The following is a 112,239-nucleotide window of genomic DNA, read 5'->3' as shown; positions in this document are numbered from 1 at the left end:
CGCGGAAAGCTATAAGCAGCAGTTCAGTCAGCAGTCCGTGCTCACAAAGGTCGGCAATGTCTGTGCGAGCTTCTAGTTTGTGCTGCCATTGATGCCGCGCCAGCGCGCGTAGCGCCAAGGTGTGTACCAACGCGCATCGGGCGACAGCTTGGCCGGCACGTTGTCGATGCCCGAAGTGCCCCATGGTTGGCAGCGGAGCAGCCGCGCCAGTGTCATCCAGCCTCCGGCCCACAATCCATAGCGCTCGATTGCTTCGTCGCCATAGACCGAGCAAGTTGGAAGGTGACGGCAATTGTATCCGACCAGCGGCGACAGCGTGTGGCGGTATATCCAGATCATGCCGCGACCGGCATTGCGTGGCAGCCGTTGAATAGTACCGGCGCAGTTCGGGCACATGGATGAATGTTTCATGGTCGGATTGCTATCAGATCAGCCGGGTTTTGCTCGGTTCCTTTGCATGGAACCCACCTACTTATGCATCGGGGACACACCTGCCAACTTATCGCATGCAGTGCAGCAAAAGTAACTGGACGCTGCGGCGAAGCCGGTTAGGTTTTCACTTAACGCCTGTGTGACAGAATCATGAGCGTTGTTTGGGGCCGTTGCCACTGCTCACGAGAGTGCGGGGAAGGAACCGACTTGGGACGTATGAGGTCGTTTCGATCAGGCAGTTCGGCGCTGTTTCGCGCCGCGGCCTTTTGCATCGTTCTTCCCGGACTCGGGGCCGGCCTGCTGGCTTCGGTCACGTCCTCTGCCCAAGCTGCAGCTGTTCTCGAAGAACGCAAACTCCCGATGCGCTTCACCTGGGTCGCCTGCGAGCCGGATTGCCGTGGCTGGATCGGCGCGGTTGGCATCGTTACAGGCGACACCGTCAAGGACTTCGACGAATTCGCCAAGACCCGCGATCTGACTGACGCTACGGTCGTGCTGGATTCCAGCGGCGGTTCGGTCAATGACGCCATCACCATGGGCCGGCGCTGGCGCAAGCTTGGTCTGCGCACCACCGTCGGAATCACGGTCGACCTGCAATCGTCCTCCGGCGTGATGAAGCCCGCAGTGCTGCCGCAGGCCTATTGCGAATCCATGTGCGTGTTTTTGCTGCTGGCAGGCAAGACCCGCTATGTGCCTGAGGAATCCCATGTGCGCGTCCATCAGATCTGGATGGGCGACCGCGCGGACGATCCCAAGGCTGCTAGTTATACGGCAAACGATCTGATGATCGTCGAGCGGGATATCGGCCGTCTCGCCAAATACACTTTCGATATGGGTGGCACGGGCGATCTCTTGTCATTGTCCCTCAGCGTGCCGCCGTGGGACGATCTGCATCGGCTAACGGAAGCCGAATTGAAGCTGACCAACCTGGTCACGACTCATACTGTCGATGATGTGTTGCCGGAGTGGCGCGAGCAGGAGACGCCGGTCGCATCATTGGTGCCGAAGTCGGTACAGGATCGTTTCGTAAGCGGGCCGGAGAATGAAAAGACCCCGGTTGCGTCGGCGCCGGTCGTGTCTTCGACGAAGTCGACCAAGACGGCCGAGGCCTCTGTGCCGACTGGCGGCGTCGTATCGGCACAGTCAGGGAAATAGCCGCGCTGGCGTTACGCCGGCGTCGGCTGGTCAGTTTTGGTGTCGGACTTGGCTTCAATCTGCCCGATGGCGTCCACGACCGCATCGAATGTGAGGAGCGTCGAGGCGTGACGCGCCTTGTAATCGCGGACCGGTTCGAGCAGGGCGATATCTGCCCACTTTCCATCCGATGGCGGTGCGCCGTTTTCCTTCAGCATCTTGCGCACGGTCTCGCGCAGCGCACGTAGCTCTTCGGCGGTTGAGCCGACCACATGGCTCGCCATGATCGAAGACGATGCCTGACCGAGGGCGCAGGCCTTCACGTCATGGGCAAAATCAGTGACTATGTCGCCGTCCATTGTAAGGTCGATCTTCACGGTCGACCCGCACAGCTTGGAATGGGCGGTGGCCGACGCATCGGGGGCGGGGAGGCGGCCTAGCCGGGGAATGTTACCGGCGAGCTCAATGATGCGCTTGTTGTAAATGTCGTTCAGCATCTGATTCGGACCTTAACTGTGCCCTCAAGCGCTGGGATCATGCCCTTGGCGCTCGTGGAACTGGACCCTATATAGGGTGACAGCCCGGCCAGGAGAATGCCGGGCATTCCCCAGATCGCCGGAATTTGAGAATTCAGTTCGGCGGGCTTGGTGTTATTGTCGGAAGACAATGTTTTATTGACGGACTCAGGCGTCCGGCGGCCCGGCCGCCCCGTCTGCCCGGTGACACTCCGGCCTCCCATGGGGCCGGTCGAACGGAGTAAAGATGGACGCAGTGATCAAGCCGCTTCGCGGCAAATCCCCCGATGGTAAGCCGACTGAGAGCAAGGCGCAGGAATTCCGGCCGGCGCAGCTCGATCCTGCCGAGTTTCTGGCCGCCGCCGTCAATCCCGATCAGCCGCGTCCGTCGCGCGCCGAGGCGGAGCATGCCGTGCAGACGCTGCTGGCCTATATCGGCGAAAATCCGCAGCGCGAGGGCCTGATGGACACGCCGCGGCGCGTGGTCGAAGCCTATGACGAGCTGTTCCAGGGCTATCATCAGTGCCCGGCCGAGGTCCTGAACCGGACCTTCGGCGAGACTGCGGGCTATGATGATTTTGTGCTGATTCGCGACATGGCCTTTGTCTCGCATTGCGAGCATCACATGATGCCGTTCTACGGCAAGGCGCATATTGCCTATACGCCGGTGGAGCGCGTCGTCGGTCTTTCCAAGCTGGCGCGCCTCGTGGATATCTTCGGCCATCGGCTGCAGACCCAGGAGCATCTGACCGCGCAGCTCGCTGCCGCCGTCGATGAAGTGCTGAAGCCGCGCGGTGTCGCGGTGATGGTTGAAGCCGAGCACACCTGCATGTCGGCCCGCGGCATCCGCAAGGAAGGCTCGCGCACCTTCACCACCCGTTTCACCGGCAACTTCCGCGACAATCCTGCCGAGCAGGCGCGGTTCATGTCGATGATCCAGTCCATGTCGCGTTAAACGATTGTCGCGCTGATCGCGCGGCGATGGCGATTTGCTGCTAGAGTGTCGGGCGCATCATGCGCCCGATTTTCGTTTGACGACCACAGCGAGAGATTTTCCGTGTCCAACACATCGCACGCGCACAGCCACGATCTCGAAGAAGGTCTCGCGCTCACGCCGAAATTCGACGCCGCCGGTCTCGTCACCGTCGTGACGACCGACGTGGCGAATGGCGATGTGCTGATGGTGGCGCATATGAATGAAGAAGCGCTGCGCAACACCATCAAAACCGGCGATGCTTGGTATTATAGCCGTTCGCGCAAGGCGCTATGGCGCAAGGGCGAGAGCTCGGGCAAGACCCAGCGCGTGGTCGAGATGCGAATGGATTGCGACCAGGATGCGATCTGGATCAAGGTCGAGCAGATTGGCGGAGCCGCCTGCCACACTGGCCGTCGCTCATGCTTCTACCGCGCGATCACCAGGGGCGAGGCTGGGGCAGCTAAGGTCTCGTTCATCGATGCGGACAAGGTGTTCGATCCGGCGTCGGTCTACAAGAGCTGAACAGGCTCCGATCTCAGGTCACACCAGCCGGCCGGCAAAATCCTGCCGGGATTTGGCGGCGTTGATGCCGGTTGGATCGGCTATCATGTCGATGTAATCGACGGCCGCCGACCGGAGTTTTCCGTCCTTCATGGTCATGACGCCGGACAGGGTCTGGATGTTCATCGAGCGGATATTGTAGTTCTTCCAGGCTTCCGCTTGTTTCGCTTCGCTATTGGTCGATTTTTTCTGCTCGTTGTAGAGATCGAGCGAAGCTTGCGCCGCCTTCAGGGCATTCAGGCCCGAGACTTCTTTCATCTCCTTGGCAAGTGCAGGATCGTCGCTGAACATCTTCTCGATCTTGGCTTTCCAGGGGCCTTCGGCAGTCAGGTTGCCGAATTTGTCGACCTTCATATGCGTCGCATACTCCGGCGGGATATTCATTTTCTCGAATGCTTTCGAAAGGCGGTCGGCCAGAGCGTCGGTCCGCTTTGTCAGCATTTCGTCGAACGTATCGGTGAGCCCTTCGGTCGCGGCCTGATCGGCCTTGGCCTTCTCAATGATCGCCTTGGCGCGGTCGGAGAGTGACACGAAGGCAGCAGGGGCTTGCGATGCGGATGCAGGCTTGTCGGATGTGACGGATGGCTTGGCGGGCGCAACGGCGGCGGGGGTCGCTTTGTCCCACGGTTGCGTCGACGTCGAATGCGCGTTTCCGCCATTTGCGACCGCAACCATGGTGATCTCCATTCCCGCCGCCGACGGGAACAAATCCCCGTCAGACACATACGGAAACATCCTCGCGTTAATGCTCTGTAAAATATGCAACCAAGGATGGAGGTATTGGGCGCCAAAACCGTCTTAGCGTTTCGTTAACCATGAATGTCCCACTGTGTCCGCGGCTTCCGCACGGCTGGCAGGGCACGATTCCCGGCGGTCGTTTTGCGGCAGCGGGGCACCACGACATGGCGGTCGACGCGACCAACCTCGCATCAGCACTCTCGGCAACGCGCAGTCAGGTGACCGGCGCGATCAAGAATGCTGCCGGCAGCACCGGCACGAGCTTCGAATATCTGCTCGCCACCGCCAAGATGGAATCCAACTTTAATCCCTCAGCCACGGCATCGACATCTTCGGCCAAGGGCCTGTTCCAGTTCATCGAACAGACCTGGCTTGGCACCGTGAAGGAAGCTGGCACGCAACTCGGTTACGGGAAATACGCCGACGCTATTACCAAGTCGCCGTCGGGCTCCTATTCGGTGAGCGATCCCGCCGCTAAGGCCGAGATCCTGAAGCTGCGTGATGATCCGGTTGCGAGCTCGGCCATGGCCGGTGTGCTGACGCAATCCAACGGTTTCAAGCTCACGGGCGAGATCGGTCGCAGGCCGAACGACTCCGAACTTTACATGGCGCATTTCATGGGCGTCAGCGGAGCCTCAAAACTGATCAACAATGCGGCGAGCAATCCGAACGCGTCGGGTGCCGCGCTGTTTCCGAATGCCGCCGCAGCGAACCGTTCGATTTTCTACGATCAGAGCGGCAGCGCGCGCAGCGTGTCGCAAGTCTATTCGGTATTGTCGTCGCGTTATGACAGCGCTGCGAACTCCACAGCGACGCGGACGGCAATGGTGTCCGCGGGCGTCGTGACGGCGCAGGCGGTCGCGCCGCTGACGCCTGCCAGCAATGCGACGTTCCTATCGCGCTTCCCGGATCTGAGCACGGCGCAAGTTGCGAGTTTCGCATCTGATCAGTCGTCGACGGCTGTGCAGGAACAGCCGATTTTCCGGTCGCTGTTCCAGGGCGGCGATCGTGCGCAACCTGTGTCGCCGGCCGTACAGGAATTGTGGGGCAATCGGACGTCTCTGACGTCCACGTCGCTGCCGAAGGCACCTGAAGTCGGTGTGCCCAAGCCGCTCGATCTGTTTAGCGATCGCGCCGGGACTTTCAGTAGTTAAGTCGTGCGCTGACGTAGTTCGGCTGAAGCATGGCGCAGTCCGAATTTGATCCCGCAGGCCTGAACTATACTTTCAAATACACTACTATCTTCCGATGACCGTATGCCGGATTGCTCCGCGTTTTATTCGCACGCAGATTTCCGGGGCAGGCCGCGCATTTCCCCGCATGTCCGATCCCTTAACAAAACCTCAATAAGCCCAAAAGCTTATGGTGAACCGTTTGTTAAGCGGCATGGTTTATTTTCTCTGACAGTGGCATCGCGTTTCGGTGTTGATCTTGTTGCGTAGGCTGGCAGAACCATGATTGTTCGGCAGTTCATCAGTTGGGTACGGACCGCTCCAGCCAGCGAGCGGGCAGAGGCAACGCGCTCTTTGGCGCGGGCCTGGATTTTTTCTGATCTTTCAGACGACGACCGTGCTGCCGCCGAAGGCGCGCTACTGATGCTGCTCGATGATGCGTCCCCGCTGGTGCGCCAGGCCATGGCGCAGGTTTTCGCCCGCGCGCCATCGGCGCCCCCGGCCATCGTGCAGGCGCTGTCGGTGGATCAGCCCTGCGTGTCGCTGCCGGTGCTTGAACATTCGCCGCTGCTGATCGATGCCGATCTGGTCGACATCGTCGCCACCGGAAACAGCGAACTGCAATGCGCCGTCGCGCGCCGCATCAATCTGCCGATCTCGATCTGCGCCGCCATTGCCGAAGTCGGCTCTGCCGCTGCAGCGCTCGAACTGATAGAAAATCCGTATGCCGAACTGGCGCAATTCTCCTGGGACCGTATCGTCGAGCGTCACGGCCATCTTGCAGCCATCCGCGAAGCGATGCTGGCCCTTGACGACCTGCCGGCCACGACGCGTCTCGCGCTGGTGGCCAAGCTCTCCGAAACGCTGACCCGTTTTGTCGTCGCACGCAACTGGCTGTCGCCGGATCGTGCCGAGCGCATTGCGGACGAGGCCATGGCGCGCTCGACCGTCAATATCGCATCGCGCTCGCGTGGCGACGAGATGCGTGATCTCGTACATCACCTGCGCGAAGCCGGACAACTGACCGTCGGGTTGATCCTTCGCGCCCTGCTGTCAGGCAATCTCGAGCTGTTCGATCAGGCGCTTGTAGAACTGTCCGGCCTGCCGCAGAGCCGCGTAGCCGCGCTTGTCTATGATGGCGTCGGTGCCGGGCTGAACGCATTGCTCGCCCGCGCAGGACTGCCGGAGTCGACATTCCCTGCCTTCCGCGCTGCGCTCGCGGCGCGCAACGAGATCGGTTTCATCGGCTCCGTCGGCGGCGCCGTGCGGTTGCGTCGTCGCATGGTCGAGCGTGTGTTGACGGTGTGCGAGACCGATGAGGCGGCGTCGGAGCCGCTGCTGGTCTTGCTGCGACGCTTCGCGACGGAATCGGCGCGTGAGGAAGCGCGCGTGTTCTGCGATGAATTGGCCGAACAGGCGAATGCGCGCGACGAATATCAGCTGATCGCGGCGTAAGCTCACAGAGCGAATCATTCCGGGGCGCGAGAAGACGCCGAAGGGGTCGGAACGCGAACCCGGAATCCCGATATGTTTGGCGCTGTCGGAGACTCCCATGCTGGGATTCCGGGTTCAGCTCAATCCGCTGCGCGGCTCGCGCTGCCCCGGAATGACGACTGAGAGCAATTATTCCTTCGGCACGATGCTCGGCGCCGAAATCATCTCGAGATGATCCGGTCGATCGCGATTGACGACCGTCAGATAATCATCCGCGACGGTACGCAGGCGGGCGCTGAGTTCGTTGGCCACGCCGGCCTTCTCGATGGTGTTGTGTTCGCGCACGATGGCCTGGATCGCATCGATGTGATGCTGGATCAGATCCGGTGGCACGACGGCGAGATCGGGGGCGTGTTCGAGAATCCGGCACAGGCTCTCGGCGGCCACGCCGGCGGCTGGAAAGCCGAAGGTCGAGGCATCGCCCTTGATGTCATGCGCCGCACGAAACAGCTCGCCGCGGGTTTGCGGATTGAAGCCCTTTTTCAGGATCGCGGCGTGTGCTGCGGCGAGGCGGTCGCATTCGCTGCGCATCCAGGTTTTGAACTCACCGGAGAGATTGGCCAGAGCCTGTTCGGCGCGCGCCACGGGATCGTCGAGCTCGCGATCGATGACGCGGCGGATCGCGTGCTTCAGTGTGTTCGGCGGCGTGATGACCTGATGATCGGCGAAAGCCTGCACCTTCGGCGGCGCCGGCGCTTTGTTCTTGGCCATGGTCGTTTCTCCGAACATTGCGCTAGCCAGTGACACGGGCTTTATCCAGCAGCGACGGCTGCTGCAGAACCTCGGCTTCACCGCCATTGCGGCGTTCCGGTCCGATATAGGCGACGGTGGTGTTGCGGCGGCGGTCGGGCCCGAAATAGTTCTTCGTCTTGATGAAGGGGCGGGGATGCGCGACCACGCTCATGATGCGCAGATAGAGGCCCTTGGCCGAGATCGGCTTGGCCAGAAATTCGGTGACGCCGGCATCGCGCGCCATGGTGATGCGGCGCTTTTCGGAATGGCCGGTCAGCATGATGATCGGCGCGTAGGGATTGCCCTTGGAATCCGGCTGCCGGATCATCTGCGCCAGTTCCAGCCCGTCGAAAATCGGCATCGCCCAGTCGGCGATCACGATGTCCGGGACGTAGTGGCTGTACATTTCTAGCGCGGTGGCGCCGTCCTCGGCTTCATAGACTTCGCGGGCGCCGAACGAATGCAGCAGCGTGCGCAGGATGCGCCGCATGTGCGGATTATCGTCGCAGACCAGAAAACGCAGCTTGTTGAAGTCGATACGGAACATGATGCGGCTCGAACCGGGCAGGGACCGTTACCCGATGTTAACCATACCGCAGCGCGTCTTAACGAATGGTTGAGGCGGGCAGGCGCCTCAATATCCGAACTGCTCGCTGAGGATACGTTCCTCAAGACTGTGGCCGGGGTCGAACATCATGCGCATCGAGATCGACTTGTCGGAGATGATCTCGACCCGCCGGACGTCGCGGGCTTCCTCGTTGTCGGCGACGGCGGCCACCGGGCGCTTTTCGCCTTCCAGCACCTCGATTGCGACGATCGCGGTATTGGGAAGCAGCGCGCCGCGCCAGCGCCGGGGACGGAACGCGCTGATCGGCGTCAGCGCCAGCAGCGCGGCATTGATCGGCAGGATCGGTCCCTGCGCCGACAGGTTATAGGCCGTGGAGCCGGCCGGCGTAGCCACGAGGATGCCATCGGCGGCAAGTTCGGCCATCCGTTCGCGTTCGTCGATGAGGATGCGCAGGCGCGCCAGCTGATGCGTTTGGCGAAACAGCGAGACCTCGTTGATGGCATGATGGATGTGTACGCCGCCATGGACGTCCGTGGCGCGCATCAGCAGGGGGTTGATCAACGTCTCGCGCGCCGCGGCGAGGCGCGCATGCAGATCAAGCGTCGAGAACTCGTTCATCAGGAAACCGACGGTGCCGCGATGCATGCCGTAGATCGGTTTGCCCGTGCGCATGAAGTCGTGCAGCGTCTTTAGCATCAGTCCGTCACCGCCGAGGGCGACGATGATGTCGGCGGTTTCCGGGTCGGCATTGCCATAGAGCTCTGTCAGCTGGTCCAGCGCTGCTTGCGCTTCCATGCTGGTGCTGGCCACGAAGGCGATCCGGTCATAGCGCTTGGACGGGTTCATCAGGGGATCGCCGGCTCATGCTGCGTGATTGCGCGGGGTCGTCTAGCCGACCTCGCGGGGGCTTGTCGAGCGAAAGGATAGCAGGTCTTTCAGATGGTCGGGCAACAGCGAGCGCCGCATCGTTAACGGGCCGAGCGGCGCCCAGTTGCTCCATATTTGCGCTCCATCTCGGTTGCCACGGTTTTCTCCGGCCTCCCTTTGCCGCCCGCAAACCAGACTTCAGCCACTTTGCCGGCCTTGCTGCGGGTGCGGCGCACAGCCTCGCCATGGCTGGCATAGCCGGCGGCGAGTGAAATCCGGCCGGTGTCGCGGCCGGTGATCGTGATTTCCGTCGCATCCAGGAACGGATTGAAGCCGTGCGGATTGCCGACGAGGACGATGTCTCCCATGGGAACGAGATCGAACGCGCCCCACGAGGTCCACCACCGCCCGGTCCAGTCGCGGACCCGCCGTTTCGGTGCGCCGCGGGTCGCGAAGGCCCGTAGGATATGCATGGCGCCATCGACCCAGAAACCGGCCCAGCCATCGGTGGCGTTGGTCAGGATACTGATGGTTATATCGCAGGTGGGGATGACGCAGGTCCGCGAGATATAGCCCTGCAGTCCTCCGCTGTGCCCGAACCAGTCCCAGCCGCCCAAATTACCGCTCATGATGCCGAGGCCGTAATATTGCTCGAGGCTCGCGTGCGGATTGCGCCAGTGTTTCCGGGTCATCTCCCGCCGGCTGCCAGCGGATAGCACGCTGCGCTTTGCGTTAGGTGCGAGTTGCGCGAAGTAACGTGCGACGTCTGCCGCCGTGCTGACGAAGCCACCGGCGGGCCTGATTGCGTTTTCGAGATAGTCTCCGGGGACGACGAGGCGGCGGCCCACGGGAAGCCGGGGTGTGTGACCGCGCGCGAACGGCGTGCCTCTGGTGAGAGGCATGTCGGATTGAGTCTCGCGCAAACCAGCCGCTTCGACGATTTCGCGCTCGATCCAGGTGCGATAGGGCTCTTTGGTGATGGCTTCGATCACAAGGCCGAGCAGGCCGAATCCGTGGTTGGAATATTTGAAGCGGGAATTGGGCTCGATGGTGGGTGGCGACTTCAAATCGGCAATCAATTCCTCGGTGCTGAGGAACGGCCGGCTGTCGGAGTACTGTCCGCCTGCAGTGCCATCGCGGGTAAGGCCGGCGCTGTGGGAGAGAATTTGCGCGATGGTGGTTTCTGCGACTTGGGGATGCAGACCCTTCACATGCTGACCCACGGGATCGTCGAGGCGCAATTTGCGCTGTTCGCGAAGTTTCATGATCCCGGCCGAGGTGAAACTCTTCGAATGCGACGCGATGCGAAAGCGGTGACGCGGGGTCAGCTTTTCACCGGTGGCGAGGTTGGCGTGGCCGAACGCATATTCCGCGACGATCGTGCCGCGATGCGCGATGGCCACGATGCAGCCGGGCTGCTGCGATGCCCGCACCTGAAATTCGATCCAATCGTGGATGTAGGCGCAGGCCGGCTTTAACCAGGGATCCATCGGAGCTCTCATGATGTCAGGAGTAGCAAGAGACGGCAGGACGATCACAGGTTCTCTCAGGTAAAACAAAGCCGGCGCGTCCGAAGGATCGCGCCGGCTGACCAATCCGCGAACGGGATCAGTAGGTGAGACCGGTGCCTGGCGCCTTTTCCAGCGCGGCAGCGAGCGATTTATATTCGGCTGAATCCTTGCCGCTCAGCATCGCGATCTTGTTGAGATGATATTGCGCCTGATCGCGGTTGCCCTGTTCGACCTGCCACAGACCGTAATACTGCCAGGTACGGACATGGGCCGGGTCGGCCTTCAGCGCGCGCTCGTACCAGATCTGCGAGACCTTGTAGTCGCCGAGCTTGCGATAGGAGTAGCCGATCAGGTTGGCGACATCGGCGCGGTCGCCCTGGCCGAGCGCCTTGAGCTGCGTGATGGCGGCCGTGTAGTCCTGTTTGTCGTAGATCGTCGCGTAGGCCGCGCGATAGTTGGCCAGGAACGCGGCATTCTCGGTGTTCGAATTCCTGGTCTCGCTCTTTTTCTTCTTGTCCTTGGTGCCCTTGGTGTCGGTCGCCGGCGGCGGGGTAGGGGTATCGCTGCCGCCCGCGGCATAGGCCGGGGTCAGAGACGGGGTGGCGGCAACGGCCACGGAAAACATTGCCAGCGTCGTCAGCCTGATCGCGAGGTGGGTCATGCAGCGCTCCTGTTTGCAACGGCAATAATCTGACACGGAAGTCACAGGTTGTGAACACCGGGCGTAGGTGTTCATTCCCGCTCTTGCCGATATTAGGCAGCAGAGTTGGGGCAGCAGGCCTGACCCAGCCGATCATGACGGGGATGTCACCGAGATGAACGAAGTCTGTCGGGTGTCCTCAGGATGGGTTCAGCGCGGTCCCGCTAAACCTGTCGGCATGATCGACAAGCCCGGCCATCCGACCGGTCAACTTCGTGATCGACACCGACAGGAGACGACCATGTTGAAGATGTTTTCCGCTGCTGTGATTGCCGCATCCATTATCGCAGCCCCGGCCATGGCGGCTGGCTCCGACCGCGCCGCCACGACGCACAAGGTCGCGACGACCGAGCGTCATGTGCAGCCCGGCGCGCTGAACGCCAATGCGAAGATGATGCATCGTCATCATGACTATCGGCATCATCACCGCCACGTGCGCCCGCATGCCCACTTCCACAAGAAGCTGGGCATGAGCCACATGTACAAGCACACCGCCATCAAGACCACAGTCGTGCATAAACGCGGCTGAGGGGGCTTCGCGGTCGCGGCCTCATATTGCCCAGCCGCGATCGCGGAGTTTCAACGGCTGGCCCGCTGCTCCTGTCCCCAGGTGCGGCGGGCCGGTTCGTCTGTGCAGGTCCGTCACCGAGATGCGAATTCCAATTCCGGGGCGAACCGTCTAGGACAGGCATGATGGGGACAGGCCTGCGCAAGTGAGACGGCACGACGGATGAGACGGCATTTGAGGATATCTTCGAGACGGGCAGCAGCGGTGCTGTTGCCACTGTGGCTTGCAGCATGCGGAGGAGGCGGCGCCGGCGGCATCAGCTTCACGGATGATCAGGGCGTTGCCACGCAGCCATTCCCGACCAGTTATCGCACGGATCTGCTGGCGTTCTTCAAGACCTATCTGAACAATCCGGTCGGCGTTCGTGACGCCATGATGGCCGAGCCGGTGCAGCGCACCGTCGGCGGCCGGCTGCGTTATGTCAGCTGCGTGCGTTACACGGCGAAGGATTTCGACGGTAAATACACCGCGCCGCAGGAGCGCGCGGTGTCCTATGTGGACAAGCGGCTCGATCGGATCGTCGAGAATCCGGCGGAGGTCTGCGCCGGCGCAACCTACGCGCCGTTCCCCGAAATGGAAAAGATGACACGGTAGCGCGTGACGCGTCCGACGAGGTCAAATCCAAGCGCAGCGGCGCACTCAACGGAGCATCGATGACCATCAAATCCTTTGGCCGCCTGGTGCTCTGCCTCGCGATCTGCCTTGGTGTTGGCGTTGCGGGCTCGCTGTCGACAAAGCCCGAAATCGCCGGGTGGTATGCCGGCCTCGCCAAGCCGTCCTGGACGCCGCCGCCTGTCGTGTTCCCGATCGCGTGGACAACGCTTTACATCCTGATGGCTATCGCGTTCTGGCGTCTGTGGGATCGCGCCGCGCCGTCAGCGCTGCGCGGCCGGGCGATGATCCTGTTTGCCATTCAGCTCGCGCTCAATGCCGCGTGGTCGCCGGTTTTCTTCGGCTGGCATGGCATCCGTACCGGCCTCGTAATCGTCGCGCTGATGGTCGTTACGATCACTGCCACGATCCTGTCGGCGACGCGTGTCGATCGAATTGCGGCCTGGCTGCTGGTTCCATATCTCTGCTGGGTGCTCTATGCGAGTACCATCAATGCTGGCGTCGTCGCCCTCAATTGACCGCAACACTGCCGCAAGATTGCCGCAGCCTGAAGCGGGTATCCAGACACTGAAAAACGCGATCAAGTTCGTGTGAGCATTGAACCAAAAGCGCTTCTGCTCCGCCTGAAAATGAATAAATCAAAAAGTGTTGCTGCTTTGTCGCAGTCGGCAAACATCGATGTGGCAACGCCTGCCGTGAAGCAACCAAACTGCCGCCACGTTGTTTTTCGATGGTCAGTACGCAACACAGGGGAACAACCATGAAGAAGCTTTTGCTCAGCGCGTCGGCCATCGTTGCCGTGGCCGCGATCTCGTCTTCAGCCTTCGCTGCCGACCTTCCGGCGCGGACCTATACCAAGGCCCCGGCCTATACGGCGCCGGCGCTGGTCTACAACTGGACCGGTTTCTATATCGGCGGCCATCTCGGCGGCGCCTTCGGTGACGGCAACAGCCTCGTCGGCGATAGCGGCCGGTTCATGGGCGGTGTGCAGGGCGGCTTCGACTATCAGTTCGCCACCAACTGGGTGATCGGTGTTGAAGCCCAGTACAGCTGGCTGACGAACAGCAATACCAGCCTCGTCTTCCCGAATGGCACGACTATCACGGGCGGCGGTAACGATCAGCTCGGCTCGGTCACCGGTCGTCTCGGTTACACTTGGGGTCCGGCGCTCCTGTACGCCAAGGGCGGTTATGCCTGGAAGGACAACAACAACCTGACCATTGCTGCCTTGGCTCCCGCGGTCGCGGTGATCGATGGCAACAAGAAGGACGGCTACACTGTTGGTGGCGGTCTCGAATACATGTTCTCGCCGAACTGGTCGGGCAAGGTCGAATATCAGTACTACAACTTCGGCAACACCACGATCACTTCGACGGCCATTCCCGGCGGCTCGACGAGCTTCAACAACGACGAGCACACCATCAAGGCCGGTCTGAACTATCGCTTCGGCTGGGGTGGCCCGGTAGTCGCCAAGTACTGAGCAAGTACGAAGCCGATTCAATCTTCGACGGAAAGGCCGGCATCACGCCGGCCTTTTTGTTTGTGGGGCGGCGTCGTTGTGCCGCTGCGAGTGTGGCGCCGATAGCGCGTCACGTCTTCACAGATTCAACTGTCAAACAGCCACTGCTCTTCAGACATGCGTCATCGCCCCCATTGTTTGCGGCGCGGGGGCGCCGTCGTCTCCTGCATTCCCGCCCTCCTGCGAGAGGGCGTGCGGAACGCCGGGTGCCCTTTGCACCCTTGGGCCTGATGCCATGCGGTCTTCCGCAATAGTGAATGCATCAGGACTTTCGGAGGCGCCGAGCAAGTGCCCGACGTTCCGCCTGCGGTGTTTTTTCGGTTGCTTGCACTTTGCCTCGACGAACGCTCCGATCGCGAATTAAAGTCCCAAGGCGATGGGAAGGGAGCCTCAAGCGACTAGGCCGAACGCGTTTCGATTTGGTCGTCCGTCACACTGTCCAGGAGTCTTTCCATCCCAAGGTCGGCCGTCTCCTTACCAGTGGCAGTGCTGGCGCAGATCCGTCCTGCCCGAAGACAGACGTCCCCCGTGAACCGCGTGACGCCGCATCTCCGGCGTCCACCGCATCCCACCCCGCGAACGTGACGATCGCGATCGCCCCTCTCGGTGGGGCAGGACGGATCGGAATATAAACCTGATACGGATGTTGTCAACGACGGATAGGAAAAAATGTTTAAGCGCCGTCTTGCCACCCCAAACTGTCATTCCGGGGCGCGGGCGCGCCTTCGCGCACGTGAACCTCAGCCACTCCAATTGGAGTGGCGGGGAAGCCCAGCATGGGAGTCTCCGTAGAGCCAAACACTCCGGGATTCCCGCTACTTCCGACAGAGAGTGTCGCAGGATTCAGTCGCCCCTGGGCTTGCGGCCACGCGCACGCGGCTTCGCCGGTACGGTCTTTCCATACTTGTTCCACCAAGCCGTGAGCGCTTCCATCGTGGGGCCGAGCCCGCGCGCTTTCTGCGTAATCTCATATTCGACCCGGAGCGGCACTTCTGCGAACACGGTGCGTGATATCAGACCGTCGGATTCGAGCTCGCGGAGTTGTGCCGTGAGCATGTGCTGGGTGATGCCGGGGATCGCCTTTCGCAGCTCCCCGAAGCGGTAGACCCGCTGATTGAGCAGCCACATGATCTCAAGCTTCCACTTGCCGGAGAGTAGTGCGAACGCACGCCGCATCTCTTCGTGCATGTTTTTCTCTTTATTGACCACGGTCTGCTTTTCCATACTTGCATCAAGTTATTCATCCTACTTGTAGAAATCAATCTTGTTCGACATTTTCGATGTACGCCACACGGGCACTGCGCATAGGCGCCCACAAGGAAAATCAACACGAAGAAAGGATGTTGCTGTCCCACCAGCAATCATGACAACCACATGGCTACGATCTACACTTACTGGATCAGCACGGCGCTATTGGCCCTGCTGTATCTGACCTCTGCCTTTATGTACCTCATGAAAGGAAATTGGGTCCGACAGGCTCTGGCCGATCTCGGATATCCCGCTTACTTCGTGCCATTCATGATCGTCGTGAAGGTCCTAGGCCCCGCCGCAATCCTGTTGCACGTCAACGTCGCGCTCAGCGATCTCGCTTATGCGGGCATGTTATATCACCTGCTGTTGGCCGCCCTGGCGCACGTCGCCGTCCGGAAGCCCAGCGCTGCGCTGCCCGCCGTGATCGGCCTCGCATTGCTCATCACCTCATTTGTCACACAGAACGCTGCCCGCGAAATCCCGTCGCCTTACGCGCTGGCGGCGATGTTCTGACGCGCAAAAAACGACCAACACGACAATAGCGATCGAAGGAAATGAATATGAACAGCTTCACCGTCGACGGCGGCGCGATCATCGCGCAGCGCGCGCTAGCCATGACAACGCTTCCTGTCACGTCCATCTTCGCAGCGGCTTTTGTTGTGTCGCTTGTTGCTCTGTCGTTGCCAGTTTCCCTTCGCCGCGCAAAGGTCGGCGAGATGGTCGGCGACAGCGCGGATGAAACGCTGCGTCGATGCATCCGCGCCCAAGGAAACTTTATCGAATACGTGCCTCTCGGAGTTATCTCGCTGGGCTTGGTCGAGGCTCATGCCACCCCGGTGTGGGTGGTCGTCGCCACTGGAGCAACGCTTGCGTTTGGTCGGCTACTGCATGCGATCGGCATGTTCCGGGGATCGGCGCCAGTGCGCGGCTTCGGGATGCTCTTTACTTACGTGGCTCTGGTTGTCGCGGCTGGACGCCTCATCATGGACGCTGTCCCCTGGTGAATGCGGTAGCTAAACGGAGCAGCGTCACATCCTGAACGTCACGCCGAAGAGTTACTGCTATACGACCGGCATGGCGTTCTTGCTGGCCTGCGCGAGGCCGTACTGTCTATCGTCCCTTCAGCGCGAGCTGGAAATCCTTCTCGGCCTGGGCGTCGCGCTCGTTCTTTTCCGGGCATTCGCCGGGCTCCGCCTGGCAGGGACGTATCTCGTAATCGTTGTCGAGCACGCGGCGCGGTGTCGGCTTCGAATTTTTGGCTTCGACATCGGTGACGAGGCCGCTCTCGGCGGCCAATTTCCACACATCGGCTTCGGTCGGATAGGATTTGCTCAGCTTCGCGTCGTCACAGAACAGGGCGTAGGGCATCGGATTGCTCCGGTAAAAATTGATAACGTTCATGGCGGCGCCGGGTTCGCCCCGACGTATTCCCAGACATTTCAAAATTGCGCGACGGCCATCCGGCTGCGTCGCGAGAACGTTCAGCTCACCATCTTGTGAGACTTGAACAGCCGGCCCTTTTCCACCACGAGGATCACCGCCAGCGCGGCGAGCGTGCAGAGGAAGAGGCCGGTCGCAAACGGCAACAGAGTGCCGTCATAGTGTTGCCCGATGACATAGCCGACGCCGATGCCGAGCAGCGTCGTCAGCGTGCCATAGAGCGAGGAAGCCGTACCGGCGATGTGGCCCTGAGGTTCCATCGCCAGCGCGGTGAAATTGGCAAACATCAAGCCAAAGGAAAACATCATCAGCGCCGACAGCGCCATGAACAGCGGCAGCGGCACCGAGCCGGCTTTGGCCGCCACCAGCATCGTGCCACCCACGGCAACATAGCCGAGCAGTGCGCCATGCGAGATCGCGCGCATGCCGAGGCGATTGACGAAACGTGCATTCGCGAAACCGGCAATGGCGACGCCCAGCGCAATCGCTGCAAAGGCGAGCGGGAAATAATGGCCGAGATGATAGATTTCGGTGAAGACCTGCTGCGAGGTGAACACGAAGGCAAACAGCGAGCCCTGCAATCCGCCGGCGGCGAGCGCATAACCCAGCGTCTGCCGGTTGGTGACGGTCTGCCGATAGGCCAGGAAGACGTCGCGGATCGCGATCGACCTGCGGTCTGCGACGGCGAGCGTTTCCGGCATGCGCACAGCGCTCCAGATCAGCGCCAGCACGCCATAAAGCATCAGCACCACGAAGATGCCGCGCCATTCGGTGAGCAGCATCACGGCCTGACCGAAGGATGGTGCAATCACCGGCACGGCGATGAACACCATCATCGCCAGCGACACGACACCGGCCATGCGGCGTCCGGCATAGCAGTCGCGCACGATGGTCACGGCGATGACGCGCGTCGCGGCGGTACCGAGACCTTGCATCAAGCGGGCAAGCAGAAGAAGTTCGAAACTGGGAGCAATCACCGCCAGCAGGCTGGCGACACAATAGACAGCCATGCCGCCGAGCAGGATGGGGCGGCGGCCGAACCGGTCCGACAGCGGGCCGATGGCAAATTGCGCGACGCCGAAGCCGAGCAGGAACACCGACAGCACCGTCTGCAGCCGGTTCGCATCGGGGATTTTGAAAGCTGCGCCGAGATGGGGCAGGGCCGGCAGCATGATGTCCATAGCCATCGGATTCAGCGCCATGATCGAAGCGATCACGACGACGAATTCGCCGAACTTCATTGGGCTATGGGTCGATGACACCGCCAGGGGGGCGTCGGCGTTGATGTCGGTCACAAAACTGTCCTTGAAAGCATTCCCGCCATTAGGGTGTTCATGCTGCGATGCACAAGTTGACTTTCGGCATGGCTGCGTCGCGGAAACCGGCGGATTTCCCCATTTTGTGAATTGATGTTCAGAAAATGGCCGCGGATTGTCGTCTCAACGCACTTAAACCCCGGAATTCCGGGCTGCGTCACGCAGCTTGACCCGGGTCATGCGGATCATCTCCAGCAGGATCGCTTCACCGGTATCGGTGAGTTCGTCGGAGGTCATGCGACGCGAGGCGGTATCCTGCGCCAGCAACGGCACGTGGATGAAGGCGGCGAGGCGAGGGCCGCCGTGCGCGCGGGTGGCCTCGATGCCGCGCCAGGAGAGATAATTGCAGAGATAGCGGCCGGCATCGCGTGAGGCGCGCACGTCGGCGCCGCTGGCGAGGGCGGCCCGGAACAGATGCGCCGTGTGCGGGCCGAATATCTGCGCGTCGGCGCCAGGTACGATGCTGGCGCGGCGCACCGTTGTGTGGCCGGCATCGGGCCACAGCATCGACACCGCGTTGCGCGCCCGCGTCTCGATCCGGATATAGGGCGTGCGCGCGGCGAGGCCGAACATCAGCAGGGCATCCGGGCGATGGCGTGCGATCAGTTCGGGCAATTCGCGATCGACGGTGGCGTAGGTGACGTCGAAAATATGCGCGATGCGGGTGACGTCGGCGAAAGCGGGACGGCGTAGGGCCGCGAGTTTTCGTACCAGCGCCTGCGTCGGATTGAACGGCGCGCCGGGGAACGGGCCGAAGCCGGTGATGAGGATGCGGGGGGATCGGACCGTTGCGGACATCGCGAACAATTCTCACTAGTGCAACAAGAACGCCGTCATGGCCGGGCTTGTCCCGGCCATCTACGCCTTGGCCGCGAAGCAAACAGACGTGGATGCCCGGGACAAGCCCGGGCATGACGGCGTTTGTGGATACTACCTCAACAACTCCACGATCGCTTCCGCCGCCAGCGCCGGCGTCATCGTGCCGTCGGCGACGTCGCGTTCAACTTGTTTGACCTTGCTGCGAATGCCGGGATCGCTGCGCAGCCGCGCCTTCAAACGATCCTCCAGCATGGTCCACATCCACTTCACTTGCTGCTCGCGGCGGCGGCCGGCGAAATCGCCCGACGCATTCATCGCCGTGCGATGCGCGACGACCTTGTCCCAGAGCTCGGCGATACCCGTCTTGGTCAATGCCGAATAGGTCACCACCGGCGGATGCCAGTGCTCCGAGCGCGGCGCCAGGATATGCAGCGCGCCGCGATAATCCGCAGCCGTGATATTGGCGCGCTTGAGATTGTCGCCATCGGCCTTGTTGATGGCGATCATGTCGGCCAGTTCGATCAGGCCTTTCTTGATGCCCTGCAACTCATCGCCGCCGCCGGGCAGCATCAGCGCGAGAAAGAAATCGGTCATGTCGCAGACCGCGGTTTCCGACTGGCCGATGCCGACTGTTTCCACCAGCACCACGTCGAAGCCGGCGGCTTCACAAAGTAACATGGCCTCGCGCGTTTTCGCCGCGACGCCGCCGAGCGTGCCGGAGGACGGCGAGGGGCGGATGAAGGCGTTCGGATGGGCGGACAGATCGTTCATCCGCGTCTTGTCGCCGAGGATCGAGCCGCCGGTGCGCGCCGAGGAGGGATCGACGGCCAGCACCGCGACCTTGTGGCCGCGCTCGATCAGATACATGCCGAGCACATCGATGGTGGTCGACTTGCCGACGCCGGGCGAGCCAGTGATGCCGACGCGAAACGCTTTGCCTGTGGCGGGCAGCAGCGCCTGCACGAGTTCGCGTGCGGCGGCCTGATGATCGGCGCGGCGGCTTTCCACCAGCGTGATCGCCCGCGCCAGCGCGGCGCGGCTGCCGGCGCGGAGGTCTTTGGCGAGCGCGTCGATGTCGATGGGGGCTTTCGTCACTGCGGCCCCTTGTCGTCGTCCTTCGGCCGCTCGCCGGCGAAGATCGCACTGCCCTCGGCGGACAGATAGGGCTTGAGTTTCTCCCACGGCACGAAGGCGTCGTAATCGCCTTCGGCATAGGAGCCGACCGCATAAGGACTATAGTAGAAGGTGAGGCCGGAGCTTTTCCCCGGTATCGTCGATGGCATCAGCGACGCGGGTCCGATCTTGAGCAATTTCGGCTCCAGTGCGTCGATCAGGCTCATATTGGGATCGTCGGGGATGCGCCTCTTCATCTCAGTCTTCAGATCTACGACGATCGCATCGCGGATTGCCGTCATTGCCTCACCGTTGTCGGCTAAGTCGGTGAAGAACGGCCGGATACTGACCATCTTCTTGGCACGCCTGTCCCATAGCAACGTGTCGCTGCTGCGATCGGGATGCGCACCGCCGGTGAATCTGTATTCGGAGCGAATAATGCTGACATAGCGACCTGCGACGAGCGTTCGCTGTGTATAGCTGCGCTCGACCGCCCAAGGCGGTTCGGGGCGTGTTGGCATGTCGCCCCCGTCCTTGGGCAGCGCAGATACGTCCCTGAACGTCTTCGCAGCCCAAGCCTTGCCGCTGGTGGTGAGGTTTTTGACCAGCGACGCATCAGCCTTGATAGCGGCGTCAAAGGAGACATTGACCTCGACGAACTTGTCCTTGAGCAGGATGTCAGGCTTCGGCTCGGCGGCGAGGGCGGAGGTGCCAAGAGCGGCAAGCAGGACGCAGGCAATGCTTGCAAGACGATTCGCACGACGAATAGGTGAAAGCTTCATTCTTTGGACCTGCGCCGTTCGGCGCATTGTTCGAGGGGAGGCATCAGATCACGAGCCCAATGCAGGAGCGTATCCGGCTCGACTCTGATGAGGACGTCCTCAAGACGATCGCTCATTTCCGAGATTGCTTGCCAGTCTACATTGGCTTCGTGAATCTTTATCTCATACGGGATGTAATTCGAGGCTATTCCAATGATTTCGAACATGCGCTCCAGTGCCACGCACGTGTATTTGTCCGTCGTGAGATCAACACAGGTGCGCCCGTCGATCTCACTACTTATCAGGCAAATCTTCTCGTGGATGTGCGAGAAGCGTTCTGCAACAGATGGTAGGGGCGCCGTGGGTAATTCAAAGGACCAACTCATCATGCACCCGATCGATTGTGTGTTTTGAGCTACTCCGCCGCCTCGCTATGGCCCAGCCGTGCATTGAGCTTGTGGATCAGCTCTTCCGCCGCTTCCGAGATCACCGTGCCCGGCGGGAAGATCGCTTCGGCGCCGGCCTTGTAGAGTTCGTCGTAATCCTGCGGAGGGACGACGCCGCCGATGATGATCATGATGTCCTCGCGGCCCTGTTTCTTCAGCGCGGCCTTGAGTTCAGGCACGGCGGTGAGATGGGCGGCGGCGAGGGAGGAGAGGCCGAGGATGTGCACGTCGTTCTCGACGGCCTGTCGCGCGGCTTCATCGGCAGTAGCGAATAGCGGCCCGATATCGACGTCGAAGCCGACATCGGCGAAGGCCGAAGCGATCACCTTCTGGCCGCGGTCGTGGCCGTCCTGGCCGATTTTCGCGACGAGGATGCGCGGGCGGCGACCCTCGGCGTCCTCGAAGGCGTCGATCAGCGCCTGAACCTTCTGAACCTTGTCGTTCATGGTGGACGCCTCGCGCTTGTAGACACCGGTGATGGATTTGATCTCGGCGCGGTGGCGGCCGAACACCTTCTCCATCGCGTCCGAAATTTCGCCGACGGTGGCCTTGGCGCGGGCGGCGTCGATGGCCAGCGCCAGCAGGTTGCCGTTGCCGTCCTTTGCCGAGCGCGTCAGCGCGGCCAGCGCGGCATCGACGTCAGCCTGGCTGCGTTCGCCGCGCAGGCGCTTGAGCTTGTCGATCTGCAGCCGGCGCACGGTGGAGTTCTCCACCTTGAGCACGTCGAGCGCTTCTTCATTCTCCGGCTTGTATTTGTTGACACCGATCACCGCCTGGCGGCCGGCGTCGATGCGCGCCTGCGTCTTGGCCGAGGCTTCCTCGATGCGCAGCTTGGGCACGCCGGCCTCGATGGCCTTGGCCATGCCGCCGAGTTCTTCCACTTCCTGGATATGCGCCCAGGCCTTGGTGGCGAGGTCGTGGGTCAGGCGCTCGACGTAATAGGAGCCGCCCCATGGATCGATGATGCGGTTGGTGCCGGTTTCCTGCTGCAGAAAGAGCTGCGTGTTGCGCGCGATGCGCGCGGAGAAGTCGGTCGGCAGCGCCAGTGCCTCGTCGAGCGCATTGGTGTGCAGGGACTGGGTGTGGCCCTGCGTCGCCGCCATCGCCTCGATGGTGGTGCGCATCACGTTGTTATAGACGTCCTGCGCGGTCAGCGACCAGCCCGAGGTCTGGCAATGGGTGCGCAGCGACAGCGACTTCGGATCCTTCGGATTGAACTGCGTCAGGAGCTTGGCCCAGAGCAGCCGCGCGGCGCGCATCTTGGCGACTTCCATGAAGAAGTTCATGCCGATCGCCCAGAAGAACGACAGCCGCGGCGCGAAGCGGTCGACATCGATGCCCGCGGCAAGACCCGCGCGGAGATATTCGACGCCGTCGGCGAGGGTATAGGCGAGTTCGAGGTCCTGCGTCGCGCCGGCTTCCTGCATGTGATAGCCGGAGATCGAAATCGAATTGTACTTGGGCATCTTTTGCGAGGTGTAGGCGAAGATGTCCGAGATGATCCGCATCGAGGGCGTCGGCGGATAGATATAGGTGTTGCGCACCATGAACTCTTTCAGAATGTCATTCTGAATCGTTCCTGTCAGTTTTTCCGGCGGCACGCCCTGTTCCTCGGCGGCGGCGACATAGAGCGCGAGGATCGGCAGCACCGCGCCGTTCATGGTCATCGACACGCTCATCTGGTCGAGCGGAATGCCGGCGAACAGCGTGCGCATGTCATAGATCGAGTCGATCGCTACACCGGCCATGCCGACATCGCCCGACACGCGCGGATGATCCGAGTCGTAGCCGCGATGGGTGGCGAGATCGAAGGCGACCGACAGGCCCTTCTGGCCGGCGGCGAGATTGCGGCGATAGAAGGCGTTGGAATCCTCTGCGGTGGAGAAGCCAGCATATTGCCGGATCGTCCAGGGCTGGTTGACATACATGGTCGGGTAGGGACCGCGCAGGAACGGCGCGATGCCCGGATAGGTGTCGAGGAAATCAATGCCGGCGACGTCAGCCTCGCCGTAACCCGGCTTCACCAGAATGCCTTCCGGCGTGAGCCAGGGCTCGCCCCGCGACGGCGCACCGGCAGCGATGGGCGAGAAAGCAATGTTGGTAAAGTCAGGAATCTTGGTCATGGTCGTTTCTCGAATTCTCGATTGCGTTCGATGAGTCTCTGAACGTTCTTTTTGTAGGTCGGATCATTCTGTGGCGACTTCGACATAGCTCCGTCGAATAGCGGTGCGATCCGTTCGATAAGAGTCTGGATCGGCGAGAACAGCAGATCAAAAACAAATCGTATCATCTTTGATCCCTCCTTCCGCGTCATCTCAATCATGATCCGGATGTTGATAGCTGAACACTTCCGCGCATTTCTCCGGTCCGAAATTCTGCATCGTCGTCTTGCTCGGCAGGTTCGACACGTTGCCGACCCAGCCCAGACGTGACTCCGTGCCGTATTGCAGCGTCGGCACCACGCGGTCCGGCCGGTCGAAGGCGCCGGTCATGATCTCGATCTTGGTGCCGCCGATGGCGCGGTAGCTCAGCGGCGTGCCGCATTTGGCGCAGAAGTCGCGCTCCGCAATCGACGATGACTTGAACGCCGCCGGCTTGCCGCGGGTCCACGCAAAATGTTCATTCGGAATATCGGCAAGCGAGGCGAATGGCGCGCCGGTGGCCTTCTGGCACATGCGGCAATGGCAAATGCTGACCCGGGTCGGCGCAGCCGACAGCGCAAAGCGGATCGCGCCGCATTGGCAGCCGCCGGTCAGCGCGGGTTTGCTCGCCGTTGCCGTCATGGCTTACTCCATCAGGCCGAATTTAGTAAATCGTGGGCCTGCACCAGCATCGCCAGCGCATCGCCGCCGGCAATGATAAAATCCCTAACGCCTGCGTCGCGCAAGGGCGCCTCGAGGTCGCCGGGGCGGCCTGCCAGATAGATATGTTTCGCGCCGGCAGCCTGAAGCGCCTTTGCTGCGGGTGCGGCCTGGCCGGCATAGAGCTTGTCGGACGAGCAGATACATACCAGCGCGGCGCCGGAGGCCTTCCAGGCCTTGGCGAGTACGGCCGGATCGGAGAAACCGTCGCTGTCGAGGGCTTCGATGCCGCCGGTCTCGAAGAAGCTCTTGGCGAAGGTCGCACGTGCCGTGAAATCGGCTGGCGTGCCGAGATTGGCCAGAAACACTTTCGGACGGGCACCCTTGCGGGCCAGCAGATGATCCGATTTGTCGCGCAGCGCCTCGAAGGGCGAGGCCAGCCGGATCGCTTCGAGCGGGTTGAACTTGATCTTGTCCTTGCCATAGGGCTTGCCGGGGATCGGCTTGACCTTCAGCACGGCGGCGCGGGCCTCATGCAGGTTCGGGAATTCGCTGGCGCCGGTGAGCACTTCGCGGCGCTTGGCGACGCTGGCCTGACGTGCAGCGCGCGTCGCGGCAACCTTCGGCTGGATCAGGTTGTTGCCAAGTGCCGGGAAGGCGCCGCCGGTTTTTTCAATGTCCTGGAACTGCGCCCATGCGGCGTCGCACAGTTCGCGCGTCAGCGTCTCGATGCTACCGGCGCCTGCGGCGGGATCGGAAACCTTGGCTAGGTTGGACTCTTCGAGCAGCACGAGTTGCGTGTTGCGGGCGGCGCGACGCGCGAAGCCATCGGGCAGGCCGAGCGCCAGCGTGTGCGGCAGCACGCAGATCGAATTCGTACCGCCGAGGCCGGCCGCGAAGGTCGCCATGGTCGCGCGCAGCATGTTCACATACGGGTCGCGCTGCGTGAGCATGCGCCACGCGGTGTCGGCAGCGATGAACAGCGGCTTCGGCGCTAGACCACAGCTTTCCTCGATGCGCGCCCACAGCAGGCGCAACGCGCGGAATTTCGCCATGGTGAGAAACTGATCCGCGTCAGCCGCGAGACGCGCATAGACCATGCTGCGCGCCGTCTCGAGCGGAATGTTATGGTCTTCCATTGCGCGCAGATAGGAAACCATCACCGCGAGGACGTAAGACAGTTCCTGCACTTCGGAGCCGCCGGCATCGTGGATGATGCGGCCGTCGGCAACGGCGAACGGGCCCTTGAAGCCTTGCGCGGCGAGCTTCTTGATGGTGTCGGTGACGGCGGGCGCCATCTCCCACCAGTTATAGGCGCTACTGCCCCATACCGCGGTGGCGCCGATGGGATCGAGGCCAAAGCGGATATCGCATGTGGCGGGATCGATGCCCTTCGTCTTGATGTAGTCGGCCAGATGCGTCACGGCCATGCGCGACTGCGGGCCGGCATGGAGTTCGATGCCGATGCCGGCGTCGAGATAGATGCCGTCGAACAGCGTCTCGATGGTTTCGGGCGAGGCGGCGAGGCCGAAACCCCGCGCGCCATTGGCGCCTTCGAACACCAGCGTCAGCCCGGTGGCGCCGTTTTCCAGATCGTGCAGGGCCTGTTTGTTCGACTTGCCGGCATCGGGGTGGTCGATCCGCTGCATGATCTGCCAGGGCGCAGCGGCCGGGCGGCCGGCGATCGGCGCTGCATCCTGGGCACGCGGATAGATCGGCTGGATCTTGACGCCGTCATAGGTCTTGCTGATCAGCTTCTCGAACGGCGCGCCTTTCAGAACGCCATCGACGAGCTTGCGCCAGTCATCGTAACTCGCAGGCGCAAAATCGGCCGCCAGCCGCAGGTCGTCAGTCGCAGTCGACATGGTCAGAACTTCACTCCCAGCATTGTTTATGCGGTCTTGCTTCGTGATTGGCCGGAAAATGCCATGATACGAAGGGGTTGCCAATGCCCGTTACGACATGGGCCTGCGCGGAATTGGCGCGTGGGAACAGAACCAGATTGGTTGGAAACGCCTGCAAACCGGCCCGTCGTCGCCGCCTTCGGCGTGCCAGGGGGACGACGCGGAGAGGCTGGCGCTCAATCCGGATCCGGCAGCCGCTTGATGCCGTCGGTCGAGAGGGCCTTCAGATGTTCGCTCACGGTCTTGCCTGATATCACCCGGTCCGGGGCGATCTCGGCCAGCGGCACCAGCACGAAGGCACGGGTGATGGCGCGGGGGTGTGGCAGGTGCAGTTCCGGCTTGGCCATGACGACGTCGTCATAGGCGATCATGTCGAGGTCGAGCGGGCGTGGACCCCAGTGCCCCTCGGCGACGCGGTTGCGGCCGAATTTGTGTTCGATCTTGTGCAGTGTGAACAACAGCGCGTGCGGATCGAGATCGGTCTCGATCTCGACTGCCGCATTGACGAAGTGGTCCTGCGGCACGTCACCCACTGGTGGCGTGCTGTAGTCTGCCGAGCGTTCGATCAGCGCGGCCTGCGTCATCCCGCAGATATTGCTGATGGCCTTGCGGAATGTCATGCGGACATCGCCGACATTACCGCCGAGGGCGATGAGGACGCTGGCCATCGGCTAGATCCGCGATCTGCGCAGGACCACGCCGACATCGTCGAAGATCGCGGCGATCGGCGCATGCGGCTTGTGCACGGTGACTTTGACGGAGCTGATGCGCGGAAAATCCGCGAGCACCGCATCGGCCACCGCTCCTGCGGCGCGCTCCAGCAGCTTGTAATTGGTGTCTTTGAAAGCGGCGATCGCGGTGGCGACGACATTGGCATAGGACACAGTATCGGCGAGGCGGTCGCTGCGCGAGGCAAGGTCGATATCAGCATCGAGTTCGAGATCGATGACGAAGCGCTGCCCGACGACGCCTTCGTAATCGAGCACGCCGTGATGCGCGTGCACAGATACGCCCTTGATGAAGATCATGTCGGTCATCTTAGTTCCTCGATGGCTGCGGTGACGCGCAGGGCCTGAACGGTTTCCGCGACGTCATGGGCGCGGACGATCTTGGCGCCGAGCCGCACCGCCAGCAAGTGCGCGGCGAGTGATCCGCCGATGCGTTGCTGCGGCTCGGACGGCACGATGGTGGAGATGAATTTCTTGCGCGAGGCGGCGATGAGCACCGGCAGGCCGAAACTGTTCAACTCGTCGAACCGCGCCAGCGCGATCATGCTCTGCTCCGCCGTCTTGCCGAAGCCGATGCCGGGGTCGAGAACGATGTGGCTCTCGGGAATGCCGGCCCTGGTGGCGACCTCCAGCGAGCGTGCGAAAAAGTCCTTGATGTCGGCGATGATATCGATGGAGCCGTCGACGGTGTCGCGGTTATGCATGACGACGACAGGCGCGTTGTGCTCCGCGACGACGCGAGCCATGTCGGGATCTCGCTGCAGGCCCCAGATGTCATTGGCGATGGCGACGCCGGCGGCGAGCGCTTTCGCGACGACGGAGGCTTTCATGCTGTCGATCGACACTGGCGTGCCGAGCGCGATGACGTCGGCCAGCACCGGCACGAGCCGTGCCCATTCCTCGTCACCGGTGACGGGCTGCGAGCCGTAGGGCCGCGTGGACTCGGCACCGATGTCAATGATGTCAGCGCCCTCGGCGATCATGTGCCGGGCTTGTGCCAGCGCGCGCTCCGGCGCATCGAACTGGCCGCCATCGGAGAAGGAGTCCGGGGTGACATTCAGGATGCCCATCACGGCAGGCACCGGCGATGCCAGCAGCGCGGCCAGCACCGGGTGGGCCGTCGGAGCAGACGTGGTCGGACGCGCGATCATGAGGTCGCTTTGCGCGGTCAGGGGGAGGGAGTCAAGGTGGGGCGACGACGCTTTCTTTTCCCTCCCCCAAGCGCTGCGAAGCGGCGCGCAGTGGGGTCTGGCGGACGAATTCGTCCGCCATGGGTGGTGCGTTTGAGAGCGAAGCGAACAAACGTGACGGGTGGGGCGCCACACATGCAGCTATGTAAGCGGCACCACCCCCCACCCGACCGGCCTGTTGGCCGGCCGGCCTCCCTACGCAAGTGCGGGGGAGGAGATGAGGAGCGTCGTTGTCAGCAACTCAGTACGAAATCTTCAGCGGCAGCTTGCGGGCCTTCTCGATCAGATCGCCGACCGACTTCTCCGAGGGCAGCACCCGGATCAGCTTGCGCTTGTCATTGGCCTCGCGCATCGCCAGAGCGAGGCGGGCGGGATTGCGGTAGGTCAATTCGCGCACCGTATTGACGCCGGAAGCGCGGAGCAGCTCGGCCTTGGCCTTGCCCATGCCAGGGATGCGCAGGTAGTCAGCAAGGTTCGCCCATTCGAGCAGTTGCTGTTCGCTGAACCCGGTCTTGGCGGCGAGTTCCTTGCGGCACTTGGCGGAGTGAGCGGCGTCCAGCAGCCCTTCCATGGTGCGGATGCCTGCTTTTTTCAGTTTGGTCGCGGCGAACGCCGTCAAACCGTCAATCTTTGAGATGGGATATGTCATGATACTCGGACGTATGAAGATGCTTGACGCTTACGCGCGGCTGCCGACGCAATAGACGGTCAGGAGAACTGGCTCAGGCCGGGCGTGCCGGCAACGATCTCGTCCATGGCATCGGCGCCGATCTTCTCGCGGCCGAACTTGAACAGTTCGCGCGCGACGCTCTGGATCTCGCCCATGCCGAGGCCAAGACCCATCAGCTTGCTGCCCAGGGCCATGATGCCGCCGCCCATCAGGCTGCTCAATCCACCGCCGCCCTCCGACGATGCGATGGCTGCATCCGCACCCGGAATATTTTCGATCAGCGCATTGACCGGCGCAGCCGGTGCTTCCTTGCGCAGGAACCCGAGGATGATACCGATGGCCTTTTCAGCCACAACTTCATCAATGCCGACCTTTGCAGTCAGCACTTTGATCAATTCGTCCATGATGCCCCGCCTCACACCGGTTAAGTGCCGATGCCCTTATGTTGAAAAACGATCTTGAGCCGCTGCGATTCGAATTACAAGCATGCTAACCCGCCCAACGAGCAATTCAGCATGATCGCACATCGAGTGTTGCACCAATGCAAGAGCAAACGTGAAATTTTGGTCAATTGTTCGCAGATGCGACAAGGCCGTACTTTGGAAACAGAAAAAGAATTGCGGCTTGCAGTATCGTGCTTGGAACGACGATCCGGTTTCAGGTGTGGCAGGAACGCTTTGCGTTTCAATCGCTCGGGAACATGCGGTAAGATCATGGCGAGCCGCAAAATTTTTCTGAAATATTTTTCTTGATGCGCGCGAGAGGCGATCCGATGGCGACCACCGAACCGAAGTCAGGCGATACCGACGACAAGATCTTCATCGGCAAGGGGGAACAACCGGCGTGGCTGACGCTGGCCCTCGGCAATCGCCATGGTCTCGTCACCGGCGCGACGGGAACGGGTAAAACCGTATCACTGCAAGTGATGGCAGAGGGATTTGCGCGCGCCGGCGTGCCGGTGTTCGCCGCGGACATCAAAGGCGACCTCTCGGGAATCGCCGAAGTCGGCGAGGGCAAGGACTTCATCCTGCAACGCGCCAAGGAAATGGCGCTGACGTTCCAGCCCGATCAGTTCTCGACCGTGTTCTGGGACGTGTTCGGCGAGCAGGGACACCCCGTGCGCGCCACGATCTCGGAAATGGGGCCACTGTTGCTGGCGCGGCTGCTCGATCTCAACGATGTGCAGGAAGGCGTGCTCAACGTGGCCTTCCGTGTTGCCGACGAAAACGGCCTGACGCTGCTCGACATGAAGGATCTGCGCTCGCTGCTTGATGCCATCGTGCCGATGACCGCCAAGAAGGACGAGGTCGATCCGCTTGCCGATGTCCGCAAGTCGGCTGCAAGCTTCGGCAATGTCACCAAGGCGACAGTGGGCACCATCCAGCGCCAGTTGCTCGTGCTGGAGAACCAGGGCGCTGATAAATTCTTCGGCGAGCCGGCGCTGGAACTGAAGGATTTTCTGAAAACCGACCGCGATGGCCGCGGCATGGTCAATATCCTCGTTGCCGACAAGCTGATGTCGAGCCCGCGCCTCTACGCAACCTTCCTGCTGTGGCTGCTCTCGGAATTGTTCGAGGAATTGCCCGAAGTCGGCGACCTGCCGAAGCCTAAGCTGGTGTTCTTCTTCGACGAAGCGCATCTGCTGTTCAACGACGCCCCGAAGGCGCTGCTCGACAAGATCGAACAGGTGGTGCGCCTGATCCGCTCCAAGGGCGTCGGCGTCTACTTCGTCACCCAGAACCCGATCGATGTGCCCGATCGCGTACTCGCCCAGTTGGGCAATCGCGTTCAGCACGCTTTGCGCGCTTTCACACCGCGCGATCAGAAGGCGGTGCAGGCGGCAGCACAGACCTTCCGTGCCAATCCGAAACTCGATACGGCCACGGTCATTACCGAACTCGGCAAGGGCGAGGCGCTGGTGTCGTTCCTCGAAGGCAATGGCACGCCGGCAATGGTCGAACGCGTGATGGTGCGTCCACCGACGGCACGGATCGGGCCGATCACGCCCGAGGAGCGCAAGGCGATCCTCGCGGCGAGTCCCGTGAAGGGTAAATACGACACCGCAATCGATTCCGAGTCTGCCTACGAGATGCTGCAGAAGCGGATCGCCGGCACAGCCGCAGCACCCGCCGAGGCTGGCGACGCGGCGGGCGGTGGTGGCGGGGGATTCCTGGGTCAGCTCGGTGCCATTGTCGGCACCATCTTCGGCACCAGTACCGGCCGCAACCGGCTCTCCACCGGCCAGGTCATTGCGCGGAGCGTCACCCGCAGCGTGACCAACAAGGTGGTCGGCGGCATCGTCGCCAATGTCGGCAAGCAGATCGGCGGTTCGCTGGGAAGCTCGATTGGCCGCGAGATCGTTCGCGGCACGCTTGGCGGGATTTTGAAGCGGTAGGTTGTCTAGCGTCGGTCTCCCGTCTCTTGTCCTCGTTGCGCGGAAGTCACGCCGTCACGGGCGTATTCTCAATCGTCTCTAGCGCATTCGTTTGCGACCGTGCGATGCCCCACCGATGTGGGTACCGGACAATTGTCGCCAGATAGACGGTCAACACCAATGTGCCCCAGCCGATGTCGCTGTGCATACGCATGAACTCGGTAAATGCGCGGGGCACGATGTCCCTGGGAATGCCGGTGCAGAGGACAAAACTGAGACCGAGTACGGCGATCCCGAGCCATCGTGTCTGCAGGTCTCGGATGCAGGCGGCGACCAGCACGCAGTAAGGCAGCATCAATTGCACAAAATGCCCGCGACCGGACATCGGCGACAGCATCAGCATGGCAATAATCAGCAGCGAACCTTCGATGGCGATCATTTCCCAGCCGAGCGCCATCAGAAACAGAGAGCCGATCGCGACGATAAAGATGATCTGAACGCTGCGCAGGATCACCATGAAATGCTGTTGCGAGGTGGTCTGGTCGATGCCGAGGGCGATCATTCCGCGTAGCGACAGGTTGTATGGGTTGGCCGTATCCCAGAACGCATACTTCGTCGCCGCGGCATTCTCGAACACGCCGGGGGCGGCGACCTCATGGACCCACGTTATGAAATAGCCGTGCGCGCCGCCTTGCGGCGTGAAGAAGATGTCGGGCAAGAATGATACCGCCATCAGCGTGATGGCGAAGATGCCCGCCGCAGCAAAGCGGCGCTTGAACAGCAGATAGGGCAGGAAGATCAGCGGCGTCACTTTCAGAGCAGCGGCTACCGCCAGCGATGCGCCGGCAGCGAGGTCGCGCCGCTTCACCAACGCCCAGATGCCGTACAGTGTGAAGGGAAGTACGAACAAGTCGTAGGCCTGATCCTCATAGACGGCGAGAATGAACTTAAGACTGATAAGAAAGCTCAGCACTTCGAACCAGAGGAGATCCTTGCCTTCCCATATTCCGGGTATCACTTTAAGCGCCAGTCGCTTGCATAGCACGAGGCTCAACGCCGTGCAGCTCAGCGTGATCAGGTACCAAACCAATACGGCCAGCCACATGGGCAGGGCTACAAAGGGCAGCATCACAAAAGCGAAGGCTGGCGGGTAGGTGAAGGACAGGTCGCAAACTTGCAGGATTTGTTGAGTCCAGACGCATTCGGCTGCATGGCGGTAGATCAGCATGCCGCCGGGATGAACGAAGCGAGGATAATAGGCTACTGCAGCAATAATCAGCGCGATCCAGGCCCAATGGCGGCGGAGAAATTCGCGAGTCATGTCTTATGGTCCCCGCTATCAAGGTGACGACGTTGGGAACCCTAGGGACGTTTTATTACAACTACAAGTTGCTTAATGTTTCGCTGCGTGATTGTTCATTTCAGCCACCAATGGTTTGCAGGCTTAGCGCCATCTGCTACCCACCGCGGTCTGAACCGCGCCGTGCCGGCGGGTCTTTGAAGCGGGACTGCGAAGTGACGAAAAGTGACGGCGAAATGCCGGTTTTGCGGTGGCCGTCCTTGCGGCAGCCGCTGGACGTACTGTTTCTTCTGACCTGCGTTCTGCTGACGGCGGATGTGCTCGTTCCGGAAATCTTCGGCAACGGCAAGACCAAGGATTATGCGCTGTGGTTCTGGGCCGGGCGGCAGGTGTTGCATGGTGCGCCGCTCTATGAGGCGAAGACCAATGGCGCGCTGGACTTCATCTATCCGCCGCTGTCGGCAGTTTTGCTGGCGCTCCCGAGCTGGTTCGGGAAGGTCCCGCTTTATCTCTTGCTCTCGATCCTGAATTCGGCGGCTTGGGCGATCACCAGCCAGCTCTCCAATGCCATGACCGGCTCGAAGAAGATTCCGGCGGCGTGGCTCGCGGCGCTGCCGGGCTTTGCGACCATCACCTTCGTGTTCGACATGTACGATCTCGGCCAGCCCAATCTGGTGCTGCTGGCGATGATGCTGCTCGGTTTCTGGTGGATGCAGAAGGATCGGCCATGGCTCGGCGGCAGCATGTTTGCGCTGGCGACCGCCATCAAGGTGTTTCCGGTGGCGGTGCTGCCCTATCTGATCTGGCGGCGGCACTGGGCGGCATCCGCGAGCATGATCATCTGCACGCTGCTGCTATTGTATGTCGTGCCAGCGCCGTTTCGCGGCTTCGAGCGCAATGCTGCCGAGGTGAAGACCTGGTACACCGAAATGGTCGGCTCCAGCTCCGAGAAGGGCTTCGGCCAGCGCGACGAGCAGAACTGGTCCTGGGTGAATCAGTCGATCATCGCGATGACGCATCGCCTGGTGCGCCCGATCGATTATTTCCAGGACGATCGCAAGCGTGGATCGGCCACGATGAACGTGATCGATGTCAGCTACAAAACCGCGAACCTGATCGTGCTCGCGGTGTCCGGCCTGATCGGCCTCGGCTTCATCTGGTCGCTGCTGCCACGATCGAAACTCACGCCGCGGTCGCGTGCCGAAGAGCTCGGCGTGCTGTTCTGCCTGATGACGGTGGCATCGCCGCTGGCGCGGCAATATTACTTCATGTGGCTGTTCCTGCCGCTCACGGTGCTGATGCATCGCGCTGCCGATGATCCCAGGCCGAATGTACGGACCGGGACATGGTGGCTGCTTGGCATCATTGGTGTGCTGATGGCGCTGTCGATCCCGGTATTCCCGGCGATGCTGCAGGCCTGGGGCAATAATCTCCTTGCGACCGCGCTGCTGGCAGGCGGCCTGATCTGGCATATGCACCACCCGCCGGTGCTGCTAGATTCCACCGAAGTTCCGGACCATCACGCTTAAGGAAATTCGCTCATGTCCAATACGCAGCTTGCATCTGTTCTCGATCGCGTCGATGCCGATTTCGACAAGGCTCTGGAGCGGTTGTTCGCGCTGTTGCGGATCAAGTCGATTTCCGCCGATCCGGCTTTCGCCGAGGACTGCAAGGCGGCCGCAAAACATCTGGCCGGTGAGATCGAGGGCCTGGGCTTCAACGCCGAGGTACGGCCGACCGCGGGCCATCCGGCCATCATCGCCACCGCCAAGGGCAACACCGGCAAGCGTCCGCATGTTCTGTTCTATGGTCATTATGACGTTCAGCCGGTCGATCCGCTGAACCTGTGGCATCGTCCGCCGTTCGAGCCGGTGGTCACCAAACATGCCGATGGCCGCGACATCATCGTTGCGCGCGGCGCGCAGGACGACAAGGGCCAGCTCTCGACCTTCGTGGAAGCCTGCCGCGCCTGGGTGAATGTCACGGGCTCGCTGCCGATCGATCTCACCATCTGCATCGAAGGCGAGGAGGAGGTCGGCTCGAAGAATTTCGTGCCGTTCCTCGAAGCCAACAAGAAGGATCTTGCGGCCGACTTCGCGGTGGTTTGCGACACCGGCATGTGGGATCCGTCGACCCCGGCGATCACCACGTCGCTGCGCGGGCTCGTCTATGAAGAGGTGAAGATCACCGCGGCCAATCGCGATCTGCATTCCGGCATCTATGGCGGCGGTGCGCGCAATCCGATCCGCGTGCTGACCAATATTCTCGGCAAGCTGCATGACGACAATGGCCGCATCACCATTCCCGGCTTCTATGATGGCGTGAAGGATTTGCCTGCCGATATTCTGGCGCAGTGGAAGGGCCTCGGTCTCACCGCGGAGAGCTTCCTCAAGCCGATCGGTCTCTCTATTCCGGCCGGCGAGAAGGGCCGCGAACTGATCGAACAGATCACGTCGCGCCCCACATGTGACATCAATGGTATCGTCGGCGGCTATACGGGCGAGGGCTCCAAGACGGTAATTGCCTCGCATGCCTCGGCGAAGGTCTCGTTCCGTATCGTCGAGGGCCAGGACCCCGGCAAGATCCGCGATGCGTTCCGTGCTTTCGTCACGTCGCAACTGCCGGGCGATTGCACAGCGGAGTTTCTCGATCACTCCAACGCGCCGGCCATCGCGCTCGACTGGAACATGAAGCCGCTGGCCGCTGCCCGCGATGCGCTGACCGACGAGTGGGGCAAGCAGGCGCTGCTGATCGGCTCCGGTGCGTCGATTCCCATCGTCGCCGACTTCAAGCGCACGCTCGGTCTGGACTCGCTCCTGATCGGCTTCGGCCTCGACGACGACAACATCCATTCGCCGAACGAGAAGTACGACCTCAAGAGCTTCCACAAGGGCATCCGGTCGTGGGCGCGGATCATTGCCGCACTGGCGGATGTGCCGCGCTGATCGGCTTGACCCACATCAATGGTCGCACGGGGTTCTTGTGGTCGAACGATAAAAGGGAGGACGCAATGTCCGCAAGCGAGATCGCCAATACTCATTTCTCTGCCGCCATGGCGGCAGCACTGGCCGCCGGGGTCGATCAGGACAATGTCTGCCGCTCGCTGGTGAATCTCGTGGTCTCGAAATATCTCGAAACCAGGAGCGTGACTGACGTGCAGTCGGAGCTGCGTTTCGTTGCCGACAACTGCGATCCTGATACGGACTTCGCGTTCATGCGGCCGTGATGCGCACTCGTCATTCCGGGTTCGCGACCGCCGAATGGCGTCGCGCCCCGGAATGACGAATGTAGGCCGAGCGCACAAAAGAAAACGCCGCCCGGAATTGGACGGCGTTTTGAATCACTGTGTAGAGGTATGTGACCTCTCTATAGCACCAAATCTCAGGTCTTGTAAGACGGATCGCGGCGGTCGAGCTTGCGCAGCATCGGCGGCCAGACGAGCTTGGTGGAGCGCAGCTCCGACCTCTCGGGGTTTGAGACCAGTTCGGCGTTCTTGTCGATCACGATCTGGTCGACCGGATAGGCGGTCGGGCCGAGCATCCGGGTGCGGACCTGCATGGTGCAGGCACGTTCCAGATAATACATGCGCTCGAAGGCCGAGGCGACTGAGCGGCCGACGGTCAGCGTGCCGTGATTGCGCAGCAGCATGGCGTTCTTGGTGCCGAGATCCTTCTGCAGGCGCGGGCGCTCGTCGTGATCGAGCGCGACGCCTTCATAGTCGTGATAGGCGAGTTCCGGAATCACGAGCTGGGCGGTCTGGTTCAGCGGCTGCAGGCCTTCCATGCAGGAAGCCACTGCGGTGCCGTCCGGCGTGTGCAGATGCATCACGCAGCCGGCGTCCTCGCGGACTTCATGGATTGCCGAATGGATGGTGAAGCCGGCCGGGTTGATGCTGTATTCGCTTTCGGAGAGCTGGTTGCCGTCGAGATCGACCTTGACCAGCGACGATGCCGTGATCTCTTCGAAGATCAGGCCGTAGGGATTGATCAGGAAGTGATGGTCGGGGCCGGGCACGCGGGCGGAGATGTGGGTGTCGATGAGATCGTCCCAGCCGTAGAGCGCAACGAGGCGATAGGCCGCAGCGAGATTGACGCGCTGGGCCCATTCGCCCTCGCTCATATGCGACGGCACTTCCTTGAGGCGGGCTTCGGCTGGTGACATGGTGAGTGCTCCCGGATTGACTGGCAGTGTTTTGGCGTTTAGCTGATGCCAGCCTAGTCCCGCTCCGGCGGGGCAGCAAGCCGGACGGTTTGCGCAGCAGACATGCTTTCCGGGCGCCAGAAGGCTCGATCGTGACATTCAGGAACTGAAACGCGTGCGATAGTCCTGCGGCGTAGCAGAAAGCAATCGCAGGAAGCTGCGCCGCATGGTTTCCTCGGAACCGAAGCCGCAGCGTTGCGAAATGCGTTTCACCGGCAGTTTCGTTTCCGAGAGCAGACGCCGCGCGGCTTCGACGCGCAACTGCTCGACCGCGCGGGCGGGCGTGATGCCGGTGGCGTCCGCATAATGCCGGCTGAAGCTGCGCTCGCTCATGCCAGCCTGTTCGGCCAGCATCGGCAGCGAGATATCGTCGGCGAGATGCTTGCCGATCCACTCATGCAGCGCGCCGAATTTGTCGTCCGCGGTCTGCAGCGACAATGCCGCGCTGAATTGCGACTGGCCGCCGGGGCGCTTGAGAAACACCACGAGATGACGCGCCACCATCAGCGCCACGCTGCGGCCGAGGTCTTCCTCCACCAGCGCCAGCGCGAGATCGATCCCTGCGGTCACGCCGGCTGACGTCCAGAACGCGCCGTCGCGCACGAAGATCGGATCGGACTCGACATGCACGTCGGGAAAGCGCTGCGCAAGTTCGGCGCACCATGACCAGTGGGTTGCGGCACGGCGGCCGTCCAGCAGGCCGGTCGCGGCGAGCAGGAAGGCGCCGGTGCAGACCGAGGCGGTGCGGCGCGCCTTGGCCGCGCGCTTGCGCACCCATGCGATCATAGCGGGATCGGAGGCGGCGGCATGGACGCCGGGACCGCCGGCAATCAGCAGCGTATCGATCGGCTCGGCGGGGCGTGGCAGATCGCTCGCCGCCAGCCCGAGCCCGGCAGAGGCAGTGACGCCACGGCCGCCGCGCGCGATCACCCGCAATGCATAGGGCGCAGGCTTACCTTCGCGCAGCATGATCTCGTTGACCGAGGCGAAAACCTGCAGCGGGCCTGAAACGTCGAGCAATTGCACCGACGGGAACGCCAGCACGTCGATAACGCGCGGGTTCGTCAAAACAGCCTTTGGCGGAGAACGAGGGGTCTTTGGCATTTCCGCCAGACTGTGCCGGGCTAGGGTCGGCTTGTCCACTCACAAATATTCGGAGGAACCGATGATCCCGCCAGACCAGCATCTCCAGATCGGCTCGCTGCTGTTCGACGGCCTCGACCAGATCGATCTCACCGGCCCGTTCGAAGTGCTGTCGCGGATTCCGAATGCGACCTATCGCGTCTATGGCAAGACGGTTGCTCCCGTCCGCGACATCAGGGGCCTACGGCTGACGCCGGACGCCGCCATTGCGGACGCGCCAAAGCTCGATGTGCTGCATGTCCCCGGCGGTTTCGGTCAGGAAGCGCTCATGGAGGATACGGAAGTGCTCGACTGGATCCGCGAGCAGGCCGGACATGCGCGCGTCTTCTCGGTCTGCACCGGCGCGCTGATTTGCGGTGCCGCCGGCCTGCTGATGGGGCGCCGCGCGACCACCCATTGGGCGTCATTTCATCTGCTGCGCTATTTCGGCGCAACGCCCGTCAACGAGCGCGTGGTGATCGACGGCGACTGGATCTTTGCTGCCGGCGTCACTTCCGGCATCGATGGCGCGCTGCGTCTCGCGGCCAATCTGCGCGGCGACGACGTGGCCAAGGGCATCCAGCTCTACATGGAATATGCACCGGAGCCGCCGTTCGACAGCGGCACGCCGGAGACGGCACCGGCTGCTGTGTTGCAGCAGGCACGAACGGCCGTGGCCGGCATGACCGCGCAACGCGAGGCCACCGCACAACGCATCGCGACGAAGCTCGGCATCATCGTGCCGACACCGGCGGAGTGAGCTGCGTTCTCATTTGACTCGGCGAGTGCGGCCGCGCGGCGGTGTCGCGCAGCACCTGTCCGACGATGACGGCGGCCTTGTCGATCTCCTGTTCGTTCCAGGCGGAAAAGCCCATAAACAATCCCTGGCCTGCGACAGGTCCGGCGAAATACATGGAGAGCGGACGGGCTGTCACGCCAAGCTCGGCAAGGCGCGCCGAAATGGCGCGGTCGTCGTGATGCGGGTCGAGATGGGCCAGAAGCTGCATGCCACCGGCCGGTGGCTCGATCGTTAGATGATCGCCCGCATGCGTGTGCAGCGCCTGCAGCAGGTGATCGCGCCGGTCGTGATAGATTCGCGTCATCTTGCGGATATGCGCCGCGAAGTGGCCGTCGTCGATGAATTCGGCCAGCGCATCCTGCACCGGCGCCGGCACGATATGGCTGCCGTGGCGCTGCGCCTTTTCGAAGAGATCAGCAAGATCCGGCGGCACGATGGCGTAGCCGCTGCGGACGTCCGCGAACATCGGTTTCGAGAAGGTGCCGACATAGAACACGCGGCCGCTGTCATCGAGGCCCTGCAGGGCGGCGACAGGGCGCCCATCATAGTGGAATTCGCTGTCGTAGTCGTCCTCGACGATCGCTGCGCCGATGTCGTTCGCGAAACCGAGCAACTGTTGCCGACGGCTGACCGGCATCAGCCGCCCGGTGGGATGCTGATGCGACGGCGTGACGAAGATCAGGCGCGGGCGATCGCGGCGGCCCTTGAAGGCGAGGCCGCTGCGGTCCAGCGTAATGCCGCGGATGGTCGCCCCGACCGCATCCAGCGCGGCATATGCGCCGCCATAGCCGGGGCTTTCGACCCAGGTGAGATCGCCGGCATCAAGCAGCACGCGGGCAATTAGTTCGAGTGCAGCCTGCGCCGACGGCATCAGGATGATCTGTCGCGCCTCGGCCCGCACGCCCCGATACGCGACGAGATGGCGGAGCAGTGCGTTGCGCAGCGAAGCGCGGTTGATGGCGGGATCGCCCGTTGACCCGCGCCGCGCCGCGCGGCGCAGGCAACGCGCCCAGATGTCGTGGGGAAACAGCCGTGCGTCCGCCAGCGCTGGCGCCAGCAGCAGTGGTCGTCCTTTGTTGATAAACGGCCAGTCTGACTTCTGCACGCGCTCGGCCCAGCGCGACATCACCAGTGGTTTGGGTTTCTTGCGCGCGAGGGGGCGTCCGGTCAGCAACAGCTTGTCTTCGGCGGCGGCGACCGTCGGGCGTCGTCCCTGCGCGACGTCGAGATAGCCTTCCATGGCTAGTTGATCGATGACGGTGGAGACTGTGTTGCGCGCGAGGCCGAGCTGCTGCGCACATTCGCGGCTCGACGGCAGGCGATGGCCCGGGGGCAGCGCGCCGCTCAGGATCGCCGCGCGGAGCTGATCGTAGAGCTGCCGCGTCAACGTTTCGCCGCTCGCGGATTCGCGCTCGATATCGATCAGCCCCGCGAGAATGTCGCCCATCAAACTGGCTCAGTCATTTTTACTGGAATGGATCTTTGATTGGGGCCAGTAAAACCTAGTGTTCCCGGTCTGTCGAGTGCGTCATGCACCGAAGCCGCGAGATGAAGCCATGTCCGAACATCCCCTGTCGCGCCGCACGGCGCTGCTGCTGTTTGCCGTCGTCGTGACCATGTGGGGGCTGAACTGGACGCTGACGAAGTTTCTGGTGCAGCACATTTCGCCGCTGTGGTCGGTGGCGCTGCGTGCCGTGGTGGCCACGCTCGCTCTGGCGGTCGTCGTACTAGCGCGCCGGCAATTTATCGTGCCACGCCGCGGCGACCTGCCTGTCATCGTCAGCATCGCGGTGCTGCATATGAGTGCGTTCTCGGCGCTGGTTGCCTTCGGCCTGCAATTCGTGCCGGTCGGGCGCTCCATCGTGCTTGGCTACACCACGCCGCTATGGGTTGCGCCCGCCGCGTGGCTACTGCTGCGTGAGCCCGTTCCGCGGGAACGTCTCGCGGGCATCGTGCTCGGGCTTGCCGGCATCGCGGTCATGTTCAATCCGTCGGCATTCGACTGGAGCAATGGCAATGCGCTGATCGGCAGCGGGCTGCTGTTGCTCGCGGCTTTGTGCTGGGCGGCGAATATCGTCTATGTCCGCGGCCACCGCTGGATCTCCGAGCCGTTTCAACTGGTGTTCTGGCAGGCGCTGCTCGCGAGCGTGTTGCTGACGATGCTGGCGCTGATCCGCGAAGGTGTCCCTGATATCGCATGGACGCGCGAACTTGTCGGAGCGCTGCTGTTCGGCGGGATCTTCGGCACGGCGCTCGCGCATTGGGCGATGGTGATCATCAACCGCAGCCTGCCGGCGACTATCACGTCGCTTGGCCTGCTGGCGACGCCGGTGATGGGCGTTGCGATTTCCGCGCTGGTGCTCGGCGAGGCGATCGAGCTGTCGCTGATCGCCGCCATGGCCATGATCCTTGGCGGGATTGTTATCGGAACGATGTCGCGCCGGACGCCGGATGTTGTGCAGCCTATCCCAGTTGCCGCCCGACCATCTCGCCAATCGCCTTGAACACCGTCTCGAATTGCGGGGCCGTCGGCGCGCCGCCTTGCGTATAGGCGGCGATGACGATGGGCTGGTCCGGCTTCGGCCAGGTCACGGCGATGTCGCCGGCAGCGTCTTTGCCGTTATTGCCGGTCTTGTCGCCGATCTTCCATGTCTTTGGCAGCCCGGCGCGGAGGCGCTTGTCGCCGGTCTTGCAGTTCACCATCCAGTCGGTGAGCCGATCGCGCGAGGCTGATGTCAGCACGTCGCCGGTCACGAAGCGTTTGATGTTGCCGGCCATCGCAGCAGGCGTGGTCGTGTCCTGCGGATTGCCGGGGCGCGAGCGGTTCAGCAGTGGCTCGTTGTGATCGAGGCGCGAGACGCTGTCGCCGGTCCTGCTCCAGAAGGCGGTGAGGGCGGCCGGGCCGCCGACGCGCGCCAGCAGCATATTGGCGCATGCATTGTCGCTGAGCTCGACGATGGCCTTGCACATGTCGGCGACCGAGAGCGCGCCCTTGGCGAGATTGTCGCGCGCAACCGGCGCGTATTCCAGGAGGTCTGCGGCGGCATAGGAGATCATATGATCGGGCTTGTCTTCGCCGCGGTCGATGCGGGCGAGAACGCAGGCGGCGAGCGAGGCCTTGAACGTGCTGCACATCACGAAACGCTCATTGGCGCGCCACTCGATCTTCGCGCCCGTCTTCAGATTTTCGGCATAGACGCCGATCCGTCCGCCAGTATCGCGTTCATAAGTTTGCAACGCTGCCGGTGCGTCCTTTGCCTTTTCTTTTGCGAGAGCGGGCCACACTGCGAGCGCCGGCGCAGCCGCCAGCAATGTCCGTCGATTTATGATCATGGCGTGTCATTTGCGGAGGAAGAGGGAGAATTGATGGCGGGAGATTTGGGAAGTCCGCAATTTCGCCGGAGAGGGGTTTGCGCTACACTGTGATTCTGGCGCGGCCCACGCCTCCCCCCTCCATCGGGAAAGTATCGATCGTACCGGGCTCTCTGATCACCGAACCAACTGTTCGAGCATCAAGCATAAGGAGGGGTTGTGACAACGCTCGCACCAGGAGGTTCTCTCGATGCGTCTTTCTGCGCCTGTCTATCAATTGAAGCGCAAGGCCAAGCTTCTCTCCCGCACCGATAACATTCCGCTGCACGAGGCACTCGACCGGATCGCCGTGCGAGAAGGCTTTGCTGCCTGGAGCCTGCTCGTGGCGCGGATGTCTTCGGAGACACCCGCAGCGAAACTGTTCGAACAGTTGTCTCCCGGCGATCTCGTGCTGGTCGGGGGGCGCCCGGGCCATGGCAAGACGCTGATGAGCTTGCAACTCGCCGTGGAGGCGATGCAATCCGGCCATCGCAGCGTGTTCTTCTCGCTGGAATACGCTGAAAAGGACGTGCTGGACCGTTTCAGTGCCATCGGTGTGGACAGGGCACGTTTCGATACTCTGTTCGAATTCGACAATTCCGACGATATCTGCGCCGATTACGTCGCCCGGAAACTGGCGGACGCGCCGCGCGGCACGCTGGTGGTGATCGACTATCTGCAACTGCTCGATCAGAAACGCGAGAACCCGGCTTTGATGGCGCAAGTGCGCGCACTGCAGTCGTTCGCCAGGGAGCGCGGGCTGATCTTCGTCTTTATCTCGCAGATCCACCGGTCCTACGATCCGGCCGTGAAGCCATGTCCCGATCTGGACGACGTCCGGTTGCCGAATCCTATCGACCTCGGCCTGTTCAGCAAGACGTGCTTCCTGAACAACGGCGATATCAGGTTTCAGGCGGCGCGTTAAAGCGCGCGTGAGCTTCTGGTATTCCGGCGCCTGAGGCGCCGGAATGTTTAAGGAGCGGGAATCGCCAGCAGGCTCGAAATGCTGCTGCCGCGGATGTCGTAGACCTTGGCGAAGACGACGTCGTCGCGCTTGATCTCGGCAATCACGGGGGCGGTGAGGCCCTTGCAATAGAACTCGCCGAGCGTCATCGCAAAGTCGGCGGACTGGCTGTCCCAGCCGATGGTGAAGTCGGGACCGAGGGCGACCTGTGCCGGGCGTTGTGGACCGCACACGGCTACCTTCCACTTGCGGCCGGCCGGCGGGCTTTCCTGCCGTTCAGTGATCTGCTCCTTCAGCGCGTCAGATGCCTGCTTCAGCGCGAGGCCCCAGTAGTCGAGCATGTAGAGCGCATCGGCCTGGCGCACGGTGCCGGCGATGTAATTGAAGTGGGTGTACTGATACGGATGCAGCCGGATCATCTCGGCCATCGGCAGCATCAGGCCGAATGAGAACACAGCGACGGCCGCGGCCTGCGCGCCGCGATGATTGACACGCAGCCAGTCCATCAGCGCCGCGAATGCGGCACCGCCCAGTACAGCCATCGGCGGGATCACGAAGATGAAGTGCCGGATGCCGTTATACAGCGCCGGGCGCTTCACCATGGCAATTGCCAGCGGCAACATGGCGGCAAAGGTGAGCATCAAAAGGATGGTCTTACGCCGCGCCGGCACGCTGTCACGCGATAGCGACATGATGGTCAGTGCAATACCGCCGAAGGTGAGAGCGAGCAGCACTTCCGGAAGCTGCAATGCGAACAGCGTCGGCAGATAGGACCACGGCATGTCCGGCACCGAGATCATCGCGCCGTCGAACATTTCCTTCCACGGCTTCTCGAAGAAGTGCGAGAAATAGCCGAGGGCGCGCAGCGGATTGGCGGGCTCGAGAATCGACCACGGCCAGATCAGGCCCATGACCAGATAGCCGAAAGCGATACCCGGCAGCAGCACGTAGAGCACATGTAGCAAGCGGTGGACGCTCTCGCGTGCGCCATGGGTGCGGACGTCTTCGATCCACAGCGGGATGAAGCCGATCACGGCATAGATCACTGTGAGGCCGGCGAGAATGCGGCAGCCGATCGCGCAGCCGGCGCCGAGGCCGAGGATCAGGACCGTGCGCGGCGACGGGTTCGGGTATTCCTGCGCAAGGCGAACGAGCCCGAGCATCAGGATGACCATCGCCACGGCGAAAGGTGCATCCTTCGGGTTCATAAACATGTGGCCGTAGAAAGTCGGGCACAGCGCCAGCAGCAGCAGCGTCGCAAGACCGCCCACGGGGCCGGCGACCCGACGGCCGAGGCGCCAGGTGACACCGAGGCCGATGACGCCGACGATTGCACCGAGCAGGCGTCGTGTCTCGAACAGCTCCAGCGGGATAATCTTGTGCAGAAGCGCGGCCGCCATATCGAAGCCGCCGCCATACATGTAGAGGTTTGCAAACGACAAAGCGCCGGTATCGGTGAAGCCCGATCCGTACATCTTCAATAGAAGATCGGCATATTCAGCGTGCGTATAGTCGTCCCATCCGAGCCCGTAGTCCCGGAAGGTGAAACTTGCGACGATACTGACAACGACAAGCGCCAGGATGGCGAGGTCGTCACACGTCCGTTCCACCGAGCGCCTTACTGGCGTGTCGATGGCCGCAATCGTAATCGATGACATGGCGATGGATAACCCGGTGTCCCCAATGGCTCGGCTTTAGCGCTCTTTGAGCCTCGTTTCCCCGGCATCGATATAGCGCACTTTCTCTTTTGAAGTAATTGAGAATTGTGGCTGAAATTTCTTAATGCGTTGCAACAAACAGGACAAGGTAAAAGCTTTACCGGTTAGCGATAGATCGGTGCGGGCTGTCCCAAATCTGTTGTCTCCGGTGGAAGAAAACTCTCCCAAAACCTACCATTGGGCCGATGTACAAGGGATGAATGCAAAATGCCGTTTGGCGGTGTACGCGATATGACGTTATCGTGGCACCCGTGACGAGACTCGCGAGTGGTCCGTCGAGGAGTTCGAACACTATGAAATTGCTGCTGATTGCCGGTATCGGGGTCATTCTGGCGGGCCTTGCCGCGATCGGCTTCGGAATTCCGGTCAAGGAATTCGGCTTCGGCAACACGCTGATCCTGACCGGAACGGTCGGGGCCTGCACCGGCCTGATCATGGTCAGCATGGCGCTTGCGGTTGAGGAGTTGAAGAAGTTCCGGCCGCAGGGCGAGATCGAGGAACCGGCTACGTCGCCCCGGCTGCCACGGCGGGAACTGAACCTGCCGACTGCCCAGTCGGACGATGCCGAGGAGGCGGATGACGCGTCTGTGCCGGGTCCGCTGTTCAGTCGCGACCAGCCCGCCGCGCGGCCGGCCGCTCCGGAGCCCGGCGTGCCGCCGTGGCAAGACGAGGTACTGCGTGACCGCGAGCGGCTTGCCGCCACCGAGGCGCCCGAGCCGGAAGAGCCGAAGCGCCGCAATCTGCTATTCCAGTCGTCGCGCCGCGAACGGGAGCGGGCTGAAGCGGCAGCCGCGTTCGAGGCCGCAATGCCAAAGCCGGAAGCGCCCGCCGAGCCGTCGAAGAATTTCGAGGACGCCTGGCCGCAGCCCGATCGGTCGCGTTCCGATGCGATCCGCCGCGCCGCCCGTACGCCGTCCTCGCCGGGCGACAAGCTGCCGGATGCCGCGCTGATTCCGGATCGCTACGTTCCGCCGACGCCGGCCGAGGAGCCGCCGCAAGCATCGGGCGTCACCGTGCTGAAATCGGGGGTCGTCGATGGCATGGCCTATTCGCTGTATTCCGACGGCTCCATCGAGGCGCAGATGCCCGAAGGCATGATGCGCTTCGCCTCGATCGACGAGTTGCGCGAACATCTCGATAACAGGGGCTGACGCCATTCAGCCCGTTGCGGTCACTTTCAGCTGATCTCGACTAATCTTGCACGCAGAATAAAGCCGGCGCGCTATACGTCATTGTTGCCCTCGTGGCTGCAATGCCCGCATGATTACCAAGTAAAGTGCGGCTCCAATCCTTGAAAGACGACGCAACCATGAACGACATTGCTGGCAAGAGCTTCATCGATCTCACGGCGACGATCGTGTCGGCCTATGTCGGCAATAATCCGACCCCGGCGGCCGAACTGTCGGCGCTGATCGGTCAGGTTCACGCCGCACTGGTTCGGGTGTCGAGCGGCCGTCCGGAAGTTGCTGCTGAACCGGCGAAGCCAGCGGTATCCGTCAAGAAGTCCATGACCGCCGAATATCTGATCTGTCTCGAAGACGGCAAGCGCTTCAAGTCGCTGAAGCGCCATCTGCGCACGCAGTATTCGATGACGCCCGAGCAGTATCGCGAGAAATGGGGCCTGCCGGCTGACTATCCGATGGTCGCACCGAACTATGCGGTGGCGCGTTCGCAGCTCGCCAAGAAAATGGGGCTTGGCCAGCAGCGCCGCCGGCGTAAGTGATCTGAGCGAGCGATCTGGGCAAGTAATCCCCATAAGTAAAGCCAAGCAATAAAGTCAGGTTCCATCCTCAGGAACCAATATAGAACAAATCAGAGACGAAGAAAGTTCCACGTCAGGATGCGGGATGCATCTCCCGCTACGCGCAATTGGTGTGTGACAACGCAGGCAGGCGATACTGAACTTGGCGGGCATGATGGGGGACTTTCAGCGGACGTCGATGCTATCCAGCGCATCGATACCGTACCGCGAATTCTCGAAGGGATTTGTCGCAGACGGAGTGCGCTTTGCCCGCAGGTCGTGGCCGAGGACTGCGGTGAACTCTTCGCGCGCGGTTGCGGATCAATCGCAGCCGCCACCGGAAACCCGCTTGATTTTCACAATGTCGCGGCTTTGAGCGATTGGGCGAAGGCACTGCTTCTGTTGAATAAAAGCCAAAAAGGAATAAAGTCTAAAATTCCGCTTGCCGGGCAGTTTGGGATGTGAGCTTATTATCCTAAATGGAGTCGCCCCGATGAAAACATCCCGCAGCACCACCAAACATTCCGACCACGTCGACCGTCACCGCGCCCGGCATCTGTCGCTCGAAACGCGGCAGATCCTCACTGAGGAGGGCGTCGCCAGCGTTCTCGTCAATGACAGCGAAAGCCCGCTCGGCTGGCTGGCGCGGCGCAAGGGCCGCGATGGCCGCGCCATGATCAGCCCGCATCAGTTCATTGCCGGCGAAAAGCTGCGCGCCGATTTCACGCGCGGCAATATGGCCCCGCGCATGACGGCGAACTGGGCCGCGTCGACCGGTGGTCGCCCACGCGGGGCAGGCAGCAGTCCCGGCGAGATGACAGACATCGTGGTGACGTCGCGCCAGCGCGTCAGTCAGGCGCTCGAGGCCTGCGGTCCCGAATTTTCAGGGGTTCTGATGGATGTGTGCTGTTTTCTGCGCGGCCTCGAAGACGTCGAGCGTGAACGCAAGTGGCCGGCGCGTTCCGCCAAGGTCGTGTTGCAACTCGCGCTGGATCGCCTCGCGCGGCATTACGGCTTCGCCACCGAGGTCAGGGGACAGCCATCGAAAGTTCGAACCTGGCTCGCAGATGATGCGGCGTTCACGCCCTAGCTCGCCGCCGCCAGCGTCTCGGTGGCGTCCCGGCGGATGCGCTCGACCATGGCGCGCAGGCCGTTGGAGCGCTGCGGCGTGAGGTGTTCCTTGAAGCCGAGTTCGTCGAACACCTTGATGGCGTCGGTGGCCAGAATATCCTCGGCCTTGCGGCCCGAATACAGCGTCAGCAGGATCGCGATCAGCCCGCGAACGATATGCGCATCGCTGTCGCCGAGATAGCTGAGCACCGGCTCGCCGTGGTCGCGGGCGACCTGGCGCGACAGCCAGACCTGGCTGGTGCAACCATTGACCTTGTTGGCGGTGGAATGTTCCTCATCCGGCATCGGCGTGAGGGTACGCCCGAGTTCGATGACGTACCGGTAGCGGTCGTCCCAGTCCTCGAGCAGCTCGAAATTATCGCGGATATCGTCAATCGTGGTCATCGGGGCCTGCAAGCAATGTCAGGCCTTATATAGGGACGAACAGCGCCGAAAGCGACCGCCGTTTGCGGTAATATCCGCCGCAATCAGCCGTTTAGGGCGCAACGGTGGGCGGCTGCCACTCGGCGGCGAGGTCGTCCTGGGTGAGCGTGTCGGGCTTCACCATGGCAACCGCGCTCTGATCTTCGCCTTCGCCACCGATCGAGCCGGTGGTATCGGGCTTCTTCTCGGTGATGATCTGGTAGATCTTCTTGGCGCCGTCCTTGGCACGTTCGCCGATCACGGTGGCTGCGTGGCCGCCGACTTCGCAGGTTGCCGGTTGGCGCTTGCAGAATTGCGCCATGTCGGACATCGCTGCACTCGCAGCCGATACCGCATCGGACGCGCCGATCTGAGGCAGCTTGTCCGACTCTGGCGTCTTGTCCCTCGGCAGCAGCACGAGCACGAGCCCGAGCCAGAATGCCATGCGAAGCAGGAAGAACATCGCGAACCCCGTTAGTTTCTTCGAACCGTTGCGATTTGTCGCAATTGGGATCGAAGTTAGCAGCCGTCGATAAACTGCAAGTATTTGCGATGCGGTTAAATCGACGAAAATTCGCTTCATTCGGTTTGGCGTAAATTTTCCATTGATGGCCCATGCGTGCGTTTTCCGACCCGATGTTGGGGATGCACACTTTCGAAACCATATGGGCGCGGCGATGGAAACTACTCGTTCACCATCGTTGCCGAATGGAAATGCGAAAACTCCTCTTAAATCAGCACTTGCGCGTTAGGCATGGCGAACGCGGCGGTCACTTTAGTGTTCGCTTAATGTCGCTCTGACACGTTGGCGCAACGATAAAAGGAGGCGTTTCGGCGCGTCTGAATTTGACGACCAAGCCGAAGCGAGAGCAGTGACAGTATCGACCATCATCCGCGACTGCCTTGATGCCATGCTGCACCCCTCAGTGCGCTACGATGCGCTGACGAGCGCGCGTCATCGCGCCTTCATGGCGCCGCGCCTGCTCGGCAGCCTCGCAGCCTTCGCGGCTTTTCCTGTTTATCTCGCGCTGCGCGGCGCGCCGAACGCCATCGAGGTTGCGGCCTTTGCCTGGTTGATGGCGCCGATCCTCGTTTCATATTTTCTGTCGCGCACCGGTCGCTATGAAAGCGCACAGGTACTGTCGTCCATCGCACTCGCCAGCCTCGTGATGATGATGGCGATCTCCACCGGTGGCATCAATTCGTTCGCGGCGATCTGGCTTGTCGTGGTGCCGATCGAGGCGGCGCTCTCGGCATCGCGTCGCATCGTTGCCTTTGCATCGGCGCTGGCACTGTCCTGCGTCGGCATTCTCATCGTGCTGACCGGCCTTGATTGGTTGCCCGCATCCGAAGCCGGTGTCGCCAGCCATGGCGTCTTCACGGCCTTTGGTATTGCGTCCGCCACCATCTATGCCGCGGGTCTGGCCTTCGGTACGGAATCGCTGGCACGCACCAGCGTCTCGCTGCTCTATGTCGAGGAGGATCGTTATCGCCTGCTGGCGCGCAATATGAGCGACGTGATCTCGCGCCATCGTCACAATGGCGCCGTGGAGTTCATTTCGCCGGCGGCTGAAGCTTTGGTCGGCGCCCCGGCGCAACGGCTGCTCGGCCATGGCCTGTTCGATCGCGTCCATGTTGCGGATCGCCCGGCCTATCTCACCGCTCTGTCCAACGCCGCGCGTGGCGGCGAAGCCCGCAGCGTCGAATTTCGCCTGCGCCGCGATGTCGTGCGCGGCAATGATCGCATGCGTCCGTCGGGCGCCGAATTCATCTGGGTTGAAATGCGCTGCCGGCCGATGGAGCAGGGCGCGGATACGTCGTTGGCCCATGCCGATGCGGAAGTCGTCGCGGTGCTGCGCGATGTTACCGATCGCAAGCTGCAGGAAGAGGCATTGGCGCAGGCCCGCATCGAGGCCGAGCGCGCCGATGCGTCGAAGACAAGATTCTTGGCCACCATGAGCCACGAGCTGCGCACGCCGCTGAATGCCATTATCGGCTTCTCGGATATGCTGGTGCAGGAAGAGCTGATGATGCTCGATGCGACCAAGCGCAAGGAATATGCCCAGCTGATCAACGATTCCGGCCAGCACCTGCTGTCGGTCGTCAACGGCATCCTCGACATGTCGAAGCTGGAATCCGGCAATTTCGAGATTTCGCCGGAGCCGTTCGCGCCGCGTCCCGCACTGATCAATTGCTGCAATCTGCTGGCGCTGAAGGCGCGTGAGAACGGCATCGATCTCATCACCGATGCGCCGAAGGATCTGCCGGAGGTCAACGGCGATCCGCGCGCATTCCGCCAGATACTGCTCAACCTCGTGTCCAATGCCATCAAGTTCACCGAGCGCGGCGGCAGCGTCACCGTGGCGGCGGGCGTCGAAGGATCACGCTTGATTCTGCGCGTCAGCGATACCGGCGTCGGCATCGCATCGGACGATCTCGCACGCATCGGCGATCCGTTCTTCCAGGCCGGCAAGACCTATCAGCGACGCCACGAAGGCACCGGCCTCGGTCTGTCCATTGTGAAGAGCCTTGTCGGCATGCATGGTGGCGAGATGCAGGTGCAGAGCCGGATCGACGAAGGCACCACCGTCACGATCACACTGCCGCTGGAGTTCACGCCGCAGGCAGAACGCGCCAGCAACGTCGCGACCTTGAATCCCGCAGCGCGCACCGCGCCAATCGACCAAGCCCATCAGGTGAAGAAGAGTGCCTAAAGCCAGTTCCAAAGCGACCAAGTCCAAACGCGGCCGTGCCGTTGCCATCGTCGATGAGCCCGCGGAGCGCGGCATCGTCCTGCGCATGCTGCTGCACAGCCCGAAGGACATGGTGGCCGGTCTGATCGCATTCGCCGCGGTTAGCGCCATCATCGCCAATGCGATCTTCCTGCAGAAGGGCCATCATCCGTCCCCGATGTTTGGTTCCAGCACCGTCGTTGCATTTCCGGCACCGGCGCAGGTCGCCAATCCGCTGCCCAAGCCTCGTCCGCTGGATGCTGCGTCGTCAGACACCAAGCTCGATTCCCGCATGCTGGATTCCAAGCCGGTCAACAGCGCCAACGAGCCGAAGCCATCACTCGCGGCCAAGCCTGTCGAACAGCGCGCGGCCGATCCGGTCGGCAATCTCCTGAAAGCGCCGGCGTCACCGGCGACCACGGGCGCGGTGGCGCGCCCACCGGCGGCGATCCCGAATGCGACGCGCACCGATCCGCTCGGCGACCTCATCACCAATACCCGCCGCGTGGCCGCCGTGCAGCGTGCGCTCACCGAATACGGCTATGGCCAGCTCAAGCCGACCGGCAATGTCGGCTCCGATACCGCGGCCGCCATCCAGCGCTTCGAGCGTGAGCGCAAGCTGCCGGTGACCGGGCAGGTATCGGACCGGATGGTCCGCGAACTCGCGACCGTCACCGGCCGCGCGATCGACTAGCGCCAGCCCGGCGGCTGGCTTATCGTCGATTCCATGAGATTGAAGTCAGCTATTTGGGTGGCCGCCTATCTGCGCCGCTGCCAGACCGAAGGCGTGTTCGGCGCGGTGCGCCGTCGTGGTGCAGAGGAGGCGGGCGCAGTGTTCGTGAAGGTCGCGCTGTTGGATGGCACCGCGATGCTTTACACGCCGGCACCGCAGAGCGCCTATGACGAAAGTCGCCCGGTTGATCGCGTCTTCGCAGCCTCGCCGCCGCAGCCCGTCGAAGAACGCAAGATCGAGGAACGCCTGCAGAAGGAAATCTCGTTCGATCCCGACGTCTGGATTGTCGAGACCGAGGACAAGGCCGGACGGCATTTTCTGGAGCTGGCGAAGGGCTAGACCGGGAACTCCTAAACGGAGATTTTGCGCGGACGAAGACAACGGTGTCCGCTCCCAAGTTTAACGGGGATGTCGACCGCCCCTTGCCACATCGCAAAAGTGCCGACAACGGACGGAATCTGGACCCGCTTACGGCCTACGCCTTTCGCGACACGACGAGAAAATTCTCTGCGAAAAATCCCGGGACCTTGAGGGCCCGGCATACCTTTTCGAATGGTTTGATCAGCACTTCACAGAGGCGCGGAAGGAAACGGCCCGGCCGCGGGAGATAGCCGTAATATATGCTCTCAGTTACCTCAAATCCCTCATCCGTCAGCACTTGCGAAAATTGATCCAAAGTCAGGGTGTTTCGAGGTCTTTTCGGATATACTCGGTTCAGGATACGACTGACCAACCCGATTGGCGACGTTGCATTCAGTTGGATGTTGCACACCAACACGCCGCCCTTGCGGAGGTGCCGATAGATCGCCTGCAATGCGTCGCGCCTAAGCGCATCCTCTGCATTCAGGAAAAACCGAAACGCGGTGGCGACGTCAAATGTCTGTTGGAGAGGGACAATCGTGATGTCGGTGCATAGCAGCGTCACGTTGTCTGGCACCAAAGCCGCTAGTAGCATGGCTTCTGACACGTCGACTCCGACAACCGAGCCGAAAAACAAGGCTGCGACCTTGGCAATGCGCCCGGTTCCACACGCGAAATCGAGGCTCGTTCGCTCCGGCCCTCCGAGCGGCCGCAGAATGCTCTCGAGCAGGGGCTGTTCGACTTTCCGCCACAAGGCCGCGCAATAGCCCACCTCGAAGGTGTTGACATAATCGACAACGATATCTGATGACTGGTGGCTGGCGCGATAGCTCTCGCTGTACGTGTTTCCGTCGAGCATAAGGATGCGTCCCGTGAACCAAACGGAAGACGCTAACCGCGTGCGTAGGCGGGGTCTTCGTGTATTCGAATGAGAGCGGAATGCGCCGCGAAATTGTCTGGTGGGTACGCTGCCGTCTCAAGCGACGCAGTCTAGAAAACGGTCGAGCGGGTCTTCAACAAGATCAAACAATGCCGACCTCGTGCCACCCGTGATGGCACGCTCGCCGCCAATTGCGTTGCCTTTATCAAGCTTGCTTCGATCGGTCTCTGGATACAGGACTTATGAGTCCTCGCCCTAGCGCCCCGATGAATTCCGCGTCACGCGCGTGATGTCCACGCCAGGCTGGACGCTTGGCCGTGCCTGTTGGGTGCTCGGCCGCGCGCGGTGGCGCTCATCGTCATGGAGTGTGGGGCGGAACTTGGCGCGGGTTGCTGCCATATGCGCGCCGCGCCAGGCGGCCACCATGATCAGTGCCGAGCGTTCGCTGAACACGTCATACATGCGCGCGATCCGGTAGACGTTGGTGACCGAGGTGCCGAATTCCGGGTTGAGGAACAACAGCACGCGCTGGAAGATGTCGCTCGGCATGCCAAGAGCCTTGGCGCAGCAGGCGAGGGGCTCGCCGCCGGGATCGTTGACGACTTGCTCGGCGATCCCATTGGGCAGTAGCAGGGCTTCGCTCAGCTCGCGCGCAAAGTTGTCGCGGTCTTCGGCGAAGGCGGCCATCTCAAGGATATGCATCGCGCGAGCGGCGCGCGCTTCGGGGATCCGGGCCGATGATCGCAGCGGCGTTTCGGCGAGGTTATGCAGGATCTGCGCCCGCTCGCTGCTTGACGCGGCAAAGAACAGCGTGCTGATCTCGGACGCATCCTTCGGCGCCATGGCCATATTGGCGGCGACACGCATCTGCGCTTCGCTTGGCTGCTTCACAGTCGGCGCAGGAGACTCGGCGGCGGAAATGGACTGCGCGAGCGGCACCGATTGGCCGGGTTCGGTCGGGCGCAGGTTGAGCCGGTTGAGGATCGCGCGCGGGGTGTTCGGATAGATCGACAGCCGGGCGCGCACCGCGGCGCGGGTGGCATCGTCGACCTGATCGATCAGGCGCGCGGTGAGTTCGACGAACTGTTTCTCTTCATCGATCGTATGGGTAGGCGCCTGCACATAAAGGTCTGTCAGCACGCGCAGCAATGTCGGCCGGACATCCACGCCCTCGCGACGCGACAGCGTCAGCAATCCGTCGAAACCCGGAAACATTGGAGGAGAGGCAACCATGGGCGATACGCTAACTGAGGAACTTTGCCTCAATTTATCGCTGACGCATTAATATGTGTTTAACCATGGGCCGCTGGCCGAGGCAGATCTGATTCCGACGACTTGGTTCAGACCTGAGCGTTGTAGTAGCGCGGCATGTCCCGCGGCCTGATGGCCCGTTCGGCCCGGCGGCCCATGAAGTAGACACCGGCGGCGGCATCGGCGCGGGCGCGTGAGCGGCCAAGGCGGTCGAAGTAGCGCAGCCAGAAGAAGGGTAAGGTGAGGAGGCGCGAGAGCTTGTCACCGGCGCCCAGCGTGCGCGAGAAATACCTGATCGACCAGAGCAGGCCGACACCGGCGCCATTGACGGCCCCCGCATCGATCTCGGTGAATTTCCTGAACAGCCAGCGATGACCGCTTTGCGTGAAGCGGGAGAAGTCATAGGCGCGTTCGTGCACCTGCTGCATGAACGGCGTCTCCGCATAAACGATGCCGTTCTTGCGCAAGACACGATGGATTTCGGTCGCGACCGTGGCCGGTTCCAGCACATGTTCGAGCACGGCCTGAATCCAGACGCCGTCAAAGGTCGCATCCTCGAATGGCAGTTTGTGCGCGTCGGCGACCAGTGCGGTGTTGTCGGTGGAGAACACGTCGGTTCCGACCAGTTCGATATCCGGATCGTCGTAGAGGTAGTCCGCGCCGGAGCCGACGGTGCCGCCGCCGACAACGAGCACGACGGGTCTTGCAGTCTGCTGCTTGAGAAGGTCGAGGAATTTCTTGCAATTTTTAGCCGCGACAGGATTTTCACCAAACGTGAAACGATGCAGGCACGTACCGATCGATTGGCCAGTGACATCCCGCGGCATCACCGAGCCGTTGTCGCGATGATACAGGCCGGCGGTCGAACACGCTGGACTCGAAGTCAATGAGCACCGGCTGCCCATCGACAACCGGGAATCCGGCGGCGCTGTAGTCGCAGTTATAGTTCACGCAGGACGGTTTGGTCTGAATGTCGGAGATCGACGAGCCGCAGCGCGGGCAGCGCATGCGGAATTTCCAGTCCGTGGAACGGGAGCATTCCATCAGGGTTCCAACAACGTCGCTCATGAAAAAAATACGCCCCTATGTCATTCCATTTTTGGTCAATGCTGCGACGCCCAATCATGTTCCTCAAGGCGGCCAGCATATGGCGGCATGGCGGCGTTAAGACGCCATTAACCATGACTGTCCTTAATGACGGTGCGTCGGCAAAACGGGCGAAGCGGCGCGGAGAGACTGGATAATGAGCACCATCATCAAGTTCCCGGCGGATGCGGCAGCGCGACGGCTGGGCGTGAATATGGCGCCATCTCCCCGCGAAACCTCCGCAGAAATCCTGATCCTCCCGGTGATCCGAATCGAGCGTCAGATCGACGACAGCAATGGCGGCAGCGGCCCGGAAGAGGGCACTGCGCCGGGACGCCGCCGCAAGCGCCGCGCGCGTTCCTGATTCAGGATCCAGCACCATGTCGGCGATATCCCATCCGGACCGGATACGGCTTCGGCGCAAGATGTCGTTTCTTGCGCCGTCCTTCATACTTGCAACCTTGATCGGCAGCACGCTCGGTGGCTGCGCCGGCGGAGATTTCGGCCGTACCCGCAATAATGCGGTGACCGATGACATGCATCGCTGGATCGGTGTCGAGGCGACCGGCAGCGTCGGCCTGAAGTCGTCGGAGTTCCAGCTCACTGATCTCGAACGCCAGATGCGCGATCTCGCTTATCCACTGATCGAGCCGCCGCATTCGCGGCCTTTGTGGAAGAGTGTGTTCGGCGACTACAAGCCGATCGCATCACCCTGGCGGCAGAACGTCATCTACGATCGCACGGCCTATGGCCGGCTGCTGATCGACGAGCCGCATCGCTCGCATACGTCGCGGTACAGCGTGCTGATGGACGACGCGCGCGACGACATCCTGCGTTTCGAAGCGTTTTATGCGACGGCGGCCAAGGTCGTCGAGCTCGATCGCAAGCGCAATGCCAGTTTGAAACTCGTTTCAGGGTTGGAGCCGAAGGAGCGCGCTGACGCCATCGCGCGCATGGATGAGAACGCGCTGATCGTGCAGTGGGTCGAGCAATGCCTGCAGCGGCGGGTGTCGTCCTACAAGTGGGCGCTGGAACGCATGGTGATCCACGCCCCCGATGGTATGGCGTCCGGCGCCGATATGCTGATCGGCGAGTTGGCGGCGCAGACCACGGCTATGGCTGGCAGCCTCACGCCGGTTCGCCCCGGCAAGGTGCTCCAGGTCGGCGGATAGCTGGAAGTGTAGGGCGGATTACGCTTCGCTGGTCCGCGCGACGGCGTCGGACTTTTCCACTGGCTTCACCTGATCATCCGGCACGGTCTGGCGGCCAAGAATCTGCCGCGCGCCTTTGCGCGAAAACGGCTGCACGATCTGTCCCAGAAACCCCGGTGCAACCTTGCCGCTGATGCCGAGGCGGTCCGGCGACGCCTTGGCAGGATTGAGATAGGTGCCGAACACATGGTCCCACACCATGATGTTCTCGCAGTAATTGCTGTTGCCTTCCTTGAGCGCCTTCGAATGATGCCAGCGATGCAGCTTTGGCGTCGCAAAGATCGGATCGAACAGCGCCGTGCGCGTCTCCACATTGCAATGGGTGAGCAGCCCGGTGATGGCCGTCACCGCGCCGACCCACAGGAAGACAGGGAGCGGCGCGTCGAGCAGGTAGAGCGGCGCCTGGCTGAGCGCCATCTTGATCAGCGAGTCGATCACGTGAAAGCGTCCGGTATTCACCACCCAGAGCCGGACCACGCTGTGATGAAGCGCATGAAAGCGCCAGAACAACAGGTTTTCATGGGCGATCCGGTGCGACCAGTAGAGGCCGAATTCGGCAATCACCAGCGCGAGCACGACCTGCGCGATCAGCGGCCACTGTGTCGGCCACAGATGCGAGGCGTGATCGCCCGTTCGTGCGAAGGTGGCGACGGCCATGGGAAAGATCGCAGTGGCCGCGACAGCCAGTTGCGCAGTGCCCTTGGTCAGCAGCGTATGTCCGATGTCATTCAGTGTTTCGCCATCATGCTGCAGCCATTCCTCACGATGTGGCATCAGCCGTTCGAGGGCGACGATGGCGAGAAACAGCGCGGCATAGACGATATTGAACCCGAACAGCGGCGCATCGCTGGCGAAGGCCATGCCGGCACCGAGCAGTGCCCCGAAATACAGCAGCGGCCACCAGACGGCGGACAGGAAATGGCCGACGGCGGTGCCCGACGCGTCGGACGCATTCCGGTGGTTCTGCATGGCAAGCCCCGTTATCCCGCCGATTCGCAGAGCGACGATGACACGGAGCTTCGCCGCGGCAGATTGCAGGCAGATTACGCCAGAGGGCTCCCTAGACGTTTTCTATGCGGAAAAACGTCACGGTCGCCGCAGTCTCAGGGCTGAGCCCCAGGATCGCCGCTCGGGAATCCTGAATGTCGATTGGTCCTAGTCGAATTTATAATTCAGCCCCGCGCGCGCAGTGTGCAGTGTAGCCTGGCTCGAACTGTTGATGGTGAGGCCAAAACCGGGCGCCGTGTTGCTGTCCCCGGTCGTACCGACCTTGCCCAGGTCGATATACAGATACTCTCCTTTGACCGACCAGTTGCGCGATAGCGCATATTCGAGGCCGGCGCCTGCCGCCCAGCCGACTTTGGTCTCGCTTATGGAGTTGCGGATATCATTGAAGCTGAAACCCACGGATCGAACGACGGCTTGCGAGAAATCGTGACGTCCAACTGCGAGGCCACCGGTTGCGTAGACCAGCAGGTCTTGCTGGACGGCGTAGCCCAGCCGCCCGCGGAATGTTGAAACCCATTTCACGTTGTCATGCTCAGTGAATGAGCGGTCTGCCAACGCCGCGGCCGGAGGCGGGGTCAATGAACCGGTGCTTCGGCCTCCTTTGATGTCTGCGAACGAGAAGTCTGCCTCGACGCCCCACACCCAGTTGGCGGTCTGAAAGTTGTAGCCGGCCTGGAGGCCGCCCAGCGCACCGGAGGTCTGTAGGGCAGGGCTGCCGTTGTCGATCAGCCATTGCCCACCGACGGCTCCCCAGGTCGGGCCGGGGACCAGCGAAACCTGCGCATCGTTCCAGCCATATCCGGCATGGGCACCAACATAAAACCCAGTCCAGCTCCATGGAGCTGACGCAACGAGGGGAGCCTTGTAATGCGGTTGAGCGAGATTGTCCGCAGCTAGCACGGGCGTTGACGCCAACAACACGCACCCCATCACGCAGGCCAATTGAGCAGATTTCGACATCAGGCTCTCCCGTAGTTCGAGACGTTACTTTCAGACCTGCAGCGTCTTCGGGCGGCAAGTCCCTCATCTGCGCCTTCCGAACGGTTCGGAGTCGCCATCGCCACAGCTACGCGTCGCGAGATTGGCTGTCGTCACCCCGAAGTATGATGTGGTAAAATATGCCGCGTATGCGCGTCCGGAAATTGACTTCGACTTCGTCGTGCCACACGAGGGCACGCGCAATCACGGGTTTGGAATATTCATGGACGCTGTCGACAATGACGTACTCTCTTCCATCATCGGAGATATCTACGACTGCGTTCTAAATCCCGAGGGATGGTCGCGTGTTCTCACCCGCATCACGCAGACCATGGATGCGGCCTACACCACGATCGCTCTCGCAGGCACGTCGGACAATCACGGCCGGTTTGCTGCCCAGTCCCCTTGGGATGCCGAGCGCATGCGGGCACTGCAGGACTACAGTTTTGACGATATTCCGGGCCTGAAGGCAGCCGTGGTCGGCGATGTCGATACGCCGGTATCGACACTCTCGTTGATGCCTGAAAATGAGCTGCAGCAGACTGCGTTCTTCCGGAATTGGGCCGGCCCGCAAGGACTGCGCGAAGGAAGTATCATCAAATTTGTTCACACGCCGGATCGCATCGGTCTACTAGGTTGCACCACCTGGGCGGACAGGCCCGCCGTGTCGGCCGCGGATCAACGGTTTCTGACCTTGCTATCTCCACATTTGCGCAGGGCCGCGATGATCAGCGACCTGCTCGATGACGTGCGCGTGACGGCGCAGTTGTTTCGTGAATCACTCGAGAACCTCGCAGTGCCCGTTGTATTGACCGACGCGGCCGGATCGGTACTCCATGCCAATGCAAGTGCCGAACGCATGTTCGCAACTGATGGTCCGATCCTGCGTCAGGGGCGAACCATTCAGGCACAGAACGCAGTGATGGGCGATGCATTGTTGCAGGCGATCGCAAGTGCTGCCTCGGACCTCTCACTCGGCGCCAAAGGCATTGGCTTGCCGGTGTCGGCGGCAGGGCAACCTCCCGCGGTCGCCTATGTCCTGCCTTTGACCGCTGGTACGGCGCGCGCCGCTTTTCGTCCCGCCTGCGCCGCCATCTTCGTCTCGACGACGACGTCGGCCTCACCATTGCCGGAAGCTGTGCTGACGACGCTGTTTGAGCTCACGCCCGCCGAAGCACGCGTGCTCGTGAGCGCCGGGAAAGGGTTCAACCCGTCCCAGACTGCTACTTTGCTCGGGATCTCGGAGAATACGCTGAAGACGCATCTCAACCGGATCTACGCCAAGACCGGCAGCTCGCGGCAGGCCGATCTCGTGAAGCTCGTTGCGGATATCGGCACACCGCTGGCAATCACATAACGTAGGATGGGTAGAGCGTCTTCGCAAAACCCATCACGACGGTGCTTGGGATTGATGGGTTTCGCTGCACTCTAGCCATCCTACGATGGCGCTCGCGCTATCGCTTGCCCTTCACCGGCGCGGCCGGCGGATCGGTCTGCACCCGACAATTCGAGGCGGCGAGCGATGCCTGCGCCTGCGTAATCAGGCCGGGCTCGGCGGCGAGGGCTTTCAGCGTGTTGGATCGGTCGAGCGTAGGCGCGCGGCGCCCGAGCGAAACCAATCTGCGGAGCAGGATCATGACGGAAGCGGCGTTGAGGAACGCTTGAGCAGAAGCGGGCAGCCTCCGTCTCATGCCTGATCCGTCCCGGACTTACGCCTTGGCGGCGTTCTGTGCAGCCTCGAATACGTCGCGTGCGGACGTCGTACCCGCTAGGTGCTCCGTATCCTCGGCTCCGAGGTCCATCCATCCCGCGTTCACGGCCTCAAACATTTCTTCGGCAGGTCCGGTGTGGCCCTTCGGGATGCCGAATTGCTCGAACGCTTCCGTCCACCCTGCACGCGGGACTGCAAAGGCTTTCACGTCGAGCTTCAGAACTTCACCCAATTGCTTGGCGACTTCATCCGCGCTGACCATCGAACCAAGCTCGACGATGCGCTGCCCTGACCAGGCTGGCCCGCTCAAAAGGGTTGCGACCTCCGCGCCGATGTCGTTCGTCGCGACCATGGTCGATTTCCGGTTTGTCGGATTGTAGTAGACCGGTAGCGTTCCGCCCTGGGCGACTTGCAAGCCGTAGAGGAAGTTTTCGAAAAATCCGCCTGCGCGCACAAATGCGATTGGGGACGTCAGGTCGCGAAAACCTTGCTCCAGGAGCGATAAGGCCGTGATCATCCCGAGCCCGCTGGTTCTGTTCGCGCCCATCGACGAAAGCGCAACCACGCGCGGCGGCGCTGCCTTGGTGAGTGCCTCGACATAGTTTGCAATCACGCCCTTTGCTTCTTTGTAATCGGGCGAGGGCGCCCAGACAGCCGGCAACATGACAAACGCGCCTTCGACGCCTTTGAGCGCTTGCTCGATGGCTGCCGAATCATTCCAATCGCCGTCTACCAGTTCCACGCCCTGGTTCGCCCAGTCAGCCGCTTTCTCGCGATCGCGGACGAGCGCGCGTATTTCCTTGCCGTGCGCCAACAGATGTTTTGCTGCTGCGCCGCCAACTTTTCCCGTGATTCCCATTACTAGAAACATGCATTTTCTCCTGATTTATGGGACAGAGCACTGCCCTGTTGGTTCAATGGATGAGCGGCAGAATGGCCCGGATACGGGGATCGCGCAGATACAGGCCGCCCCATGTCATCGCGCCCAGAAGCAGTGAAATGATTTCCGACGGCGACCCCAACTCACCGATGCGGACATGGGCGCAGATGGCACCTCCCAGAAAGCCCGTCACCAGGATCGCGCCGAGTACGGAGGTAGCCGGAATGGCGTAAAGGATGGCGCAGGCGAGTATGATCGGACCCACGATACGGGTCAGGTCCATCGCGAACCCGGTTTCCTGCAACATGCTTGCGATCTGTGCCGGCGCGAAAAGCTGAATAGTGCCGTCTGCCACCAGAGCGATAACGACAATCGCGCTCATTATCCGGCCGGCCCACAGACTGCGATGCGAGGTCATCGCTTCAGGCATGTGATGCAGGTTCATGGCTTGGGACACTTTGTCGTTCTCCGATGGGGTCACCCAATTTCGAGGCTTACCGTATTGTGCCTCTTGAACATGATAAACACCGACAAAGCGAACGCACTGTTCTCTCTGTGGTGACCAATACCGAGGCACGAAAATGCAGAATCTCGAACCCATCCTCATTTTCATAACGGTCGCGGAAATGGGGAGCTTCACCCGCGCAGCCGATAGCCTGGGCATCCAGAAGGGAAGGGCCTCAACAGCGGTCCGGAAGCTGGAAGAATATCTCGGTGTCAGACTCCTGCACCGGACGACGCGCAGTGTGCAGTTGACGGAAGACGGACGCGCATTTCATGCGCGTGCCCGCGATCTGCTTGCTGAAGTCGATGACCTGCACTCGATGTTCGCAAGCGATCGCGTAGCACTTCGCGGGCGTTTACGGGTCGATCTCCCGACCGAGGTGGCGCGCTCAACGATCGTGCCGGCCTTGCCGGTATTCATGGCGACTCACCCCGAGTTGGAGCTGGAGGTGTCGAGTACGGATCGGCAAGTTGATCTGGTTCAAGAAGGGTTCGACTGTGTATTGCGGCTTGGACCCATCGGGGACGAGACGCTGATTGCTCGCCCGCTGGGCAAGTTGCGCATGGTCAATGCTGCCAGTCCCGCCTATCTGGCGCGCTATGGCGTCCCTCGATCGCTAGAAGATTTCCAGCGTCAGGAACATCGGACAATTCATTTTTCGACGATGCTGGGCGCAAGACCCTATGGATGGGAATACCCGGACGGCGACAGCTACGCGACGCTTCAGTTGCCTGGTGCGCTACACGTCAACAGCGCACAGACCTACGAAGCCGCTGCCCTCGCCGGCCTTGGCCTGATTCAGGCGCCTCTCTTGGGAATTGGCCGATACTTGGAGAGTGGAGCGCTTGTGGAGATCATACCCGATTTTCGTCGCCGGGCGCTCCCCGTGTCCCTCGTCGTAGCACATCGGAGCAATCTGTCGCGCCGAGTCCGCGTATTCATGAAATGGATCGAAGATGTGCTGACGCCGTATCTGGAATAGCGAGACGAACATCTTCGCCCGGCCCTCGAAATCAACATTCCGAAGTTATCTGATATCGATCGCCCTGTGTCGTCGGTAACAGTGAAACTATCGCTTGCCCTTCACCGGCGCTGCCGGCGGATCGGTCTGCACGCGGCAGTTCGATGCGGCCAGTGACGCCTGCGCCTGCGCCATCAGGCCGGGCTCGGCGGCGAGCGCCTTCAGCACGATCAGGCCGGTTGAGGTTGGCGAGTCGATGATGAGGCGGTCGGCGGAAGTGACGTCCTCTTCCTCGGGCAGGGCTTCGTGCTGCGCCTCGGTCATCAGATCCAGCTCGATGACGCGGCGGCCGGCGGAGCGGTCATTGATCGCATAGTAAGCGACGTCGCTGCGGGTGTAGAACGACACCGATGTATAGGATTGGCTGACCGGAACGGTGAGTTTGATCGGTCCTTTGGCCAGATCGTAGCGGCAGACGGCCATGGCGAAGGCCGGGTCCATGAATGGCAACAGCGCATTGGCCGGTTCGGTCTGCGGCAGTGTTGTCACCGCATTTTCCTTCGTCACCGAGGCGAGGCGCGAATAGGCGTCTTGCGTCGCGATGCGGGGCAGCGCCAGCACGCTGACAAGATGCACGATGCCGCCGAGCACGACGCCACCAATGATTGCGAACAGCAGCCGGATCATGGGCAGCTCACCGTGGCAATGGTGGGCATCGGTGCGTCTTTCTGCGTCCGGGTGGCAACGCCAACCGGCGTATCGTAGAGCCGCAGCATCAACACATAGCGTTCCAGCGCGCTGGTCGGCAGCCAATTGCCCGCACGCGAGCGCGCTGCGATGTGGATCTCGAATGCACCGTCGGCATTGCGCACCACTTCCTGGCTGGTGAAGCCGTAGCGCTGCAATGTGTTGGGCACCAGACGGCCCTTGGTGTCATAGAGCGAGAGCGTCCAGAAACGCGCAGCCGGTGTCACGCCTGACACGACGATATCGCAGCGACCATCCAGCGGCTTTTTCTTGTCGTCGGTGGTGGCCGTGAAGGTGACGCCGTCGCCCGTGCCGATCGGCAATTCGCCCGACCGTGCAATGGACGCACGCGCATAGGGATCGATCTCGCTGGTGCCGGTGCGTGGGCGGGCAGTCCATGCACCGATGGTGAGTGTGCCAAGGTCTGTGCCGCGGGTTGCTGTAGTCCAGGTCAGACCAAGACCGACAGCAGTGGCGATCGCGAGCGCCAGGAGCGTGAGGAAGATCAGCCGCACGTGCGCACCGTCATGATAGCAGCTTCAGTTCTTGCGTGACGCGGGGGCGGTTGCGGGTGTGGTCGTTTTGGCATCCGGTGCATCATTCGCCGACGCGTAGCTCTCGGGGAAGGCCAGCGCGGAGGAGGCGCGGGGCTTCAACGGTTCGTTGGATGATGTGCGGCCGGCGGTCTTGCCGGCGTCGTCGAGCAGCTTCTCGACACGCAGCAGGACGTCGGCGCCGCGGCGCGTCAGCACCGGCGGCGGGCCGGGCTTGGCGTCCTGCGCGTTGGCCGCCATGACGGATGAGGCGGCTGCGGCAGGATTCTTGGTACCCGCGCCGACACCCGGAATTTCCTTGATCTCGATGCCCTGATGAGCTGCGACCATGATGTCGTGCCATGTCTGCGCCGGCAGCGAGCCGCCGGTCATGCGGTTGGTCGGCGAGTAGTCGTCATTGCCGTACCAGACTGCGCAGCTGAAGTTGCCGGTATAGCCGACGAACCAGGCGTCGCGATACGCGTTGGTGGTGCCGGTCTTGCCTGCGGTCGGAATGCCATCCAGCGCCGCGCGGCGCGCGGTGCCCTCGCTGACAACGTGACTCATCATGCCGGCCATATCGGCGGCGATGGAAGCGGGGACGGCCTGCAACTGTTTCGGACCATCGCGGTCGAACCGCCAGACGAGATCTCCGGCGCCGGTGCGCACTTCCAGCACGGCATGCGGTGTCGATGATCGGCCCTTGTTCGGGAATGTGGCATAGGCAACGGCGTGTTCGAGCACGGTCACTTCGGCGGAACCGATTGGCAACGACGGTGTGTCGAGCAGCGGCGCCTTGATGCCGAAGCGACGCGCGGTCTCGACGATCTTGGCCCGGCCGGCCTTGGCCGGGTTCTGCGCGCCCTTGCCAAGCGCAATGGAGATCTTCACCGGCACGACGTTGATCGAACGGGTGATCGCCTGCGTCAGCGTGACGTTGCCGGAATAGGAGTGGCCATAGTTCTGCGGGCACCAGTTGCCGATACAGACCGGGCCGTCGAGGATGATCGAGGTCGGCTTGTAACCGTTGAGCAGCGCCGTCGTATAGACATAGGGCTTGAACGATGAACCGGGCTGACGCATTGCGTCCACCGCGCGGTTGAACTGACTTGCGCCATAGTCGCGGCCACCCACCATGGCGCGGACGCCGCCTTCGAGGTCCGACACCACCGTGGCGGCCTGCGTCGCATGATAGTCGCGGCCGAACTGGCGGAGCTGGTTTTCGACGGCGGCCTCGGCCGCGCGCTGCACGTTCATGTCGATGGCAGTGCGGACCACGAAGACGCGTTCGATATAGGATTTCGGGAATGTATCGACGAGCTTGCGCATCTCGTCGAAGGCCCAGTCGAGATAGTAGTTCGGCGAGATTTCCTGGCGGCGATCGACGGCCACCGCTGGATTGCGCCGCGCACCGAACACCTGACCTTCGGTCATGAAGCCGGCATCGACCAGGTTGTCGAGGACCACGTTGGCGCGGGCGCGGGCCGCGGGCAGATTGATATGCGGCGCGTATTTTGTCGGCGCCTTGAACAGGCCGGCGAGCATCGCGGCTTCCGCGAGGTTCACGTCGCGCGCGGATTTGTTGAAATAGAAATGTGCGGCGCCGTCGACACCAAAAGTGCCGCCGCCCATGTAGGCGCGGTCGAGATAGAGCTTCAGAATTTCATTCTTGGTGAGGCGGGTTTCCAGCCAGATGGCCAGGAACGCTTCGTTGACCTTGCGCTCGATGGTGCGCTCATTCGACAGGAACAGGTTCTTGGCGAGCTGCTGCGTCAGGGACGAGCCGCCCTGGCGCACGCCGCCGGCCTGCGCATTGGTGACGAGTGCGCGCGCGGTGCCGGCGATATCGATGCCGAAGTGATCGTAGAAACGGCGGTCCTCGGTGGCGAGGGTGGCCTTGATCAGATTGTCCGGGAAGTCTTCCAACGGAATGGAGTCGTTGTGCTTGATACCGCGGCTGCCGATCGGATTGCCGTAGCGATCGAGGAACGTGACCGCGAGGTCCGACTTCTTCAGCCAGTCTTCATCGGCAGTTTCGCGAAACGCCGGCTGCGCCAAAGCCAGCATCAGGATCAGGCCGCCGAGGCCGATGGTGGCCATTTCCGACAGGGGCTCGATGAAGACCCAGCGCTTCCAGCGGCCGACATAGAAGCGGTCCATGAAGGTCGAGAAGCGCTCATAGAGTTCGCGGGTGCCGCGGCCGGACGAGAACAGTCCGGAATCGATGCGCGCATCCAGATCCAGCATGAAATGCCGGAACTTGGTCTTCCAACGGGATGGCACGATCTGAGGCACAGGGGCCCTTGGTTGTTGCGATATTCTTGCGTCAGGCTTGCGACGCGTGTGGATGTCTTGCGGACATATTACGGCGATCCAGCGGCACGGCGAGGCACCGGAAGACTCGCCAAGTTCTAGCCGAGCGGAGCCGATAAACCAATGGCATCGCTCGGAATTTGCTCGACAGGACTAACGGGATTCCGGGTTTTGCCCTTGTTTGCGCGGCTGCCGACACGATGTTGCTTGCAGAGGTGATGCGGCTGCACCTAGAACGACTGTTCGCCCCAAACTGGATCGATTCAAATAGCATGACAGCGCGTCCCCCGCGTCCTTCCGCACAAGCAGGAATGTTCTGGAAAACCAAGACGTTGGAAGAGATGTCCGGCGCCGAGTGGGAAAGCCTGTGCGACGGCTGCGGACGTTGCTGCCTGGAAAAGCTGGAAGACGAGGATACCGGCAAGATCTATTACACGCATGTGTCGTGCAAATTGCTCGATGCTGGCCTCTGCGCCTGCAAGGATTATCCGAACCGGTCCGACCATGTTCCCGATTGCGTGCGCCTGACCCCCGATAATGTCCGCACGCTGAGCTGGTTGCCGCCAAGCTGCGGCTACAAGCTCGCAGCCGAGGGGCGCGATCTCTATTGGTGGCACCCGCTCATCTCGGGCAGCACCGACACCGTCCACGAGGCCGGGGTTTCGGTGCGTGGCCGTGTCGAGGGCACCGAGGACACGATCTCCGACGACGAGCTGCAGAATCATATCGTGACCTGGCCGGCGCTGCTGCCGCGCAAGGCCAAGCTGAAGAAGCGTCCGGCGTAAGATCCCCGGTTTGCCTCGTCCGATCACGCGCGCTCGACCTCAGGCTGATCGCGGCGGGACGCTCCCATGCAAGGAAACACCTGTTGCTGCACGGGGCAGGGGAATAGATTTCTTCCAAGGAGAGTCTGTGCGCGGAACCGCGCGCCGAACGACCTCCTCCCGAGTTATCTCCCAAATCCCTTGAATCCGAAGTTGCATGAGCAAGATCGAACGACAGGGCCGGTCAGCGGCCGATGATCAGATGTTGCCCGAGGAAATCCGGTCGGATGAGCTCCTGTCGGACGAGTTCGCGCAGGAACTGTCGCGGATCCCCACTGAAGTGATCGAACCCGGCGACGCGCCTGCTGTCGTGAAGGCGCCGCTGACCCCCGCCGAAGTCCGCACCATCCTGATGAGCCTGCTGCTGACCATGTTCCTGGCAGCGCTCGACCAGACCATCGTTGCCACCGCGCTGCCAACGATCGGCCGGCAATTCGCCGACGTGAACAACCTGTCCTGGGTCATCACCGCCTATCTACTGGCATCGACCGCGGTGGCGCCGGTGTTCGGCACGCTCAGCGACATCTATGGCCGCCGCGCCATGATCATCACCGCGATGTCGCTGTTCATGGTCGGCTCGATCATGTGCGCCCTGGCGCCGAACATGATCGTGCTCATTATTGCGCGCGCGTTGCAGGGCCTCGGCGGCGGAGGCATTCTGCCCATCGTGCAGGTGGTGATTTCCGACGTGGTGTCGCCGCGTGAGCGCGGCCAGTATCAGGCTTATTTCAGCGGCGTGTGGGTGGCGGCCGGCATCGGCGGCCCGATCATCGGCGGATTGTTCGCCGAACATCTGCACTGGTCGATGATCTTCTGGATCAACATCCCGCTCGGTGTGGGATCGCTGGCGCTACTGTTGCCGAAGATGAAGAAGCTTCCCGTGTTTCATCGCCGCCGCAAGGTCGACTGGCTCGGCGGCGTGCTGTTGATGGCCTCGGCCGTCGTCTTCATGCTGGTGCTGACATGGGGCGGCACCAAATTCTCATGGGCATCGCCGACCATCGTCGCGATGATCGGCGCCGCGGCTGTGATGGCTTTCGCCTTCATCTGGCATGCGATTCATCACGATGAACCGTTCCTGCCACTGCCGCTGATGTCGGGCTCGGTGGTGCCTTTCGCGATGGCCGCCGGCGGCTGCGCGATGGGCGCGATGCTCGGGCTCACCGTGCATATGCCGCTGTATTATGAAGTGGTCTACGGCCTGACGGCAGGCGAGGCCGGCGTCGCGCTGATCCCCATCGCGGCGGTGTCGGTCGGCGGCGCCGCCTTTGCCGGGCACATGATGACCAAGGCGAAACACTACAAGCGCGTGGCGATCGCCGGCACCGCCATGTCGGCGCTGATGGGCCTGTTGCTGGCGCTGATGACGCCGCTGCCGCTGTGGGCGCTGCTGACGATGCTCGGTCTGTTCTCCATCGGGCTTGGTACGGTGTTTCCCGTCAGCCTCGTCTCGATCCAGAACGCCGTGCCGCGACCGCAGATTGGCACCGCCACCGGCGCGATGAACTTCTTCCGCGCGCTGATGGCGTCGTTCACCGTTGCTGCTTTCACCACCATTCTCCTTATGGCGCTTGGTACGGACATTTCGATCTCTGGCGAACATGCCGCCAGCACGCATCCGATCGCGGCCAGCGATATGGTCAGCGCCTTCCGCTACGTGTTCGAAGCCGCGGCAGCTCTGCTGGCGCTCTCGACAGCGTTCCTGCTGCTGATGGAAGAGCGTCCGCTGGCAGGGCCGGCAAAGGCGAAGCCGTCACTGGTTTCGGAGTAGTTTTTAGAGCAGGGCGGATTAGCGAAGCGTAACCCGCCAGCTTGAGGCTGGGCATCGGGCGTCAGATTACGACGCGCTAGTGCACCCTGCGCAGAACTGTAATAATGCACCGAGTTCACACATAGTTACCGCACGATTAATTCATAATTGAGCCTGTTAGTGAACCTTCCTGCAACCTCTGCCGCTTAGGTTGAGCCCAGTTTTCAGGGGACGGCGTAGAAGAAATCTGCGGCCGTATGAGGAGATTTTGGTGTTGCGTTTGATTTCAAAATTTATCGACGATGAGTCCGGTGCCACCGCCATCGAATATGCGCTGATCGCCGCCGGCATCAGCCTCGCGATCATCGTCGCCGTGCAGGGTCTCGGCACCACGCTGAACGGGCGCTATGCCGCCGTGAATACGTCGCTGAAATAGGGCAGTGAAAACCGGCTGCGCCGGGTGCGTGGCCATCGCAATCGACAAAAGACGTGGCTGTCTTGTCGGAACGCGATGTTGTGAATGTCCTATCGATCGCGGTGCGGCTACCTATATGATCATGCGCGGGCGTTGAGCCTGCGCATTTTCGTATGGATGACCATCATGACATTAAATTTGCGTTTGAATCTTTCGGCATTCGCCGGTTTGGGATTTGCTGCATTCGTCCTCGCGGGAGCGACGCCGGCCTCGGCGGCTGGTGCGCAATACTGCATCGCCCAGAGCGGCGCCAACGGCGAATCCTCCTATGTGAGCAACTGCATCTTTTCTGACTACCAGCAATGCATCAATGCTGCAGTCGGTACGCGCGGCAATTGCGTGGGCAATGTCGAGTATCGTGGCGGAGCTGCTACGGAACCGGCGCCACAAGGTCGCCAGCGCGCGCGTTGAGTGATCGCCGGTTGGTGAAGGACGCACCGATGACGCTGAAGATTCGCGGGCTCGTATGGGCCTTGGCTGCGATTGCAATCGCGTCGGCCGCGTTGCCGACTCTGGATCTCGCACAGGCGCGACCATCGGTCGCGGCCCGCTCCGGCATTCCGCCATTCTGCGTGTTGACCGGCGGTCCCCGCGGGCCGGGCAGTGTGCCGCAGATCTGCCGGTTCTTCGACTATCAGCAATGCCTGCAGGCTGCGGCCGATCTGCGCGGCAATTGCGTGGTCAATATCGACTATCCCGGCAAGATTTCTGGTGCGCCTGGAGCGGCGTGGTCACAGCCGCTGCGATAGCCAGCGCGTTGATTGCGCGGATAAAATTCCAATATAACGACTAAATTCACTATCTAGGATTTTTAGCCTTGACAGCGTTGCGCTGTCGAAGTAGCTTTACGGCATGCTCCACAATTGGGTTCGCAGCTGATGCCGCCGGGAAAGCGCATCGGATCGACCTCCATCAGCCGGTGTTGAGCGAACCTGATCGGATCGGAACATCGATCCATATCTCGCGTTGTTTTCTGCGTGATGCCGCAAGGTATTCAACAGCCAGCGAAACGAGGGCGCACCATGGCAACCAAGCAAAACGAGCAGATCGTCGAATCCGCGACAGAAGCACGCCAGGCTGAACCGGGCCCGTCGATCCTTGCGCTTCTGGCGATGAGCACCGGCCTCGCGGTGCTGATCCTCGGCGTGGTCTGGTTTGTCTTCTTCAGGACCTGATCGCCTGCGGCGATCGGCCGATCCATTTCGGTCGGTTCCGCACTATTGACTGACAGCAGCAACGAGTTCCCAACATGATCCGAAAACCGATAGCCCGCCCGGCGAAAAAGCCGGTGCGGGCCGCTGTTGTGACTACTGAGGAAACCCCGGCACGCGAGATGCCCGATCCGGTCGACGAGGATTCATCTGCCGAAGACGTGGTGTCGGATGCCACGTCTTCGGATACGCCTATCGATAATACGAATGTCGATGAACCCGCCGCCGAAGACCTGATCGCTGTAAAGAAGCGCGCCAGCGTCGAGGCCAGGCGGAAGACGATGGCTGCGACGATGATATGCGCGGCAACCGGCCGACCGAAATTCAAGCCGGCAAAGACGGAAGACCAGGCGGAATTCTCTAAAGTCCTTGCAGATGCCGAGAAAATCCTGGGCAAGAAAGTGAAGCCCGGCTCGCGCGCGCCGCTGGTCAAACGCGTCACCAAGGTTATCGAGCGCGAGATGGATCTGATCGAGAGGATCGTCGGGCGCATAGGCGGGGATGAATCGCTGCGTAGCGAAGCCGATCAGCGCGCCCGCACGCTTTCTGTATTGGTGCGGACGTTGACCGAACTGAAGAAGGCGCGCGTCGGCGACGAGCAAGGGTCTGCCGATCATGACGACCGCCCTCGAGACCTCGACGAACTCCGTCAAAGACTTTCTGAGCGTCTTGCAAAACGCCTCCGAGGAGGAGCGCAACTTTCTGCTGGCGGGGCTGACGCCAGGCGAGATGACGTTCCTGAATGAACGCTGGGACGTCTTCGCGCATCGGCACCAGCTCCCGCCCGTGCTGGCGGCGAATGGTGCGCCGTGGCTAACCTGGCTGATGATCGGCGGCCGCGGTGCAGGCAAGACCCGCGCTGGCGCCGAGTGGGTGCGCGCACAGGCAATGGGCCGTGCACCGCTTGCATCCGAGAAGGCCGGACGCATCGCGCTGGTCGGGGAATTGACGGTCGAATGCGCAGCCTTGTGGTGTGTACTGATGCACGAATTCTGGACTGGCGATATCCAGACCATCAATGCGCTGGTCAATGCCACCGCACTGCTGGTGACCTATTGGGGGTTCCGTTTCGGCGTGCTAGGCGTCTATATCAGCGGCCGCACCCGCGAAAAGGTCAGTGCACTCACCGGGCAGGATTCGCCCGGCATGGTCGAGAAGCTGGTCAAGGCGGTTCTGGTCAAAGACGGTGTGAAGAAAAAGTAAGGTTGGCGGCTGCCGCCATTCATGAAGCGTTCACGCGCCCGGGCATCAATTCTGGTTGTGAACGCGGAGAAGTCACTTGCGCCTGCTCGTTGTCGAAGATGATCCCGATCTCAACCGTCAGCTCACCACGGCGCTGACCGATGCCGGCTATGTCGTCGATCGCGCCTTCGATGGCGAGGAGGGGCATTTCCTCGGCGACAGCGAGCCCTATGACGCCGTGGTGCTCGATATCGGCCTGCCGAAGATGGACGGCATTTCGGTGCTGGAAGCCTGGCGCCGCAACAACCGCATCATGCCGGTCTTGATCCTCACCGCGCGCGACCGCTGGAGCGACAAGGTGCAGGGCTTCGACGCCGGCGCCGACGACTATGTCGCCAAACCGTTCCATCTCGAAGAGGTGCTGGCCCGCATCCGCGCGCTGCTGCGTCGCTCCACCGGCCATGCCCAGTCCGAACTCACTTGTGGACCGGTATCGCTGGATACCCGCACCGGCCGCGTCAGCGTGTCCGGCAATCCGATCAAGATGACATCACACGAATACCGGCTGCTGTCCTATCTGATGCATCATACCGGCCGGGTGATCTCGCGTACCGAACTGGTCGAGCATCTCTACGACCAGGATTTCGATCGCGACTCGAACACGATCGAAGTGTTCGTCGGCCGTATCCGCAAAAAGCTCGGTATCGACATCATCCAGACCGTGCGCGGTCTCGGCTATTTGCTCACGCCGCCACAGACGTGATTGTGCCGGGGATGAGAGGGTAATGCGCAACAGCTCGCTCGCAACGCGGCTGTTCCTGTCGGCGACGGCCTGGGTGGTGGTGATCCTGCTGATCACCGGCATCATTCTGTCCTCGGTCTATCGCGGAGCCACCGAGCGCGCTTTCGATCGCCGCCTCAATCTCTATCTCCGCACCCTGGTGGCCGAAGTCGCCAATCCGCCGGACACGCCGGACCACGAGGCGCCATCGCTCGGCGAACCGCTGTTCGAACTGCCGCTGTCCGGCTGGTACTGGGAAATCGCGCCCACCGAAGGCGCGAAGACCGAGATGCGGGCGTCGCGCTCGCTGTGGGACAAGAAGCTGCCCAAGCTTGAGGATCAGGGCGTCGAACTGACTGCGTCGGGCATCCGGCAGGGCTATGTGGATGGGCCCGAAGACCAGCGCCTGCGCATGGTGGAACGCCCCGTCGATCTCGGCGCTGACGGCAAATACCGTGTCAGCGTCGCCGGCGATGCGACGGAGATCTTCGAGGAAACGCGGACCTTCGACTACTATCTCGGCGGCACCTTTGCTGCTCTGTCGATCGTGCTCGTGCTCACCACGATCTTCCAGGTCCGTTTTGGCCTCGCACCGCTGAAGCGCATGTCGAGTGCCATCGCCGATATCCGCTCCGGCCGTGCCGAGCGGTTGGAGGGTACATTCCCCGTCGAGATCTCACCTTTGGCGGGCGAGATGAATGCGCTGCTCGATGCCAACCGCGCCATCGTCGAGCGCGCGCGCACCCATGTCGGCAACCTTGCGCACGCGATCAAGACGCCGCTGTCCGTTCTCGTCAACGAGGCGAACAGCCGGGGCGTCGATCCCCTCGCAACCAAGGTACTGGAGCAGGCCGACGTGATGCGCGATCAGGTGACGCATCATCTCGAGCGTGCGCGGATCGCCGCGCGCGTCACCATCGTCGGCACCGTCACCGATGTCGCGCCGACGCTGGAGGCCTTGTGCCGGACCATGGAGAAGATCCATCGCAACCGCGGCATCAGCATCGATCTCGACGCCGACGCATCGGCGAAATTCCGCGGTGAGAAGCAGGATCTCGAGGAGATGGCCGGCAATCTCGTCGACAATGCCTGCAAATGGGCGGACTCCCACGTCACCATCAGCGTCAGGGTCGAACGCACCGGAGGAACCGATCCGGCGTCGAAGCTGCGGCTCGTTGTCGATGACGACGGGCGCGGACTGTCGGACACCGAACGTGCCCAGGTCGCCCGCCGCGGCCAACGCCTCGATGAGACCAAGCCGGGCTCCGGCCTCGGTCTCTCCATCGTGGTTGATCTGGCGGCGCTCTATGGCGGTAGCCTGACGCTCGGCAAGGCGCCGATCGGCGGGCTGCGGGCTGAACTGGTGCTGCCGGGTGTCTGAGTTCCGGCCTTGTTGCGCCCCGTTGTCGCCCGAATTATCCCGTTCGTAAGGTCTTTGACGTTTTCTGTTCCCCGTTGCGTTCGAGGTTCAAAGTCCATGTTCAGGTTCCCCGCCCTCTGTGTTGCCGCTGTCGCGCTGGCGCTGGGTGGTTGTGACCTGACCGCGTCGGATGGTGGCATGGCGCTGGGCGGCGGAACGTTGGCCCGGGCCTATAGCAGCACCAAGTCGGCCGTTGGCCTGTCCGAGGAGAATGCGGCGGCGGCCGTGACCAATGCCGCCCTTGGCGGTCTGATCGGCACCAAGCTCGGAGCCCAGCTCAATGACGAGGATCGCCGGCTAGCCTATGAAGCCCAGATAACCGCCCTTGACCGCGGCGCGCCCGGCGCCCCGGTACCGTGGCGTAACGCGACGTCGGGGCGCTATGGCAACATCGTCGCCGGTCCGGCCTACAACCAGAAGGGCCGGGAGTGCCGGGGCTTTTCCCACACGATCACCGTGAATGGTGACCTCAAGACCGCCCGCGGTACCGCTTGCCGCAGTCCTGAAGGCGCTTGGGCGGCGGCCGCCTGATCCCGTTCCTCAACGCCTTCTTAACGGGGCGCCTGCTAAAAAAACCGGTGGCGGTTTTCGGTTGTAGGACAACCGGAAAGCACGGAATTCTCAGGCTGTATGAACAAAACCTCGATCGATCGCTTGCGGGAGTATCTTGCGCAACTGCCTGAGCAGTCGCAGATGCTGCTGATGCGCGAGTATGAGCGCTCGATCGAGCGCGGCGAGGACGTCAGGGTCGCCAACTTCGTGCTCGACCAGCTGCGCGGTGTCGTGCGCGGCCACGAGAATGCCGTGCGCCCGCGCGTCGAGGATCCCACCCGGCTGGTATTCAAATCGCTCGAGCCCTTCCTTGTCGAAGGTGTGGGCAATGTTCGTCCCGGCCAGATCCGGCGCGCCTCGCTGCTGCCGATCTGGCAGTGGCTGGAACGGGACGCCGCGGACGCTGTGCACGAGTTCGAGGCGGCAGTCTCCGCATCGCCCGAGCCGAGCGCATCGGACATCGAACGTGCCGTCAAGAAATTCCAGCAGGCGGCAGCAGCCGCCATTACCGCTGCCACGTCGGGCAATCGCGGAGCGGCCCGCATCGGGCCGACCCATGCTGTCGAGGACCTGCCGTCGATCGGCGCGGTGCTGAAGGTACGTGAGCAACTCGACAGTTTTGCCGGCAAACTGCCGAGCGTGCTCCGCAGCTTCGGCGACAGCCAGATCACCTCGGTGAACAGCGCGCTGAACGTGCCGACGCTAACCACGCCGCAGGTGCTGCCTTTTGCGCTGTCGCTGGTGATGCAGCGGCTGGCGGCGCCGTGGCAGATTATTCGTCTGGCGGTGAAGATCGCTGCCTCCGACGATGAGATCCGCGTCGCCGCCACGCCCTATGGCGTCGCCGTGACCATGGCGCTGGCTGATCTCAATCGCGTTGCGGCCGAACTGCGCTCCGATATCAGGCGCGGCAAGTTCGACACCGCTCCCGAGCACCTCAAGGTCGCCCATGACGGCGTGCGCGGCCTGCGCACCGAACTCGATATGCGCAATGACTCCACCTGGGGGCGCCAGATGGCGGCGATCCGGGTGGAGATTTCCTCAACGCTGCAGTCGGAGATCGAGAGCGTGCCGGGCAGGGTGCGGCGTCTGCTGCGCCAGCGTCCAGACAAGGATATTGCCGCGACGGCGAGTATCGATTTCGCCGAGGTCGAGGAGACTGTGGCGCTGATCAATTTCGTCGCGGTGTGCCGGACCTATGCCAGCGAACTCGCCATCAACGAGGTGACGCTGCGGACCTATTCCGACCTGCAGCAATATGTCGAGAAATCCACAGAGGCGCTGGTGCAGTCGCTCCGCGCCGGCGATGCCCGCGTCCGTAGCTACCGGCAGATGCAGGCCAAGGCCGCGATCCGCTTCTGCCAGGTGCTGTTCGGTCAGGAATACGCCTCGCTGATGAGCCGCGCCGCCGAACAGGCAATGGTCGTGGTCGAGCGCAAGCCGAAGCGGGCCGGCTAGGCCAGGCGATGCGAAATGCCTCGTCGGCGATGTGACATCCGCATCGCCTCATCTCGAGATCAGAGCGCCAATTGAATGCGATTGGTTTCGCTGCCGTTCTTTGCGGCCGGAACGGCACAGCAGATCAGCACTTCATCGTCGGCCACCGCAGCGGCTGGTTCTTTGACGTAGGTCACCGCTCCCGCCAGAAGCTTCGTTCGGCAGGTGCCGCAATGCCCCTCACGACAACCGAAATCTGGACTCAGGCCACGCGATTCCGCGAGGTCGAGCAACGATCCCGACTCAGGCGTCCAGCGCGCTTCCTTCGCAGACTCCCCGAACACCACATGTACCGATATCGACGACGGTAGCCGGCGCGCCGGTGCTGTTGTCGCTGGGCTGTCGACGGTTCGTACCAGTGATGCGGGGCCGAATGCCTCTGCGTGGATACAGTTGTCAGCGACATTTAGTGCACGAAGACCGTCATAGATCGACTGCATGAATCCGGAAGGTCCGCAGAGATAGTAATCGTAGTCGCCAATCGGCATGAACCGTGACAGCAGGGCCATGTCGATACGCCCCGCAGCATCGTAGTCGGGGCCTTCTTCGGCATCCGTGATGTCGCCGAGAACTCGGATGACCCGGACTGCGTCTCCAGCGGAGGCCGCAAGTTCATCCAATTCGTTGCCGAAGGGGCGCTCGTTCTTCGAACGGGCTGCCTGAAAAAGCACGGTTGGTCGAACCTTGAGCGTCCGCAGCCCTTCGTAAATCACATGCCGCAGCATCGCGAGCACCGGCGTGATGCCGATGCCGCCCGCCAGCAGCACCGCTGGCCGCGCCTCAGTGGCATCGATGGTGAATTCACCGGCGGGCCCCCTTGCTTCGATCACGTCGCCAATATTGATGCCGTCGTGTAGCCGCTGCGACACCAGTCCGTCGCGTTTGACGCTGATGCGATAGACGTGATCCGAAGGCGCGACCGACAGCGTATAGGTTCGGATGGCGGTCTTCTCCGCTCCGTCAATGGGCAGTCTGATCGGGAGATATTGCCCGGCGCGATGAGGCAGGAGGCCGGTGCCGTCGGCCGGCTCCAGATGGAACGACCTGACCGTTGCGCTCTCATCGACGATGTCGATGACCTTGAACGGCCGCCATTTGGTCGCAAGTTCTGCAGCCTGCAGACGACCGGCTGCCTGCTCCCAACTGCCTGTCATGAGTGTGCTCGGAGCCCATCCGTCCGGCCGGAACGCCCAGCGCAGGGGCAGGGCACCGCGCCGAAGAACGACACGCCGTGCGTTGAACCGCCAAAGGCGCTCGGCGCCCTGGAAGGCGGCGATCTCCGGGGAGTCCAGTATGACCCGGGCGTCACCGGTCATCTGCAGCACGTCGCCGGTTTTGAAATCGACAAACAAGAGTCCGGCTTTGCCGTTGATGAGGATGTTGCCCAGCGTGGCGAAGAACAGATTGCCCGCGAAATCCGGGATTGTGAGCGTGCCATCGTCGGCAACGCGCACGAAACCGGGATTGCCGCCGCGGCTCGAGACGTCGACCTGTCGACGGGATTCTCGCTCGACATAGGACGCGACAAAGAACATGTCGGCGGCTTCGATCATGCGGCGTGCCGTTGCGTCGATTTCAGCTTCCTCTTCGATAATTCCCGTAAATAGTTCGCGTGGATCGCGGACGAACTCACAATCGCGGAGCTGGATGTAGCGCGGGCAATTGCCGAAACTTTGGTCGACATCAAAATGAATGGCGTCATTGTCCGACAGCCCGATGATGCCGTTGACGCGATTGCGTCTGCGCGTGTGAAGTTCGATGCCGAGCAGGCCGATTGCATCGCCCTCGTGCATACCTTCGCTGGCGGGATCGCTTGGCTCCCTGACGACATCGATATCGAGCGATTGCGCGGTTGGCGATGAGACGAAGCCGGGCTTGCCGGTGATAAATGTGGCCCATGCGTCACCTGCGCCGTCGACGCTGCCGAGCGCGATGAACGGAATCTGGGCGTAGAAATCCCGGTGTTGCGTCGGCATGTAGTCGCGCACGATACGCCTGCCGAGCTCATCCATGTGAGCCGAAACGCCTACCTTTTCCTGGATCGCCTTCTCGCCGGCGTGCCAGATGTCCAGTTTCGATAGCGACATGACATCGGTCATAAGTCCACCCTCGTTGGCGGTGTCGGGCGTATGCCTGGATACGCCCGACACACGCAGTTAAGCCGCAGCGGCGAGGCCGACGGGTGTCTTGGCGAAAGGCACAAAGCCGGGCAGCGCTTCGATGCGGCGCAAGAAGGCGTTCACGTTGGGATAGCCGGACAGATCAACATTTCCTTCCGGCGCGCTTGCGATGTAGCTGTAGAGCGCCACATGCGCGATGGTCGGACCATTGCCGACAAGCCAGTCGCGATCGGCGAGATGCGCTTCGACGAGTGCCAACAAGGCGTGCGCGCGCTCGATGACTTCCGCTGGATTGAAGCTCCTGCCGAAAACGGTGATCAGCCGTGCAGCGGCAGGACCATAGGCCAGTTGGCCGGCAGCGACAGACAGCCAGCGCTGGATGGCCGCGCTTCCCTTCGCGTCATCGGGCAGCCACTCGGTTCGGCCGGATGTCTTGGCGAGATAAACGAGTATGGCGTTCGAGTCGGAGACAACGGTGCCGCTGTCATCAAGGACCGGCACCTGACCGAACGGATTGAGCGCAAGGAAATCCGGCGTCTTGTGTGCGCCCGACTTCAGGTCAACCTCGATGAGTTCGTGGGGCAGGCCAAGCAGCGAAGCGAACAGATGCGCGCGATGAGAGTGGCCGGACAGTGGATGGTGATAAAGCTTCATGATGGTGATCCTGAATTCGTGGGCGGGTTCATTCCCGTTCCGCAAATCCAAGTTGCTTCATGATCCGGCGCGCGAGAATGCACGCTGTGCGCACTTCATCATTGCGCCGGATGAAATAACCGCGGCCTTTGTCGGCGCGCGACAGGCCCGATAGCGGTTTCGTCAATCGCGTCGATGGGTCTTCCCGGAGGGCACCCACGTCGCGGAGGGGCGTTACTCGGAAAGCGGGCTCGCAGCCGCCGTAATCCTTGATCCAGAACAAGCGTCTGGACGTCGCGATGGCATAAAAGTCAATTGCGCGTCGTCGGTGGCCATGGTGTAACCCGGCAATGACGTCGTTTAGATCGACTCAAGATTACGCCGGAACCCATTGATGGCCTTATGGTTTGTGTTCGCGCTCATGACCGCCGCGGCGATTTTCGCGGTGTTGTGGCCGCTTGGCCGGACCCGCTCCGATGCCGGGGGCACCGAGGCCAGCGTCTACCGGGATCAGCTCGCCGAAATCACCCGTGACACTGCCGCCGGCCTGATCGGGCCGACCGAGGCCGAGGCGGCGCGTGTCGAGATCAGCCGCCGGCTGCTGGCAGCCGTCGATGCCGAGGGGACTGCGTCAGTCGGCAGCAGCCCCGGTTTTCGCCGCGCGGTGTCGCTGCTGGCGCTGATCGGCCTGCCGCTACTGGCCATTGGCTTCTATCTGCCGCTCGGCTCGCCGGCCATGCCGGACTTTCCGCTCGCCGCGCGCAATCAGTCGCCCAGTCCCACCCAGCCGCTGAACAATCTCGTTGCACAGGTCGAGCAGCATCTCGAGAAAAACCCGACCGACGGCCGTGGCTGGACAGTGCTGGCGCCGGTGCTGGCGAAGATCGGCCGCACCGACGACGCGGTGCGCGCGTTCCGCAATGCGATTACCTATGCCGGCGATACGGCCGCGCGCCGCGCCGATCTCGGCGAAGCGATGGCGATGGCCGCCAATGGTGTGATTACGGCCGACGCCAAGGCCGAATTCGAACGTGCTGTCGCGCTCGATGCCGGTGAGGCCAAGGCGCGCTACTTCCTCGGGCTTGCCGCGGAGCAGGATGGACGCGGCAGCGACGCCGCAGCGATCTGGCGCGATATGCTGGCGAAGGGGCCTGCGGATGCGCCATGGCGTCCGGTGGTCACGGCGGCTTTGGCGCGCGTCGGCGGCGGCAACGCCCCCACATCGGGGCCGAACCTGCCGGCGCTGTCGCAAGGTACGATCGCATCGGTCCAGGGCATGAATGCGGGCGACCGCAATGCGATGGTGCAGGGCATGGTCGACCGGCTCGCCACGCGGCTCAAGCAGGATGGCAGCGACGTCGAGGGATGGCTGCGGCTGGTGCGTGCCTATATGGTGCTCGGTGAGCGCGACAAGGCAAAGAGCGCGCTGGCGGATGCACGGGAGGCGGTCGGCACTGATGCCGAACGGCTGCGCAAGCTGAACGATGGCCTGAAAGACTCCGGGCTGGATGGGTAAACGCATGATGCCGAAAAATGTGAAGCGGTTTTCGGACAGCATCATGCGTCTTGAAGGTGAAGCATGACGCGCAAGCAGCGACGATTGACGATGATCGGTGGAGCATTGGTGGTGCTCGCCATCGCGGCGGGGCTTGTGCTGAATGCGCTGCGCGATTCCATCGTGTTTTTCTCGACGCCGCAGATGGTGGCCGAAAAGCAGATCCCTGTCGGCAAACGGTTTCGTCTGGGCGGCATGGTTGAGCAGGGGTCGCTGGTGCGCGGCGACAATCTGGCGGTCAGCTTCAAGGTCTCGGACGGCGGCGCGACGCTGCCGGTGAACTACAAAGGCATCCTGCCGGATCTGTTCCGTGAGGGGCAGGGCGTCGTCGCCGAAGGCGCGATGGATGCGTCGGGTGTATTCAAGGCCGACACAGTGCTAGCGAAGCACGACGAGAATTACATGCCGAAGGAAGTCGCTGACGCCCTCAAGAAGCAGGGGCGGTGGCAGGAAGGATCCGACGGCAAGCCGGTGATGTCGCAAGGCGCATCGCAGGCCAAACCGAGCCTGACACAATGATCGCTGAAGCCGGACACTACGCACTCGTTCTGGCGCTGGCTCTGGCGTTGATCCAGTCGACCGTGCCGATCATCGGTGCGCGCCTGCGCGATCCTGCATTGATGAATGTCGCGCGCTCCACGGCACTGGTGCAGCTGCTGTTTGCGGGGCTGTCGTTTCTCGCTCTGACGACGCTCTACGTCACGTCGGATTTCTCGGTCGCCAACGTGTTCGAGAATTCGCATTCGATGAAGCCGCTGCTCTACAAGATCACCGGCGTATGGGGAAACCACGAAGGCTCGATGCTGTTGTGGGTGTCGATCCTCGCACTGTTCGGTGGCCTCGTCGCAGCCTTCGGCAACAATCTGCCGCTGTCGCTGCGTGCACATGTGCTGGCAGTTCAGGGCTGGATCGCTGCGGCGTTCTATCTGTTCATCCTGATGACCTCGAATCCGTTCCTGCGCCTGGCGCAGCCGCCACTCGAAGGCCGCGATCTAAATCCGGTGCTGCAGGATATCGGCCTCGCGGTGCATCCGCCGATGCTCTATCTCGGCTATGTCGGATTCTCCATCGCATTCTCCTTCGCCGTCGCCGCGCTGATCGAAGGCCGCATCGATGCCGCCTGGGCACGCTGGGTGCGGCCGTGGACACTAGTGGCGTGGATCTTCCTGACGCTCGGCATCGCGATGGGCTCCTATTGGGCCTATTACGAACTCGGCTGGGGCGGCTGGTGGTTCTGGGATCCCGTCGAGAACGCATCGTTGATGCCGTGGCTGTCCGGCACCGCGCTGTTGCATTCGGCTGTGGTGATGGAAAAGCGCAACGCGCTGAAGGTATGGACCATACTTCTCGCGATCCTGACCTTCTCGTTGTCGCTGCTTGGTACATTCCTGGTGCGCTCCGGCGTGCTCACCTCGGTTCATGCATTCGCGACTGACCCGACGCGCGGCGTGTTCATCCTGCTGATCCTGTGCCTGTTCATCGGCGGCAGTCTGACGCTTTACATGTGGCGTGCGTCGTCGCTGAAGCAGGGTGGGCTGTTCGCGCCGATTTCGCGCGAAGGCGCGCTGGTGCTGAACAATCTGTTCCTCACCACGGCCTGCGCCACGGTGTTCATCGGCACGCTGTATCCGCTGGCGCTGGAAATGCTGACCGGCGAGAAAATTTCTGTCGGTGCGCCGTTCTTCAACCTCACATTCGGCCCGCTATTCGTGCCGCTGCTGCTGGCGATGCCGTTCGGTCCTTTGCTGGCGTGGAAACGCGGCGATCTCAAAGGCGTCACGCAGCGGCTGATGGCTGCCGGCATTGCCGCGCTGCTGGCGGTGGCGCTGGTCTGGGCATGGACCACAGGCGGTGCAGCGCTAGCGCCGCTGGCGATCGGACTCGGCGTATTCGTGATTGCCGGATCGATCGTCGATATCGCTGAGCGCACCATGCTGTTCCGCTTGCCGTTTGGCGTCGCGTTCCGGCGCGCGCGCGGATTGCCGCGTGCGGCCTGGGGCACGGCCTTTGCCCATGCCGGCATCGGCGTGGCCTTGATCGGCATCGTCTGCGAGAGCACCTGGAATACCGAATATATCGGCACCATGCAGCCGAACGATGTGGCGAAGCTTGCCGGCTATGAGCTCACGCTCAAGGATGTGACGCAGCGGCAGGGGCCGAATTTTCGTGAGAGCCTCGCGCGTTTCAAGGTGACGCGCGGTGGTGACGAGATCGGCGAGATGACGCCGTCGAAGCGCAACTTCGCGGCGCGGCAGTCCTCCACCACGGAAGCCGCGCTGCTCTCGCGCGGCGCCAGCCAGCTTTATATCTCGCTCGGCGAGGAGACCGCCGGCGGCGGGGTTGCCGTGCGAATGTATCACAAGCCGCTGGTGCTGATGATCTGGTGGGGACCGGTGCTGATGGCCTTTGGCGGGCTGCTGTCACTATCCGACCGGCGGCTGCGCGTCGGCGCGCCGAAGCCGGCCAAGGCATCGCGCGCACTGCAGCCGGCGGAGTGACGGCGTGACACGCATTGTCGCAAGCCTCATCGCCGTCATGTTCTTGCTCGCCGCGCCGCTCGCGCATGCGGTGCAGCCCGACGAGATCATGAAGGACCCGGCCCAGGAGGGCCGCGCGCGCAACCTGTCGAAGGAGCTGCGCTGCATGGTCTGTCAGAACCAGTCCATCGACGATTCCGATGCGCCGCTGGCGCGCGACCTGCGCCTCTTGGTGCGCGAGCGCATCGCCACCGGCGAAAGCGACAAACAGGTGCTGGATTTCCTGGTGGCGCGCTATGGCGAATTCGTGCTGCTGAAACCGCGGCTCAACCTGCACACACTGCTGCTGTGGCTGCTGACGCCGCTGGTGCTGATCGGCGGCGGCGTTGCGCTGTTGTTCAACCATCGCCAGCGCAGGAAAGCTGCGGCGTTCGACGGCGCCGCGCCCAGCCTGAGCGCTGAGGAAGAAGCACGCCTGCAAGCATTGATCTCCGGCGATGCGTCATCGGAGAAGACGAGCTAGTCATCATTCGGTTCTCGCGCGATTAGCCACACACGCATATTGATCGCACACCATCGCATCGCGCGGTGCGTGATTATGCAATGACGGCTCAACCCGATGGCCGATGCGCCGTCGGTCTTTTTCGTTCATGTCTCTCGCCCTCGGATACGCGTTGCTCTCATGAGCATGCGCGTTCGGACACGCGTCGTACCTGGTCTGGGATTCCGTTTGGCTCAATGAGGCAACATGTCGAAACCTGCAAACCCGCTAATCCCCGCTATATTCCGAGTCCCGGCGATTTGGCTGCGACGCATCCATTTCAGAGCGCAACTGCGCGCTGATATTGCGAGCGCAGACGAGTTCCTTGACGACATCGGTATCAACCTGTTCGACGCGCAAGTCGAAGCGATGCGCTTTTTTTGGCAGCCGGTTTTGCTGATGCGTTCGCAACCGATCGCGCCGGATGCCACGCCGGCAGATGAGATCGACATTACGCTGCAACCCAGCATGCTCCGGGCTAATGTTGCAAAAGCTGCTGCCCATCTGCAGGTGCAAGCTAACCTGGAAGTCAACTAACCGATATCGATGTGATCGATCCGCGGGTTGTATTGGTCGCTCGAGAGGGAGCGGGCGTGTGTTGCGTTCGGCCGGATGCATTTTGGCAACAGGTCGCAGAAAATGAGTGGCTGGAAACTGATACCGTCCAGAGTTCAACCGAACGGTTGATGTGCCGTGGGTTCGTTTCCCGCAGTTTCTGCCGCAGTCGATAGAAACAGGGACGCGCAAATGCCATTCGGATTCAGCCGCCGACACAAACCGTCGGTCGCTCAAGCGCTGCTGAAAGGACGAGCATTGCGAAGCGGATTGATCGCTGCGCAGCTCTTTGTGTCGATCGCCCTGTCTGCCATGGCGCTCGCTCCGGTGCCCGCCGCCGCGCAATTCGTCTGCGGCGCGGCGGGCAGCGGCAGTGCTGCGGGGGCCACTGCGGGGAGCGCCGGTAGTGTTGCCTGTGGCACCATGCGAATGCCAACGGTATAGGCACGGCGATCGGCGACGCCAGCACGGCGACGGGCGGCAACGCCACGGCGACCGGTAACAACGCCACGGCGACCGGCCCAAGCAGCACCGCGACCGGCGATTCCAGCACCGCGACCGGCGATTCCAGCACGGCGACAGGCTCTTCAGCCCACGCGACCGGCACCCGTAGTACGGCGACGGGCTACCTGAGCACGGCGAGCGGTGACTTTGCCACGGCGACTGGAACCACCAGCAACGCGACCGGTACCAACAGTACGGCCTATGGCGCGAGAGCCGCAGCCGGAGATAGTTTCATTAGCTCCGTGTTTCGGAATGCCGGGACGACGGCGATCGGCGTCGATTCGCAGGCCGGCTCCAGTGGCGCGGGTCAAACCAACGCAACGGCCTTGGGTTATCAAGCAATAGCCAATGCGGCGAACGCCACCGCGCTTGGCAGCGGAGCAACGGCAACCGGCGACAACAGCACGGCAAGTGGCGTTGGCAGCACCGCGACCGGTGCCCACGCGAGCGCCTACGGACAAGACAGCACGGCGAGCGGCAGCGGCAGCACGGCGACTGGTTCGTCGAGCAAGGCGACCGGCAACTTCAGCACTGCCACCGGCAACGCCAGCGCGGCGAGCGGAACCGCCGCGAGCGCTTACGGACTGAACAGCACTGCGAGCGCCGATAGCGCTACCGCGGTCGGCCAAGGGAGTGTGGCCAGCGCAGTGGGCGCGACGGCACTCGGCTCCACCGCTCAGGCGACTGCGGCAGGTGCGGTGGCGGTGGGCCAGAATTCGGCAGCCACGGGTGTCAACGCCATCGCGATCGGTAACGGCGCGGTTGCCACGGGTTCGGTTGCCGTTGGCGCGTCTGCGTCGGCCGCCAACGGCGGTGCGGCTTTCGGCGATGGGGCCGTCGCGACAGGCGTGCTGGCGACGGCGCTCGGGCCCAATTCCCAGGCGTTGGCGGCCAATTCGGTTGCGATCGGATCTGGCTCGGTAGCAACGCTCGCCAACACGGTGTCATTCGGCACGGGCGGTAATGAACGGCGGCTGACCAATGTCGCGGCGGGTATCAATCCGACCGATGCGGTCAACATGAGCCAACTCTCCGGTCTGACGTCGGGCTTCCAGTCGCAGATTTCCGGGTTGCAGTCCCAGATACTTGACAACCGCACAGAGGCGCGCCGCGGTATCGCCGCCGCCGTTGCGAGCTCAAGCGCGCCGATGCCTTCGGCGCCGGGCAAGACGACATGGCAAATGCGCGGCTCGGTGTTCCACGGCGAAGGCGGGTTCGGATTCGGTTTCGCGCACCGTCTCAACACCGCGGTTCCGCTCAGCGTGGTTGGCGGCTACGGCAACGGCGGCGGGGTCGAGCACACCGCCTATGTCGGTCTCGGCGGCGAGTTTTGAAGACTCTCGGGATCACGCGGCGCAACCTGTTGCGGCGAGCGCGTCAGCATCGCGTAACGAGCTCTCATGCGTCGCGGCGTTGGCTGCGCGGCGCCATCGTCGCGATCCTGATGGCAAGCCCGCTTTCTTTCGCACAGGGGCAGACCTCCAAACCGGCGCACCCTGAAGCGACGCCGAAGCCGGCGCAGATCGACCGCAACGGCGTCCTCATTCTCATCCGCTCGTCGCTGCTTGCGCTCGATCAGGCCAACAAGACCGGCAACTACACTGTGCTGCGCGACCTCGGTGCGCCTGGTTTCCAGAGCAACACGGCCGCACGACTGGCTGAAATTTTTGCCAAGCAGCGTACCGACAATCTCGACCTGTCCGGCGTGGCGGCGATCGATCCTCAACTCACCGTGATGCCGCAGATCGAACCAAACGGTTTGATGCGCATGGCCGGGCTATTTCCATCGGTGCCTTCGCAAGTCAATTTCGAACTCGCTTTTGCACCAGTGAACGGGCAATGGCGACTGTTCGGCATCTCGGTTTCGATCGGGCAGGCGGCGCCGGCCGCGCCCAGCCCCTCTCCAGCACAATCATCGATCACTCCTCCGAAGCAATCGCCCACTGTTTCGGCAGCCAAGAGCGCAGTGCCGGCGGCCGCGCCAAAATAATACTCACGGTCGTCTTTCTTTTTATTCCCGCATGGCTCCCTGCAAAATGCGCGCAGTATCAAGCGTCGAGCGCTGCCTGTTGCATGCTATCATCACGCACGACTAGACTATCGCGACGGATGGCATCGTGTGCGTCTGCAAGGTGAGTGTGAACGGTCTGTGACATCCGACAACGTAACGCTGTCCAAAGTGATCGGCATCATCTATGACGCTGCGCTCGACCCGTCCCTGTGGGATCGCGCGCTCGAACACTCCTGCGCGTTCGTTGGCGGCTCTTCGGCAGTGCTCTATTGGCATGACGTCGCGAGCGAGCGGTCAGCCGCGGTGCACCTGTTTAACGACGACCCCAACTACACGCGGCTCTATTTCGAGAAATACATGCCGATGAACCCGGTATTTCCGGCCGCGACCTTCGTCGAGTCCGGATTGGTCTACACGCCAACCGACATTGTTCCGGAAGCCGAACTCGCCGAAACGCGCTTTCACAAGGAATGGGTCGAGCCGCAGGGGATCGTCGATGTCGTCTGCGTCAATCTGGAAAAGGGGACGACGAGTTCGTCCGTACTCAATATCCGGAGGGACGAAACCCAAGGGACCGCCGATGCCGACGCCAGAGGCCGCGTGGCTTTGCTCGTGCCGCATTTTCAGCGCGCGATTTCGATAGGTCGGCTGTTCGATCAAAGCAAGAAGACGCAGGCGGTACTGACCGAAACCCTCGACAACGTCGAAGCCGCCGTCTTGCTGGTAGGAACAAACGGCCGGATCGTGTTCGCTAACGAGCCGGGGCGCGCCATGTTGAACGAAGGAGAGTTACTGCGCGACAGGAGAGGAGCGCTGGTTGCCGTCAAGCCGGAAGCCCAGCGCACGCTGCGCGATATGTTCGCCGCCGCGGAAAACGGCGATCTGTCGATCGACGCTCGTGGCGTGGCGGTTCCTTTATCGAGTTCGTCGCATCAGCGCTGGTTTGCGCATGTGCTGCCGCTGACGTCAGGTGACCGGCAGCGCACTGCCGCGATCTATTCCGCCACTGCCGCAGTGTTTGTGCGCAGGACGTCGCCGGCCAGACCGCCGCCGTTGGAAGCGGTGGCGAAGCTCTATGCGCTCACCGCCAGTGAAGTCCGGGTGGTCGATGGCATCATGAAGGTGAGCAGCGTGAAGGCGCTGGCGGAACTGCTGGGGCTGTCACGAGCCACCGTGAAGACCCATCTGCACAATGTCTTTCGAAAGACCGGCACCAGCCGACAGAGCGAACTCGTGAAGCTAATGGCCGGATTCGAGCCGCCCGCGATCGATTGATCGGCGCTGGTGAGCGACAGGTGCGGTGAAGCAGAATGCTACCGAATGGACGCTCGAGATGATACGAGTTAAGTCATGACTTCCGAAGCCTCGACGCTTTCAACACTGATCGGCGATATCTACGACGCCGCGCTTGATCCGACCTTGTGGACGCAAGCGCTGGAGCGCGCCAGTGCGTTCGTCGGAGGCTCTTCGGCGGCGCTGTTTTGGCACGACGCCGCCACTGAACGCTCCGCGGTGCTCCATTTGTTCAATGAGGACCCGCACTATACGCAATTGTATTTCGGCAAGTATTTCCCGATGAATCCGCTGTTTCCGGCAGCGACTTTCTTCGATGCTGGCGTGGTGTACACATCGCCGGATGTCATGCCGTTCGCAGAATTGCACGAGTCCCGCTTCTACACCGAGTGGCTCCAGCCGCAGGGCATCGTCGATGCCGTTAGCTCAAATCTGGAAAAGAGTGCGACAAGTTCTTCGATGGTTAGTATTCGTCTGACTGAAAGGGACGGCCTTGCCGACGCTGAAGCAAGGCGCCGGCTGGAACTGCTCGTGCCACATTTTCAGCGCGCGGTCTCGATCGGCCGGTTATTCGATCAGAGCAAGAAGACGCACGCGGTACTGACCGAAACCCTCGATAATGTCGAAGCCGCCGTGGTGCTGGTGGGGACGAACGGCCGGATCGTGTTCGCCAACGAGCCTGGGCGCGCCATGCTCGACGAAGGAGAGTTCCTGCGCGACAGGAGAGGAGCACTGGTCGCCGTCGAGCCGGAAGCCCAGCGCACGCTGCGCGATATGTTCGCCGCTGCGGAAAACGGCGATCTGTCGATCGACACTCGCGGCGTGGCGATCCCGTTATCGACCTTGCCAAATCAACGCTGGTTCGCCCATGTGCTGCCGCTGACGTCGGGCGATCGGCAGCGGACCGGCTCGCTTTATTCCGCAGTCGCAGCCGTGTTTGCCCGCAAGACATCGCCGGCCAGTCCGTTACCGCTGGAGGCGCTGGCAAACCTCTACAAGCTCACCGCGAGCGAGGTCCGCGTGCTCGATGCGGTTATGAAGGTCAGCGGCGTGCACGCGCTGGCGGAGCTGCTGGGGCTTTCACAGGCGACGGTGAAGACCCACCTTCACAATCTCTTCCGCAAGACCGGGACCAGCCGACAGAGCGAACTGGTCAAGTTGATCGCTGGAGTCGAGTCCTCCCCTGCCGCCGGGTGAAAGCCGGCCGCCGGACCTGCAACCTTCGGCCACACCCTGTTCCCGCCATATTACAAACCTTAATTCCCCTGCCAGCCCGCCGTAAGGTGGAAACATCCATCTTCAGATCCACAAGGCGCCTTGCCCCCGCGCTGTTGCCGCGGCCGGCGTCTATTCAGTCGGCAACATCGCCTGGACGTTGCGGCCGGTGCGTTCAATGTGCTCCCGCAGGATCCGTGTTGCATCGCGGCTGCGCCGCTCGATCATCGCATGGGCCAACGCCGTGTGTTCTGCCGGCACGTCGCGATCCGGCTGATGCTTCTTCAGGAAAATGCGGCGATAGCGATCGCTCTGGTCGTGCAGCGTCGCGCAGAACTGCCGCAGCAACGGCATCTGGCATGCCGAGATCAGTTCGGCATGGAAGGCGCGATGTGCGATCTCCCAGGCTTCCTGTTCAGCGGCCGAGCGTGAACCGCGTTTGCAGCGGCTGAGCTGATGCAGCGAGCCGAGCACGCGTCCTTCCCAGGCTATATCGCCGTGTTCGATGGCTTCCTTGACGGCGAGGCCTTCGAGTTCGACGCGCAGCCGGATGATCTCGGCGAGATTGCTCGCAGAGACCGGTGTGACGCGATAGCCGCGCTGGTCGATCAGCGCGACGAGGCCGTCATTCTCCAGACGACACAGTGCTTCGCGCAGCGGGCTGAGGCTGACGCCGAAGGCCGTGCGCAGACGGTCGAGATTGAGCTTGCTGCCGGGCAGCAGCTCGCCGCGCATGATCGAGTCGCGCAAGCGGGCGACCAACGTGCTGGACAATGTGGTCGGGATGGGGCCGGCTGTGATGGTGCGTGCGTTGCTCATGGATGATTCACTCGATGCTCTCGAAACCGTAGAGCGAAGCCGGATTGTCCACCAGCGCCAACTGCTGCGATCGCGTGTCGGGCAGCCAGAGCGGGATGAGATCGACGAGGTCGCCATCGTTCGGCATCGCGACCGGGCAGATCGGATGTGGCCAGTTGCTGCCCCAGAGAATGCGGTCGGGACGCGCATCGACCACGCGCGCGATCATCGGCAGCATGTCGCGATGCGGATAGGCTTCTGCAGAGAGGCGATACAGGCTGGCGAGCTTGATCCAGCAGCGGTCGGTGTCAAGCAATCGCAGCAAGGTTCGGAACGGTTCGGAGTCGACGCCTTCCGCAGCGCTGATCCGGGCGAGGTGATCCAGCACGAACGGACTGCGGACCTGCATTAGTTGTGGCGCGACATCGACTAATTCGCTCGCTCTGTTGAAATGCAGCACGAGATGCCAGCCGAAATCGAAAGTCTCGTCCGCGAGGCCCGCCAGATGCGCAAATGATGCGCCGCCGCTGACCACGGTGGACATCCGGCATCCGCGCATGCCGCGCAGGTGCATGCCTTCGAGCTCCTGTTGCGGGAGGCCCGACGGAATCACGGCGATCCCGCGCAGGCGTCTCGGATTGAGGTCGAGGGCCGCGAGAGTCGCGCGATTATCGGTGCCATGAGCTCCGCCGTGCACGATCACGGCGCGGTCGATCTCGAGCGTTTCATGGAGATGCATCAGGTCGTCATAGGTGCAGTCTTCGGGCGTGTAGCTGCGTTGTTTACTGAACGGAAATTCCGCCTGCGGACCGAAGACGTGGACGTGGGTGTCGCAGGCGCCTGATGGCATGGCGAATGCCGGCCGTTTCGGATGGCGGTCCGGACCGGGGCAGGGCTTCAGCGGGGCGCCAGGCGCATGAGAACTCATCGTGGCAATTCCTCTAAATAGGCAGTTTTTTAAGCGGTCTTTGATCGTTGAAAATAGAGGACGGCAATAAGCCGATTTGACGGCAGTCCCGGCTAGTGCCAACATAAAATCGACGAAGCAAGAAAAATCGATTATTTGGAGGATCGCATGCGGCACATGGTTTCTGCGCTGATGGCTCTGGTCATGGTTTCGCTGGTCAGCCATGCGGCGCATGCCGGATTTCCGGATCGCGGCATCAAGATCGTGGTGCCGTTTCCGGCCGGTGGATCGAACGATGTGGTCGCACGGCTGCTCGGCAACAAGCTGCAGGAGCTCTGGGGACAGCCGGTGGTGATCGACAATCGCGCCGGCGGCGGCGGCAATATTGGCGCCGATGCTGTCGCACGCGCGCCCGCCGATGGCTACACGCTGCTCCTGGCCGCGCCGGGGCCGCTCGCCGTCAACCAGTCGCTCTATACGCAGCTGTCGTTCAATCCCGCGCAGGATTTCACGCCGGTGGCGCTGATCGCGTCGGTACCGATCGTGCTCGCCGTCAATCCCGGTGTGAAGGCGACGACGGTGGCCGAGCTGATCGCGCTCGCCAAGGCGTCGCCGGGCAAGCTCAACTTCGGATCGTCCGGCTTGGGGTCAACCAATCATCTTGCGGGCGAGTTGCTGAAGGCGCGCGCCGGCATCGATATTGTCCATGTGCCCTATCGCGGGGCGGCGCCGGGGATGAACGACCTGATCGCTGGCCAGATCCCGATGATGTTCGACAATATGCCGGCTGTCCGTCCGCAGGTTCAGGGCGGCACCATCCGTGCCATCGCCGTTGCGGGTGCAACGCGCTCGCCACTGTTCCCGGAATTGCCGACCATGGCTGAGGCGGGCGTTGCGAATTTTGAGGCCTCGTCGTGGTTTGGCCTTGTCGCGCCGGCGAAGATGCCGCCGGAGGTGATGAAGATCCTGATCGATAGCGTGACGAAGGTGCTGAAGGATCCCGACGTGGTGAAGCGGTTGGCTGATGTGGGTGCCGAGCCCGGCGCATTGTCAGGCGACGCCTTCGCTTCGTTCTTGCGGGCTGAGTCCGAGAAATGGGGCCAGGTGGTCAAGACAGCAGGTGCCAAGGTCGAGTAGGAGCTAGTGCCATGATCGATCTAAAAACGAGAGTCATATGACGAAAAATATCGCTGATCTCGACGAATTGAAATCCCGCTACGAGACCATGATCGGGTTCACGCCGCCCAAGATCGCGAAGCGGCTTGAACTTGGCATGCGCGTCGATCCCGCTCTGGTCACGGCGCTGGAAGACTGGCGGATTGCGGCATTGACGCCGGATGCGCTGGACCAGAAGACCGTGCAGCTGATGTCTTTTGCCATTCTCCTCGTGCAAACGTCGGAGGCAGCAGCCAATCACGCCAAGGCTGCGATCAAGGTCGGCGCCACTCTGGAAGAGTTGCATGCGAGCGCAGGAATTGCGGCACTGTTCCGCGGTGTCGCCGCCTTCAATATGGCCGGTGAAATTCTGGCAGGCCTGTTCCCGGATGCATCGGGCAAAACTACCGGTTAGTTCCAGTGGGATTCGCGGGGAGTGGGGCGGAGGCTGGTCTCCTTCGTCCTGCGTCACCCCGCCACAGCAACATTTCCCCAGATTACAAAACCTTAATTCCCCTGCCAGCCCGCGGTAAGGTGGAAACATCCATCTTCACATCACACAAGGCGCTTTGCCCCCCGCGCCGTTGCTCTGGAGATTTTCTCGATGTCCGACCGCCCCACCGATTTTTCCGAATTGCCGTCTTACAAGGCACCCCGCCGTTCGCTGTTCTCTGCGCGCAAATTCGCGCTGATGGCATCGGTGGTTGCCGGCCTTGGCGTGGCCGCTTATGGCCTGTCGCCCTCCAATGGCCCGGTCGATATCTTCACCACCACGGCCCATGCGCAGGTTGACAAGCAGGTCAAGTCGCAGGCGGCGCAGCCGGTCGGCTTCGCCGATATCGTCGAGCGCGTGAAGCCATCGGTGATCTCGGTCAAGGTCAACATGAAGGAGAAGGTTGCATCGAAGGATGACGACAACAACGGCGAATCGCCGTTCCAGCCAGGTTCTCCAATGGAGCGCTTCTTCAAGCGTTTCGGCCAGGACGGTCTGCCGCCGGGCATGCGCGGTGGTCCGCGCGGTGGCCGTGGCATTGTGAGCGGCCAAGGCTCGGGCTTCTTCATCTCGGCTGACGGTTTCGCCGTGACCAACAATCACGTGGTCGATGGCGCCGATAAGGTCGAAGTCTCCACCGACGACGGCAAGACTTACTCCGCCAAGGTGATCGGCACTGATCCACGTACCGATCTGGCGCTGATCAAGGTCGAAGGCCGCACTGATTTTCCGTTCGCCAAGCTTGCCGATGGCAAGCCGCGGATCGGCGACTGGGTGCTGGCGGTCGGCAATCCGTTCGGCCTCGGCGGCACCGTGACCGCGGGCATCGTGTCGGCTTCCGGCCGCGACATCGGCAGCGGTCCGTATGATGATTTCATCCAGATCGATGCGCCCGTGAACAAGGGCAATTCGGGTGGTCCGGCTTTCGATACGTCGGGCGAAGTGATGGGCGTCAACACCGCGATCTATTCGCCCTCGGGCGGCAGTGTCGGCATCGCGTTCTCGATCCCGGCCTCGACCGTGAAGACGGTTGTCGCGCAGCTCAAGGACAAGGGCTCGGTTTCGCGTGGTTGGATCGGCGTTCAAATCCAGCCGGTGACCCAGGATATCGCAGACTCGCTCGGCCTGAAGAAGGCGGAAGGCGCGCTTGTCGCCGAGCCGCAGTCCGATGGTCCGGCAGCCAAGGCTGGCATCAAGTCGGGTGACGTCATCACCGCGGTGAATGGTACACCGGTCAAGGATGCACGCGAACTCGCCCGTACCATTGGCGGTTTCGCACCGGGCAATACGGTGAAGATCAACGTGCTGCACAAGGGTGAGGACAAGGTTCTGTCCATGACGCTTGGCCAGTTGCCGAACACGATAGAGGCGAAGGCCGATGTCGATAGCGGTGACAAGGGATCGTCGTCGCGTGGCTCCGACGTGCCTCGGCTGGGCCTCACGGTCTCGCCCGCGAGCAGTGTCGCCGGTGCCGGCAAGGACGGTGTCGTTGTAACCGGTGTCGATCCGAAGAGCGCCGCTGCCGAGCGTGGCTTTAAGGAAGGCGACGTCATTCTCGAAGTTGCCGGCAAGAGCGTGACCAATCCCGGTGATGTGCGCGAGGCGATTGTCGCCGCGCATAACGACAACAAGAACAGCGTGCTGATCAGGGTTCGCTCGAACGGCTCCTCGAAGTTCGTCGCCGTTCCCCTCGCCAAGAGCTGATAACGGCTGATCACCGCACATGAACGGAGAGTGTCGCCGGCATAGTCGCCCCCGCTGACGGCCCTTTCCAGGGGGCGAGCCACAAACTCGCTCCCACTGCTTCCTTTCGATGGAAAACAGCCCCCTTCCGTCGAAAGGCCAATGGGCGGTGAAGTTTCCCCCAGCTTCACCGCCTATTTTCTCGTTTCTCTCGTAAGCAAGGGGCAACCCACCACCTTGCATGAAGGCCGAGTGCGCGCCATGGTGACCGAGACACACAGTATTCACAGCGAATCCGATCCCCAGATGCGTCTGCTCATCATCGAAGACGACCGCGAATCCGCCGACTATCTGGTCAAGGCTTTCCGTGAGGTCGGTCATGTCGCGGATCACGCCAGCGATGGCGAGGAAGGTTTCGCGCTTGCCGAATCCGGGGACTACGATGTGCTGGTGGTCGACCGCATGTTGCCGAAGCGCGACGGCCTCTCTGTCATCGGCGGCCTGCGTGACAAGGGTAATCGGACGCCAGCGCTGATCCTGTCGGCGCTGGGCCAGGTCGACGATCGCATCAAGGGCCTGCGCGCCGGCGGCGACGATTATCTGCCGAAACCCTATTCATTCGCCGAGCTGCTCGCGCGCGTCGAAGTGCTGTCGCGCCGTCAGGGCGGTCCCGCCGAAGAGACGACCTATCGCGTCGGTGATCTCGAACTTGACCGGCTGTCGCATGGCGTGACGCGCGGTGGCCAGGAACTGATCTTGCAGCCCCGCGAATTCCGGCTGCTCGAATATCTCATGAAACATGCCGGGCAGGTGGTCACTCGCACCATGCTGCTGGAAAACGTCTGGGACTATCATTTCGATCCGCAGACCAATGTGATCGATGTCCATATCTCGCGCCTGCGCTCGAAGATCGACAAGGGTTTCGAGCGTCCGCTGCTGCACACGATTCGCGGCGCCGGCTATATGGTCCGCGACGGCATGAAGTGAGCCAAATCTCGGTTCCGTCAGAAGATTGACGCCTTACGCGGTCATTGCCGATCATCATCGCGTCAATGGCCCTGGACTGCGAAAGTGATTGATCTCAATTGACGGGCGGGTGCCCGGGAGCTGACCCGGCGACTGACCGTTCGGGAACCGAGGCGCAGCGCGAGCCTTTAATGACCATCAGGGCCGTGCCCACGACGAGACCCGTGAAGAGCAGGTAGGTGAGAGACATGTTCTCCCCTGCATCTGCCAGCAGCAGGTAGGCGAACAGTCCTGCCGTCGATGCGGCGTAGCCGAGCCACGCAAGTTTCGGAAAGTGGAAGCCGCTCTCATCATGCCAAAGGTCGAGCACCAAGTATATGGCCAGCAACGTGTTGCACAGCGCCGCGGGTAGCAGGCCCATCACGATCTCGCGTTCGAATCCGAGATAGGACAGCACGCCAGAGACTTGAGCGATCGCCGGGAACGGCAGGTAACGCGCATTGAGACAGGCGAGCCCGATGGATGCCACCTCGAACGCAAAGAAGTAACGATCGTGCATCTTCGGCAGCAGGTAGGGCATGATCATCAGAGATGCGCATGCGACGAGCAATATAAACTCTGGCCCTTCTCGCCTGGACCGCGCGAGCAAGGCTGCCAGTGCCAGCCCGCCGAGCACCGCCAATACGAGCCCAATGGCGACACCCATCTGGTAGGGAACACTCCCTGCGAACACCCAGATATTTGCGGCGTTCATGGTGAGGCGGTGGAACACGTCAGCCTGCTCGATGTAGATGCTGAACACCGAGGCGATGGATCTGCCGGCGACAACAACAGGAATAGCGAGAGCTGCGTAGACCACGGGGACGGCGGCCAGCCATGTCCAGTGAATCTTGTCACGCAACATCATGCCCAGGACAAACGGCCCCAGGAATACGCCTTGGGCTTTCACCGCGACCGCGACTGCGAATGGCAAAATGCCGTTCCGATGCTGCATGAACGCCGCTATCGAAACGAGCGTGAAGAATGTCCAGACCGAGTCGGCCTGTCCCCACAGAGCGCCGTTGAAGATCACTGTCGGCGCGAGCCAGACACAACAAAAGGCAATGCACGCGCGCGATGGTGCCTTATTCGCCCACCACACGATCAGAGCCACCACGATCGCATTGCCGAACTCGAATACGAACGACATCACCTTGACCAGAGTGAGAGGCTGGCCCAGCCCATCGAATTGCGCCATGATCAACAACAGATAACTGTAGAACGGTGTGTAGTTGGTGAAGGCTTCGCCAAGCCCACCGACACCGTGGTCGCGCGCGAATATATACCAGGGGACGTGGTATAGAATGGTGTCGGTAGTGGCATGCTCCCGAGCGAGGAAGCGGAGCAGGAGGCCCAAAAGGACGCACCCGATCGCGATCAAGGAAACAGAAAGCCGCCCCCGGCTGTCCGACCGTCGAGCAAGCATCTGCATCAGCCTCGGCTCCTCCTTCAAGCTACTTCGTTTTCTGCCCGACAGCAGCATTTGGCAGGATCAAGACGATCGATGGAGTACTGATGTCGTTCTGTTTGTCGTCGGCCTTCGACTGGATTTTAGCAAGATCCACGCAGCTCATCCTCTTCGCCTATGACTGAGGAGGTTAGGCACGTTTACCTGTGATTCCAACATTTTCGTCCTCGATCGGGTCGCCGGAAAAATTATAGCCGCGTGCGAGACTGCCTCACGACGGTCGTGACATTCACCTGGAACGTGATTCCAATAAAGGTGCTGCTGGAAAAAGTCTGGGATTCTCACTTCGATCCGCAAGCAACCCGCTGCTGCACACCATTCGCGGTGCGGCGACCGCAGGACTTCGTGCCGGCATCGGAGGGCCTGCGAAAGCCGGCCTTCCGGAATGAAACTGGTTTGAAGATAAAATTCCTGCAGCGCGGCGACATTACCAACATCTCATATTCCCACCCTGTTTGTTACAGCTTGCGCCTGCTAGAACAGGGGATGAATTCCAGAACCTTCCATTTCCGTACGTCCCGAGCGTGACCCGTGACGGCTATCGGTAAACTGTTTCGCACGACGGCCTTCCGGCTGACGCTGGCCTATCTGCTACTGTTCGCGCTGTTTGCGGCATCGCTGCTGGTCTATTTCGCCTGGAATACGCACCGGCTGATCAACGACCAGATCACGACTACAGTCGATAGCGAAATGACCGAGCTGAGCGACCTGTTTGCGCGGCGTGGCCTGCGCGGCATCGTTTTTGCGATTGAGAACCGGGCGCTGCGGCCTGGCGCCAACCTCTATCTGATCACGACGCCAGCGGGGCAATCCATCGCCGGCAACGTGTCCTCACTGGCGCCTGGCGTGATGGCGACTACGGGCTGGTCCGAGACCGTCTATCGCCGGCTCGACGATCCTGACTCGTCCAACCATCGCGCGCTGGTCAAGGTGACGCAATTGAGCAGCGGCTTCCGGCTGTTGATCGGGCATGATCTCGAAGAGCGCCGGCGCCTGTTCGATATCGTCGGCGATGCCGCCAAGTGGTCGGTGTTGATCGTCGTTGTCCTTGGACTTGGCGGCGGCATCTTCGTTGCGAGCCGCGTGCTGCGACGGATCGACGCGATGACCGGCACTACCCAGCGCATCATGGCGGGTGATCTGTCGGGCCGTCTGCCGGTCGGACGCAGCGGCGACGAACTCGACCGTCTCGCGGAAAATCTCAATGCCATGCTGGAGCGCATTGAAGCGCTGATGACGGGACTGAAGGAAGTTTCGGACAATATCGCTCATGATCTCAAGACGCCGCTCACGCGGCTTCGCAATCGCGCGGAAGAGGCGCTGGCGCGATCCAGCAACGAGGCCGAATATCGCGCGGCGCTGGAACGCACCATCGAAGAATCAGATGGCCTAATCCGGACCTTCAATGCGCTACTGATGATCGCACGTGCGGAATCAGGGCAGGCGCGCGGCAATATGGACAATTTCGATGCCGCGGAGGTCGCCCAGGGTATCCACGAGCTCTATGAGCCGCTGGCCGAAGACAGCGATCTCACGCTGACCGTCAGGACCACGGCCGCACCGCTGCACGGCAATCGCGAACTGATCAGCCAAGCGCTCGCCAATCTCGTCGAAAACGCCATCAAATATGGCAAGCCAGGGGGCGTGGACGAGAACACCGATGGCGTTGAAGCTGCGGCTGCCAGGGACCTCGTTATCGAGGCGCGGCGCGAGGGCGAGCAGGTACTGCTCAGCGTGTCCGATCATGGTTCCGGCATCCCGGAAGCCGACCGGAAACATGCGGTGGAGCGCTTCGTGCGGCTGGAAGCAAGCCGTACTCTGCCGGGGTCCGGCCTTGGCCTTAGCCTGGCATCTGCCGTAGCCAAGCTGCATGGCGGTGAATTGCAGCTTGACGACAATCATCCGGGATTGCGGGTCACGCTGGCGCTACCCACGGCGGCAGCCGAAGGCCTTGCGGGTCAAACGGGGAATGTGCCACAGAAGTCGGCATGACCTCAGCCGCAACAGGCGAGGGCCAGCTCCCGCTGGCCGCGCAATTCGTCAGCGGACCGCAGCTGTTCGCCCCCGCCGATGCCGAGCAGCGCTTCGGCGAATGGCTCGCCGGTCTTGTGCCGGACGATGCCGCCGCATTTCGCGCGATTACCGACCAACTTCCGCATGCCAGGGCGATCCTGCTCGGCATTGCTGAGGCGTCGCCCTATCTGTTCGATCTGATCCGTGCCGATGCCGCACGTGCATTGCGGCTGCTGCATTGCGATCCTCAACAGCATCTCGCCACTCTGATCACTGAGACCTCGGCGAATGTCGCTGCCGCTGGGGGCGATCCCGATGTCATGCATCTCCTGCGACGCATGAAATCCGAAGCGGCCTTGTTGATTGCGCTGTGCGACATCGGCGGCGTTTGGCCGGTGATGCGCGTCACGCGGGCGCTGACCGATCTCGCTGTGTCCTCAGTTCAGACGACGGTGCGTTATCTGCTGCGTCAGGACGCGGCACGCAAGCGCATTCTACCGCCGGATCCCGATCATCCGGAGCAGGGCAGCGGCCTGATCGTGCTGGCCATGGGCAAGATGGGTGCCGGCGAGCTGAACTATTCCAGCGACATCGACCTGATCGTGTTCTTCGATCTCGAGGCGCATACGCTGGCCGAGGATATCGAGCCGAATTCATTTTTCGTGCGCATCGCGCAGGGTGTGTCGCGGTTGCTGCAGCAGCGCACCGGAGACGGCTATGTGTTCCGCGTCGATCTCCGGCTGCGGCCCGATCCGGCATCAACCCCGGTGGCGGTGTCCACGGCCTCGGCGCTGCATTACTATGAGCGCGAAGGCCGCACGTGGGAACGGGCGGCGATGATCAAGGCGTTGCCTTGCGCCGGTGACTTCAAGGCCGGTGAGGCCCTGCTGGCCGAGATCGCGCCTTTCGTCTGGCGCAAGCATCTGGATTTCGCCGCGCTAGCCGATGTTCATGACATGAAACGGCAGATGCAGACGTTCCGCGGGCAGAATGAAATCTCCGTCGAGGGGCATAATGTCAAGGTCGGGCGCGGCGGCATCCGTGAGATCGAGTTCTTCGCGCAGACCCAGCAGCTGATTGCCGGCGGGCGCCACCCGGAATTGCGCGTGCGGCCGACGCTGGAGGCGCTGAATATTCTCGCTGCCAGTAACTGGATCACCTTTGAGGCGCGCGACGAACTGACGCTCGCCTATGATTTCCTGCGACGTGTTGAGCATCGGCTGCAGATGATTGCCGACGAGCAGACCCATTCGCTGCCCGATGACGTTGGCGCCATGGAGCGCTTTGCGCGTTTCTTCGGCTATGACGGCCGCGAGGCCTTTGCCCGCGATCTGCTGGCGCATCTCAATTGCGTGCAGGGGCATTATGGCCGCCTGTTTGAAGGCGACCCGATCGACGACGCGCATCTTCCGGCTGTCGACTACAAGGCAGGCGCAGCGGACCAGCGGCTTCTCGAGCATTTCACCAAGCTCGGTTTCCGCAAGCCGGCCATGGTGGCGGAAACGGTGCAGCACTGGATGACGGATGACTATCGCGCGCTCAAATATGAGGGTACGCGGCAGGCATTCATGGAATTCGTGCCAGCGCTGATCGTCGGGCTGGCTGACGCCGAAGAGCCGGACCTTGCGGTCGTTGCGTTCGACCGGTTTCTGCAGGCGTTACAGCGCGGCGGCCGGCTGATCTCGCTGCTCAGCCAGCATCGCGATCTCGTTGCCCTGGTGGCGCTGGTGCTAGGCGCGGCGCCGCGTCTCGGCGACATGCTGGCGCGGCAGCCGCAAATCATGGATGGGCTGATCGATCCGCGGTTCTTTGGCGCCATGCCGGATCAGCGCGAACTCTCGATGCGCCTTGCGGCGACCCTCGAAGACGCCAATTCCTACGAAGAGTTTCTCGATCGTCTTCGGCTGTTCGGGCAGGAGAGCCTGTTCCTGATCGGGACACGCATTCTCTCGGGCACCGTGTCGGCGCAGCAAGCCGGGATTGCATTCGCCGACGTTGCCGAAGGGATTGCGCATACGCTACATGGGCTGGTGCTCGATCAGTTCGTCGCTCAGCACGGCCGCATCAAGGACCAGCAGACCGCAATCGTGGCGATGGGCAAGCTTGGCAGCCGCGAGATGACGGCGGCGTCCGATCTCGATCTGATTTTGATTTACGACTTCGATCATGACGCACCGGATTCCGACGGGCCGCGGCCGCTGCACGGCGCGCAGTATTTTGCGCGGCTGACGCAGCGCCTGATCAGCGCCTTCACCACGCGCACCAACTATGGCGTGCTTTACGAGGTCGATATGCGGCTGCGCCCGTCGGGCCGCGCAGGCCCGCTGGCGTCGCGCATCGACTCCTTCGCTGAATATCAGGAGACCGAGGCCTGGACCTGGGAGCATATGGCGCTGACGCGCGCGCGGGTGATTTCGGCGACGCCCGCATTCCGCGAAAAGATCGAACGGGTCATCCGCGACGTGCTGACGCGCTCGCGTGAGACCACGATCATCGCCAATGACGTTGCCGAGATGCGGCAGGCTATCGCTGAGGAAAAGGGCGAAGACGATATCTGGGACCTGAAACATGCCGCGGGTGGCATGGTCGATATCGAATTCATCGCGCAATATCTGCAGCTGGTACATGCCGCAGAGAAGCCCGAGATTCTCAGCATCAGCACACAACAGGTGCTGGAGAACGCGGCGCGGCTGGGCATTCTGTCGCCGGCTGCTGTCGATGTGCTGCGTCCGGCGGTGCGGCTCTATCACGACCTCACACAGGTGCTGCGGCTATGCGTGAGCGACAAGTTCAAGCCGGAGACGGCAGGCACCGATCTGTTGCGCATGCTCGCACGGGTGAGCAATGAGCCGGACTTTTCTTCGCTGCAAGCACGCGTGCGCGAGACGCAGGCTGACGTGCGCCAGGTGTTCCTCTCGGTGGTCGCAGGCCAGACGTAGAGGCGCGGCCCGCGCGGCGGATTGACGCGAGTTGTGTATGACCGGCTGTGTATGATCTCGCGTGAACGGCTGGATAGATTCTAAACCCGCCGCATTGTGACCGCACCCTGACGTCCTGTAGGTCCGCATCTCGTTTGCCGATGACATGCGGCTTGAGATGTTGCTGTGCCTGCGCCTGAATGTCGCAGTGTCGGCGATGCCATCACGCACCAGCACTGAAATGAAACAGCCGATATGGAGTCGACATGCAGGTTTTAGGCTTCCGCGCCGCTACCGTTGCTTTTGCCTTGGTCGCTGCATTTGCTCCGAACGGGACCAAGGCGGATGACATCTCCCTGATTGAGAAGTCGCTTCCCGGGGAGGGGCAGCGCCCGCAAGCGATTGTCGTCGGTCCTGATGGAAATTTGTGGGTGACGGAAGTCATCAAACACCAGATTTTTCGGGTTACGCCAAACGGTGAGATGACGTCTTTTCGCGTTCCGGGCGAGCAGGTCGGAGTTACTCAGGGGATCACGTCTGGCCCTGACGGCAATCTCTGGTTCACGTCACGCGAAGAGAACGCCATTCGCCGGGTTTCGATTAAAGGGGAATTCAACGGGACATTTGCGATCCCCTCGCAGGCGACGACTCCCACGAAACTCAACACGGGATCATGGCCGCGCGGCATTACGGTCGGCCCGGATGACCAGATCTGGTTTGCGGAAATGGCGGCGAACAAAATCGGCCGCGTTACGCTGACCGGTGAATTTTCGGAGTTCCCAATCCCGACGGAGAATGCCGAAGCCTATGGTGTGGTGACAGGTCCGGATCAGAACTTGTGGTTCACGGAAAGCGGGGCCGGGAAGATCGGACGACTCAACGTCAAGACGGGAAAGATCTCCGAATTCCCGCTCGGCAATCCGAAGTCGCGCCCGCGTGACATCACGGTCGGGCCGGATGGTCATCTTTGGTTTTCCATGAACGGCTCTGATCACATCGGTAGAATTTCGACAGGCGGCGAGATCAAGGAGTTTCCACTGCCAGCGGAAACGCGCCCTATTGGTATCGCCGCGGGAGCCGACGGGAATGTCTGGTTCACCGCTTTCAAGTCTCACAAGATCGGGCGTATCACGCCGGCGGGTGAAGTTTCGTTCTTCGATCTCAAGACGGAGAACGCACAACCCTTCGGTATGACGAAAGGACCGAATGGCGTGGTCTGGTTTACATCGCAGGCCAATCAGGTGGGGCACGTTCGCATCACGTCAAAGCGCCAGTGATGATCGTAATTGCGCGCCGAGATGGCGTGCGAGCGTGTTGCTATCCAATCTGATAATCTGCGGGGCTCCGGAGTAAAACAAAGTCCGGCAGAATTTATCGCCTGTGTCAAATCGCAGGGCGCGGCAGTTGGTTGCATGCGGCGTTCCACGTATGAAGAGGCGTGAAGCATTAGATAGAATCTAGACGCGCCGCATTGTGACCGCACCGTGTCATCCTGTAGGCCCCATTGAGTTAGTCGACAGAAGTCGGCGATGTTTTTTGGGGCGACTGATTCAATGACGCGCAAAACTACACTTCGCAAAACGACTCTTCTGGCCGCAGTGAGCGCGCTCGCGTTGTTGCTTGATACCGACGCAACGGTCATTGCACAGACCTCGCAGGCGCTGCCCGCCGTTGAAGTGCATGCGCCGACGCTGCGTGCGGTTCGTCGTGTCGCACCGCGCCGAAACGTCGTAGTCGCGCCGCGGGCGACACCTCGGCCCGTGGAACGCCGCGCACCCGCGGCGCCCCCGACCGGCATGATCGGCTCGCTGCCGGCGGTTTATGCAGGCGGGCAAGTTGCATCCGGTAGTCAGGTTGGGTTGCTCGGTAATCGTGGCGTGATGGATACGCCGTTCAACCAGACCAGCTATACTGCGAAGACGATCCAGGATCAGCAGGCGCGCAAGCTCGATGACGTATTCGCGAACGATCCGTCGGTGCGCGTCACCGTGCCGCGTCTCAGCGGTTTCGATCAATTGAACATTCGCGGCTTCAGCGTTTCCAGCACGGCTTACGGGCTGAACGGGCTTTACGGTATCGCGTCGGCGTTCTCGCTCTCATCGCTGTCAGCCATCGAACGCGTGGAAGTTCTGAAGGGGCCGTCAGCGCTGCTCAACGGTATGCCGCCCGGCGGTGGCAGCGTCGGCGGCAGCGTCAATCTGGTGACCAAGCGGGCGGGCGACGTGCCGTTTGCGCAGATCACGAACACCTATTCGTCGCGGTCGCAATTCGGCACGCAACTGGACGTCGGCCAGAGATTTGGCGAATTCAAGGAGTTCGGCGTTCGCTTCAATGGCAGCTACAAGGACGGTGCCACGGAACTTGCCAATCAGAACCAGGAAGTCGGCAATGGGTTTGTCGGGCTGGATTATCGCGGCGAGCGCGTGCGCCTCTCAGCCGATTTCGGCTACGAGAATAACAATGCCACCGCGATGACGCGCTTCGTAGACCTCGGTAATCTCACGGCACTTCCAGCAGCGCCGGACGCTCGCGCGAACTACATGCCGAACTGGGGCTTCTGGAATTCGGAGTCACGTTACGCGCTCGTCCAGGGTGAAGTGGATATCACCGAGAATCTCACCGCCTATGCCCAGGCTGGCATCGGTACGAGCAACACGCGATATCTTTATTCCGATATCCGGATGGACAGTCTGAACGGCAACTTCAACGGGACGCCGAGGCGCAACAACCAGAAGCACGAGCGGACGGCGGCCCAGGCAGGCTTCCGCGCGAATGTCGACACCGGCCCGGTCAATCACTCCATCAACTTCAACGCAGCGACAGCGGAAGCCGAGACAGGTATTCTCAACGTCTCGGGAACGCTGTTCAGGTCGAACCTGTACAATCCGCGTCAAAGTCCCTTCCCGAACGTGGACGTCGGCGCGCCTCGCAAGACTTCCAGCACGGACCAGTCCAGCTTCGGTGTTGCCGATACCATGTCGATCTGGAACAACCGGATCCAGCTCACCGTCGGTGTGCGGCACCAATATGTGGAGTCGGAATCGTTCGCCATGGGCACGGGAACGAGGACCGGCGGTTACGATGCGTCGGCGACGACACCAGCCTATGCCCTTGTCATCAAGCCACTGGAGAATGTCTCGGTTTATGCCAACTATATCGAGGCGCTGGAAACAGGCTCGATTGTCGGCGAGAGTTTTGCCAATGCCGGACAGGTATTGCCGCCATACCGGTCGACGCAGCATGAGATGGGCGTCAAGATCGACTGGGGAAGGATCACGACCACGGTAAGCGCCTTCGACATCATGCGCCCGTTCCAGATTGTTGATCGTCCGACCAATACCGTGTCGCAGGGAGGCGAAAGTCGTAACCGCGGCGTTGAAATCAATGCGTTCGGTGAGGTGACCGAGGGACTGCGCCTGCTCGGTGGCGTCATGTTCCTCGATGCACGACAGGAGAAGACGGAGAGAGGGACATATGATGGTTTCCGTACCTTCAACGTTCCTGACACGCAGTTCAATCTTGGCGGCGAATGGGACGTACCGTTCCTGCGCGGGCTAACGGTGACCGGCCGTGCGATCCATACGGGCGGATATTTTACAGATCAGGCAAACAAGGTCTCCGGCGCGAGCTGGACACGTTATGACGCGGGGGCTCGCTATGCGTTTGCCTCACCCTGGAATAGCAAGCCTGTGGTGGTCCGGTTCTCGGTCGAGAACCTACTCGACAGCAACTACTGGCAGGCGGCGACCAATGATGGATACGTGATCCTCGGCGCGCCGCGCACCTATCTCGTTTCAACGACGTTCAACTTCTAGGCTTGACGACGTGCGACCCGGATGCGGTGCATCGTGATGACACGCGCCGCGCCCGGGACTGCTTTCGAACAACTGACCCGCTTGAACCAGACTCTACGCGGCTTGAGAGACGTGCATCGCGGTCCTACTGCTCCGGCTTGACTTTGCCGATTTCGACAACAGTCTTCCAGCGTGTGAGTTCCTTTTCCAGAAAGCTCTGAAATTCGACACTCGTATTGGCGACGACCTCGAAGCCGCTATCGGTCAGCCGCTTCTTGAGATCGGGCGAGGTGAGGGCGGTGGTGATCGATGTCTCGAGCTTGGTCTTCACATCGGTCGGAAGGCCCTTGGGCGCGACGAAGGCCTGCCACGAATAGATATTGAGATCGTCGACGCCGACTTCCTTCATCGTTGGGGTCTGCGGGAATGAATCGGAGCGCGTGTCACTGGTAACGGCCAGAATTTTCATCTTGCCGCCTCGGATGTAGTTGGCGACTGCGCCGAGATTCTGGAAGGAGACGTCGACATGTCCGCCCATCAGGTCCGTATGGGCCTGCGAGCCGCCCTTGTAGGGCGTATGGATACCGGTGGTCCCCGTCTTCTGCCAGAACAACACGGCCGTCAGATGGTCGGACGAGCCAACGCCCGATGAGGCGAACGTGACCTTGTCCGGATTCTTCTTGAGATAGTCGACGAGTTCCTGGACGGTATTGGCCGGGAAATCGGGACGCGTGATTAGCACGTTGGGATTCCGCACAGCGACACTGAGCAAATCGAAATTCTGGAGCGGATGATAGCCTGGGTCCTTGTAAAGCACCGGATTAATCGCGATGACCCCGATCGAGCCCACCATCAGTGTGTAGCCATCCGGTTTTGAGCGAGCGAGTTGCGTTGCGCCAATGGAGCCGTTGGCGCCGGGTTTGTTCTCGATGATGAAGGACTGCCCGAAGTTTTCCTGCATCTTCTGCGTGGTCATGCGCGCTGTCGTATCGCTTGCGCCACCAGCAGTGAAAGGCACGATCACCGTGACTGATTTCAATGGATAGTCTTGCGCGACTGCGATGCCCGGCACAGTCAGACAGAATGCGGCCGCGGCGAGATGGCTCAGTTTCATCGTCGTTTCCTCCACTGGAATACCTTTGTTTATTGAACAGGCGACAATCTCCGTGCCGCTCTTGTCTGGACTGCCCCTCCATGTACTGAAGAGCAGTATGGTTCGCGAGTTCAGGAACTCCCTTCAATCGGCAACCGCTGCAGTGTTGTCGGCAGCTAGTTTGCAGATGGCGGCCTTGAAAATTGACAGGTCACACTGGAAAGAATCGCGGTCCCAGTCCGGTGGGCCGTGTCGACGCGCCAATATAGCGACCTGCAACCTTTAGTATAGGTATGGGCGGGGGCCGCCCAAGCGGCCATTTGACGCTTGAGCGTCATGCTATGGGCGTTGGTTCGGCCCGGTCAGGCGGAAAGTAGTCGAAGCCTAGGCGGCTTCGGAGATTTCCGCCGGCCTGTCTCCGCCGCGGAGTGGGATGGTGACGCATACCACGGTGCCGGTGCCAAGCTTGGAGCGCAGCTTCATCGATCCGCCGTGCAGGCTGGTGAGCGACTTGGCGATGGCGAGGCCGAGGCCAGAGCCGTGATAGGTCTTGGCGAGCTGGCTCTCGACCTGTTCGAAAGGGCGTCCGAGGCGCTTCAGCGAATGTGGGGCGATGCCGATGCCACTATCGGCGATCATCAGGGCGACGGAGTCGCGCAGCACGCGGCTGCGCACGGTAACACGGCCGCCATCGGGTGTGAATTTCACTGCGTTCGAGAGCAGATTGACCAGGATCTGCTTGATTGCGCGACGGTCGGCCACCACCGGTGCATCAGCCGCGATGTCGGCGCTAAGTGTAAGATTCTTGTCGTCGGCGCGGCCTGAGACGACGCGCAGCGCTTCGGATAGCGTCTGTCCGAGATCGAGCGGCTCAAGGTCCAGTTTCATGCGACCCGCCTCGATCTTCGACATATCGAGAATGTCATTGATGACTTCGAGCAGGTAGTGGCCGCTGGTAAGGATGTCGTGACAATATTCGGCATACTTGTCCGAGCCGAGATTGCCGAACATGCCGCTGCCCATGATTTCCGAGAAGCCGATGATGGCATTCAGCGGCGTGCGCAGTTCGTGGCTCATATTGGCCAGGAATTTCGACTTGGTCTGGTTGGCTTCCTCGGCGCGGTTCTTCTCGTCGGAGTATTTTTGCGCGAGGTCGGCGAGTTCGAGCGCCTGCTTCTCCAGCGCGGCCTGGGAGTGCTTGAGATCGATGACGCTGGCGCGAAGGCGCAGGTCGTTATCGACCAGCTTCTGCTCGTGTTCCTTGATGCGGGTGATGTCGGTGCCGACGGACACATAGCCGCCGTCCTTGGTGCGGCGCTCGCTGATATGCAGCCAGCTGCCATCCTCGATTTGAGCCTCGAAGGTGCGGGCACCCGGAGCGGCGGTGCCGGCTTCGGCGAGGCGCGAGCGAACCTCGGGCATGCTGCCGACTTCGAGCACCGTCTCGTAGGACGTGCCAGGCGACACGGCCGAGTCCGGCAGCTTGTGCAGGCGCTGGAAATGCGAGTTGCACAGGACCAGGCGATCTCCGGCATCCCAGAGCACGAAGGCTTCGGGAATGGTCTCGATGGCGTCGCGAAGCCGGACGTCGGCCTCCACAGTCTTCTCGGCAAGGCTCTTCTGCTCGGTGACGTCGATGGCGATGCCGATCAGGTGCTGGCTGCCATCGTTCTGGCCTTGGGCGAGTTCGCAACGCAATTGCAGCCAGATCCAGTGGCCGTTGCTGTGCTGCATGCGGAAGGTCTGATCGATGTGATCGATCTTGAAGGACATCAGCTGGTCGGCGATCTCGAATAGATTGATGTCGTCCGGCTGCACCAGCGCGTTGACTTCGCCGAAGGTCAGGAGATCACTGCGGCTGTCGAGGCCCAGCATGGTGAACATCGACTGCGACCAGAAGATGCGGCCGCGCGACAGATCCCAGTCCCACAGTCCGCAACGGCCTCGATTGAGCGCAGTGTCGATGCGGCCACGGACGGCATCGTTGATCGCATCGCCTTCGCGGGCGCGGGTCGATTGCCAGTGGAAGGCAAAGCCGAGGATCAGCACCACGAAGCCGGTTGTGGCCGAGAGCGTGATCGACAACGCCGAGTCAGAACGCCAGATCGGCTCGTTGTTCTCCTGAATAATAACCACTTGACCCGGCAGCGCCTTGACGATGCGACGGGTGGCCAATGCATGGCTGTTGTCGGGCAGCTTCACATCGACAATGTCGGTGCGTTGACCCTGCGCAGCCATGGCCTGCGTCGCGCTGAGGACATCGAGGATGCGATTGGCGTCGCCCGGCGGGAGGTCGATCGGCACGCGCGCGAGAATGCTCTGATCGGCGCCCAGCACGATGACGTGGCGTCCCCCAGCGATTCCCCAGGACGGAATCAGGCTGGGCAGCAGGCTCTGCAGGCGCTCGACGGCAGCAGAACTATCCTGACGGATGGTGCCATTACGTTCGAGACGCTCGACGAGCAGATCGGCGAGCGCTGCGAGATCGCGCTTCATCGATGCCTGCTTCTGCCGGCTCTGATCGACCACCTGCACGAAGGCGCCGAAGAAGATGGTGATGAGAAAAGCGATGATGAGTGTGGGGACGGCCCGGCGAAGTGCCGGCTCTGCGATCAACAGCCTGTGATAGGCCGGTTTCGCGATAGACTGCGCCAATCCTTTGATCGAATCGGATTGGACGCATGCGTTGTCCGCATGCGCACGCGACATACTTAGCCCCCTCGGAAGAATCTCGCCCGCGTCGCTCGAAACAACTGCCCCGCCACTTCGAATCGCAAGACCAATAAGAATCCACTTTGCCAGGGCTGTCGAGAGTCAACGAAACGTTAACGTGAATTTATTTGTATCCACCGGAGAGTTTCGTCGTTGTTCGGCACTTGTGTGAGTCCGAAACAGGAACGCCGCGCATGAGAATCATGCGCGGCGTTGACATCGCGGTATTGAAATCGAGGACTCGCAGAACGCGCGTTACAGCGTCACCACGATCTTGCCGAGATGCTTGTTCGCTTCCATGTGGTCGAATGCCGTCCCGATGTTGTCGAACGTGTAGACCTTGTCGATCGGCAGTTTCAGTTGGCCGACCTCGACGGCGGGCCAGATGTCTGCACGCACCGCGCTGAAGATGTCGCGAATCTCCTGCAGTGACCTCGTGCGGAAGGTCACGCCGATATAGTTGATGCGGCGTGCGGCATGCAGATCGAAATTGAAATCGCCATGGGTGCCGCCGAGGCGGCCGACATTGACGATGCGTCCCATCACCTTCGTGGCTTTCAAGTTCTGGTTGGCGACGGGCCCCGAGATCTGGTCGACGATCAGATCGACACCGTTGCCGTCGGTCGCCTTCAAAACCTGATCGACCCAGCCGGCATCTTTTGAATCGATGGCGAGGTCCGCGCCGAAATCTTTCAGACGCGCGCGCCTGATGGCATCGGTCGATGAGCCGATCACGGTCTTTGCGCCCTTGAGCCTGGCGATCTGCAGCGCCATCAGGCCGACCCCAGAGCTGGCGCCCTGGATCAGCACCGATTGGCCCGGTTGCAGGCCACCATTGGTCACCAGCGCGTTGTGCATTGTGGTGATAGCCACAGGCAGGGTGCAGGCATCCTCGAAACTCATGCTGGCTGGCATGTGGAACAACCGGCCGTGATCGGTGACGGCGAATTCGGCAAAGGCCGCACCGCCGGAACCCATCACGCGATCCCCGACCTTGACGCCCTTGGCCTCCGGGCCGAGTTCGGCGATCTCACCGGCCCATTCCATTCCCAGCACCGTACCGACGCCGCCGGCAGCGCCGTGGACATGGCCTTTGGTCATACCGAGGTCGGCGCGGTTGAGGCCGCAAGCCTTCACCTTGACCAGCACCTGCGTGCCGGTGGGCGAGGGCTTGGGGACGTCGCCGATTGCAGCGCCATTGGCGCCGTAGACATAAGCTTTCATGGCTCTGCTTCCGTTCCGTCTATTCAGCGGCTTGGCGCTGGCCGCTACCAAGCATGGCTTCGAGGCGGCCGCGGATAATCGTCTCGGCATCATGCATGATGCGCGACACGAGTTCCTGGCAGCTCGGAATATCATGGATCAGGCCCTGGACCTGGCCGGCCGACCAGATGCCGTCCTCGGCATCGCCATGCGAATAGACCAGCTTGCCGCGGGCGCCCGCGACAAGTTCCCTGATCTGTTCGAAAGTGGCGCCTTCCTTCTCCATGGCCACGACCTGTTTGCTCACCGCGTTCCTGGCGACGCGCGAGGTGTTGCGCATGGTGCGGAAGATCAGGTCGGTCTCGCGCTCGTCATTGGCGACGATGCGCTCCTTCACCAGCTGATGGATCGGGCTTTCCTTGGTGCACATGAAGCGGGTGCCCATATTGATACCTTCGGCGCCGAGCGCCAGCGCAGCCACGAGGCCGCGGCCATCGCCGAAGCCACCCGAGGCGATCATCGGGATCTTGATCTTGTCGGCGGCGGCCGGAATCAGGATCAGGCCGGGCGTGTCGTCCTCACCGGGATGGCCGGCGCATTCGAAACCATCGATCGAGATCGCATCGACGCCTATACGCTCGGCGGAGAGGCCGTGGCGCACGCTCGTGCATTTGTGGATCACCTTGATGCCGTTCTTCTTGAACTCGTCAACGTGCTCCTGCGGCTTGTTGCCGGCGGTCTCCACCACCTTGATCCCGGCCTCGATGATCGCTTGGCGATATTCCGCATAGGGCGGCGGCTTGATGGTCGGCAGGATCGTGAGATTCACGCCGAATGGTTTGTCGGTCATGTCGCGGCAGCGCGCGATTTCCTTGGTGAGGTCTTCCGGGGTTGGCTGGGTCAGCGCCGTGATCAGGCCGAGCGCGCCGGCATTGGCCACTGCGGCAACGAGCTCTGCGCGGCCGACCCACTGCATGCCGCCCTGGACGATCGGGTGTTCGACACCCACGAGCTCGGTGAAGCGGGTCTTGATCATGATTGGTCCTCTGTTCCCTCGCAGGCGCATCGGGTGTGCCCGATGTGGCTTGTTGATCTTTCGGGGGCGGAGGATGCCGTTGCACCGGCGGAATGTCCATCGGACAGCCGGCGGTGTGTCATGCGGATTTGGCGGGGCGGATGCCTAATTCCTATTGGTGGAATTTATGTGCGGGCAATGGGGGTTGAACATGTCGGGATTCCGAGTTCACGCGAGCTGTGTTTGCGCGCCCCGGAATGATAGCGTCTCAACGTTTCAGTAAAGCCGGCAACCCTGGCACGTTGGCTGACCAGGGCCAGAACGGAAGCGATGGCCGGCGGCAGGATGCCGGTGAGACGCCCCATCTCCTGTGCTACGATGACCAGCAACGACCGCATCTGTTCGATCACATCGGTGATCGAATGGGCTTTCAGGCAAACGATGACGTGATCCTGCTCGCCGAGTTAGGCGAGGTCGTCGGTGCAGGGAATATGCACGATGCGTTCTTCGCTGATATCAGCAGCTTCAATCCATTTGCGCGCATGGCGGCTAGATGTGCGCCGCGCGCAACAAGGCTGACATCGGCGCCAGCCTGCGCGAGTTGGACGCCAAGATAGCCGCCAATGGCGCAGGCGCCATAGATGCGGATCTTCATGAGATGTCGCCGAGGCTGAGAGCGCTGACAAATGGCAATAAGGATTTACATCACGGGCCGCAGTCGGTCCGTGTCGGTATCGGTCCGGTAGATGAGTGGACGAGAGCTTACGCGTCAGGCGACAGCGGCATGCGCTTGCGGTGCGTCCTCATGGTCGAGTGCCCTGCTGATATCGCGGATGCTGATCACGCCGATCAGCGTGTGATCGTCGATGACCGGGACGTGGCGAATGTGATGCTTGTTCATCAGGTGCCGGACGTGTTCGAGCGTATCAGTTGAACGGCAGGAGATAAGCTCCTGGACCGAGATCAGATCCGAGACCTTGCGATTGACGCCGGCAGCGCCGTGTTCGGCGATCGCGCGAACCACGTCGCGTTCGGAGAACATGCCGACCGCCGTGTTGCCTTCGGTACGGCACACGTCCTTCACAACCAGCGCGCTGATATTGCCCGTCCGCAGCAACTGCGCCGCGATGGCAACAGTCTCGTTCATGCGGACAGTAGCGATACGGGTGCTCTTCCTACGCAGGATATCTCCGACTTGCATGGCAACAACCTCCCTTGGCTGATCGGCTGAGGATCGATCTTGTAAATACAAGATTGGTATACGGTATGCCAGGTGTCAACGCAGAAACGATGATATCGAGGCTTACTGATCAAGAAAGAAAGTCAGTATTTCTGACGTTCATTGCCGCGCGGCGTTCGATGCTGGCTCCTCATCTTGACTCTGGCGGTATCCAAATCGGACGCTTGGTATGCCAGTCGGCACGAAAAAGGGACGTACTCGCGTGCGCCCCTTAAAGCCCGAACTTGTGTTGCCTCGATCAAGCTGTCTTGGCGCTCTGTGGTGCCGCTTCCGGCACGGCTGGCTCACTTCCCAGAATGAATGCGCGTCGCATCGGCTTGATCACGAACAAGGCGAGCAGCGCTGCGGTCGCATTGAGCGCAACGGCGATCACGAACACGGACTGCCATCCATAGCTAGCTGCGATCAGGCTTGCGAGCGGCACCAACAATGCGGCTGTGCCCTTCGCGGTGTAGAGCATGCCATTGTTTGTCGTGGCGTACTTGGCACCAAACGTGTCGCCTGATGTCGCCGGGAACAGACTGTAGATCTCGCCGAACACGCCGAAGTAGACGGCCGTCGCCAGTACGAAGACGAGCGGATTGTGGCCATAGGCAGAGAGCGTGAGCAGCATCGCC

At 61.9% G+C, this 112,239-nt stretch carries 114 protein-coding genes and 2 pseudogenes (2 of these 116 cut by a window edge); 61 read left to right on the top strand and 55 right to left on the bottom strand.

Going from position 1 to position 112,239, the window contains the following annotated elements; genetic code table 11:
* Window positions 1-76, top strand: partial view of a DUF3574 domain-containing protein gene (locus CIW50_RS09305; protein WP_246664203.1) — the final stretch only. 356 nt of this gene lie to the left of the window's left edge; the window shows 76 of its 432 coding nt (coding positions 357-432); the start codon falls outside the window, past its left edge; its stop codon occupies window positions 74-76.
* On the opposite strand, the gene yidD is transcribed toward CIW50_RS09305, so the two are convergent.
* Window positions 73-411, bottom strand: coding sequence for a membrane protein insertion efficiency factor YidD (yidD, locus tag CIW50_RS09300; protein ID WP_149530961.1), 339 nt, complete (start codon window positions 409-411; stop codon window positions 73-75). The two genes, CIW50_RS09305 and yidD, sit on opposite strands and share 4 nt — an antisense overlap.
* 237 nt (window positions 412-648) lie before the next feature.
* On the opposite strand from yidD, the gene CIW50_RS09295 reads away from it, so the two are divergent.
* Window positions 649-1,587 carry a COG3904 family protein gene (locus CIW50_RS09295; protein ID WP_246664242.1) on the top strand — a complete coding sequence of 313 codons (939 nt, stop codon included), beginning with the start codon at window positions 649-651 and terminating at the stop codon, window positions 1,585-1,587.
* An 11-nt stretch (window positions 1,588-1,598) separates the two neighbouring features.
* Here CIW50_RS09295 and CIW50_RS09290 read toward each other — a convergent pair whose 3' ends face one another.
* Window positions 1,599-2,063, bottom strand: a complete 465-nt coding sequence (locus CIW50_RS09290; protein WP_149530960.1) for an iron-sulfur cluster assembly scaffold protein — start codon at window positions 2,061-2,063, stop codon at window positions 1,599-1,601.
* A 265-nt stretch (window positions 2,064-2,328) separates the two neighbouring features.
* On the opposite strand from CIW50_RS09290, the gene folE reads away from it, so the two are divergent.
* Together folE and hisI are read left to right on the top strand one after the other, a co-directional pair.
* Window positions 2,329-3,036, top strand: coding sequence for a GTP cyclohydrolase I FolE (gene folE, locus CIW50_RS09285; RefSeq protein WP_149530959.1), 708 nt, complete (start codon window positions 2,329-2,331; stop codon window positions 3,034-3,036).
* Between the two features lie 102 nt (window positions 3,037-3,138).
* Window positions 3,139-3,579, top strand: coding sequence for a phosphoribosyl-AMP cyclohydrolase (gene hisI, locus CIW50_RS09280; RefSeq protein WP_149530958.1), 441 nt, complete (start codon window positions 3,139-3,141; stop codon window positions 3,577-3,579).
* Between the two features lie 18 nt (window positions 3,580-3,597).
* On the opposite strand, the gene CIW50_RS09275 is transcribed toward hisI, so the two are convergent.
* Window positions 3,598-4,293: a hypothetical protein gene (locus CIW50_RS09275; protein WP_149530957.1), complete on the bottom strand. Its 696-nt coding sequence runs from the start codon at window positions 4,291-4,293 to the stop codon at window positions 3,598-3,600.
* A 227-nt stretch (window positions 4,294-4,520) separates the two neighbouring features.
* On the opposite strand from CIW50_RS09275, the gene CIW50_RS09270 reads away from it, so the two are divergent.
* Both CIW50_RS09270 and CIW50_RS09265 read left to right on the top strand, forming a co-directional pair.
* Window positions 4,521-5,510 carry a transglycosylase SLT domain-containing protein gene (locus CIW50_RS09270; RefSeq protein ID WP_149531572.1) on the top strand — a complete coding sequence of 330 codons (990 nt, stop codon included), beginning with the start codon at window positions 4,521-4,523 and terminating at the stop codon, window positions 5,508-5,510.
* A gap of 300 nt (window positions 5,511-5,810) precedes the next feature.
* Window positions 5,811-6,983, top strand: a complete 1,173-nt coding sequence (locus CIW50_RS09265; protein WP_149530956.1) for a DUF2336 domain-containing protein — start codon at window positions 5,811-5,813, stop codon at window positions 6,981-6,983.
* Between the two features lie 168 nt (window positions 6,984-7,151).
* Here the strand turns inward: CIW50_RS09265 and CIW50_RS09260 are convergent, their stop codons facing one another.
* From CIW50_RS09260 to CIW50_RS09240, 5 genes are all read right to left on the bottom strand, one after another.
* Window positions 7,152-7,733 (bottom strand): Hpt domain-containing protein, encoded by a 582-nt coding sequence (locus CIW50_RS09260; protein ID WP_149530955.1) that lies wholly within the window; start codon window positions 7,731-7,733, stop codon window positions 7,152-7,154.
* 22 nt (window positions 7,734-7,755) lie between these two features.
* Entirely contained in the window at window positions 7,756-8,301 is a 546-nt protein-coding gene (locus CIW50_RS09255) for a response regulator (protein ID WP_068731951.1), read from the bottom strand.
* Between the two features lie 87 nt (window positions 8,302-8,388).
* The gene (locus CIW50_RS09250; protein WP_149530954.1) at window positions 8,389-9,168 is read right to left on the bottom strand and encodes an NAD kinase; all 780 of its coding nucleotides are present in this window, start codon (window positions 9,166-9,168) and stop codon (window positions 8,389-8,391) included.
* A gap of 122 nt (window positions 9,169-9,290) precedes the next feature.
* On the bottom strand, window positions 9,291-10,679 hold the full coding sequence (locus CIW50_RS09245; RefSeq protein ID WP_149530953.1) for a serine hydrolase domain-containing protein: 1,389 nt from the start codon (window positions 10,677-10,679) through the stop codon (window positions 9,291-9,293).
* A gap of 118 nt (window positions 10,680-10,797) precedes the next feature.
* Window positions 10,798-11,361: a tetratricopeptide repeat protein gene (locus tag CIW50_RS09240; RefSeq protein WP_149530952.1), complete on the bottom strand. Its 564-nt coding sequence runs from the start codon at window positions 11,359-11,361 to the stop codon at window positions 10,798-10,800.
* A 280-nt stretch (window positions 11,362-11,641) separates the two neighbouring features.
* On the opposite strand from CIW50_RS09240, the gene CIW50_RS09235 reads away from it, so the two are divergent.
* From CIW50_RS09235 to CIW50_RS09225, 3 genes are all read left to right on the top strand, one after another.
* Window positions 11,642-11,929, top strand: a complete 288-nt coding sequence (locus tag CIW50_RS09235) for a His-rich protein BRANT (protein WP_197738357.1) — start codon at window positions 11,642-11,644, stop codon at window positions 11,927-11,929.
* Between the two features lie 201 nt (window positions 11,930-12,130).
* A complete protein-coding gene (locus CIW50_RS09230) occupies window positions 12,131-12,562 on the top strand; it encodes a hypothetical protein (protein ID WP_502707416.1) in 432 nt (143 codons plus the stop codon).
* A 59-nt stretch (window positions 12,563-12,621) separates the two neighbouring features.
* A complete protein-coding gene (locus CIW50_RS09225) occupies window positions 12,622-13,098 on the top strand; it encodes a TspO/MBR family protein (RefSeq protein ID WP_149530950.1) in 477 nt (158 codons plus the stop codon).
* Here the strand turns inward: CIW50_RS09225 and CIW50_RS29005 are convergent.
* Window positions 13,091-13,372, bottom strand: coding sequence for a hypothetical protein (locus CIW50_RS29005; RefSeq protein ID WP_172980277.1), 282 nt, complete (start codon window positions 13,370-13,372; stop codon window positions 13,091-13,093). The two genes, CIW50_RS09225 and CIW50_RS29005, sit on opposite strands and share 8 nt — an antisense overlap.
* On the opposite strand from CIW50_RS29005, the gene CIW50_RS09220 reads away from it, so the two are divergent.
* Entirely contained in the window at window positions 13,341-14,060 is a 720-nt protein-coding gene (locus CIW50_RS09220) for an outer membrane protein (protein ID WP_149530949.1), read from the top strand. The genes CIW50_RS29005 and CIW50_RS09220 overlap by 32 nt on opposite strands.
* A gap of 882 nt (window positions 14,061-14,942) precedes the next feature.
* Here CIW50_RS09220 and CIW50_RS09215 read toward each other — a convergent pair.
* Entirely contained in the window at window positions 14,943-15,323 is a 381-nt protein-coding gene (locus tag CIW50_RS09215; protein WP_149530948.1) for a winged helix-turn-helix transcriptional regulator, read from the bottom strand.
* 150 nt (window positions 15,324-15,473) lie between these two features.
* Between CIW50_RS09215 and CIW50_RS09210 the strand changes: the two genes are divergently transcribed.
* Together CIW50_RS09210 and CIW50_RS09205 are read left to right on the top strand one after the other, a co-directional pair.
* Window positions 15,474-15,863 (top strand): DoxX family protein, encoded by a 390-nt coding sequence (locus CIW50_RS09210; RefSeq protein ID WP_149530947.1) that lies wholly within the window; start codon window positions 15,474-15,476, stop codon window positions 15,861-15,863.
* Window positions 15,864-15,910: 47 nt separating this feature from the next.
* Window positions 15,911-16,354, top strand: a complete 444-nt coding sequence (locus CIW50_RS09205; protein WP_246664201.1) for an MAPEG family protein — start codon at window positions 15,911-15,913, stop codon at window positions 16,352-16,354.
* Window positions 16,355-16,460: 106 nt separating this feature from the next.
* Here CIW50_RS09205 and CIW50_RS09200 read toward each other — a convergent pair whose 3' ends face one another.
* The 14 genes from CIW50_RS09200 to CIW50_RS09135 all read right to left on the bottom strand — a co-directional run bounded on the left by CIW50_RS09200 (window position 16,461) and on the right by CIW50_RS09135 (window position 28,942).
* On the bottom strand, window positions 16,461-16,718 hold the full coding sequence (locus CIW50_RS09200; RefSeq protein ID WP_093759161.1) for a hypothetical protein: 258 nt from the start codon (window positions 16,716-16,718) through the stop codon (window positions 16,461-16,463).
* Window positions 16,719-16,831: 113 nt separating this feature from the next.
* Window positions 16,832-18,085: a multidrug effflux MFS transporter gene (locus CIW50_RS09195; RefSeq protein ID WP_246664200.1), complete on the bottom strand. Its 1,254-nt coding sequence runs from the start codon at window positions 18,083-18,085 to the stop codon at window positions 16,832-16,834.
* 153 nt (window positions 18,086-18,238) lie between these two features.
* A complete protein-coding gene (locus CIW50_RS09190) occupies window positions 18,239-18,904 on the bottom strand; it encodes a pyroglutamyl-peptidase I (RefSeq protein ID WP_149530946.1) in 666 nt (221 codons plus the stop codon).
* Window positions 18,905-19,036: 132 nt separating this feature from the next.
* On the bottom strand, window positions 19,037-20,020 hold the full coding sequence (gene meaB / locus CIW50_RS09185) for a methylmalonyl Co-A mutase-associated GTPase MeaB (RefSeq protein WP_149530945.1): 984 nt from the start codon (window positions 20,018-20,020) through the stop codon (window positions 19,037-19,039).
* Window positions 20,017-20,820, bottom strand: coding sequence for a DUF3298 and DUF4163 domain-containing protein (locus CIW50_RS09180; protein ID WP_149530944.1), 804 nt, complete (start codon window positions 20,818-20,820; stop codon window positions 20,017-20,019). The genes meaB and CIW50_RS09180 overlap by 4 nt, the downstream gene beginning before the upstream one ends.
* On the bottom strand, window positions 20,817-21,188 hold the full coding sequence (locus CIW50_RS09175) for a ribonuclease HepT family protein (RefSeq protein WP_149530943.1): 372 nt from the start codon (window positions 21,186-21,188) through the stop codon (window positions 20,817-20,819). The genes CIW50_RS09180 and CIW50_RS09175 overlap by 4 nt, the downstream gene beginning before the upstream one ends.
* 26 nt (window positions 21,189-21,214) lie before the next feature.
* Window positions 21,215-23,368, bottom strand: a complete 2,154-nt coding sequence (gene scpA / locus CIW50_RS09170) for a methylmalonyl-CoA mutase (protein ID WP_149530942.1) — start codon at window positions 23,366-23,368, stop codon at window positions 21,215-21,217.
* Window positions 23,369-23,560: 192 nt separating this feature from the next.
* The gene (locus CIW50_RS09165; protein ID WP_149530941.1) at window positions 23,561-24,028 is read right to left on the bottom strand and encodes a GFA family protein; all 468 of its coding nucleotides are present in this window, start codon (window positions 24,026-24,028) and stop codon (window positions 23,561-23,563) included.
* Between the two features lie 11 nt (window positions 24,029-24,039).
* The gene (locus tag CIW50_RS09160; protein ID WP_149530940.1) at window positions 24,040-25,911 is read right to left on the bottom strand and encodes a methylmalonyl-CoA mutase subunit beta; all 1,872 of its coding nucleotides are present in this window, start codon (window positions 25,909-25,911) and stop codon (window positions 24,040-24,042) included.
* A gap of 215 nt (window positions 25,912-26,126) precedes the next feature.
* Complete coding sequence (gene folK / locus CIW50_RS09155; protein WP_149530939.1) at window positions 26,127-26,618, bottom strand: 2-amino-4-hydroxy-6-hydroxymethyldihydropteridine diphosphokinase; 492 nt, start codon at window positions 26,616-26,618, stop codon at window positions 26,127-26,129.
* Window positions 26,619-26,621: 3 nt separating this feature from the next.
* Window positions 26,622-26,987: a dihydroneopterin aldolase gene (gene folB / locus CIW50_RS09150; RefSeq protein ID WP_149530938.1), complete on the bottom strand. Its 366-nt coding sequence runs from the start codon at window positions 26,985-26,987 to the stop codon at window positions 26,622-26,624.
* Window positions 26,984-27,829 (bottom strand): dihydropteroate synthase, encoded by an 846-nt coding sequence (folP, locus tag CIW50_RS09145; RefSeq protein ID WP_149530937.1) that lies wholly within the window; start codon window positions 27,827-27,829, stop codon window positions 26,984-26,986. Before folP ends, folB begins: the two co-directional genes overlap by 4 nt.
* Window positions 27,830-28,109: 280 nt before the next feature.
* The gene (locus tag CIW50_RS09140; RefSeq protein ID WP_149530936.1) at window positions 28,110-28,517 is read right to left on the bottom strand and encodes a DUF4332 domain-containing protein; all 408 of its coding nucleotides are present in this window, start codon (window positions 28,515-28,517) and stop codon (window positions 28,110-28,112) included.
* A gap of 59 nt (window positions 28,518-28,576) precedes the next feature.
* Complete coding sequence (locus tag CIW50_RS09135; RefSeq protein WP_149530935.1) at window positions 28,577-28,942, bottom strand: DUF2267 domain-containing protein; 366 nt, start codon at window positions 28,940-28,942, stop codon at window positions 28,577-28,579.
* 368 nt (window positions 28,943-29,310) lie between these two features.
* On the opposite strand from CIW50_RS09135, the gene CIW50_RS09130 reads away from it, so the two are divergent.
* Window positions 29,311-30,933, top strand: a complete 1,623-nt coding sequence (locus tag CIW50_RS09130) for a helicase HerA-like domain-containing protein (RefSeq protein WP_149530934.1) — start codon at window positions 29,311-29,313, stop codon at window positions 30,931-30,933.
* A gap of 46 nt (window positions 30,934-30,979) precedes the next feature.
* On the opposite strand, the gene CIW50_RS09125 is transcribed toward CIW50_RS09130, so the two are convergent.
* Window positions 30,980-32,140: a glycosyltransferase family 87 protein gene (locus CIW50_RS09125; RefSeq protein WP_172980276.1), complete on the bottom strand. Its 1,161-nt coding sequence runs from the start codon at window positions 32,138-32,140 to the stop codon at window positions 30,980-30,982.
* A 308-nt stretch (window positions 32,141-32,448) separates the two neighbouring features.
* Between CIW50_RS09125 and CIW50_RS09120 the strand changes: the two genes are divergently transcribed.
* From CIW50_RS09120 to CIW50_RS09110, 3 genes are all read left to right on the top strand, one after another.
* Window positions 32,449-33,741 carry a glycosyltransferase family 87 protein gene (locus CIW50_RS09120; RefSeq protein ID WP_149531569.1) on the top strand — a complete coding sequence of 431 codons (1,293 nt, stop codon included), beginning with the start codon at window positions 32,449-32,451 and terminating at the stop codon, window positions 33,739-33,741.
* Between the two features lie 12 nt (window positions 33,742-33,753).
* The gene (locus CIW50_RS09115; RefSeq protein WP_149530932.1) at window positions 33,754-35,157 is read left to right on the top strand and encodes a M20/M25/M40 family metallo-hydrolase; all 1,404 of its coding nucleotides are present in this window, start codon (window positions 33,754-33,756) and stop codon (window positions 35,155-35,157) included.
* 65 nt (window positions 35,158-35,222) lie between these two features.
* Complete coding sequence (locus CIW50_RS09110) at window positions 35,223-35,438, top strand: hypothetical protein (RefSeq protein ID WP_149530931.1); 216 nt, start codon at window positions 35,223-35,225, stop codon at window positions 35,436-35,438.
* A gap of 155 nt (window positions 35,439-35,593) precedes the next feature.
* Here the strand turns inward: CIW50_RS09110 and CIW50_RS09105 are convergent, their stop codons facing one another.
* On the bottom strand, window positions 35,594-36,373 hold the full coding sequence (locus CIW50_RS09105) for a class II aldolase/adducin family protein (RefSeq protein WP_068734284.1): 780 nt from the start codon (window positions 36,371-36,373) through the stop codon (window positions 35,594-35,596).
* Between the two features lie 138 nt (window positions 36,374-36,511).
* Complete coding sequence (locus CIW50_RS09100) at window positions 36,512-37,516, bottom strand: GlxA family transcriptional regulator (protein ID WP_149530930.1); 1,005 nt, start codon at window positions 37,514-37,516, stop codon at window positions 36,512-36,514.
* Between the two features lie 61 nt (window positions 37,517-37,577).
* Between CIW50_RS09100 and CIW50_RS09095 the strand changes: the two genes are divergently transcribed.
* Window positions 37,578-38,294 carry a DJ-1/PfpI family protein gene (locus CIW50_RS09095; RefSeq protein WP_149530929.1) on the top strand — a complete coding sequence of 239 codons (717 nt, stop codon included), beginning with the start codon at window positions 37,578-37,580 and terminating at the stop codon, window positions 38,292-38,294.
* On the opposite strand, the gene pdxR is transcribed toward CIW50_RS09095, so the two are convergent.
* Window positions 38,269-39,780, bottom strand: a complete 1,512-nt coding sequence (gene pdxR / locus CIW50_RS09090) for a MocR-like pyridoxine biosynthesis transcription factor PdxR (protein WP_149530928.1) — start codon at window positions 39,778-39,780, stop codon at window positions 38,269-38,271. The two genes, CIW50_RS09095 and pdxR, sit on opposite strands and share 26 nt — an antisense overlap.
* A gap of 109 nt (window positions 39,781-39,889) precedes the next feature.
* Between pdxR and CIW50_RS09085 the strand changes: the two genes are divergently transcribed.
* The gene (locus tag CIW50_RS09085) at window positions 39,890-40,837 is read left to right on the top strand and encodes a DMT family transporter (RefSeq protein WP_149530927.1); all 948 of its coding nucleotides are present in this window, start codon (window positions 39,890-39,892) and stop codon (window positions 40,835-40,837) included.
* On the opposite strand, the gene bla is transcribed toward CIW50_RS09085, so the two are convergent.
* The gene (gene bla, locus CIW50_RS09080) at window positions 40,797-41,666 is read right to left on the bottom strand and encodes a class A beta-lactamase (protein WP_149530926.1); all 870 of its coding nucleotides are present in this window, start codon (window positions 41,664-41,666) and stop codon (window positions 40,797-40,799) included. The genes CIW50_RS09085 and bla overlap by 41 nt on opposite strands.
* A 229-nt stretch (window positions 41,667-41,895) precedes the next feature.
* Here bla and CIW50_RS09075 point away from each other — a divergent pair, with 229 nt between their 5' ends.
* Complete coding sequence (locus CIW50_RS09075; RefSeq protein WP_149530925.1) at window positions 41,896-42,609, top strand: DNA helicase; 714 nt, start codon at window positions 41,896-41,898, stop codon at window positions 42,607-42,609.
* 47 nt (window positions 42,610-42,656) lie between these two features.
* Here the strand turns inward: CIW50_RS09075 and CIW50_RS09070 are convergent, their stop codons facing one another.
* Window positions 42,657-44,306 (bottom strand): glycosyltransferase family 39 protein, encoded by a 1,650-nt coding sequence (locus CIW50_RS09070; RefSeq protein ID WP_149530924.1) that lies wholly within the window; start codon window positions 44,304-44,306, stop codon window positions 42,657-42,659.
* Between the two features lie 353 nt (window positions 44,307-44,659).
* Here CIW50_RS09070 and CIW50_RS09065 point away from each other — a divergent pair, with 353 nt between their 5' ends.
* The 4 genes from CIW50_RS09065 (at window position 44,660) to CIW50_RS09050 (ending at window position 47,197) form a co-directional block, all read left to right on the top strand.
* Window positions 44,660-45,517, top strand: a complete 858-nt coding sequence (locus tag CIW50_RS09065) for a hypothetical protein (protein ID WP_149530923.1) — start codon at window positions 44,660-44,662, stop codon at window positions 45,515-45,517.
* 158 nt (window positions 45,518-45,675) lie between these two features.
* Complete coding sequence (locus CIW50_RS09060) at window positions 45,676-46,089, top strand: Ros/MucR family transcriptional regulator (protein WP_149530922.1); 414 nt, start codon at window positions 45,676-45,678, stop codon at window positions 46,087-46,089.
* A 153-nt stretch (window positions 46,090-46,242) separates the two neighbouring features.
* Entirely contained in the window at window positions 46,243-46,572 is a 330-nt protein-coding gene (locus CIW50_RS09055; protein ID WP_149530921.1) for a hypothetical protein, read from the top strand.
* A 28-nt stretch (window positions 46,573-46,600) separates the two neighbouring features.
* Window positions 46,601-47,197, top strand: a complete 597-nt coding sequence (locus CIW50_RS09050; protein ID WP_149530920.1) for a DUF6456 domain-containing protein — start codon at window positions 46,601-46,603, stop codon at window positions 47,195-47,197.
* Here the strand turns inward: CIW50_RS09050 and CIW50_RS09045 are convergent.
* Window positions 47,194-47,622, bottom strand: coding sequence for a SufE family protein (locus CIW50_RS09045; RefSeq protein WP_149530919.1), 429 nt, complete (start codon window positions 47,620-47,622; stop codon window positions 47,194-47,196). The two genes, CIW50_RS09050 and CIW50_RS09045, sit on opposite strands and share 4 nt — an antisense overlap.
* A 91-nt stretch (window positions 47,623-47,713) precedes the next feature.
* On the bottom strand, window positions 47,714-48,103 hold the full coding sequence (locus tag CIW50_RS09040; RefSeq protein WP_149530918.1) for a DUF5330 domain-containing protein: 390 nt from the start codon (window positions 48,101-48,103) through the stop codon (window positions 47,714-47,716).
* A gap of 448 nt (window positions 48,104-48,551) precedes the next feature.
* Here CIW50_RS09040 and CIW50_RS09035 point away from each other — a divergent pair, with 448 nt between their 5' ends.
* The 3 genes from CIW50_RS09035 to CIW50_RS09025 are packed head-to-tail and all read left to right on the top strand — an operon-like array spanning window position 48,552 to window position 51,444.
* Window positions 48,552-50,354, top strand: coding sequence for a PAS domain-containing sensor histidine kinase (locus CIW50_RS09035; protein ID WP_149531567.1), 1,803 nt, complete (start codon window positions 48,552-48,554; stop codon window positions 50,352-50,354).
* On the top strand, window positions 50,347-51,066 hold the full coding sequence (locus CIW50_RS09030) for a peptidoglycan-binding domain-containing protein (RefSeq protein ID WP_246664199.1): 720 nt from the start codon (window positions 50,347-50,349) through the stop codon (window positions 51,064-51,066). The genes CIW50_RS09035 and CIW50_RS09030 overlap by 8 nt, the downstream gene beginning before the upstream one ends.
* A 33-nt stretch (window positions 51,067-51,099) precedes the next feature.
* The gene (locus tag CIW50_RS09025; protein WP_149530917.1) at window positions 51,100-51,444 is read left to right on the top strand and encodes a DUF1491 family protein; all 345 of its coding nucleotides are present in this window, start codon (window positions 51,100-51,102) and stop codon (window positions 51,442-51,444) included.
* Between the two features lie 136 nt (window positions 51,445-51,580).
* Here CIW50_RS09025 and CIW50_RS09020 read toward each other — a convergent pair whose 3' ends face one another.
* The 3 genes from CIW50_RS09020 to CIW50_RS09005 all read right to left on the bottom strand — a co-directional run bounded on the left by CIW50_RS09020 (window position 51,581) and on the right by CIW50_RS09005 (window position 54,483).
* Window positions 51,581-52,324: a class I SAM-dependent methyltransferase gene (locus tag CIW50_RS09020; protein ID WP_149530916.1), complete on the bottom strand. Its 744-nt coding sequence runs from the start codon at window positions 52,322-52,324 to the stop codon at window positions 51,581-51,583.
* 276 nt (window positions 52,325-52,600) lie between these two features.
* Window positions 52,601-53,578 carry a DUF2336 domain-containing protein gene (locus CIW50_RS09010; protein ID WP_246664198.1) on the bottom strand — a complete coding sequence of 326 codons (978 nt, stop codon included), beginning with the start codon at window positions 53,576-53,578 and terminating at the stop codon, window positions 52,601-52,603.
* Between the two features lie 107 nt (window positions 53,579-53,685).
* Window positions 53,686-54,483 (bottom strand): class I SAM-dependent methyltransferase, encoded by a 798-nt coding sequence (locus CIW50_RS09005; RefSeq protein ID WP_172980275.1) that lies wholly within the window; start codon window positions 54,481-54,483, stop codon window positions 53,686-53,688.
* 83 nt (window positions 54,484-54,566) lie between these two features.
* On the opposite strand from CIW50_RS09005, the gene CIW50_RS09000 reads away from it, so the two are divergent.
* From CIW50_RS09000 to CIW50_RS08990, 3 genes are all read left to right on the top strand, one after another.
* The gene (locus CIW50_RS09000; protein WP_149530914.1) at window positions 54,567-54,764 is read left to right on the top strand and encodes a hypothetical protein; all 198 of its coding nucleotides are present in this window, start codon (window positions 54,567-54,569) and stop codon (window positions 54,762-54,764) included.
* Between the two features lie 75 nt (window positions 54,765-54,839).
* Window positions 54,840-55,046, top strand: a complete 207-nt coding sequence (locus tag CIW50_RS08995; protein WP_149530913.1) for a hypothetical protein — start codon at window positions 54,840-54,842, stop codon at window positions 55,044-55,046.
* Window positions 55,047-55,107: 61 nt separating this feature from the next.
* The gene (locus tag CIW50_RS08990) at window positions 55,108-55,854 is read left to right on the top strand and encodes a hypothetical protein (RefSeq protein WP_149531565.1); all 747 of its coding nucleotides are present in this window, start codon (window positions 55,108-55,110) and stop codon (window positions 55,852-55,854) included.
* Window positions 55,855-55,872: 18 nt separating this feature from the next.
* On the opposite strand, the gene olsE is transcribed toward CIW50_RS08990, so the two are convergent.
* Both olsE and CIW50_RS08980 read right to left on the bottom strand, forming a co-directional pair.
* A complete protein-coding gene (olsE, locus tag CIW50_RS08985; protein ID WP_149530912.1) occupies window positions 55,873-56,862 on the bottom strand; it encodes an ornithine lipid hydroxylase OlsE in 990 nt (329 codons plus the stop codon).
* 186 nt (window positions 56,863-57,048) lie between these two features.
* Window positions 57,049-57,861: an outer membrane protein gene (locus CIW50_RS08980; protein WP_149530911.1), complete on the bottom strand. Its 813-nt coding sequence runs from the start codon at window positions 57,859-57,861 to the stop codon at window positions 57,049-57,051.
* Window positions 57,862-58,102: 241 nt separating this feature from the next.
* Between CIW50_RS08980 and CIW50_RS08975 the strand changes: the two genes are divergently transcribed.
* The gene (locus tag CIW50_RS08975; RefSeq protein WP_149530910.1) at window positions 58,103-59,236 is read left to right on the top strand and encodes a helix-turn-helix transcriptional regulator; all 1,134 of its coding nucleotides are present in this window, start codon (window positions 58,103-58,105) and stop codon (window positions 59,234-59,236) included.
* Window positions 59,237-59,333: 97 nt separating this feature from the next.
* Here CIW50_RS08975 and CIW50_RS29810 read toward each other — a convergent pair.
* The 3 genes and pseudogenes from CIW50_RS29810 to CIW50_RS08960 form a co-directional block, all read right to left on the bottom strand.
* Window positions 59,334-59,450, bottom strand: a pseudogene (locus CIW50_RS29810) (DUF1254 domain-containing protein); the annotation flags it as partial.
* A 138-nt stretch (window positions 59,451-59,588) separates the two neighbouring features.
* Window positions 59,589-60,461: an NmrA family NAD(P)-binding protein gene (locus tag CIW50_RS08965; protein ID WP_149530909.1), complete on the bottom strand. Its 873-nt coding sequence runs from the start codon at window positions 60,459-60,461 to the stop codon at window positions 59,589-59,591.
* A gap of 43 nt (window positions 60,462-60,504) precedes the next feature.
* Window positions 60,505-60,927, bottom strand: coding sequence for a DoxX family protein (locus tag CIW50_RS08960; protein ID WP_149530908.1), 423 nt, complete (start codon window positions 60,925-60,927; stop codon window positions 60,505-60,507).
* 124 nt (window positions 60,928-61,051) lie between these two features.
* On the opposite strand from CIW50_RS08960, the gene CIW50_RS08955 reads away from it, so the two are divergent.
* Window positions 61,052-61,957, top strand: coding sequence for a LysR family transcriptional regulator (locus CIW50_RS08955; protein WP_149530907.1), 906 nt, complete (start codon window positions 61,052-61,054; stop codon window positions 61,955-61,957).
* A gap of 87 nt (window positions 61,958-62,044) precedes the next feature.
* Here CIW50_RS08955 and CIW50_RS08950 read toward each other — a convergent pair whose 3' ends face one another.
* The 3 genes from CIW50_RS08950 to CIW50_RS08940 are packed head-to-tail and all read right to left on the bottom strand — an operon-like array spanning window position 62,045 to window position 65,511.
* Complete coding sequence (locus CIW50_RS08950; RefSeq protein ID WP_149530906.1) at window positions 62,045-62,623, bottom strand: DUF1254 domain-containing protein; 579 nt, start codon at window positions 62,621-62,623, stop codon at window positions 62,045-62,047.
* Window positions 62,620-63,198: a DUF1214 domain-containing protein gene (locus CIW50_RS08945; RefSeq protein WP_149530905.1), complete on the bottom strand. Its 579-nt coding sequence runs from the start codon at window positions 63,196-63,198 to the stop codon at window positions 62,620-62,622. Before CIW50_RS08945 ends, CIW50_RS08950 begins: the two co-directional genes overlap by 4 nt.
* Before the next feature lie 24 nt (window positions 63,199-63,222).
* Window positions 63,223-65,511: a transglycosylase domain-containing protein gene (locus tag CIW50_RS08940; RefSeq protein ID WP_149530904.1), complete on the bottom strand. Its 2,289-nt coding sequence runs from the start codon at window positions 65,509-65,511 to the stop codon at window positions 63,223-63,225.
* Window positions 65,512-65,801: 290 nt separating this feature from the next.
* Between CIW50_RS08940 and CIW50_RS08935 the strand changes: the two genes are divergently transcribed.
* From CIW50_RS08935 to CIW50_RS08885, 12 genes are all read left to right on the top strand, one after another.
* Window positions 65,802-66,314 carry a YcgN family cysteine cluster protein gene (locus tag CIW50_RS08935; protein ID WP_149530903.1) on the top strand — a complete coding sequence of 171 codons (513 nt, stop codon included), beginning with the start codon at window positions 65,802-65,804 and terminating at the stop codon, window positions 66,312-66,314.
* 196 nt (window positions 66,315-66,510) lie between these two features.
* Window positions 66,511-68,124 carry an MDR family MFS transporter gene (locus tag CIW50_RS08930; RefSeq protein WP_149530902.1) on the top strand — a complete coding sequence of 538 codons (1,614 nt, stop codon included), beginning with the start codon at window positions 66,511-66,513 and terminating at the stop codon, window positions 68,122-68,124.
* A 250-nt stretch (window positions 68,125-68,374) separates the two neighbouring features.
* Entirely contained in the window at window positions 68,375-68,539 is a 165-nt protein-coding gene (locus tag CIW50_RS08925; protein ID WP_093759013.1) for a Flp family type IVb pilin, read from the top strand.
* Between the two features lie 84 nt (window positions 68,540-68,623).
* A complete protein-coding gene (locus tag CIW50_RS08920; RefSeq protein WP_149530901.1) occupies window positions 68,624-68,989 on the top strand; it encodes a DUF3551 domain-containing protein in 366 nt (121 codons plus the stop codon).
* Between the two features lie 29 nt (window positions 68,990-69,018).
* Window positions 69,019-69,327 carry a DUF3551 domain-containing protein gene (locus tag CIW50_RS08915; protein ID WP_149530900.1) on the top strand — a complete coding sequence of 103 codons (309 nt, stop codon included), beginning with the start codon at window positions 69,019-69,021 and terminating at the stop codon, window positions 69,325-69,327.
* 273 nt (window positions 69,328-69,600) lie between these two features.
* Window positions 69,601-69,753, top strand: coding sequence for a hypothetical protein (locus CIW50_RS29000; protein WP_172980274.1), 153 nt, complete (start codon window positions 69,601-69,603; stop codon window positions 69,751-69,753).
* A 74-nt stretch (window positions 69,754-69,827) separates the two neighbouring features.
* Window positions 69,828-70,535 (top strand): hypothetical protein, encoded by a 708-nt coding sequence (locus CIW50_RS08910; protein WP_149530899.1) that lies wholly within the window; start codon window positions 69,828-69,830, stop codon window positions 70,533-70,535.
* The gene (locus CIW50_RS29495; RefSeq protein ID WP_149530898.1) at window positions 70,519-70,992 is read left to right on the top strand and encodes a hypothetical protein; all 474 of its coding nucleotides are present in this window, start codon (window positions 70,519-70,521) and stop codon (window positions 70,990-70,992) included. Before CIW50_RS08910 ends, CIW50_RS29495 begins: the two co-directional genes overlap by 17 nt.
* Before the next feature lie 76 nt (window positions 70,993-71,068).
* Entirely contained in the window at window positions 71,069-71,734 is a 666-nt protein-coding gene (locus tag CIW50_RS08900) for a response regulator transcription factor (RefSeq protein ID WP_149530897.1), read from the top strand.
* 22 nt (window positions 71,735-71,756) lie between these two features.
* A complete protein-coding gene (locus tag CIW50_RS08895) occupies window positions 71,757-73,133 on the top strand; it encodes an ATP-binding protein (RefSeq protein WP_149530896.1) in 1,377 nt (458 codons plus the stop codon).
* 96 nt (window positions 73,134-73,229) lie between these two features.
* Entirely contained in the window at window positions 73,230-73,703 is a 474-nt protein-coding gene (locus CIW50_RS08890) for an RT0821/Lpp0805 family surface protein (RefSeq protein ID WP_149530895.1), read from the top strand.
* Window positions 73,704-73,802: 99 nt separating this feature from the next.
* Window positions 73,803-75,182 (top strand): hypothetical protein, encoded by a 1,380-nt coding sequence (locus CIW50_RS08885; protein ID WP_149530894.1) that lies wholly within the window; start codon window positions 73,803-73,805, stop codon window positions 75,180-75,182.
* Between the two features lie 59 nt (window positions 75,183-75,241).
* Here CIW50_RS08885 and CIW50_RS08880 read toward each other — a convergent pair whose 3' ends face one another.
* Both CIW50_RS08880 and CIW50_RS08875 read right to left on the bottom strand, forming a co-directional pair.
* Window positions 75,242-77,320 (bottom strand): 2Fe-2S iron-sulfur cluster-binding protein, encoded by a 2,079-nt coding sequence (locus CIW50_RS08880; protein WP_149530893.1) that lies wholly within the window; start codon window positions 77,318-77,320, stop codon window positions 75,242-75,244.
* Between the two features lie 57 nt (window positions 77,321-77,377).
* Complete coding sequence (locus CIW50_RS08875; protein ID WP_149530892.1) at window positions 77,378-77,995, bottom strand: glutathione S-transferase family protein; 618 nt, start codon at window positions 77,993-77,995, stop codon at window positions 77,378-77,380.
* Between the two features lie 373 nt (window positions 77,996-78,368).
* Here CIW50_RS08875 and ccmI point away from each other — a divergent pair, with 373 nt between their 5' ends.
* The 9 genes from ccmI to CIW50_RS08830 all read left to right on the top strand — a co-directional run bounded on the left by ccmI (window position 78,369) and on the right by CIW50_RS08830 (window position 88,107).
* Window positions 78,369-79,490: a c-type cytochrome biogenesis protein CcmI gene (gene ccmI, locus CIW50_RS08870; RefSeq protein ID WP_149530891.1), complete on the top strand. Its 1,122-nt coding sequence runs from the start codon at window positions 78,369-78,371 to the stop codon at window positions 79,488-79,490.
* 63 nt (window positions 79,491-79,553) lie between these two features.
* The gene (ccmE, locus tag CIW50_RS08865) at window positions 79,554-80,048 is read left to right on the top strand and encodes a cytochrome c maturation protein CcmE (protein ID WP_149530890.1); all 495 of its coding nucleotides are present in this window, start codon (window positions 79,554-79,556) and stop codon (window positions 80,046-80,048) included.
* A complete protein-coding gene (locus tag CIW50_RS08860) occupies window positions 80,045-82,027 on the top strand; it encodes a heme lyase CcmF/NrfE family subunit (protein ID WP_149530889.1) in 1,983 nt (660 codons plus the stop codon). The genes ccmE and CIW50_RS08860 overlap by 4 nt, the downstream gene beginning before the upstream one ends.
* A gap of 37 nt (window positions 82,028-82,064) precedes the next feature.
* Complete coding sequence (locus tag CIW50_RS08855; protein WP_502707475.1) at window positions 82,065-82,529, top strand: cytochrome c-type biogenesis protein; 465 nt, start codon at window positions 82,065-82,067, stop codon at window positions 82,527-82,529.
* Window positions 82,530-82,754: 225 nt separating this feature from the next.
* Window positions 82,755-83,084 (top strand): hypothetical protein, encoded by a 330-nt coding sequence (locus CIW50_RS08850; RefSeq protein WP_149530887.1) that lies wholly within the window; start codon window positions 82,755-82,757, stop codon window positions 83,082-83,084.
* A gap of 431 nt (window positions 83,085-83,515) precedes the next feature.
* Window positions 83,516-84,940: a YadA family autotransporter adhesin gene (locus tag CIW50_RS08845; protein ID WP_149530886.1), complete on the top strand. Its 1,425-nt coding sequence runs from the start codon at window positions 83,516-83,518 to the stop codon at window positions 84,938-84,940.
* A gap of 110 nt (window positions 84,941-85,050) precedes the next feature.
* Window positions 85,051-85,596 carry a hypothetical protein gene (locus tag CIW50_RS08840; RefSeq protein ID WP_246664197.1) on the top strand — a complete coding sequence of 182 codons (546 nt, stop codon included), beginning with the start codon at window positions 85,051-85,053 and terminating at the stop codon, window positions 85,594-85,596.
* Window positions 85,597-85,755: 159 nt separating this feature from the next.
* Entirely contained in the window at window positions 85,756-86,892 is a 1,137-nt protein-coding gene (locus tag CIW50_RS08835) for a helix-turn-helix transcriptional regulator (RefSeq protein WP_149530885.1), read from the top strand.
* A 75-nt stretch (window positions 86,893-86,967) separates the two neighbouring features.
* The gene (locus CIW50_RS08830) at window positions 86,968-88,107 is read left to right on the top strand and encodes a helix-turn-helix transcriptional regulator (protein WP_149530884.1); all 1,140 of its coding nucleotides are present in this window, start codon (window positions 86,968-86,970) and stop codon (window positions 88,105-88,107) included.
* A gap of 150 nt (window positions 88,108-88,257) precedes the next feature.
* On the opposite strand, the gene CIW50_RS08825 is transcribed toward CIW50_RS08830, so the two are convergent.
* The gene (locus tag CIW50_RS08825; protein ID WP_149530883.1) at window positions 88,258-88,944 is read right to left on the bottom strand and encodes a GntR family transcriptional regulator; all 687 of its coding nucleotides are present in this window, start codon (window positions 88,942-88,944) and stop codon (window positions 88,258-88,260) included.
* Window positions 88,945-88,951: 7 nt separating this feature from the next.
* Entirely contained in the window at window positions 88,952-89,851 is a 900-nt protein-coding gene (locus tag CIW50_RS08820; protein WP_172980272.1) for an amidohydrolase family protein, read from the bottom strand.
* A 147-nt stretch (window positions 89,852-89,998) separates the two neighbouring features.
* Here CIW50_RS08820 and CIW50_RS08815 point away from each other — a divergent pair, with 147 nt between their 5' ends.
* From CIW50_RS08815 to CIW50_RS08800, 4 genes are all read left to right on the top strand, one after another.
* Complete coding sequence (locus CIW50_RS08815; protein WP_197738356.1) at window positions 89,999-90,967, top strand: Bug family tripartite tricarboxylate transporter substrate binding protein; 969 nt, start codon at window positions 89,999-90,001, stop codon at window positions 90,965-90,967.
* Window positions 90,968-91,004: 37 nt separating this feature from the next.
* Window positions 91,005-91,400 (top strand): carboxymuconolactone decarboxylase family protein, encoded by a 396-nt coding sequence (locus CIW50_RS08810; RefSeq protein ID WP_149530881.1) that lies wholly within the window; start codon window positions 91,005-91,007, stop codon window positions 91,398-91,400.
* A gap of 189 nt (window positions 91,401-91,589) precedes the next feature.
* On the top strand, window positions 91,590-93,182 hold the full coding sequence (locus CIW50_RS08805; RefSeq protein ID WP_149530880.1) for a Do family serine endopeptidase: 1,593 nt from the start codon (window positions 91,590-91,592) through the stop codon (window positions 93,180-93,182).
* 285 nt (window positions 93,183-93,467) lie between these two features.
* On the top strand, window positions 93,468-94,148 hold the full coding sequence (locus CIW50_RS08800) for a response regulator transcription factor (protein ID WP_149530879.1): 681 nt from the start codon (window positions 93,468-93,470) through the stop codon (window positions 94,146-94,148).
* Between the two features lie 94 nt (window positions 94,149-94,242).
* Here the strand turns inward: CIW50_RS08800 and CIW50_RS08795 are convergent, their stop codons facing one another.
* A complete protein-coding gene (locus CIW50_RS08795) occupies window positions 94,243-95,598 on the bottom strand; it encodes a putative hexosyltransferase (protein WP_149530878.1) in 1,356 nt (451 codons plus the stop codon).
* Window positions 95,599-95,856: 258 nt separating this feature from the next.
* Between CIW50_RS08795 and CIW50_RS08790 the strand changes: the two genes are divergently transcribed.
* From CIW50_RS08790 to CIW50_RS08770, 5 genes are all read left to right on the top strand, one after another.
* A complete protein-coding gene (locus CIW50_RS08790; protein WP_149530877.1) occupies window positions 95,857-96,162 on the top strand; it encodes a hypothetical protein in 306 nt (101 codons plus the stop codon).
* Between the two features lie 3 nt (window positions 96,163-96,165).
* Complete coding sequence (locus CIW50_RS08785) at window positions 96,166-97,626, top strand: sensor histidine kinase (RefSeq protein WP_149530876.1); 1,461 nt, start codon at window positions 96,166-96,168, stop codon at window positions 97,624-97,626.
* On the top strand, window positions 97,623-100,586 hold the full coding sequence (locus tag CIW50_RS08780) for a bifunctional [glutamine synthetase] adenylyltransferase/[glutamine synthetase]-adenylyl-L-tyrosine phosphorylase (protein ID WP_149530875.1): 2,964 nt from the start codon (window positions 97,623-97,625) through the stop codon (window positions 100,584-100,586). Before CIW50_RS08785 ends, CIW50_RS08780 begins: the two co-directional genes overlap by 4 nt.
* A gap of 245 nt (window positions 100,587-100,831) precedes the next feature.
* Entirely contained in the window at window positions 100,832-101,842 is a 1,011-nt protein-coding gene (locus tag CIW50_RS08775; protein ID WP_149530874.1) for a Vgb family protein, read from the top strand.
* A gap of 276 nt (window positions 101,843-102,118) precedes the next feature.
* Window positions 102,119-104,380, top strand: coding sequence for a TonB-dependent receptor (locus tag CIW50_RS08770; protein ID WP_246664196.1), 2,262 nt, complete (start codon window positions 102,119-102,121; stop codon window positions 104,378-104,380).
* Between the two features lie 124 nt (window positions 104,381-104,504).
* Here the strand turns inward: CIW50_RS08770 and CIW50_RS08765 are convergent, their stop codons facing one another.
* The 7 genes and pseudogenes from CIW50_RS08765 to oxlT all read right to left on the bottom strand — a co-directional run.
* Window positions 104,505-105,473 carry a Bug family tripartite tricarboxylate transporter substrate binding protein gene (locus CIW50_RS08765; RefSeq protein ID WP_149530873.1) on the bottom strand — a complete coding sequence of 323 codons (969 nt, stop codon included), beginning with the start codon at window positions 105,471-105,473 and terminating at the stop codon, window positions 104,505-104,507.
* 363 nt (window positions 105,474-105,836) lie between these two features.
* On the bottom strand, window positions 105,837-108,161 hold the full coding sequence (locus CIW50_RS08760; RefSeq protein WP_149530872.1) for a PAS domain-containing sensor histidine kinase: 2,325 nt from the start codon (window positions 108,159-108,161) through the stop codon (window positions 105,837-105,839).
* Between the two features lie 258 nt (window positions 108,162-108,419).
* Window positions 108,420-109,388 (bottom strand): zinc-binding dehydrogenase, encoded by a 969-nt coding sequence (locus CIW50_RS08755; RefSeq protein WP_149530871.1) that lies wholly within the window; start codon window positions 109,386-109,388, stop codon window positions 108,420-108,422.
* Between the two features lie 19 nt (window positions 109,389-109,407).
* A complete protein-coding gene (locus tag CIW50_RS08750) occupies window positions 109,408-110,403 on the bottom strand; it encodes an NAD(P)H-dependent flavin oxidoreductase (protein WP_149530870.1) in 996 nt (331 codons plus the stop codon).
* 362 nt (window positions 110,404-110,765) lie between these two features.
* Window positions 110,766-111,037: pseudogene (locus tag CIW50_RS29490) on the bottom strand (2-dehydropantoate 2-reductase N-terminal domain-containing protein); the annotation flags it as partial.
* A gap of 114 nt (window positions 111,038-111,151) precedes the next feature.
* Window positions 111,152-111,583 (bottom strand): CBS domain-containing protein, encoded by a 432-nt coding sequence (locus tag CIW50_RS08740; RefSeq protein WP_149530869.1) that lies wholly within the window; start codon window positions 111,581-111,583, stop codon window positions 111,152-111,154.
* A gap of 277 nt (window positions 111,584-111,860) precedes the next feature.
* Window positions 111,861-112,239: the 3' portion of an oxalate/formate MFS antiporter gene (gene oxlT / locus CIW50_RS08735; protein ID WP_149530868.1), read on the bottom strand. Its footprint extends 926 nt past the window's final position; 379 of the gene's 1,305 nt are visible here — the last part of the coding sequence; its start codon lies beyond the right edge, outside the window; the stop codon is at window positions 111,861-111,863.

It is taken from the genome of Tardiphaga sp. P9-11 (genome assembly GCF_008329525.1).
Taxonomy (GTDB): domain Bacteria; phylum Pseudomonadota; class Alphaproteobacteria; order Rhizobiales; family Xanthobacteraceae; genus Tardiphaga.
The sequence above is the reverse complement of the archived record's forward strand: the minus strand, read 5'-3'. Positions and strand labels throughout refer to the sequence as shown.

Coding starts and splice junctions, on each gene's coding strand:
- CIW50_RS09135 (WP_149530935.1), bottom strand. CDS start 28,942: ATGGACGAATTGATCAAAGTGCTGACTGCAAAGGTCGGCATTGATGAA.
- CIW50_RS09295 (WP_246664242.1), top strand. CDS start 649: ATGAGGTCGTTTCGATCAGGCAGTTCGGCGCTGTTTCGCGCCGCGGCC.
- CIW50_RS08995 (WP_149530913.1), top strand. CDS start 54,840: ATGAGCACCATCATCAAGTTCCCGGCGGATGCGGCAGCGCGACGGCTG.
- bla (WP_149530926.1), bottom strand. CDS start 41,666: ATGATCATAAATCGACGGACATTGCTGGCGGCTGCGCCGGCGCTCGCA.
- CIW50_RS09270 (WP_149531572.1), top strand. CDS start 4,521: ATGGCGGTCGACGCGACCAACCTCGCATCAGCACTCTCGGCAACGCGC.
- CIW50_RS09230 (WP_502707416.1), top strand. CDS start 12,131: ATGAGACGGCATTTGAGGATATCTTCGAGACGGGCAGCAGCGGTGCTG.
- CIW50_RS09210 (WP_149530947.1), top strand. CDS start 15,474: ATGGCTACGATCTACACTTACTGGATCAGCACGGCGCTATTGGCCCTG.
- CIW50_RS08875 (WP_149530892.1), bottom strand. CDS start 77,995: ATGAAGCTTTATCACCATCCACTGTCCGGCCACTCTCATCGCGCGCAT.
- CIW50_RS09110 (WP_149530931.1), top strand. CDS start 35,223: ATGTCCGCAAGCGAGATCGCCAATACTCATTTCTCTGCCGCCATGGCG.
- CIW50_RS08775 (WP_149530874.1), top strand. CDS start 100,832: ATGCAGGTTTTAGGCTTCCGCGCCGCTACCGTTGCTTTTGCCTTGGTC.
- yidD (WP_149530961.1), bottom strand. CDS start 411: ATGAAACATTCATCCATGTGCCCGAACTGCGCCGGTACTATTCAACGG.
- CIW50_RS08980 (WP_149530911.1), bottom strand. CDS start 57,861: ATGTCGAAATCTGCTCAATTGGCCTGCGTGATGGGGTGCGTGTTGTTG.
- CIW50_RS09140 (WP_149530936.1), bottom strand. CDS start 28,517: ATGACATATCCCATCTCAAAGATTGACGGTTTGACGGCGTTCGCCGCG.
- CIW50_RS09240 (WP_149530952.1), bottom strand. CDS start 11,361: ATGACCCACCTCGCGATCAGGCTGACGACGCTGGCAATGTTTTCCGTG.
- CIW50_RS08740 (WP_149530869.1), bottom strand. CDS start 111,583: ATGCAAGTCGGAGATATCCTGCGTAGGAAGAGCACCCGTATCGCTACT.
- CIW50_RS09125 (WP_172980276.1), bottom strand. CDS start 32,140: ATGCTGATCTACCGCCATGCAGCCGAATGCGTCTGGACTCAACAAATC.
- CIW50_RS09095 (WP_149530929.1), top strand. CDS start 37,578: ATGATCCCGCCAGACCAGCATCTCCAGATCGGCTCGCTGCTGTTCGAC.
- CIW50_RS09010 (WP_246664198.1), bottom strand. CDS start 53,578: ATGGTTGCCTCTCCTCCAATGTTTCCGGGTTTCGACGGATTGCTGACG.
- CIW50_RS08880 (WP_149530893.1), bottom strand. CDS start 77,320: ATGACCGATGTCATGTCGCTATCGAAACTGGACATCTGGCACGCCGGC.
- ccmI (WP_149530891.1), top strand. CDS start 78,369: ATGGCCTTATGGTTTGTGTTCGCGCTCATGACCGCCGCGGCGATTTTC.
- pdxR (WP_149530928.1), bottom strand. CDS start 39,780: ATGGGCGACATTCTCGCGGGGCTGATCGATATCGAGCGCGAATCCGCG.
- CIW50_RS08805 (WP_149530880.1), top strand. CDS start 91,590: ATGTCCGACCGCCCCACCGATTTTTCCGAATTGCCGTCTTACAAGGCA.
- CIW50_RS09075 (WP_149530925.1), top strand. CDS start 41,896: ATGCGTCTTTCTGCGCCTGTCTATCAATTGAAGCGCAAGGCCAAGCTT.
- CIW50_RS09035 (WP_149531567.1), top strand. CDS start 48,552: ATGCTGCACCCCTCAGTGCGCTACGATGCGCTGACGAGCGCGCGTCAT.
- CIW50_RS09265 (WP_149530956.1), top strand. CDS start 5,811: ATGATTGTTCGGCAGTTCATCAGTTGGGTACGGACCGCTCCAGCCAGC.
- CIW50_RS08990 (WP_149531565.1), top strand. CDS start 55,108: ATGTCGTTTCTTGCGCCGTCCTTCATACTTGCAACCTTGATCGGCAGC.
- CIW50_RS08955 (WP_149530907.1), top strand. CDS start 61,052: ATGCAGAATCTCGAACCCATCCTCATTTTCATAACGGTCGCGGAAATG.
- CIW50_RS09165 (WP_149530941.1), bottom strand. CDS start 24,028: ATGACGGCAACGGCGAGCAAACCCGCGCTGACCGGCGGCTGCCAATGC.
- CIW50_RS09220 (WP_149530949.1), top strand. CDS start 13,341: ATGAAGAAGCTTTTGCTCAGCGCGTCGGCCATCGTTGCCGTGGCCGCG.
- CIW50_RS09050 (WP_149530920.1), top strand. CDS start 46,601: ATGAAAACATCCCGCAGCACCACCAAACATTCCGACCACGTCGACCGT.
- CIW50_RS08915 (WP_149530900.1), top strand. CDS start 69,019: ATGACGCTGAAGATTCGCGGGCTCGTATGGGCCTTGGCTGCGATTGCA.
- CIW50_RS08755 (WP_149530871.1), bottom strand. CDS start 109,388: ATGAAAGCTTATGTCTACGGCGCCAATGGCGCTGCAATCGGCGACGTC.
- CIW50_RS09290 (WP_149530960.1), bottom strand. CDS start 2,063: ATGCTGAACGACATTTACAACAAGCGCATCATTGAGCTCGCCGGTAAC.
- CIW50_RS09085 (WP_149530927.1), top strand. CDS start 39,890: ATGTCCGAACATCCCCTGTCGCGCCGCACGGCGCTGCTGCTGTTTGCC.
- CIW50_RS09260 (WP_149530955.1), bottom strand. CDS start 7,733: ATGGCCAAGAACAAAGCGCCGGCGCCGCCGAAGGTGCAGGCTTTCGCC.
- CIW50_RS08815 (WP_197738356.1), top strand. CDS start 89,999: ATGCGGCACATGGTTTCTGCGCTGATGGCTCTGGTCATGGTTTCGCTG.
- CIW50_RS08965 (WP_149530909.1), bottom strand. CDS start 60,461: ATGTTTCTAGTAATGGGAATCACGGGAAAAGTTGGCGGCGCAGCAGCA.
- CIW50_RS09065 (WP_149530923.1), top strand. CDS start 44,660: ATGAAATTGCTGCTGATTGCCGGTATCGGGGTCATTCTGGCGGGCCTT.
- CIW50_RS09225 (WP_149530950.1), top strand. CDS start 12,622: ATGACCATCAAATCCTTTGGCCGCCTGGTGCTCTGCCTCGCGATCTGC.
- CIW50_RS08885 (WP_149530894.1), top strand. CDS start 73,803: ATGAACAAAACCTCGATCGATCGCTTGCGGGAGTATCTTGCGCAACTG.
- CIW50_RS09275 (WP_149530957.1), bottom strand. CDS start 4,293: ATGGTTGCGGTCGCAAATGGCGGAAACGCGCATTCGACGTCGACGCAA.
- CIW50_RS09100 (WP_149530930.1), bottom strand. CDS start 37,516: ATGCCAAAGACCCCTCGTTCTCCGCCAAAGGCTGTTTTGACGAACCCG.
- CIW50_RS09245 (WP_149530953.1), bottom strand. CDS start 10,679: ATGGATCCCTGGTTAAAGCCGGCCTGCGCCTACATCCACGATTGGATC.
- CIW50_RS08825 (WP_149530883.1), bottom strand. CDS start 88,944: ATGAGCAACGCACGCACCATCACAGCCGGCCCCATCCCGACCACATTG.
- CIW50_RS08910 (WP_149530899.1), top strand. CDS start 69,828: ATGATCCGAAAACCGATAGCCCGCCCGGCGAAAAAGCCGGTGCGGGCC.
- CIW50_RS09040 (WP_149530918.1), bottom strand. CDS start 48,103: ATGTTCTTCCTGCTTCGCATGGCATTCTGGCTCGGGCTCGTGCTCGTG.
- CIW50_RS08750 (WP_149530870.1), bottom strand. CDS start 110,403: ATGATCAAGACCCGCTTCACCGAGCTCGTGGGTGTCGAACACCCGATC.
- CIW50_RS09160 (WP_149530940.1), bottom strand. CDS start 25,911: ATGTCGACTGCGACTGACGACCTGCGGCTGGCGGCCGATTTTGCGCCT.
- CIW50_RS09180 (WP_149530944.1), bottom strand. CDS start 20,820: ATGAAGCTTTCACCTATTCGTCGTGCGAATCGTCTTGCAAGCATTGCC.
- olsE (WP_149530912.1), bottom strand. CDS start 56,862: ATGCAGAACCACCGGAATGCGTCCGACGCGTCGGGCACCGCCGTCGGC.
- CIW50_RS08920 (WP_149530901.1), top strand. CDS start 68,624: ATGTCCTATCGATCGCGGTGCGGCTACCTATATGATCATGCGCGGGCG.
- CIW50_RS08830 (WP_149530884.1), top strand. CDS start 86,968: ATGACTTCCGAAGCCTCGACGCTTTCAACACTGATCGGCGATATCTAC.
- CIW50_RS09120 (WP_149531569.1), top strand. CDS start 32,449: ATGCCGGTTTTGCGGTGGCCGTCCTTGCGGCAGCCGCTGGACGTACTG.
- CIW50_RS08810 (WP_149530881.1), top strand. CDS start 91,005: ATGACGAAAAATATCGCTGATCTCGACGAATTGAAATCCCGCTACGAG.
- CIW50_RS09250 (WP_149530954.1), bottom strand. CDS start 9,168: ATGAACCCGTCCAAGCGCTATGACCGGATCGCCTTCGTGGCCAGCACC.
- CIW50_RS08795 (WP_149530878.1), bottom strand. CDS start 95,598: ATGCAGATGCTTGCTCGACGGTCGGACAGCCGGGGGCGGCTTTCTGTT.
- CIW50_RS09105 (WP_068734284.1), bottom strand. CDS start 36,373: ATGTCACCAGCCGAAGCCCGCCTCAAGGAAGTGCCGTCGCATATGAGC.
- CIW50_RS08930 (WP_149530902.1), top strand. CDS start 66,511: ATGAGCAAGATCGAACGACAGGGCCGGTCAGCGGCCGATGATCAGATG.
- CIW50_RS09130 (WP_149530934.1), top strand. CDS start 29,311: ATGGCGACCACCGAACCGAAGTCAGGCGATACCGACGACAAGATCTTC.
- CIW50_RS09025 (WP_149530917.1), top strand. CDS start 51,100: ATGAGATTGAAGTCAGCTATTTGGGTGGCCGCCTATCTGCGCCGCTGC.
- CIW50_RS09255 (WP_068731951.1), bottom strand. CDS start 8,301: ATGTTCCGTATCGACTTCAACAAGCTGCGTTTTCTGGTCTGCGACGAT.
- CIW50_RS08765 (WP_149530873.1), bottom strand. CDS start 105,473: ATGAAACTGAGCCATCTCGCCGCGGCCGCATTCTGTCTGACTGTGCCG.
- CIW50_RS09045 (WP_149530919.1), bottom strand. CDS start 47,622: ATGACCACGATTGACGATATCCGCGATAATTTCGAGCTGCTCGAGGAC.
- CIW50_RS09190 (WP_149530946.1), bottom strand. CDS start 18,904: ATGTCCGCAACGGTCCGATCCCCCCGCATCCTCATCACCGGCTTCGGC.
- CIW50_RS08950 (WP_149530906.1), bottom strand. CDS start 62,623: ATGATCCGGCTGCTGTTCGCAATCATTGGTGGCGTCGTGCTCGGCGGC.
- CIW50_RS09175 (WP_149530943.1), bottom strand. CDS start 21,188: ATGATGAGTTGGTCCTTTGAATTACCCACGGCGCCCCTACCATCTGTT.
- CIW50_RS08820 (WP_172980272.1), bottom strand. CDS start 89,851: ATGAGTTCTCATGCGCCTGGCGCCCCGCTGAAGCCCTGCCCCGGTCCG.
- CIW50_RS09235 (WP_197738357.1), top strand. CDS start 11,642: ATGTTGAAGATGTTTTCCGCTGCTGTGATTGCCGCATCCATTATCGCA.
- CIW50_RS08780 (WP_149530875.1), top strand. CDS start 97,623: ATGACCTCAGCCGCAACAGGCGAGGGCCAGCTCCCGCTGGCCGCGCAA.
- folK (WP_149530939.1), bottom strand. CDS start 26,618: ATGGCCAGCGTCCTCATCGCCCTCGGCGGTAATGTCGGCGATGTCCGC.
- CIW50_RS08975 (WP_149530910.1), top strand. CDS start 58,103: ATGGACGCTGTCGACAATGACGTACTCTCTTCCATCATCGGAGATATC.
- CIW50_RS08850 (WP_149530887.1), top strand. CDS start 82,755: ATGTCGAAACCTGCAAACCCGCTAATCCCCGCTATATTCCGAGTCCCG.
- CIW50_RS08860 (WP_149530889.1), top strand. CDS start 80,045: ATGATCGCTGAAGCCGGACACTACGCACTCGTTCTGGCGCTGGCTCTG.
- CIW50_RS09200 (WP_093759161.1), bottom strand. CDS start 16,718: ATGCCCTACGCCCTGTTCTGTGACGACGCGAAGCTGAGCAAATCCTAT.
- CIW50_RS09215 (WP_149530948.1), bottom strand. CDS start 15,323: ATGGAAAAGCAGACCGTGGTCAATAAAGAGAAAAACATGCACGAAGAG.
- folB (WP_149530938.1), bottom strand. CDS start 26,987: ATGACCGACATGATCTTCATCAAGGGCGTATCTGTGCACGCGCATCAC.
- folE (WP_149530959.1), top strand. CDS start 2,329: ATGGACGCAGTGATCAAGCCGCTTCGCGGCAAATCCCCCGATGGTAAG.
- CIW50_RS09115 (WP_149530932.1), top strand. CDS start 33,754: ATGTCCAATACGCAGCTTGCATCTGTTCTCGATCGCGTCGATGCCGAT.
- CIW50_RS09020 (WP_149530916.1), bottom strand. CDS start 52,324: ATGCTCGACGGAAACACGTACAGCGAGAGCTATCGCGCCAGCCACCAG.
- CIW50_RS29005 (WP_172980277.1), bottom strand. CDS start 13,372: ATGGCCGACGCGCTGAGCAAAAGCTTCTTCATGGTTGTTCCCCTGTGT.
- CIW50_RS09000 (WP_149530914.1), top strand. CDS start 54,567: ATGTCGGAGATCGACGAGCCGCAGCGCGGGCAGCGCATGCGGAATTTC.
- CIW50_RS08895 (WP_149530896.1), top strand. CDS start 71,757: ATGCGCAACAGCTCGCTCGCAACGCGGCTGTTCCTGTCGGCGACGGCC.
- CIW50_RS29495 (WP_149530898.1), top strand. CDS start 70,519: ATGACGTTCCTGAATGAACGCTGGGACGTCTTCGCGCATCGGCACCAG.
- CIW50_RS08840 (WP_246664197.1), top strand. CDS start 85,051: ATGGCAAGCCCGCTTTCTTTCGCACAGGGGCAGACCTCCAAACCGGCG.
- CIW50_RS09070 (WP_149530924.1), bottom strand. CDS start 44,306: ATGTCATCGATTACGATTGCGGCCATCGACACGCCAGTAAGGCGCTCG.
- ccmE (WP_149530890.1), top strand. CDS start 79,554: ATGACGCGCAAGCAGCGACGATTGACGATGATCGGTGGAGCATTGGTG.
- CIW50_RS08935 (WP_149530903.1), top strand. CDS start 65,802: ATGACAGCGCGTCCCCCGCGTCCTTCCGCACAAGCAGGAATGTTCTGG.
- scpA (WP_149530942.1), bottom strand. CDS start 23,368: ATGACCAAGATTCCTGACTTTACCAACATTGCTTTCTCGCCCATCGCT.
- folP (WP_149530937.1), bottom strand. CDS start 27,829: ATGATCGCGCGTCCGACCACGTCTGCTCCGACGGCCCACCCGGTGCTG.
- CIW50_RS09060 (WP_149530922.1), top strand. CDS start 45,676: ATGAACGACATTGCTGGCAAGAGCTTCATCGATCTCACGGCGACGATC.
- CIW50_RS08855 (WP_502707475.1), top strand. CDS start 82,065: ATGTTCTTGCTCGCCGCGCCGCTCGCGCATGCGGTGCAGCCCGACGAG.
- CIW50_RS08800 (WP_149530879.1), top strand. CDS start 93,468: ATGCGTCTGCTCATCATCGAAGACGACCGCGAATCCGCCGACTATCTG.
- CIW50_RS09205 (WP_246664201.1), top strand. CDS start 15,911: ATGAACAGCTTCACCGTCGACGGCGGCGCGATCATCGCGCAGCGCGCG.
- CIW50_RS08890 (WP_149530895.1), top strand. CDS start 73,230: ATGTTCAGGTTCCCCGCCCTCTGTGTTGCCGCTGTCGCGCTGGCGCTG.
- CIW50_RS29000 (WP_172980274.1), top strand. CDS start 69,601: ATGGCAACCAAGCAAAACGAGCAGATCGTCGAATCCGCGACAGAAGCA.
- CIW50_RS08760 (WP_149530872.1), bottom strand. CDS start 108,161: ATGTCGCGTGCGCATGCGGACAACGCATGCGTCCAATCCGATTCGATC.
- CIW50_RS08770 (WP_246664196.1), top strand. CDS start 102,119: ATGACGCGCAAAACTACACTTCGCAAAACGACTCTTCTGGCCGCAGTG.